The sequence below is a fragment of the Lysinibacillus sp. GW247-5R2A genome (assembly GCF_059424475.1).
Genome location: NZ_JBWKZL010000001.1, coordinates 230,686 through 346,028, shown reverse-complemented (window position 1 = coordinate 346,028; position 115,343 = coordinate 230,686). Strand labels below are relative to the sequence as shown.

The 115,343-nt window shown below is 36.3% G+C and carries 120 protein-coding genes, 2 pseudogenes and 1 riboswitch (2 of these 123 only partly in view); of the genes and pseudogenes, 78 read left to right on the top strand and 44 right to left on the bottom strand.

All coding sequences use genetic code 11. From position 1 onward, the window contains the following. Nucleotides 1-658 carry the 5' portion of a LysR family transcriptional regulator gene (locus tag AC07YC_RS01690; protein WP_336634210.1) on the bottom strand. The gene continues 233 nt to the left of window position 1, outside the view, so 658 of the gene's 891 nt are visible here — the first part of the coding sequence; its start codon is at nt 656-658; its stop codon lies off the left edge, out of view. Nucleotides 659-771: 113 nt separating this feature from the next. Between AC07YC_RS01690 and AC07YC_RS01685 the strand changes: the two genes are divergently transcribed. From AC07YC_RS01685 to AC07YC_RS01675, 3 genes are all read left to right on the top strand, one after another. Further along, a complete protein-coding gene (locus tag AC07YC_RS01685; RefSeq protein WP_336634209.1) occupies nt 772-1,956 on the top strand; it encodes a YbfB/YjiJ family MFS transporter in 1,185 nt (394 codons plus the stop codon). A 185-nt stretch (nt 1,957-2,141) separates the two neighbouring features. Then, a complete protein-coding gene (locus tag AC07YC_RS01680; RefSeq protein WP_494918219.1) occupies nt 2,142-2,882 on the top strand; it encodes a class I SAM-dependent methyltransferase in 741 nt (246 codons plus the stop codon). A gap of 12 nt (nt 2,883-2,894) precedes the next feature. Continuing rightward, nucleotides 2,895-3,407, top strand: a complete 513-nt coding sequence (locus AC07YC_RS01675; RefSeq protein WP_494918218.1) for a DUF6886 family protein — start codon at nt 2,895-2,897, stop codon at nt 3,405-3,407. Between the two features lie 54 nt (nt 3,408-3,461). Here AC07YC_RS01675 and AC07YC_RS01670 read toward each other — a convergent pair whose 3' ends face one another. Beyond that, on the bottom strand, nt 3,462-3,944 hold the full coding sequence (locus tag AC07YC_RS01670) for an NUDIX hydrolase (RefSeq protein ID WP_494918216.1): 483 nt from the start codon (nt 3,942-3,944) through the stop codon (nt 3,462-3,464). A gap of 178 nt (nt 3,945-4,122) precedes the next feature. Here AC07YC_RS01670 and AC07YC_RS01665 point away from each other — a divergent pair, with 178 nt between their 5' ends. After that, a complete protein-coding gene (locus AC07YC_RS01665) occupies nt 4,123-4,566 on the top strand; it encodes a 2-thiouracil desulfurase family protein (protein ID WP_494918215.1) in 444 nt (147 codons plus the stop codon). A 220-nt stretch (nt 4,567-4,786) separates the two neighbouring features. On the opposite strand, the pseudogene AC07YC_RS01660 reads toward AC07YC_RS01665, so the two are convergent. Next, nucleotides 4,787-4,951, bottom strand: a pseudogene (locus AC07YC_RS01660) (ATP-binding cassette domain-containing protein); the annotation flags it as partial. A 141-nt stretch (nt 4,952-5,092) separates the two neighbouring features. Between AC07YC_RS01660 and AC07YC_RS01655 the strand changes: the two are divergent. Continuing rightward, on the top strand, nt 5,093-5,851 hold the full coding sequence (locus tag AC07YC_RS01655; RefSeq protein WP_494918214.1) for a DUF4184 family protein: 759 nt from the start codon (nt 5,093-5,095) through the stop codon (nt 5,849-5,851). 62 nt (nt 5,852-5,913) lie between these two features. On the opposite strand, the gene AC07YC_RS01650 is transcribed toward AC07YC_RS01655, so the two are convergent. From AC07YC_RS01650 to AC07YC_RS01630, 5 genes are all read right to left on the bottom strand, one after another. Continuing rightward, entirely contained in the window at nt 5,914-6,231 is a 318-nt protein-coding gene (locus tag AC07YC_RS01650; protein WP_494918378.1) for a response regulator transcription factor, read from the bottom strand. Between the two features lie 149 nt (nt 6,232-6,380). Continuing rightward, nucleotides 6,381-7,082, bottom strand: coding sequence for an ABC transporter permease (locus AC07YC_RS01645; RefSeq protein WP_494918213.1), 702 nt, complete (start codon nt 7,080-7,082; stop codon nt 6,381-6,383). Between the two features lie 18 nt (nt 7,083-7,100). After that, complete coding sequence (locus AC07YC_RS01640) at nt 7,101-7,973, bottom strand: ABC transporter ATP-binding protein (protein WP_494918212.1); 873 nt, start codon at nt 7,971-7,973, stop codon at nt 7,101-7,103. Between the two features lie 161 nt (nt 7,974-8,134). Beyond that, nucleotides 8,135-9,151: an ABC transporter permease gene (locus AC07YC_RS01635; protein ID WP_494918211.1), complete on the bottom strand. Its 1,017-nt coding sequence runs from the start codon at nt 9,149-9,151 to the stop codon at nt 8,135-8,137. Further along, entirely contained in the window at nt 9,148-9,876 is a 729-nt protein-coding gene (locus tag AC07YC_RS01630; RefSeq protein WP_494918210.1) for an ABC transporter ATP-binding protein, read from the bottom strand. The genes AC07YC_RS01635 and AC07YC_RS01630 overlap by 4 nt, the downstream gene beginning before the upstream one ends. 135 nt (nt 9,877-10,011) lie before the next feature. Here AC07YC_RS01630 and AC07YC_RS01625 point away from each other — a divergent pair, with 135 nt between their 5' ends. Next, the gene (locus AC07YC_RS01625; protein WP_494918208.1) at nt 10,012-10,590 is read left to right on the top strand and encodes a TetR/AcrR family transcriptional regulator; all 579 of its coding nucleotides are present in this window, start codon (nt 10,012-10,014) and stop codon (nt 10,588-10,590) included. Between the two features lie 164 nt (nt 10,591-10,754). Here AC07YC_RS01625 and AC07YC_RS01620 read toward each other — a convergent pair whose 3' ends face one another. The 3 genes from AC07YC_RS01620 to AC07YC_RS01610 form a co-directional block, all read right to left on the bottom strand. Beyond that, a complete protein-coding gene (locus tag AC07YC_RS01620; protein WP_336634196.1) occupies nt 10,755-11,654 on the bottom strand; it encodes a hypothetical protein in 900 nt (299 codons plus the stop codon). A 297-nt stretch (nt 11,655-11,951) separates the two neighbouring features. Then, on the bottom strand, nt 11,952-12,452 hold the full coding sequence (locus AC07YC_RS01615) for an ImmA/IrrE family metallo-endopeptidase (RefSeq protein ID WP_494918207.1): 501 nt from the start codon (nt 12,450-12,452) through the stop codon (nt 11,952-11,954). 95 nt (nt 12,453-12,547) lie between these two features. Then, nucleotides 12,548-12,904 (bottom strand): helix-turn-helix domain-containing protein, encoded by a 357-nt coding sequence (locus AC07YC_RS01610; RefSeq protein ID WP_008174533.1) that lies wholly within the window; start codon nt 12,902-12,904, stop codon nt 12,548-12,550. A gap of 693 nt (nt 12,905-13,597) precedes the next feature. Between AC07YC_RS01610 and AC07YC_RS01605 the strand changes: the two genes are divergently transcribed. The 24 genes from AC07YC_RS01605 (at nt 13,598) to AC07YC_RS01490 (ending at nt 31,035) form a co-directional block, all read left to right on the top strand. Next, nucleotides 13,598-14,017 (top strand): hypothetical protein, encoded by a 420-nt coding sequence (locus AC07YC_RS01605; protein WP_336634194.1) that lies wholly within the window; start codon nt 13,598-13,600, stop codon nt 14,015-14,017. A 782-nt stretch (nt 14,018-14,799) separates the two neighbouring features. Next, the gene (locus AC07YC_RS01600) at nt 14,800-15,258 is read left to right on the top strand and encodes a phage tail terminator family protein (protein ID WP_494918206.1); all 459 of its coding nucleotides are present in this window, start codon (nt 14,800-14,802) and stop codon (nt 15,256-15,258) included. Continuing rightward, the gene (locus tag AC07YC_RS01595) at nt 15,230-15,451 is read left to right on the top strand and encodes a hypothetical protein (RefSeq protein WP_150907965.1); all 222 of its coding nucleotides are present in this window, start codon (nt 15,230-15,232) and stop codon (nt 15,449-15,451) included. Before AC07YC_RS01600 ends, AC07YC_RS01595 begins: the two co-directional genes overlap by 29 nt. A gap of 1 nt (nt 15,452) precedes the next feature. Next, on the top strand, nt 15,453-16,775 hold the full coding sequence (locus AC07YC_RS01590) for a phage tail sheath subtilisin-like domain-containing protein (protein WP_494918205.1): 1,323 nt from the start codon (nt 15,453-15,455) through the stop codon (nt 16,773-16,775). Between the two features lie 15 nt (nt 16,776-16,790). Further along, nucleotides 16,791-17,312: a phage tail tube protein gene (locus AC07YC_RS01585; RefSeq protein WP_426760464.1), complete on the top strand. Its 522-nt coding sequence runs from the start codon at nt 16,791-16,793 to the stop codon at nt 17,310-17,312. 60 nt (nt 17,313-17,372) lie between these two features. Continuing rightward, the gene (locus AC07YC_RS01580) at nt 17,373-17,807 is read left to right on the top strand and encodes a phage tail assembly chaperone (RefSeq protein WP_150907962.1); all 435 of its coding nucleotides are present in this window, start codon (nt 17,373-17,375) and stop codon (nt 17,805-17,807) included. A 29-nt stretch (nt 17,808-17,836) separates the two neighbouring features. Further along, the gene (locus AC07YC_RS01575) at nt 17,837-18,001 is read left to right on the top strand and encodes a hypothetical protein (protein ID WP_008174525.1); all 165 of its coding nucleotides are present in this window, start codon (nt 17,837-17,839) and stop codon (nt 17,999-18,001) included. A 262-nt stretch (nt 18,002-18,263) separates the two neighbouring features. Beyond that, the gene (locus AC07YC_RS01570) at nt 18,264-20,189 is read left to right on the top strand and encodes a tape measure protein (protein ID WP_494918204.1); all 1,926 of its coding nucleotides are present in this window, start codon (nt 18,264-18,266) and stop codon (nt 20,187-20,189) included. Next, the gene (locus AC07YC_RS01565; protein ID WP_494918203.1) at nt 20,182-20,865 is read left to right on the top strand and encodes a LysM peptidoglycan-binding domain-containing protein; all 684 of its coding nucleotides are present in this window, start codon (nt 20,182-20,184) and stop codon (nt 20,863-20,865) included. The genes AC07YC_RS01570 and AC07YC_RS01565 overlap by 8 nt, the downstream gene beginning before the upstream one ends. Next, nucleotides 20,858-21,820 carry an XkdQ/YqbQ family protein gene (locus tag AC07YC_RS01560; protein WP_494918202.1) on the top strand — a complete coding sequence of 321 codons (963 nt, stop codon included), beginning with the start codon at nt 20,858-20,860 and terminating at the stop codon, nt 21,818-21,820. The genes AC07YC_RS01565 and AC07YC_RS01560 overlap by 8 nt, the downstream gene beginning before the upstream one ends. Nucleotide 21,821: 1 nt before the next feature. After that, a complete protein-coding gene (locus tag AC07YC_RS01555; protein WP_107921728.1) occupies nt 21,822-22,136 on the top strand; it encodes a DUF2577 domain-containing protein in 315 nt (104 codons plus the stop codon). Next, nucleotides 22,136-22,540 carry a DUF2634 domain-containing protein gene (locus tag AC07YC_RS01550; protein WP_008174518.1) on the top strand — a complete coding sequence of 135 codons (405 nt, stop codon included), beginning with the start codon at nt 22,136-22,138 and terminating at the stop codon, nt 22,538-22,540. The genes AC07YC_RS01555 and AC07YC_RS01550 overlap by 1 nt, the downstream gene beginning before the upstream one ends. Beyond that, nucleotides 22,540-23,625: a baseplate J/gp47 family protein gene (locus tag AC07YC_RS01545; protein ID WP_494918201.1), complete on the top strand. Its 1,086-nt coding sequence runs from the start codon at nt 22,540-22,542 to the stop codon at nt 23,623-23,625. The genes AC07YC_RS01550 and AC07YC_RS01545 overlap by 1 nt, the downstream gene beginning before the upstream one ends. Then, nucleotides 23,618-24,166, top strand: a complete 549-nt coding sequence (locus AC07YC_RS01540; protein ID WP_336634188.1) for a putative phage tail protein — start codon at nt 23,618-23,620, stop codon at nt 24,164-24,166. The genes AC07YC_RS01545 and AC07YC_RS01540 overlap by 8 nt, the downstream gene beginning before the upstream one ends. Continuing rightward, nucleotides 24,166-25,485 carry a hypothetical protein gene (locus tag AC07YC_RS01535; protein ID WP_494918200.1) on the top strand — a complete coding sequence of 440 codons (1,320 nt, stop codon included), beginning with the start codon at nt 24,166-24,168 and terminating at the stop codon, nt 25,483-25,485. Before AC07YC_RS01540 ends, AC07YC_RS01535 begins: the two co-directional genes overlap by 1 nt. Nucleotides 25,486-25,496: 11 nt before the next feature. Next, nucleotides 25,497-25,871 (top strand): hypothetical protein, encoded by a 375-nt coding sequence (locus AC07YC_RS01530; protein ID WP_494918198.1) that lies wholly within the window; start codon nt 25,497-25,499, stop codon nt 25,869-25,871. A 1-nt stretch (nt 25,872) separates the two neighbouring features. Then, nucleotides 25,873-26,025 carry a hypothetical protein gene (locus AC07YC_RS01525; protein ID WP_494918197.1) on the top strand — a complete coding sequence of 51 codons (153 nt, stop codon included), beginning with the start codon at nt 25,873-25,875 and terminating at the stop codon, nt 26,023-26,025. Between the two features lie 27 nt (nt 26,026-26,052). After that, nucleotides 26,053-26,397, top strand: a complete 345-nt coding sequence (locus tag AC07YC_RS01520) for a hemolysin XhlA family protein (protein ID WP_494918196.1) — start codon at nt 26,053-26,055, stop codon at nt 26,395-26,397. Nucleotides 26,398-26,409: 12 nt separating this feature from the next. Next, entirely contained in the window at nt 26,410-26,676 is a 267-nt protein-coding gene (locus tag AC07YC_RS01515) for a phage holin family protein (RefSeq protein WP_494918195.1), read from the top strand. Beyond that, nucleotides 26,673-27,395 carry a peptidoglycan recognition protein family protein gene (locus AC07YC_RS01510; protein ID WP_494918194.1) on the top strand — a complete coding sequence of 241 codons (723 nt, stop codon included), beginning with the start codon at nt 26,673-26,675 and terminating at the stop codon, nt 27,393-27,395. The genes AC07YC_RS01515 and AC07YC_RS01510 overlap by 4 nt, the downstream gene beginning before the upstream one ends. 234 nt (nt 27,396-27,629) lie before the next feature. Further along, nucleotides 27,630-28,202 (top strand): class I SAM-dependent methyltransferase, encoded by a 573-nt coding sequence (locus tag AC07YC_RS01505; RefSeq protein ID WP_494918193.1) that lies wholly within the window; start codon nt 27,630-27,632, stop codon nt 28,200-28,202. Further along, a complete protein-coding gene (locus AC07YC_RS01500) occupies nt 28,202-28,789 on the top strand; it encodes a DedA family protein (protein ID WP_494918192.1) in 588 nt (195 codons plus the stop codon). Before AC07YC_RS01505 ends, AC07YC_RS01500 begins: the two co-directional genes overlap by 1 nt. 49 nt (nt 28,790-28,838) lie before the next feature. Next, entirely contained in the window at nt 28,839-29,540 is a 702-nt protein-coding gene (locus tag AC07YC_RS01495; RefSeq protein WP_336634182.1) for a response regulator transcription factor, read from the top strand. Beyond that, nucleotides 29,524-31,035 (top strand): sensor histidine kinase, encoded by a 1,512-nt coding sequence (locus AC07YC_RS01490; RefSeq protein WP_494918191.1) that lies wholly within the window; start codon nt 29,524-29,526, stop codon nt 31,033-31,035. The genes AC07YC_RS01495 and AC07YC_RS01490 overlap by 17 nt, the downstream gene beginning before the upstream one ends. A gap of 11 nt (nt 31,036-31,046) precedes the next feature. Here AC07YC_RS01490 and AC07YC_RS01485 read toward each other — a convergent pair whose 3' ends face one another. Next, nucleotides 31,047-31,352, bottom strand: coding sequence for a hypothetical protein (locus AC07YC_RS01485; RefSeq protein ID WP_249660020.1), 306 nt, complete (start codon nt 31,350-31,352; stop codon nt 31,047-31,049). A gap of 280 nt (nt 31,353-31,632) precedes the next feature. On the opposite strand from AC07YC_RS01485, the gene AC07YC_RS01480 reads away from it, so the two are divergent. Further along, nucleotides 31,633-33,234: a Na/Pi cotransporter family protein gene (locus tag AC07YC_RS01480; RefSeq protein ID WP_494918190.1), complete on the top strand. Its 1,602-nt coding sequence runs from the start codon at nt 31,633-31,635 to the stop codon at nt 33,232-33,234. Between the two features lie 275 nt (nt 33,235-33,509). On the opposite strand, the gene AC07YC_RS01475 is transcribed toward AC07YC_RS01480, so the two are convergent. Next, a complete protein-coding gene (locus tag AC07YC_RS01475; RefSeq protein WP_494918189.1) occupies nt 33,510-34,382 on the bottom strand; it encodes a LysR family transcriptional regulator in 873 nt (290 codons plus the stop codon). Between the two features lie 101 nt (nt 34,383-34,483). On the opposite strand from AC07YC_RS01475, the gene AC07YC_RS01470 reads away from it, so the two are divergent. Further along, nucleotides 34,484-35,650 carry a YbfB/YjiJ family MFS transporter gene (locus AC07YC_RS01470; protein WP_494918188.1) on the top strand — a complete coding sequence of 389 codons (1,167 nt, stop codon included), beginning with the start codon at nt 34,484-34,486 and terminating at the stop codon, nt 35,648-35,650. A gap of 29 nt (nt 35,651-35,679) precedes the next feature. Here the strand turns inward: AC07YC_RS01470 and AC07YC_RS01465 are convergent, their stop codons facing one another. Next, entirely contained in the window at nt 35,680-36,540 is an 861-nt protein-coding gene (locus AC07YC_RS01465) for a YitT family protein (protein ID WP_036124367.1), read from the bottom strand. Between the two features lie 33 nt (nt 36,541-36,573). Continuing rightward, nucleotides 36,574-37,113: a transcriptional regulator gene (locus AC07YC_RS01460; RefSeq protein ID WP_090001121.1), complete on the bottom strand. Its 540-nt coding sequence runs from the start codon at nt 37,111-37,113 to the stop codon at nt 36,574-36,576. Nucleotides 37,114-37,297: 184 nt separating this feature from the next. On the opposite strand from AC07YC_RS01460, the gene AC07YC_RS01455 reads away from it, so the two are divergent. The 4 genes from AC07YC_RS01455 to AC07YC_RS01440 all read left to right on the top strand — a co-directional run bounded on the left by AC07YC_RS01455 (nt 37,298) and on the right by AC07YC_RS01440 (nt 39,832). Further along, the gene (locus AC07YC_RS01455; protein WP_336634178.1) at nt 37,298-37,549 is read left to right on the top strand and encodes a PLD nuclease N-terminal domain-containing protein; all 252 of its coding nucleotides are present in this window, start codon (nt 37,298-37,300) and stop codon (nt 37,547-37,549) included. Continuing rightward, nucleotides 37,533-38,435 carry an ABC transporter ATP-binding protein gene (locus AC07YC_RS01450; RefSeq protein ID WP_494918186.1) on the top strand — a complete coding sequence of 301 codons (903 nt, stop codon included), beginning with the start codon at nt 37,533-37,535 and terminating at the stop codon, nt 38,433-38,435. The genes AC07YC_RS01455 and AC07YC_RS01450 overlap by 17 nt, the downstream gene beginning before the upstream one ends. 4 nt (nt 38,436-38,439) lie before the next feature. Then, entirely contained in the window at nt 38,440-39,219 is a 780-nt protein-coding gene (locus AC07YC_RS01445) for an ABC transporter permease (RefSeq protein ID WP_336634443.1), read from the top strand. A gap of 229 nt (nt 39,220-39,448) precedes the next feature. Next, nucleotides 39,449-39,832: a GntR family transcriptional regulator gene (locus AC07YC_RS01440; RefSeq protein WP_494918185.1), complete on the top strand. Its 384-nt coding sequence runs from the start codon at nt 39,449-39,451 to the stop codon at nt 39,830-39,832. A gap of 51 nt (nt 39,833-39,883) precedes the next feature. Here the strand turns inward: AC07YC_RS01440 and AC07YC_RS01435 are convergent, their stop codons facing one another. Next, on the bottom strand, nt 39,884-41,281 hold the full coding sequence (locus AC07YC_RS01435) for a hypothetical protein (protein WP_336634175.1): 1,398 nt from the start codon (nt 41,279-41,281) through the stop codon (nt 39,884-39,886). A 416-nt stretch (nt 41,282-41,697) separates the two neighbouring features. Here AC07YC_RS01435 and AC07YC_RS01430 point away from each other — a divergent pair, with 416 nt between their 5' ends. From AC07YC_RS01430 to AC07YC_RS01415, 4 genes are all read left to right on the top strand, one after another. After that, nucleotides 41,698-42,336, top strand: coding sequence for a GntR family transcriptional regulator (locus AC07YC_RS01430; protein ID WP_336634174.1), 639 nt, complete (start codon nt 41,698-41,700; stop codon nt 42,334-42,336). 19 nt (nt 42,337-42,355) lie between these two features. Further along, complete coding sequence (locus AC07YC_RS01425; RefSeq protein ID WP_494918184.1) at nt 42,356-43,405, top strand: 2,3-butanediol dehydrogenase; 1,050 nt, start codon at nt 42,356-42,358, stop codon at nt 43,403-43,405. A 411-nt stretch (nt 43,406-43,816) separates the two neighbouring features. After that, a complete protein-coding gene (locus tag AC07YC_RS01420) occupies nt 43,817-44,728 on the top strand; it encodes an ABC transporter substrate-binding protein (RefSeq protein ID WP_494918377.1) in 912 nt (303 codons plus the stop codon). Nucleotides 44,729-44,865: 137 nt separating this feature from the next. Continuing rightward, nucleotides 44,866-46,524: an AraC family transcriptional regulator gene (locus tag AC07YC_RS01415; RefSeq protein ID WP_494918183.1), complete on the top strand. Its 1,659-nt coding sequence runs from the start codon at nt 44,866-44,868 to the stop codon at nt 46,522-46,524. 210 nt (nt 46,525-46,734) lie between these two features. On the opposite strand, the gene AC07YC_RS01410 is transcribed toward AC07YC_RS01415, so the two are convergent. Genes AC07YC_RS01410 through AC07YC_RS01400 form a run of 3 tightly spaced genes read right to left on the bottom strand, consistent with a single transcriptional unit; the run spans nt 46,735 to nt 50,352 of the window. Next, nucleotides 46,735-47,859, bottom strand: coding sequence for a Ger(x)C family spore germination protein (locus tag AC07YC_RS01410; RefSeq protein WP_494918182.1), 1,125 nt, complete (start codon nt 47,857-47,859; stop codon nt 46,735-46,737). A 29-nt stretch (nt 47,860-47,888) separates the two neighbouring features. After that, nucleotides 47,889-49,289 (bottom strand): spore germination protein, encoded by a 1,401-nt coding sequence (locus AC07YC_RS01405; protein ID WP_494918181.1) that lies wholly within the window; start codon nt 49,287-49,289, stop codon nt 47,889-47,891. Beyond that, nucleotides 49,282-50,352 (bottom strand): GerAB/ArcD/ProY family transporter, encoded by a 1,071-nt coding sequence (locus AC07YC_RS01400; RefSeq protein ID WP_494918180.1) that lies wholly within the window; start codon nt 50,350-50,352, stop codon nt 49,282-49,284. Before AC07YC_RS01400 ends, AC07YC_RS01405 begins: the two co-directional genes overlap by 8 nt. A 322-nt stretch (nt 50,353-50,674) precedes the next feature. Here AC07YC_RS01400 and AC07YC_RS01395 point away from each other — a divergent pair, with 322 nt between their 5' ends. The 5 genes from AC07YC_RS01395 to AC07YC_RS01375 all read left to right on the top strand — a co-directional run bounded on the left by AC07YC_RS01395 (nt 50,675) and on the right by AC07YC_RS01375 (nt 54,585). Continuing rightward, nucleotides 50,675-51,466 (top strand): nicotianamine synthase family protein, encoded by a 792-nt coding sequence (locus AC07YC_RS01395; RefSeq protein WP_494918179.1) that lies wholly within the window; start codon nt 50,675-50,677, stop codon nt 51,464-51,466. A gap of 405 nt (nt 51,467-51,871) precedes the next feature. Next, nucleotides 51,872-52,696 carry a helix-turn-helix transcriptional regulator gene (locus AC07YC_RS01390; RefSeq protein WP_494918178.1) on the top strand — a complete coding sequence of 275 codons (825 nt, stop codon included), beginning with the start codon at nt 51,872-51,874 and terminating at the stop codon, nt 52,694-52,696. Nucleotides 52,697-52,778: 82 nt separating this feature from the next. Continuing rightward, nucleotides 52,779-53,765 (top strand): ABC transporter substrate-binding protein, encoded by a 987-nt coding sequence (locus AC07YC_RS01385; RefSeq protein ID WP_494918177.1) that lies wholly within the window; start codon nt 52,779-52,781, stop codon nt 53,763-53,765. A gap of 52 nt (nt 53,766-53,817) precedes the next feature. Then, a complete protein-coding gene (locus AC07YC_RS01380; RefSeq protein ID WP_402790261.1) occupies nt 53,818-54,147 on the top strand; it encodes a cupin domain-containing protein in 330 nt (109 codons plus the stop codon). A gap of 231 nt (nt 54,148-54,378) precedes the next feature. Further along, nucleotides 54,379-54,585 (top strand): TM2 domain-containing protein, encoded by a 207-nt coding sequence (locus tag AC07YC_RS01375; RefSeq protein ID WP_107921746.1) that lies wholly within the window; start codon nt 54,379-54,381, stop codon nt 54,583-54,585. A 200-nt stretch (nt 54,586-54,785) separates the two neighbouring features. On the opposite strand, the gene AC07YC_RS01370 is transcribed toward AC07YC_RS01375, so the two are convergent. The 3 genes from AC07YC_RS01370 to AC07YC_RS01360 all read right to left on the bottom strand — a co-directional run bounded on the left by AC07YC_RS01370 (nt 54,786) and on the right by AC07YC_RS01360 (nt 55,944). Further along, nucleotides 54,786-55,109, bottom strand: coding sequence for a zinc ribbon domain-containing protein (locus AC07YC_RS01370; RefSeq protein ID WP_336634163.1), 324 nt, complete (start codon nt 55,107-55,109; stop codon nt 54,786-54,788). A 169-nt stretch (nt 55,110-55,278) separates the two neighbouring features. Beyond that, nucleotides 55,279-55,560, bottom strand: coding sequence for a zinc-ribbon domain-containing protein (locus AC07YC_RS01365; RefSeq protein ID WP_107921748.1), 282 nt, complete (start codon nt 55,558-55,560; stop codon nt 55,279-55,281). Between the two features lie 21 nt (nt 55,561-55,581). After that, nucleotides 55,582-55,944, bottom strand: coding sequence for a DUF2085 domain-containing protein (locus AC07YC_RS01360; protein ID WP_494918176.1), 363 nt, complete (start codon nt 55,942-55,944; stop codon nt 55,582-55,584). Between the two features lie 597 nt (nt 55,945-56,541). On the opposite strand from AC07YC_RS01360, the gene AC07YC_RS01355 reads away from it, so the two are divergent. From AC07YC_RS01355 to AC07YC_RS01315, 9 genes are all read left to right on the top strand, one after another. After that, nucleotides 56,542-58,407 carry an S-layer homology domain-containing protein gene (locus AC07YC_RS01355; RefSeq protein ID WP_494918175.1) on the top strand — a complete coding sequence of 622 codons (1,866 nt, stop codon included), beginning with the start codon at nt 56,542-56,544 and terminating at the stop codon, nt 58,405-58,407. A 72-nt stretch (nt 58,408-58,479) separates the two neighbouring features. Then, complete coding sequence (locus tag AC07YC_RS01350; RefSeq protein ID WP_494918174.1) at nt 58,480-62,292, top strand: chitobiase/beta-hexosaminidase C-terminal domain-containing protein; 3,813 nt, start codon at nt 58,480-58,482, stop codon at nt 62,290-62,292. Between the two features lie 497 nt (nt 62,293-62,789). After that, nucleotides 62,790-63,695 (top strand): NAD(P)/FAD-dependent oxidoreductase, encoded by a 906-nt coding sequence (locus AC07YC_RS01345; RefSeq protein WP_494918376.1) that lies wholly within the window; start codon nt 62,790-62,792, stop codon nt 63,693-63,695. Between the two features lie 591 nt (nt 63,696-64,286). Next, nucleotides 64,287-64,464: riboswitch (cobalamin riboswitch) on the top strand. 117 nt (nt 64,465-64,581) lie between these two features. Then, complete coding sequence (locus tag AC07YC_RS01340) at nt 64,582-64,806, top strand: glutaredoxin family protein (protein WP_336634160.1); 225 nt, start codon at nt 64,582-64,584, stop codon at nt 64,804-64,806. After that, on the top strand, nt 64,803-65,162 hold the full coding sequence (nrdI, locus tag AC07YC_RS01335; RefSeq protein WP_494918173.1) for a class Ib ribonucleoside-diphosphate reductase assembly flavoprotein NrdI: 360 nt from the start codon (nt 64,803-64,805) through the stop codon (nt 65,160-65,162). Before AC07YC_RS01340 ends, nrdI begins: the two co-directional genes overlap by 4 nt. Next, nucleotides 65,159-67,252: a class 1b ribonucleoside-diphosphate reductase subunit alpha gene (gene nrdE, locus AC07YC_RS01330; protein ID WP_494918172.1), complete on the top strand. Its 2,094-nt coding sequence runs from the start codon at nt 65,159-65,161 to the stop codon at nt 67,250-67,252. The genes nrdI and nrdE overlap by 4 nt, the downstream gene beginning before the upstream one ends. Further along, a complete protein-coding gene (gene nrdF / locus AC07YC_RS01325) occupies nt 67,240-68,208 on the top strand; it encodes a class 1b ribonucleoside-diphosphate reductase subunit beta (RefSeq protein WP_025114203.1) in 969 nt (322 codons plus the stop codon). The genes nrdE and nrdF overlap by 13 nt, the downstream gene beginning before the upstream one ends. Nucleotides 68,209-68,219: 11 nt before the next feature. Beyond that, nucleotides 68,220-68,657: a dUTP diphosphatase gene (gene dut / locus AC07YC_RS01320; RefSeq protein WP_336634156.1), complete on the top strand. Its 438-nt coding sequence runs from the start codon at nt 68,220-68,222 to the stop codon at nt 68,655-68,657. Nucleotides 68,658-68,807: 150 nt separating this feature from the next. After that, nucleotides 68,808-70,091, top strand: coding sequence for a glycoside hydrolase family 5 protein (locus AC07YC_RS01315; RefSeq protein ID WP_494918375.1), 1,284 nt, complete (start codon nt 68,808-68,810; stop codon nt 70,089-70,091). 159 nt (nt 70,092-70,250) lie between these two features. Here AC07YC_RS01315 and AC07YC_RS01310 read toward each other — a convergent pair whose 3' ends face one another. The 3 genes and pseudogenes from AC07YC_RS01310 to AC07YC_RS01300 form a co-directional block, all read right to left on the bottom strand. Continuing rightward, nucleotides 70,251-70,487, bottom strand: a complete 237-nt coding sequence (locus AC07YC_RS01310) for a ferredoxin family protein (protein ID WP_089985475.1) — start codon at nt 70,485-70,487, stop codon at nt 70,251-70,253. Beyond that, nucleotides 70,487-71,002: a YwhD family protein gene (locus AC07YC_RS01305; RefSeq protein ID WP_494918170.1), complete on the bottom strand. Its 516-nt coding sequence runs from the start codon at nt 71,000-71,002 to the stop codon at nt 70,487-70,489. Before AC07YC_RS01305 ends, AC07YC_RS01310 begins: the two co-directional genes overlap by 1 nt. Nucleotides 71,003-71,422: 420 nt before the next feature. Beyond that, nucleotides 71,423-71,629 (bottom strand): annotated as a pseudogene (locus AC07YC_RS01300) (helix-turn-helix transcriptional regulator); the annotation flags it as partial. Between the two features lie 271 nt (nt 71,630-71,900). Here AC07YC_RS01300 and AC07YC_RS01295 point away from each other — a divergent pair. Further along, nucleotides 71,901-72,890: an aldo/keto reductase family protein gene (locus AC07YC_RS01295; protein WP_494918169.1), complete on the top strand. Its 990-nt coding sequence runs from the start codon at nt 71,901-71,903 to the stop codon at nt 72,888-72,890. Between the two features lie 58 nt (nt 72,891-72,948). Here the strand turns inward: AC07YC_RS01295 and AC07YC_RS01290 are convergent, their stop codons facing one another. Then, the gene (locus AC07YC_RS01290) at nt 72,949-73,845 is read right to left on the bottom strand and encodes a LysR family transcriptional regulator (RefSeq protein ID WP_336634439.1); all 897 of its coding nucleotides are present in this window, start codon (nt 73,843-73,845) and stop codon (nt 72,949-72,951) included. Nucleotides 73,846-74,378: 533 nt separating this feature from the next. Between AC07YC_RS01290 and AC07YC_RS01285 the strand changes: the two genes are divergently transcribed. Next, nucleotides 74,379-76,856, top strand: coding sequence for an S-layer homology domain-containing protein (locus AC07YC_RS01285; protein WP_336634153.1), 2,478 nt, complete (start codon nt 74,379-74,381; stop codon nt 76,854-76,856). An 88-nt stretch (nt 76,857-76,944) separates the two neighbouring features. Here AC07YC_RS01285 and AC07YC_RS01280 read toward each other — a convergent pair whose 3' ends face one another. Together AC07YC_RS01280 and AC07YC_RS01275 are read right to left on the bottom strand one after the other, a co-directional pair. After that, nucleotides 76,945-78,072, bottom strand: a complete 1,128-nt coding sequence (locus AC07YC_RS01280) for an acyltransferase (RefSeq protein WP_494918168.1) — start codon at nt 78,070-78,072, stop codon at nt 76,945-76,947. Between the two features lie 281 nt (nt 78,073-78,353). Then, nucleotides 78,354-79,346, bottom strand: coding sequence for an NADPH:quinone oxidoreductase family protein (locus AC07YC_RS01275; RefSeq protein WP_494918167.1), 993 nt, complete (start codon nt 79,344-79,346; stop codon nt 78,354-78,356). Nucleotides 79,347-79,472: 126 nt separating this feature from the next. Between AC07YC_RS01275 and AC07YC_RS01270 the strand changes: the two genes are divergently transcribed. The 11 genes from AC07YC_RS01270 to AC07YC_RS01220 all read left to right on the top strand — a co-directional run bounded on the left by AC07YC_RS01270 (nt 79,473) and on the right by AC07YC_RS01220 (nt 91,357). After that, nucleotides 79,473-80,063, top strand: coding sequence for a TetR/AcrR family transcriptional regulator (locus AC07YC_RS01270; RefSeq protein ID WP_494918166.1), 591 nt, complete (start codon nt 79,473-79,475; stop codon nt 80,061-80,063). A 429-nt stretch (nt 80,064-80,492) separates the two neighbouring features. After that, nucleotides 80,493-81,398, top strand: coding sequence for an arginase (rocF, locus tag AC07YC_RS01265; protein ID WP_494918165.1), 906 nt, complete (start codon nt 80,493-80,495; stop codon nt 81,396-81,398). Between the two features lie 278 nt (nt 81,399-81,676). Next, nucleotides 81,677-83,104 carry an amino acid permease gene (locus AC07YC_RS01260; RefSeq protein WP_336634148.1) on the top strand — a complete coding sequence of 476 codons (1,428 nt, stop codon included), beginning with the start codon at nt 81,677-81,679 and terminating at the stop codon, nt 83,102-83,104. Between the two features lie 240 nt (nt 83,105-83,344). Then, nucleotides 83,345-84,118, top strand: coding sequence for a DUF817 domain-containing protein (locus AC07YC_RS01255; RefSeq protein ID WP_494918164.1), 774 nt, complete (start codon nt 83,345-83,347; stop codon nt 84,116-84,118). Nucleotides 84,119-84,248: 130 nt separating this feature from the next. After that, complete coding sequence (locus AC07YC_RS01250) at nt 84,249-84,836, top strand: pyridoxamine 5'-phosphate oxidase family protein (RefSeq protein WP_494918163.1); 588 nt, start codon at nt 84,249-84,251, stop codon at nt 84,834-84,836. A 193-nt stretch (nt 84,837-85,029) separates the two neighbouring features. Beyond that, a complete protein-coding gene (vanR, locus tag AC07YC_RS01245; RefSeq protein ID WP_494918162.1) occupies nt 85,030-85,716 on the top strand; it encodes a VanR-ABDEGLN family response regulator transcription factor in 687 nt (228 codons plus the stop codon). A 22-nt stretch (nt 85,717-85,738) separates the two neighbouring features. Continuing rightward, complete coding sequence (locus AC07YC_RS01240; RefSeq protein ID WP_494918374.1) at nt 85,739-86,833, top strand: sensor histidine kinase; 1,095 nt, start codon at nt 85,739-85,741, stop codon at nt 86,831-86,833. Nucleotides 86,834-86,923: 90 nt separating this feature from the next. Then, nucleotides 86,924-87,838 (top strand): D-alanyl-D-alanine carboxypeptidase family protein, encoded by a 915-nt coding sequence (locus AC07YC_RS01235; protein ID WP_336634144.1) that lies wholly within the window; start codon nt 86,924-86,926, stop codon nt 87,836-87,838. 144 nt (nt 87,839-87,982) lie between these two features. Continuing rightward, nucleotides 87,983-88,378: a VOC family protein gene (locus tag AC07YC_RS01230; protein WP_494918161.1), complete on the top strand. Its 396-nt coding sequence runs from the start codon at nt 87,983-87,985 to the stop codon at nt 88,376-88,378. A 250-nt stretch (nt 88,379-88,628) separates the two neighbouring features. Continuing rightward, complete coding sequence (locus tag AC07YC_RS01225) at nt 88,629-89,759, top strand: CamS family sex pheromone protein (RefSeq protein WP_494918160.1); 1,131 nt, start codon at nt 88,629-88,631, stop codon at nt 89,757-89,759. 314 nt (nt 89,760-90,073) lie between these two features. Next, nucleotides 90,074-91,357 carry an NtaA/DmoA family FMN-dependent monooxygenase gene (locus tag AC07YC_RS01220; RefSeq protein ID WP_494918158.1) on the top strand — a complete coding sequence of 428 codons (1,284 nt, stop codon included), beginning with the start codon at nt 90,074-90,076 and terminating at the stop codon, nt 91,355-91,357. Nucleotides 91,358-91,394: 37 nt separating this feature from the next. Here the strand turns inward: AC07YC_RS01220 and AC07YC_RS01215 are convergent, their stop codons facing one another. From AC07YC_RS01215 to AC07YC_RS01200, 4 genes are all read right to left on the bottom strand, one after another. After that, the gene (locus AC07YC_RS01215; protein ID WP_494918157.1) at nt 91,395-92,321 is read right to left on the bottom strand and encodes a TIGR03943 family putative permease subunit; all 927 of its coding nucleotides are present in this window, start codon (nt 92,319-92,321) and stop codon (nt 91,395-91,397) included. 11 nt (nt 92,322-92,332) lie between these two features. Continuing rightward, nucleotides 92,333-93,331, bottom strand: coding sequence for a permease (locus AC07YC_RS01210; protein WP_494918156.1), 999 nt, complete (start codon nt 93,329-93,331; stop codon nt 92,333-92,335). Between the two features lie 132 nt (nt 93,332-93,463). Continuing rightward, nucleotides 93,464-94,081, bottom strand: coding sequence for an AraC family transcriptional regulator (locus AC07YC_RS01205; RefSeq protein WP_494918155.1), 618 nt, complete (start codon nt 94,079-94,081; stop codon nt 93,464-93,466). 20 nt (nt 94,082-94,101) lie between these two features. Further along, nucleotides 94,102-94,650 (bottom strand): hypothetical protein, encoded by a 549-nt coding sequence (locus AC07YC_RS01200; protein ID WP_494918154.1) that lies wholly within the window; start codon nt 94,648-94,650, stop codon nt 94,102-94,104. Nucleotides 94,651-94,815: 165 nt separating this feature from the next. On the opposite strand from AC07YC_RS01200, the gene AC07YC_RS01195 reads away from it, so the two are divergent. Beyond that, nucleotides 94,816-95,574 carry an SDR family NAD(P)-dependent oxidoreductase gene (locus tag AC07YC_RS01195; protein WP_494918153.1) on the top strand — a complete coding sequence of 253 codons (759 nt, stop codon included), beginning with the start codon at nt 94,816-94,818 and terminating at the stop codon, nt 95,572-95,574. Nucleotides 95,575-95,631: 57 nt separating this feature from the next. On the opposite strand, the gene AC07YC_RS01190 is transcribed toward AC07YC_RS01195, so the two are convergent. The 6 genes from AC07YC_RS01190 to AC07YC_RS01165 form a co-directional block, all read right to left on the bottom strand. Continuing rightward, nucleotides 95,632-97,293 (bottom strand): methyl-accepting chemotaxis protein, encoded by a 1,662-nt coding sequence (locus tag AC07YC_RS01190; protein WP_494918152.1) that lies wholly within the window; start codon nt 97,291-97,293, stop codon nt 95,632-95,634. Then, on the bottom strand, nt 97,293-98,276 hold the full coding sequence (locus AC07YC_RS01185; protein ID WP_494918151.1) for a BMP family lipoprotein: 984 nt from the start codon (nt 98,274-98,276) through the stop codon (nt 97,293-97,295). The genes AC07YC_RS01190 and AC07YC_RS01185 overlap by 1 nt, the downstream gene beginning before the upstream one ends. A 259-nt stretch (nt 98,277-98,535) precedes the next feature. Then, complete coding sequence (ulaA, locus tag AC07YC_RS01180; protein WP_336634135.1) at nt 98,536-99,804, bottom strand: PTS ascorbate transporter subunit IIC; 1,269 nt, start codon at nt 99,802-99,804, stop codon at nt 98,536-98,538. Between the two features lie 33 nt (nt 99,805-99,837). Continuing rightward, a complete protein-coding gene (locus tag AC07YC_RS01175) occupies nt 99,838-100,101 on the bottom strand; it encodes a PTS sugar transporter subunit IIB (RefSeq protein ID WP_494918149.1) in 264 nt (87 codons plus the stop codon). After that, nucleotides 100,098-100,562: a PTS sugar transporter subunit IIA gene (locus tag AC07YC_RS01170; RefSeq protein WP_494918148.1), complete on the bottom strand. Its 465-nt coding sequence runs from the start codon at nt 100,560-100,562 to the stop codon at nt 100,098-100,100. Before AC07YC_RS01170 ends, AC07YC_RS01175 begins: the two co-directional genes overlap by 4 nt. A 55-nt stretch (nt 100,563-100,617) precedes the next feature. Further along, on the bottom strand, nt 100,618-101,529 hold the full coding sequence (locus AC07YC_RS01165; RefSeq protein ID WP_494918147.1) for a LysR family transcriptional regulator: 912 nt from the start codon (nt 101,527-101,529) through the stop codon (nt 100,618-100,620). A gap of 138 nt (nt 101,530-101,667) precedes the next feature. On the opposite strand from AC07YC_RS01165, the gene AC07YC_RS01160 reads away from it, so the two are divergent. From AC07YC_RS01160 to AC07YC_RS01120, 9 genes are all read left to right on the top strand, one after another. After that, nucleotides 101,668-102,633: an ABC transporter ATP-binding protein gene (locus tag AC07YC_RS01160; protein WP_096363910.1), complete on the top strand. Its 966-nt coding sequence runs from the start codon at nt 101,668-101,670 to the stop codon at nt 102,631-102,633. Further along, nucleotides 102,630-103,655 carry an ABC transporter substrate-binding protein gene (locus tag AC07YC_RS01155; protein WP_494918146.1) on the top strand — a complete coding sequence of 342 codons (1,026 nt, stop codon included), beginning with the start codon at nt 102,630-102,632 and terminating at the stop codon, nt 103,653-103,655. Before AC07YC_RS01160 ends, AC07YC_RS01155 begins: the two co-directional genes overlap by 4 nt. A gap of 58 nt (nt 103,656-103,713) precedes the next feature. Beyond that, complete coding sequence (locus tag AC07YC_RS01150; RefSeq protein WP_494918145.1) at nt 103,714-105,375, top strand: ABC transporter permease; 1,662 nt, start codon at nt 103,714-103,716, stop codon at nt 105,373-105,375. Beyond that, the gene (locus AC07YC_RS01145) at nt 105,368-106,438 is read left to right on the top strand and encodes an MBL fold metallo-hydrolase (RefSeq protein WP_494918144.1); all 1,071 of its coding nucleotides are present in this window, start codon (nt 105,368-105,370) and stop codon (nt 106,436-106,438) included. Before AC07YC_RS01150 ends, AC07YC_RS01145 begins: the two co-directional genes overlap by 8 nt. Then, entirely contained in the window at nt 106,431-107,237 is an 807-nt protein-coding gene (locus AC07YC_RS01140; protein ID WP_494918143.1) for a hypothetical protein, read from the top strand. The genes AC07YC_RS01145 and AC07YC_RS01140 overlap by 8 nt, the downstream gene beginning before the upstream one ends. A gap of 191 nt (nt 107,238-107,428) precedes the next feature. Continuing rightward, a complete protein-coding gene (locus AC07YC_RS01135) occupies nt 107,429-108,730 on the top strand; it encodes a M48 family metallopeptidase (protein WP_494918373.1) in 1,302 nt (433 codons plus the stop codon). Between the two features lie 79 nt (nt 108,731-108,809). Beyond that, on the top strand, nt 108,810-109,628 hold the full coding sequence (locus AC07YC_RS01130; RefSeq protein ID WP_008174345.1) for a YitT family protein: 819 nt from the start codon (nt 108,810-108,812) through the stop codon (nt 109,626-109,628). A 103-nt stretch (nt 109,629-109,731) separates the two neighbouring features. After that, the gene (locus AC07YC_RS01125) at nt 109,732-110,088 is read left to right on the top strand and encodes an MmcQ/YjbR family DNA-binding protein (RefSeq protein WP_494918142.1); all 357 of its coding nucleotides are present in this window, start codon (nt 109,732-109,734) and stop codon (nt 110,086-110,088) included. A 224-nt stretch (nt 110,089-110,312) separates the two neighbouring features. After that, nucleotides 110,313-110,858 carry a hypothetical protein gene (locus tag AC07YC_RS01120; protein WP_494918141.1) on the top strand — a complete coding sequence of 182 codons (546 nt, stop codon included), beginning with the start codon at nt 110,313-110,315 and terminating at the stop codon, nt 110,856-110,858. A 65-nt stretch (nt 110,859-110,923) separates the two neighbouring features. On the opposite strand, the gene AC07YC_RS01115 is transcribed toward AC07YC_RS01120, so the two are convergent. The 6 genes from AC07YC_RS01115 to AC07YC_RS01090 all read right to left on the bottom strand — a co-directional run bounded on the left by AC07YC_RS01115 (nt 110,924) and on the right by AC07YC_RS01090 (nt 114,832). Continuing rightward, entirely contained in the window at nt 110,924-111,268 is a 345-nt protein-coding gene (locus AC07YC_RS01115; protein WP_494918140.1) for a GIY-YIG nuclease family protein, read from the bottom strand. A gap of 17 nt (nt 111,269-111,285) precedes the next feature. Then, nucleotides 111,286-112,041 (bottom strand): DUF2087 domain-containing protein, encoded by a 756-nt coding sequence (locus AC07YC_RS01110; protein ID WP_336634123.1) that lies wholly within the window; start codon nt 112,039-112,041, stop codon nt 111,286-111,288. A 134-nt stretch (nt 112,042-112,175) separates the two neighbouring features. Beyond that, a complete protein-coding gene (locus AC07YC_RS01105) occupies nt 112,176-113,051 on the bottom strand; it encodes an ABC transporter permease (protein WP_494918139.1) in 876 nt (291 codons plus the stop codon). Continuing rightward, on the bottom strand, nt 113,051-113,971 hold the full coding sequence (locus AC07YC_RS01100) for an ABC transporter ATP-binding protein (RefSeq protein WP_494918138.1): 921 nt from the start codon (nt 113,969-113,971) through the stop codon (nt 113,051-113,053). Before AC07YC_RS01100 ends, AC07YC_RS01105 begins: the two co-directional genes overlap by 1 nt. A gap of 5 nt (nt 113,972-113,976) precedes the next feature. Then, nucleotides 113,977-114,381: a DUF3021 domain-containing protein gene (locus AC07YC_RS01095; protein WP_025114246.1), complete on the bottom strand. Its 405-nt coding sequence runs from the start codon at nt 114,379-114,381 to the stop codon at nt 113,977-113,979. 1 nt (nt 114,382) lies between these two features. Further along, complete coding sequence (locus AC07YC_RS01090; protein ID WP_336634120.1) at nt 114,383-114,832, bottom strand: LytTR family DNA-binding domain-containing protein; 450 nt, start codon at nt 114,830-114,832, stop codon at nt 114,383-114,385. 244 nt (nt 114,833-115,076) lie between these two features. Here AC07YC_RS01090 and AC07YC_RS01085 point away from each other — a divergent pair, with 244 nt between their 5' ends. Then, nucleotides 115,077-115,343, top strand: partial view of an AbrB family transcriptional regulator gene (locus tag AC07YC_RS01085; protein WP_494918137.1) — the start only. 741 nt of this gene lie beyond the right edge of the window; the window shows 267 of its 1,008 coding nt (coding positions 1-267); it begins with the start codon at nt 115,077-115,079; its stop codon lies off the right edge, out of view.

Genomic DNA, 115,343 nt, shown 5'->3' with positions numbered 1-115,343 from the left:
GTCCCACTTTAGGTGGGGGTATCTTATGTACTTTACATAATGCATTTAAATATTCCTTTGTGGAGCTACCATCTTCTCTTGTGACAAAGGGCTGTTGCATGAGCTCGGAAAGTGAAACCGTTTGACCGGCTAATGAGTGATTGTATGGCACAATAAACCAATAATCTAAATTCATTAGAAATTGGTAATGAATATCAGGGTGATGACCATCTTCTTTAACGATAAAGGCTAAATCTGCTTTATAATGGAGTAACTCCTCTATTACTTGCTGTGAATTAGCTGTTTTTAAATGAATATGCGTAGTTGGGTAGACTTGTTTAAAATGGGCTAATAATTTAGGTAATAGAAAATGAGAGGGCACATGTGTGGAAGCAATTTGTAATTCCTCATGACCTGTATTTTTTAACTGCTCTACTTTATTTTCGATATCTATTTCTAAATCAAATAAGCGCTGTGCTTGTTTATATAAAAAGGCGCCGCTCTGAGTTAGTGTAATACCTCTACCTTTCGATTCTAGCAATGTTAAACCTAGTTCTTTTTCTAAATTTCGAATTTGAATGGTTACAGCGGGCTGACTAATCATAAGGGCTTGGGCAGCTTTGGAAACACTATCGAGCTCGGCTACCTTTGTAAATAACCGCAGTGCATGTAGATTCATGATAGACACACCTTTTATAAATTATTTTTATGCATTTATATAGATTATATATTAGATTTATTAATTTTTGCTCGGTATCCTTTTAATTACAATAGGGGAAAAGGGGGGACACTATGAATCGCCAACATATGGGGGTTGTTTTCGGAGGAATTTTATTACTCGTCATTGCTATGGGCATTAGTCGATTTGCTTTTACGCCGATTCTACCGTTTATGCGACAGGATGTAGGATTTTCTTTAGAAGTTGCTGGGTTTTTAGCGTCAAGTAATTATATTGGCTATTTCATTGGGGCACTATGGGCGGGCTTTATTCATCGTCAGCGTAAACAAATTTTAATGGTAAGTGTTATTTTTAATGTCCTATCAGTTGGATTAATGGGCTTGATGGAGCTGTACAGTATGTGGTTAATTCTTCGATTAGTCGCTGGTATTACAGGTGGACTGATTTTTGTTTTAACGTCTAGTATTGTCATGGATTATTTGGCGAAACATTCACTATCCCGATGGTCGGGCTATGTTTTTAGTGGTATAGGGCTAGGGATTGCTATTTCAGGCATATGCGTTCCTCTTATTGAAGCGAGACTTGCATGGCAAGGAACATGGTTGGGACTAGGCATACTGTCAGTTGTTTTTTTACTGATTACTACTATTTTATGGAGAGGTTTAGAGATTCAAGATACGTTAAAAGGAGCGAATTCATCTAATACGAGAATGACAAAGGGCTTTATGCCATGGCTTATTTTGTCATATGGACTTGAGGGACTAGGGTATATTATTACAGGTACTTTTTTAGTTGATATTATTCATAATATTCCTTCTCTCCAAGCGTACTCCTCGTATAGCTGGGTCATTGTAGGATTAGCCGCAATCCCATCAGCACCTGTTTGGACGATCTTATTAGAGAAGTTTTCAGCTATAAAAATTTTATTTGTGGCATACATACTTCAAGTAATAGGCATCTTGTTACCTGTATTTTCACAAACAGTTTGGAGTGTATTAGTAGCATCATTTTTATTCGGCCTAACCTTTGTAGGTATTGTGACACTGACTACATCCTATGCACGACAACTTTTTCCGACACAAAGTGGATTCGTTGTATCATTACTAACAACGTTTTATGCGTTTGGACAAATAATTGGACCTATTGTCGCGGGTCAGCTGGTCGATATTTATAATAGCTATAAGGCAGCACTAGTCTTTGCGGGTATAATCGTCTTTGTGGCATTACTAGTGATGTTAGTAGGCAGATGGCTGACCATAAAAAAAGAAGCCGTTGCTGAACATACTATTTCCATATAAAGCATAAAAGCCAGAAATCCTATAAGATTTCTGGCTTTAGTCATTTACTTAAAGAAGGCGTGCCTCTATCTACATGATATGAAAAAATTAAATAAAAGTCTATATATTTTTTTCTTTATATGGAAAAATAGACAAGTGCACAAGGGACGTAACGTTACGATTTTACATTGAAATGAGGTATTTTTATGAATACAGAACAAGCCATTAAGCGTTGGAATCAATATGCAGAGAGGTATACCGCTAATTATCATGAGTATGGTGATATTCATCGTGAAGTACTATTAAATCCCACTATTTTTTCTCTACTGGGAGAGGTGGATGGAAAGCTTTTATTAGATGCGGGGTGTGGCGAAGGATACTTAAGTAGATTACTAGTGAAGCAAGGGGCTATCGTAACGGCTGTTGATTTTTCACAAAAAATGCTAGACATTGCTATGGAAAGAACACCGCAACAGTTGCCAGTTCAATTTTTTCATGGTAACTGTGAAAATTTAGCATTTTTAGCAGACAATCAATTTGATCGTATCGTTTCGAATATGGTTCTTCAAGATTTAGAGGATTATCGTGCAACAATACGTGAGATGTATCGTCTTTTAAAGCCGAATAGCACTTTTGTTTTTTCAATATTGCATCCCTGCTTTGTCACGCCAAATAGTGGATGGATGAGACATGAACAGCTGGATCAGCAGTATTGGAAGGTACAGCGTTACTTTTATGAGGGTGCTTATCAACAACTAGCTGCTGACCCACCTATTGTATTGTTTCATCGCACATTAACAAGCTATGTGGAAGCAATTACGGAAGCAGGCTTTCATATAGAAAAAATTGTAGAGCCGAGACCGTCACAAGAAATGCTTGAAAAGTACCCTCAATTTGAGGAAGATTTGCATTGTGCTGATTTTATTGTATTTAAGCTAAAAAAATAAGGAGGAGAGACCGTGAAATTATTTCATGTTAGTGAAGACCCTACGATAACGATTTTTCATCCTCGTATACCCGAACGCCCAGATTTAGATACAAGCAAAGGTCTTGTATGGGCGATCAACGAGAGATGCCTGCCTAATTATTTAACTCCGAGAGATTGTCCGCGTGTTTGTTTTCATGCTGGGAGTCAAACGACAGAGCAGGACAGACAGCAGTATCTCACAACAGCGCCTCATGTAGTGGTTATTGAACGCAAATGGGTGGAGGTATTGAAAAGTACAAGACTATACTTATATGAGTTTGAGGGAAAAGGATTTACGCTACAGGATGAAATTGCGGGCTATTCGGTTAGTGAAACGCCTCAAATTCCTATTGCGTTATTTGAAATCGATGATATATATAGTGCAATGCTAGAACGTAATGTCGAATTGAAAATAGTCGATAGCCTATGGGACATTCATGATGAAATTCAGCATACAACGTTACATTGGTCAATGTGTCGAATGCGTTGCGCTCAGCCAAGATAGTAAGTAAACAAGCCTCGTCATGTACTTTTTACATAGACGAGGCTTAGATATTTATTATACGTTAGATGCTTGTTCAATTGGTGTTGAAGAAATATGGACTAATTTTTTATCTTGATAAGTAAAGATGTATTCGTAGTTCGTTGTTTCCTGAAGCATTGTAGGCAAATAATACTTTAAATCTGCAATGCCTACATTTTCAGGGTGGAAAATCCAAGTAAGCTCCTTCCAATCAAGAATGCCCTCTGCAACCTTTATCGGTGTAACATATGTAAATGAATCAGGAATTTCTGCTATAAACGCATACATACAGCCATAATCAATGACCCCATCTGTCCATCTGATTTTACCTTTATAAGTAATATCCTCAACCGTAATACCAGTCTCTTCTTTAATTTCTCTTAGGGCACCAGCTAAAGGTGTTTCATTTTGTTCAATTTTTCCACCTACACCATTCCATGCGCCCATCCAAGTTGGGTAGTCTCTATTAAGTAATAGGATATGCTCACCCTTTTTTAGAAAACAAATCGTAAATTCCACGACAATCTACTCCTCCGTCTTTTCTATATAAATTCCATTTCCACTTCTAAGAAACTAGAATGGCTTTGATACGTATTGTATCAGAGAAAATGCTAGGGCACTTAGTAATTTTTCAGAGACACATGTTAAAATGATGTTATTCATATAGACGATAATCGTAAAGGGGAGAGGAATAGCAGTGATTTTAATAAGTGCTTGTTTAGCAGGATTAAATGTTCGTTATAACGGTACGAACTGTATAGATGATCGAGTACAAAAGCTCGTGTTAGAGAAAAAGGCTATTACCGTTTGTCCGGAGCTGATGGGAGGTTTTTCAACGCCTCGTGAGCCTGCTGAAATAGTGGGAGGCAATGGAGACGATGTTCTTGATGGCAAAGCTACCGTTATTGAAAGGTCTGGCCGTGATGTCACAGAGCTATATATGAAGGGGGCGTATGCGACCTTACAGAAAGCGTTAGAGGTGGGGGCGACACAGGTCGTCTTAAAGGAAAATAGCCCGTCCTGTGGTAGTGCAGCGATTTATAATGGCGAGTTCAACGGTACTAAAATAGTCGGGGAAGGCGTAACGACTGCCTTACTTCGAAGAAATAATATTGTCGTGCTATCAGAAGAAGATATTTAGTGAATGACGGTTCCTCCCACCAATCGTTTACGACAAAAGGGTTATGAACATCATCACCCATTGAATCAAAATGGGCTTTTTCAAAAATATTGTTCGTATTTATTAGTATGGTTACAGAAGTAGCGAGTAAAAGCGTTGATAGGAAAATAAGGACAACCATCAGACCATTTTGCAATTTTCTTTTTCTTAAATAGGAGGAACAAAGAGTGACAATTGCGTACAGATAAAGAAGCGTTGACTTACCAGAACCGGAATTTCCCATAATAACAGTGAAATCCCCCTTATAAATATCAATATTCATATTTTTAATGGCATGGAATTGTTCGCTACCAATTGAAAAGGTTTTACATACATTTTGGGCACGTATCAGTACTTCTTTTTCCATAGTATTTTCTTTAGTGTAATATGTAATTATTAGTAGGTACTTATGAAATTATTAATAAATTTTTACAGTCGAAGTAACCTTTTGAACAAAAAAACGTTGTAATAATCGATTTGAAAGATGTCATAAAAGGAGATGGAAATTATGCCATTAACATTTGCTCATCCAGCAGCGGTCCTACCTTTTTCTCGAAAAAGTAAATATATTCATTTTTCTGCCTTGGTATTAGGTAGCATGGCTCCAGATTTCGAATACTTTTTAAGGGGACGGCCAATAGGGGAGATTGGCCATACATTTGCAGGGTTCTTTTTATTCAATCTTCCACTCGTTCTAATCATCTACTTGATTTATCATCGGTTTATCCATCAGCCAATCATGAGCCATTTACCAGAATTTTTACAGGATTTTAATAGCTATCAAATTTCAGGGACTAAAACATGGAAAACTATTGTTTTTAGTTATTCAGCATTATTAGGTATGCTAACCCATGTCATATGGGATTCGTTTACACATCAAAATGGGCTTATGGTGACCAATCTTCGTTTTCTTTCTCAAACATTTACTTTATTTGGATTTCATATCCCCATTTATAAGTTTTTACAGCATGGAAGTACCTTGTTAGGCATTACGCTTATTTTGGGTTATATGTATTACAGGGCATCTTTGATTAAACAGAACAAAGTGCCGGCGGTATCTCCTCAGAAAAAATTAGCTTTTTGGAGTACGCTAGCATTCTTAACGTTTGTTTATGTATGTCTTTGGCAGTGGATCAATGGTATTCCGTTAAGCAGCTACGGCGTATGGGTTGTCCGTATCATCGATTCATTTTTTTGTAGTGTACTGACCCTTTCCATCTGTTTTGCCTATCGGAACAAAACGATGAACGATAAAAAGACTACCTAAAATGGGAGTCTTTTTACGAGATAGGGAGTGTAAGTGTAAAGGTAGTGCCTTCCTTGTGCTTGCTATGAAATGTAATTGAACCATAGTGTTTCTCCATATATGCTGACAAATGGATAGGCCAAGCCCGCTCCTTCCTGCCTTCGTAAAGGAGCAATAATTCTTGCCACTAGTTCACTTAGTGAAAATGGTTTAGTCATATAATCATCCGCACCAAAACCTAGTCCTAATACTTTATCAGTATCACTCCCTCTAGCACTTAAAATGAGTATTGCCACATTACTATGTTCACGGAGCTTACGACATATTTCGATCCCATCACTATCGGGTAGAGAAAGATCAAGAATCACGAAATCTGGAGCGGATTCTTGCAAATAAAGGATAGCTTCCTAGCCAGTTCTTACAATATGTGAGTCGAACTGATGAACGCTTAAGTAATCCTTTATAATATTGGCAATATCATTTTCGTCCTCCACAATTAGAACGTTGATGTTCTTCATTAAAATAATCACTCCTTAATAAAATGTCTAAATCATGTTCTTCTCCGATTAACGAGGAAGAAAAATAAAGCAATGGTAAGGAATGCGTAAATGATTATCCAAGCAAATTGCCAGTAAAATACGTTAGGGACTACTTCTATTTGATCGCCAACGCTCATAATTTCTAGTGAAAAATGAACAGGCGGTAGTAGCCACAGGAGACCCGCTTGGATATTATTTTTCAAAGTAGCGATAACGACAGCAATAATTAGAATACTTATGACACCCCACCAAGTATTTTGCCTATTGTTCACAATCTCTCTTGTGAACAAGGCAGTGAGTGCAATAGCAAGAATCGATAAACTAAAATGAGATAAGAAACCCAATCCTATATGTAATGGTTTTGGCTTTTCGAAAAACGCATCAATGAGAATCGGATAGAAGACTGAAACACAACTTAAGCTAAAAGCAATTAAACCACAAATAATGAAAACGCCAATATTGTAGTGTGTTGGACTTTTGGCATGAAGAGTAGTAATCAACTTTTGCCCCTCCTCCTCTGCATGGAATAATGTAACAGTAAACCAGCCCATTAAAAAGAACAGAATAAGCGAAGTAAATGAATAGCTATCTAATATTGGATTAGGCACAAACGCATAGTTAACGACAAGACAGAGGATGAAAATTGTAAAAGGTGGAACGTATTGATAGGTTCTTAAATAATTAATAAATTGATAGCGCAATAAACTGCTCATCTTTTTCGATACCTCCTATTAAAAATGAGAAGAGAATTGTTCTTTTTTGTGATGGACATTAGCTAAATATTTAATAGAGGCATTTTTTTGTAGTAGTTTTAGCAAAATTTGATCTGAATCCTTTGCCTGCACTATCGATACGATTTCAAAATGTCCATTCGCTAAAGGTTGTTTTTGTTGAATTTCCATCAAAGGTACAAATTCATCGAGTAATGCTAGGCTTGCAATATCAAAGATTAGTCGATGGACAGGGCGGTTAATCAAATCCTTTGCTTGAATGAGTTGATTTTCTTGAATCAGTAAAATTGAATCGACAAGACTATCGAGTAATTTCGTTTCATGGCAAGTTAGGATAATGCTTAGTCCTTTATCTCTTACTGTGGCCAATATTTGTTCGAAATCATTTTGTGCTTTAGCATCAAGCCCTGATAATGGTTCGTCCATTATTAGTAAATCTGTTTCCTCTAGCATTGCCTGCATGATCATTACCTTTTGCCTCATTCCTTTAGAGAAGTGGACGATCCTTGTGTTTTGAGACTCTTTTAATTGAAACATCTCAAGCAATTCTTCTATTTTCTGCAAAAGACGCTTTTTAGGCATACCCCGAATCCGCCCCATATGATAAAGATATTCTAGCGGTGTAAATAAAATTTGGGAAGGGGTGACTTCTGGGACATAACCGACTTTTAGCGAAGTTTTATGCGCCACAATTTTACCGCTGTCTGGTTTAATGAACGCGGCAATAATTTTGAGTAAAGTGCTTTTTCCAGATCCATTTTTTCCGACAAGCGCAATAATTTCATTGGCTGCAATCGAAAACGATGCATGCTCTAAAACTGTTTTCCCATTAAATTGTTTACTAACGTTTTGTACTTCCAAAATAGTAGCCATCTTCACTCACCTTTATTCTTTAGATCAATCTCGACTATAAAATGATTATAAAGAAATTAGACCTTTCACTTCAATGAAATTGGATAAATTTCCTGTATTTAGATATTATCATGCCCACAATAAAAAGTTCTGCCGAATGGAGCAGAACTTTTAACGCTTAATTATAACGAGCGATACTTTTTTAAACTAATGATATTTAAAGTGATGAAAACAATGGCGAAACAAGCAAGTATGCTGAGATTCAGGATAATATCCGGGAAGGTATACCCTTTATACATAACGCCATTCAATGCGTCTGCTGCATAGTAAAGGGGCATGATGCGGCCAATATTTTGAAGCCATTCAGCCATATTATCAAGTGGGAAAATGCCCGAAAAGAATACTTGTGGAACAATAATTAAAGGTATAAATTGCATCATTTGAAATTCGGAAGCAGCAAAGCTTGATAATAGCGCACCCAATGATAAGGACACAAGAGCGACTACCATATTAATGAGTAAAACAAGCCAGATAGAGCCTACATGGACAATATCAAGTACATAAATACCAAACAACACGATAATAATCGTTTGTAGAAAGGCAAATAGACCATAGCCGACCATATAACCTGCTACAATTTCTGAACGCTTAATCGGTGTGGCGAGTAAACGTTCCAATGTTCCAGAGGTGCGTTCCTTTAACAGGGCAATGCCAGTAATTAAAAAGACAAAGAAAAAGACAAAGAAGCCAATGAGCATGGGACTAAAAATATCGAAAATGGCAGTATCTTCATCACCATACACATAGTCTGTTTTCAAGCTCCCCATTGCGGCTTGTGATGGCTGCAAAATTTGGGCAAGCTGCATGGTTAAAGCCTTTGACTGGGAAGGATCATCATTTAATAAAGTTAATTTACTACTATTTGGCTCTATTGCTAGCCAGCCGTCATACTCTTTATCCTGCAGTTGTTTTTTCGTAAAATGATTGTCTACAACAATCGAAAAATCCGCATTTTTAAGTTTCTCTATTAAGGGCGTGGGGGCATCGGAGACAACTAGAGTAATCGTCGCTTCGTTACTATTAAAAATAAAGTACATTAACGACAGTACGAGCAGGGGGGCAAAGAACAATAAGGCAAGTGTCCGTTTATCTCGTTTCATCTGTTGGATGATTCTTGTTACAATTGCACCCATTCTCATAATACGTCCCCTCCGGCCATTAAAAATACTTCATCAAAATCCTTTGCTTGGTAATGATCCTTTAATGCTTGGGGTGTACCCTGTGCAATAATTCGGCCATTTCTTAACATAGCTAATTGATCACATCTTTCTGCCTCATCCATTGCATGAGTCGTTACTAAAATCGTTTTCTGTTCTTGATCTTTTAAACGAATAAGCTCTTGCCAAATTTCTTTTTTGAGGACAGGGTCAATACCTACTGTCGGTTCATCTAAAATTAATATCTTAGGATCTTGAATAAGGGCAATCGCTAACGATAATCTTCTTTTCATTCCACCCGAATAATTCCCCACTTTACGTTGTAAATCATCGGTAAGACGGACAAGATTGGCAGCATAGGCAACACGCTCCACTCGTTCGGCTTTCGATAAGGGATAAAGCTTAGCGAAGAAATGTAAATTTTCCTCCCCCGTTAAATCTGTATAAAGAGCATCTGATTGTGCCATATAGCCGATATCTTTCAATAATTGTTGGTGGGGTACAACCAAATCTAATACTTCAACAGTGCCGTTATCAGGTTTCAGCATGCCCATTATCATTTTAATTAACGTTGTTTTACCACAGCCGGATGGACCAAGTAAGCCTATTAATTGCCCCTTTGGAATCGTTAAAGAAAGGGGGGCAATAACCTGCTTATGTTGGAAACTTTTTTCAAGGTTTTTTATTAGGATGGCATGGTTTTCCATACAAATTTCACTCCTTCACTGAACACAATGTTGATTTGATAAAAATTTTAAGGTAGCATGTGAGCAAATACAATAAACAGTTTGCCAGTATGTGTTAAGTATATGGAGGGAAGTGCATTGTCCGTACATGACAAGATGAATTTTGAAACAAAACAAGCGATTAAATCGGCATTGATCCAGCAAGTAGAGGAGGTGGGCTTTGAACGTGTGACAGTAAAAAAATTAGCACTAATAGCACAAATTAATCGAGGAACCTTTTACTTGCATTACTCAGATAAATATAAAGTAATGGAGGATTTGCAGCAGGAACTGTTGATGGAATTAGAACGCTATGTGAAGCATGTACAACCAGTAGATGCTTTTCAAACATTGAAAATGGGACAACTCTATCAGCCGTTCATCAAGGTTATCACCTGCATAAAAGAGCATGCACCCGCCTTTCGTATGTTATTAGGTGAACAGGGAAGTCCTAGCTTTACACAAAAGATGAAAACCATTTTTGGCAATCATATTTTGGACAGTTTATCGATAGTTCGCGAGGAAGTGAAGGACCCGGAATTCCAGCAATACTTACAAGCCTTTATAGCATCTGCCATTTTAGGAGTGATTCAAGAATGGTTGGAAAAGGGCAATGACAATTTAACGGTAGAAGAAATGGTCAAAATGCATTTTCGGTTAATGCGATTTTTAGGGAATGTAGTAGCTAGCAGTTAAACACAAAATTCTACATAGCGTAGAAAGGGCATGTAGATTTTTGCCCTGATAAAAACTGGAATAACGCTAAGTATGCGAAAAAGAGACCAATGGGAAAATGAAAAAGAACATGATTGGCATCATTCACATCGCCTACCTCATGTTCTAATTAAGCGTATTCAAATTTATTTTCCATAATAATCATTCAATGCAACTTCCAAGCGTTCTTCTAAGTGTGTAGAAATATAATTTAAAACGAATTGCTCTTTTTCCATTTCAATTTGAGAGGATCTGAACATCCTTTTGAAAAAACTAACTTGAGTATTCATTGAAAATTGCTGTAATGCTTCTGTACGTAAGGTAGAAACGATTTCATTTTCGATATGACGCTCTCTAATTTTCTGTACTATTTCCTTGACACCATTTTCTTGTAGCTCGGTAATCTGTTGTTGGAGATTTTCATTTTCCTGTTTTAATTCCGAGGTTTCTTTTTGAATTTCCTCAAACTGAAGGGCCGAATCGGAGGATAATCGTTGAATGTTCTCGGCAAGAAATTCCTGATTAATGTTAACTTGTAATGTTCCATGCTTCTCATCCGGCAAAATCTGAAAGAGCCCTGTTTGGATCATTTGCTGTAGGACATTCCCAAGAACATCAATTTTATTGGATAAATCTCCAGAATCCATAGTCGTTGCCGTAATTTGATGCCTCAACAGCTGACCATTATCATCAATACCAAGCAATAATTTTATACCCTTCACACGATATTCATCCTTTAATAATAAAATCATTCTTAGCCTCAATATAGCTGGTAAGTCTAAACGGATATTCCCATGCTCGTTCGGTGTAGCATTGTCGAAAATGTACTGCTCAAACGGCTTTAAATAGTAGCGAAGCATGGCATCTGTAATATCGAACCAGCCAGCGATTTCTGCTATCGTATAGTGATTAGTTTCATCGATGTCCGCTAAATAATCATCATTGTAGAGGCTCTCCTCTAAAGGCGTATGCTGTAGCGCAACAAACAATGGGTCATCTTGCACAATTCCAAGTACCATCTCTTTTGCATCATTTACTTTAAGCATCCTTTCACACCCCACTTTATTTTTCCCATAACAAAATGTTCCCTATATAGGTTTCTATTCGATTGGTAGCAATTGTATGCCTAATTTGTGTAGGAAATAATCATTAGAACAATGTACCTTTTAACCTTTTATGACTCTTTCGAAAAAAAATAATTTGTCCTAAGAGGAGGTGTGTGGAGTTAAAGTGGGAGGGGATTTATTGGATGGTACAGCCGATTTATAGCCTACCTATCCAATAAATCCATATGGCTTCCAGAACTTCGCTAAACATAATGATTAGTGATCATATCTATTAATTCAGTACATTTTTTCTGCTTTTGCATCTAATTCATGCATAAATTTATTGTTTTTATACTGTTCTAATCTTTTATAAGCAAAATCCCATTCAACATTGAATAGTTCTTGAATTAATTGAATGGCTTTATCCTCAGTCCCTGGCAAGGTTATGTTGTTTAGCATAAACGTTGGTACACATGCTTGTACCATAAAATTATTGGCCTTCCACTCTTGATACTCAATCCATGAGTAGGGCATTTTTTCCTGGCTACCACTATGTAATAAAACATGACAGAGCTCATGACAAAAATCCTGCCATAGCTGTTTAGGTGATAGCTCTTGATTTAAAAAAATATAAGCTCTTCCGCTTAAAAACAAAACTTGACTGGGATTATCCCAGAAATAAATTAATATGCCTAACTTGCCAGCGATTTCATTGACATCTAGCTGATGTGGTAATAAAATTCCTATTTTTGTATAAAGGCTTTCAATATAATCTTCAGTGTATGTAGTATTTGACATAAAATCATCCCCAAACTCCATGTAATGAAACGTATGTTCTTATTTAGTTTACAATAAAACCCCACTTCTAGGAAGAAGGGCTAAAAATATACATATTATTTCTTTTCATGTTTGATAATTTCCCAAATGTCACGTAAACGACGTACCGTTTCTTCATCTGATTTAGGAAGCTCTTTATAAAAGACTTGTAATTCTGGATCGTTCGCAAATGCTTGGAAAGCAGCCTCTTCTTTATCTAACGGCTGTTTTTCATCTGTTTCACATAATATATACGCTACACTTACATCGTATTTTTCAGCTAACTTTTGAACACTTCCTATGGAAATTTCATTGCGGCCTTGTTCATAATAGCCGTACGCACTTTCTGAAATATTTAAAAATTTGGCAACATCTGCTTGTGTTAATTTTGCTTCTTTTCTTAAGTCTTTAAGCCTTTGCGATACATTGGACATGATTACACCTCGCTTAAATATGTATGGTTATTATACAACAATTTGTTGGGTTAGTAGTTAATTAAAATCAAAAAACAACAAAATGTCTAGTTTTTATTTGACTAACAACAATTTGTTGGGTATTATAAAGACAACAAAATGTTGGGGGTATAATTTTGAAAACAACAAATCATCGGTTAATACTTAATAATGCTAGAAAACTGAATAACTGCTCACAAAAACAGTAGTAGAAAAACTTGAGGAATCAATTGGTATCATGATTAGTAAGGGCTAGTATGGAATGATTGAATAAGGAGTACGCACATCATCTTTAGCAATTGCTTACTATTTGAAATGAGATTGATCAAAATTTTTTATGTAATAAAACAACAAAATGTTGTGTATATAAGGATCTGAATGGAAAACCATTTATAAATTTATTTCCAACTTTTAACTATCTAACAACATCGCTCCAATTGTTGAAATGACTATTTCTAATTGAGGGTACGAAGACAGACTTACTATTCTAATAAGCAAACTGGAAAACTGATTTAATAACGAGTGGTGGGCACTTAAAGACCAAGGAAGAAAAAGATAAAAATAAGCGGCAACAACTTTTATTTAGCACAATATAATTGCTTGCTTCCGTTGTAATAGTCAGTGGTGGAATGATAGGGCAGAGAGAATTGTAAGGACACTTAGGAGGGCAAAACTTTGATAATAGAGAAAATAAAACTAAATCGTTACCAACTGGACAAGGCCATTAAAAAATACAATGACAATATGAGCAAATACTTGAGAATGAAGAATGAATTAGATTCATTAACAGCTACAGCATCTACAGCAAAGTATGGCTTTGAGGCAGCAATGCCAAAAGCTATTGGAAGAACAAGTGACCCAGTTCATGCACATGTTCAAATGAGAGCTTTACGTGAAGAGCGTATGAACAAGATTAAAGATGAGCTACTATTAGTTCAAAATTTAGCTGGCAAAGTAACTGGCGACCTCGAACAGGAAGTACTTTTCTGGTTACTAGAAGGTATGTCATTCCGCGGGATTGGTGCAAATCTAAATATGAGTCATACTAGTGTACAACGTGTACGTGAAAGAATTTTAGATATGATGCTGAGGTAACCTTTGGGTTACTTCTTTTTTTGTGTGAATCTTTAAATAGTTGGAGAGCTTTTCTGGGGTTAACAGAGTTGAAGAGCTGTTATTTTGTTTCCATCAGGAGGATCATTTAGTATCAGCTGTTTAATACTAGTATTCACTGGAGAGTACAGTGCAATATAAAAACCAATAGAATGACCTAGAAGTTCATAATTAAATAAATGTAGAAGAATTGGTTTATAGGGTATTACATTTTACTTGCCATATGTTCCAAGTGTGACAGATGTTCCAAACGTTCCAAACATATCATTTTAAGTAATTGATAGTGTAAACTTGGAAGTAGGACGACGAGGTAAAAATAATAAATGAACAGGAAACGAGACCGTCGACCGATCAATATGCCTCATCAATCTGTTTGAGGCATAAAAATACCAATCCTTATTTTTCAAGAGATTAGATATCTTATCTCGATGGAAAAAAAAGGGGAAATGGGGTGGTTTCAGTTGAAAGATTTGTAGTAGCTAAATAGGCAAGGGTAGTGGCTACAGAAATCTCTTCAATATAAGAAGCACTTATTCCAAGCAATCAATTACAAAGGAGGCTATGAGAAATGGCTAACATTCAAGTAAAATGACGCTTTCCTATACGGTATAGGGAAGGCGTTTTTTAATTGGAGAAGAATAAGCGATTGACGGTTAAGGTTTGAACGATTTGATGAGTCGACTATCGAAATCTGAAAGTGAGTGATTCGTATGTATATAATGCCATATCCATATGTTTATTAAATTAGTTGAAGGAGGCTTTTCGTGGAAATCTATGATATTCAAAAAGCGTTATCTATTAAGCTCCATGAAGCTTTCGGAGCGGAATATAAAGAATATATTGATGATTTGCCGCAGGAGTTTAATACGCCTGCTTTTTTAATTCAATTTTTAAGCCTAGAGCATATCCGACAAATAGGTGGTCGATGGAAAATAACAGCACGTTTTAATGTGAAGTATTTCCCGAAAAATGGCCTATCTGAGGTGTCCAATATGACTTTGAAGGTTCAACAAGCAATAAAAGAAATAACGCTATTAAATGGTTTACTACTGCTTGGTACCGGAGCAACTAGTGAAGTAATTGAAGGTATTGGCAATAATTTTATTCAATATAATTTCTTTTTACAAGAAATTGAAGAGAAAGCTTTTATGGGGTCAATAGATCATTATATAAACAAAGAAGAGGTGGTTTCGATTGGCGAAAGCAATTCAGAAGAAGGTTGAGTCGACGGAAAGTAAAAATACAGAAAGGGTGATTATTTCAAAAATGCCCAAATTTACAAAAGGTCAACTTGCGAAAAGTCAAAAATATAAATATCGACGTGATGCACTCAATGCATTGTTAGAGTTAGGAAAAACCTATTCGTTCGCTCAAGTGGATGAAATACTGAAAAAATTCGATAAGGGAGGTAATTAATATGACGTTAGGTGGAGGAGTATTTTTATCACAAAACAAAGTATTACCAGGGAAATATCATAATTTTATTAGCGCTACTCGAGCGTTTGTAAATCTAAGCAATCGCGGTTACGTTGGTTTGCCAATTGCACTTGACTGGGGCGTAGATGGTGAGGTATTTGCTGTAACGGAAGAGGATTTACGAAAGGATTCTCGCAAAATCTTTGGTTATGAGTATATGGACTCAAAATTGAAAGGTATCCGTGATGTTTTTAAAAATGCGATTACGGTTTATTTTTACAAACTTGCTTTGGAGGCGGAGGCAGCAACAAATGAATTTGCAACCGCTAAATACAAAGGTGCTCGAGGGAATGATATTACGATTGTTATTCAGGCAAATGTTGATGAGCCATCGAAATTCGATGTTAAAACATTGCTAGCTAATGTGTTAGTAGACGAGCAAATTGCGGTAGCTGCTGCTACAGACCTAATCGCCAATGATTTTGTCGTATTTAAAGCGAATGCGACATTAGCAGTTACAGCTGGTACAGCATTAGCTGGAGGTTCCAATGGCTTAGCCATTACAGGTGGAGCACATCAAGAGGCACTAGATGCTTTAGAAGCATATGGTATTAATACACTAGGATGCTTATCTTCCGAAAGCTCAATTAAATCGTTGTATGTTGAGTATACAAAGCGTATTCGAGACCAAATCGGTGGTAAATTCCAACTTGTAGGTCATAAACTTGGCCTCACTGACCATGAAGGTATTATCGATGTACAAAATGATGCTAAAGGAACGAATGAAGAAGTGTTCGCTGCTGTATATTGGGCAACTGGAGCACAGGCTGGAGTTGCTGTAAATAAGTCGAATACTAATAAAACATACAGTGGTGAATTTACTCTTGATATGTCTGAAACAAAGACACAATCACAGCTCACAACTTTATTGAATGCTGGTAAATATGTTTTCCATCGCGTAGGTGAAGAAATTCGCGTACTTGAAGATGTGAATACATTTACATCATTCACAGCGGATAAAAATGACGATTTCAGTATGAATCAAGTCATTCGTGTACTAGATCAGCTTGCGATTGATACAGCTCAATTATTTAACACTCGTTATTTAGGTCAGGTGCCAAATGATCATGATGGTCGTATTTCTTTATGGAATGACATTGGTAGTCATCGAAAGGAAATGCAGCGTATTAGAGCTATCCAAAATTACAACAAGGATGAACTAACGGTGGTGCAAGGTAATTCAAAGAAAGCTGTTGTAGTAAATGAAGTCGTGATTCCTACGGTTGCAATGTCACAACTTTACATCACAACAACAGTAGCTTAAGGGGAGGACAAACAGATGAAATCAAAATCAAACAAAACATTAATTCCATTGAATCTACAGTATTTTGCAGATGCTACAATGCATGCTCGTAATGCCATTCATGGTGCACAAGGTCGAGCATACGTGACGGTGGAAGGAAGTCGTTATTTATTTGCTCAATTAATTAATTTAGAAGCCCGTATGGATAAAACTAAAACGCAAGTTCCTATTATGGGGCGTGTAGCTAAGGGTAATAAGGCTACTGGAGCAGAATATACAGGCAGCGCTACTTTCCACTTTAATACGTCAATATTCCGTAAGTTATTAAAGCGATACAAAGACACTGGGCAGGATATTTATTTTGATATCCAAGTGACTAATGAAGATGGCTCAGCGTCAGTAGGTCGCCAAACAACTATTTTAGTTGATTGTAATATGGATGGAGGTATCATCGCTGCATTAGATGCAGATGCGGAGTACTTAGAAGATTCCATTGATTTCACTTTCGAGGATTGGGATATGCCAGAAGAATTTACAACTTTACAAGAAATGTTATAGGATGAGAGCTCATTATGTGAGCTCTTTTAAATATAAATAAAAAGGATATGGTGATTAATTATGTCAAACTTAACCGCATTTTTTGCACACAATAAAAAACAAAATGAAAATATTAAGCATGCTATTTCAAAGAAATTTGTGGATGAACAAGGTCATCCAATTGAATGGGAGTTCGCGCCAATTTCGCCAGAACGGGACGAGGAATTAAAATCTGAATCTACTAAGCGCTCTATGATCATGCAAGGAAAGAGAAAGGGGCAGTATAATACTGATTTTGATCATTTTAAATACCAACGTTTATTAACTGTTGAATCTATTGCATATCCTAATTTAAATGATAAGGAACTACAGGATTCTTATAACGTAATGGGGGCAGATGCTTTACTTGGAAAGATGCTGACAATCGGTGAAATTGCAGATGCCTCAGCGGTAGCACAGGAAGTCAATGGCTATCAAGCGGAGTTAGAGGATATGGTTGAAGAAATAAAAAACTAATAGACGACGGTGATGGTGAAGCTAATATAATGCACTGGTGGGTGCATAAAATGCGTCGCCTTCCGTCTGAATATGTGTCTCTATCCTTGGCAGATAAAGCTTGTATTATAGCGTCTCTACGGATCAAAATCGAAGAAGATAAGAAGCAAGAACGCGAGGCAAAACGAGGGTCTAAAAAAGGTCGAAAGCGTTAGAAAGTAGCTAATTAGCCTAAATGGCTATTCTAAATACGTATCTTTAAATAAATGATCTTGTAAAAAGAGACATTTATTTATTTAATTTTTGTCAATTTTGGAGTCTTGCAAATTCGATTATGCTGGATACTATATAGTTGGAAATATTATAAAACGTATAGCTTTACTTGTGAATAGGGAGAGTTAAAGTTCAAACTATTAAACATAGCCAAAAAAGTATCCTTTGAGAAGGATGCTTTTTTTTATAAAGAGGTGAGAGTTCATGGCTACAATCCGTACGGCAATACAAGTTGAAGATCGCTTAAGTAAACCAATTAAAGCCATGCATAATATGGTTTCCAGGATGGTCAATCAGTTGGAAGCTATGCATGCAGCCTCTGGTCAAATGATGGATATCTCTAGTGTTCAACTAGCTCAAAGAGAATTAGCTAAAACTGCTGAGCAATTTAACAAAGTTGAAAATGAAATTCGTAAGGCTGATCATACTCTACAAAATTTTAGCAACAACATTAGGGATGGAACTATTGCAGTTAGTGGGTTATTAAATAAAGTTAAGGAGTTAGTAGGTAAATATTTTGATTTTCAAGTAGTTGGGCGAGTACTCTTGTCCAACGAGACTAATACCACATCTAGGTTAATCAATAATGATTTACAAACAACCGAGCAACCATTTACACAAGCAATGGGAAGTGGAAGCCTTCAAGGCGAAGGTTTAAACGCCGTATTACAGACTACGTCAAGTGGTGCCCAAAATACTACGAATTACCTTAGTGTATTAATTGATAAAATCAGAGAAATAGGAAGTAGTGGTAAGATTTCTGCAGATAGTATAAGGAATGCTGTGCTTGGGATGGCTATTGATGGTATCTTAGTGAAATTAAGTGAAATTGCAAAAAGCGATCCATTTAAGGACCTCATGCAAAATGTGACCATTGCTATGGAGAAATTATCTTCAGTTGTGTCGAGTACATTGAATTTTCTTATACCTGATGGAAGTTTAAAGGATAGTTGGTCATTTATAGTTCCTATAATAAGTACTGTTGCAGCAGCAATGTTAGTATATGAGTCTGCTTTACTACTAGTAAAAGCAGCTGAAATAGCCAGTATAATTTGGACTGGTCTAAGAACGCTTGCGATTGGATTATTAACGGCGACTACATGGACGAGTGTCTCTGCAACATCAGCGGCAACAGCTGCAGCATGGGGCTTAAATGCAGCGATAGCAGCCAATCCAATATTTATTTTAGTAATAGCCATTGTTATTCTTATTGGTCTTTTCTATTTAGCGGTAGCTGCTTTCAATTATTTTGCTGGGACCTCGGTTAGTGCTACAGGAATAATAGCTGGGGCATTCATGGTGTTAGGATCATTGATTTATAATAGAGTAGCCTATATGTGGAATTTGTGGGCCTCTTTTGTGGAATTTTTTGTAAATGTATCGAAAAATATGACGTATTCCGTAAATAAATTATTTTATAATCTAGCAACTAATATGTTAGATTTAATTATTTCAATGGTAAGTGGATGGGATGGATTTGCTACAAGCTTTGTTAATGCTATTGTTGACGCAGTTAACTTGGCGATACAAGCTTGGAATTGGTTTGTGAATCTATTACCAGAGAATATTTCATCTTCTGTAGGTTTAAAAATGGGTACAGAGTATAGTCACCGAGAGTCCATTACAAGTGATCTAAAAGGTCTTAGAGGAGTTTTGGATAACTGGATTGGCGAAGCTCCTGATGATTATTGGGAAGCACCAAAAATGGAATTTAAGGACCTTGGTAAGTCTTGGGATAAAGGCTACGATTGGGGGGCCAACCTATTCAAATCGGGTGAAGAGAAAAGCAATAATATTAAAGATGACAAGATAAAAAATGACATTGATAATGCGTTAGCTTTAGGTGACAAACTCGATAAAGGGAATGAGTTAGGTAAGAAAACAGCGGACAATACTGAGAGGGCAACGGAAGGTATTAAAATAATGAATGAGGATTTAAAGTATCTCCGTGATATAGCTGAACGTGAAGCAATCAATCGTTATACGACGGCAGAAATCAAAGTAGATATGAAAAATGAAAACCGAATTAGCAGTGAATTAGATATTGATGGCATTATTGATAGATTTGGTCAACGTGTTGAAGAAGTTTCAGGAATGCTAGCAGAAGGGGGTTCAATCGAAGATGTATAATTTTTTTCTAGATGACTTACAGTTTCCTATCGCACCTTCCGAACTCACTCTGAAGATTAATGGCAGAAACGAAACTGTAGTGTTAATGAATGAGGGAGAGGTAAATGTAATAAAAAAAACAGGACTAACGAATATAGAGTTTGAGGTATTACTGCCCAACGTTAACTACCCATTTGCTGTTTATCCGAATGGTTTTCAACCAGCTGCCTTTTACCTTAGGAAACTTAAAAAATTAAAAATCTCTGACAAACCTTTTCGATTTCTCGTAAATCGTATGATGCCTGCAGGTAATTTATTATTTGACACAATCATGACTGTATCCATTGAGGATTATGAGATTAAGGAATCAGCCGATAATGGCTTTGATGTAATTGTACGAATCCAGTTAAAGCAATACAGGGAGTATGGCAATAAAAAAATCAACTTGAAACCAGCTACAAAAGCTAATAATGCAGGAAATACAGCAAAGATCGCATCGAAAGCTGTAGTAGAGCAGAAGCGGCCAACTACAGGAAAAGAAACCCCGAAAACGCATACTGTTAAAGCAGGAGAAACATTATGGGCCATTGCTAAGAAGTACTTAGGTGATGGCTCTAAATACACCGAGTTAGCAAAAATTAATAATATTAGTAATCCAAACGTTATTAAGCCTGGGCAGGTGATAAAACTTGGCTAAATCAAAACTATTTATCAAGAGTAAGGGGCAACTATATGAATGTGCCGTAGAGGAAGGTATAGTGTGGGAAACCCATCGAAAAGGCACTCCAGGAAAATTGACATTCAATGTAATAAAGGATGGTATGCTCAGCTTTCATGAGGGTGATGAAGTCATATTTGAATATGATGGACACAAGATTTTCAAAGGTTTTGTTTTTACTAAGAAACGTTCGAATAACAGGATCATTACTGTTACTTGTTACGATCAGCTGCGCTACTTTAAAAATAAAGAAACCTATAGGTATGAGAATAGAACAGCTACTCAAGTACTTCAATTAATTGCAAAGAACTTTAAGTTAAAGACTGGTACTATAGACAATACAAAGTATGTACTACCTTGTATGGTTGAAGATAATCAAGAATTGTTCACGGTGATGGCTAATGCCTTGGCTGAAACGACTCTCAATACTCAAAGGCTATTTGTGCTCTATGATGACTTTGGAGCTTTGAATTTACGTGAAGCTAAGACACTTCAAACAGATTTACTGATAGATGAAGAATCAGGTGAGTCGTTTGAATACACTTCATCCATTGATGAAAATACGTACAACAAAATCAAGTTAGTACGTGAAAATAAAGAAACAGGTGAACGTGCTACTTTCATGGCCGAAAGTGAAAGCAGAATGACTGAATGGGGTGTACTTCAGTTAACAGATAAGTTCGATGAAGGAGTAAACGGCAAAGCTAAAGCAGAAAGCATGCTTAATTTTTATAATCGTAAATCGAGAAAGCTACACATAAATAAAGTATTTGGTAACCCAATTGTACGTGGTGGTAGTCAGGTAGCGGTACTGTTGGATGTTGGTGACTTATCAGTGGCTAATTTCATGATGGTTGAAAGTGTGAGGCATACCTTCAAAGAATCTAATTATAGTATGGATTTATCGCTGATTGGCGGTGATTTCATTGCGTAGTATGGAAGATATATTAAAAGAAATTCAAAAACTTGTGTTGGGAGTTCTGAATGCCCAAAAGCTCGCTACGGTTATTTATGGCAATGTATTAAGTGTAAATCCGCTAGAAGTACAAATTGATCAGAAACTGATTTTAAAAGGAGAACAATTGAAGCTCACCCGTGCTGTAATGGATTATGAAGTAGAGATGGGTGTGGATGGTGGAGCAGAGCAGATATACAAAGTCTATAATGGCTTAATTACGGGTGACAAGGTGACGATGATCCGCGTGCATGGTGGTCAACATTATTTAATCATAGACAAAGAGGTGATTTGATGATTCCACAGGTCATAAATGATGGACTGACATTCGATTTTGAGGAAGAAATTGAACCTTCTAAGACATTTAAAATAAATAAGGAATTAGATCGCTGTTATGGCACCATTGATGAACTAGAGGCCATGAAACAGGCGATTTTTTTTATGCTTAATATCGAGCGATACAATCATTTAATTTATAGTTGGAACACAGGTTTTGAAACCAATGATTTGATCGGCCAGCCAACAGTATATGTCGCCAGCGAAGTAAAACAACGCATCCAAGACGCTTTATTACAGGATGATCGCATTACGGAAGTCGATTCTTTTGAAGTAACAATCACTAAAAATAAAGTGCATGTTCAATACGTAGCCCACACCATTTTTGGTGAAATCACTGCAGAGAAAGAGGTGGATTATTAATGGTAGCACTTTTCGATTTAAAAACCTCCTATGAGGATCTATTAGTTCAAAAACTTTCTAATGTACCCACACAGGATAAACGGGAGACATCTTTGATTTATCAGGCAACAGCTGCTAATACTGCCGAGACAGCTCAAATTCTTTTTACATTGCTGAACTATGAAAATCAAATGTTCGCAGATACGGCATCACGACAAAATTTAATAAGACGAGCAGCTGAACGGGGGCTTAGTCCAACGCCTGCAACGAAAGCTATACGCAAGGGAGTATTCAATATCGATGTTCCCTTAGGTGCACGTTTTTCGCAGGAAGAATGTACTTACGTAGTCCTTGAAAAAATTGAAAAAGGTATTTTTAAGCTGGAGTGTGAAACCGTAGGTGAGATTGGAAATTTCGAGACAGGACAACTAATACCAATTGATTACATGGCAGGTCTTGAGATAGCACAGTTAACGGATTTGTTGATTCCAGGAGAGAACGAAGAAGATACAGAAGCTTTTAGATCGCGTTATTTCAATAGCTTTGAAAGTATTTCGTTTGGAGGGAATCGCGCCGATTACAAAGAGCGAGTTGGACATATACCTGGGGTTGGAGGTGCGCGTATCTACCGAGCAAAATATGGAGGTGGCACTGTTGGCGTTACGATTATTGATTCCACTTTCGCTAAACCATCCAATGAATTAGTTGGGTTAGTACAACAGTTGATGGATCCATTAGATGCGCAAGGTGACGGAGTTGGACTTGCTCCTATTGATCACAACGTTACTATCACCGCTGTCAATGAAACGATAGTGAATATCATTACAACAATTACCCTACAATCTGGTTGGTTTTTTGAAGATATAGAGAATGCCATCCAAGAGGTAATTGATGGATACTTTAAGGAGCTCGCGGAACTTTGGGCATCAGCAGTTACAAAACAAGAAGATGAAACAGGGTTGATTATTCGGATAAGTCAAATTGAAACACGTATTCTTGGTATTAATGGAGTCATCGATATAGCTAACACAATATTAAATGGCAAGGCAAGCAACCTTGAACTTGATAAAGAAGCGATACCAAAGAGGGGGACTATAAGTGGCTAGAAAAGCAGATATTTTAAGCTATCTCCCTCCTATCCTTCACGAAATTAAGGAACTTCAAAAGATCGCATCACTTGAAAATCCATCGATAGAGAGAGTATGGGAACTAACCGAATCGTTGTTTAATAATCAATTTATCCTAACCCTAGATGAACGTGGTGCCGATCGTTACGAGAAAATGCTTGGTTTAATGACTAATGAATCTGAAACACTTGAAACACGTCGTTTCCGCATTTTATCAAGATATCAAGAACAAGCACCCTATAGTTTTCCCGTTCTGAAACAGCTACTTGATAGCCTACTAGGGGAGGGAAAATATGAGCTTACTCGCAGCACATCTGAAAAGTGGGTACGAGTAAAGTTAGAGCTAACCGTGTCTAGAGAATTTGAAATTGTCGAGGTATTACTAGAGCGAGTAACACCACAAAACATGTTGGTATATGTGGAAATCAGATACATCCAACATAGTGCACTGGCCCACTTTACACACGCTCAATTGGCCGCCTATACACATAAACAACTGAGAGAGGAAGTGTTATCGTAATGTCCACTGACACTGCTAATTATGGTTTTAAAAAGGATAATGAAGATGAATTTTATAATGTAAATGTGGTTAACGCCAATCTTGATAAGATTGATACGGAAATGAAACGTATTGAGGATACCATTCCGCCTATTAGCCCGACTGATTCAGTCAAATGGCTGGGAGCTGTCGCAGGTACAGCAAATGCTTTAACTGCTATTCATGCAGCTATTACAAGTTACAGTGACGGCCTAGGAGTATCCTTTGCGGCTAATGCTAACAGTACGGCAGCCACAACATTAAAAATTAATGGATTAGGTGCTATCCCTATAAAAAAAGCGAATGGCACAGCGTTTAGTAATGCAAAGGTTAACGGTGTGTATACTGTTCGCTATCGTGCAGGGGCTTTTATCTTACAGGGTGAAGGGGGTGAGTACGGAAACGCTACGGAGATTGACGTCGCAAAGGGTAAGACTTTCGGTACAGACGAAGGGTTAAAAACAGGTACAGCAACTATCAGTAAGTTACCGTCATTTATGCCTAATAAACAGAAGGTTTATACATCGGGTGAATTAAGATCGTGGAACTGGTTAAGCTCACCCGTTTATGCCCGTGATGGACTCTTTGCTATTTCGGCGACTAACACACCCGATAGCGTATATGCTGTCAAGGTTTATAGGCTAAATACTGGCGGGTACACAGTAGTCCTAGATTCTAACGTATACCCATTCTTAAACGCTACGGTGTTCCGCGATAGCTGGCACTACGATAATGCCGCATGGACGTTGTATAGTGGCACACTGTCAACAGGCATTAGTATGTGGAACATCACATCAACAGCTATGACTCACGCGGGTAATGTAACCGCGGCAAAGGCTTGCGGTAGTTCGGTTTCGGGTATTATGTATGACGGCTTCTTATATACAATAGAGCGCCAAGCTGGAATCACATACCTGCATAAAATGAACGCACCTCTCGCGGGGAACCCAGGCGGTCTTGTGCAATCATACAGCGTGCCCTTAGATGCGTATACTAGCACTATTAACGTATCTTATACATGGCGTGTGCAATTAATAGATGGCTATGTAGTATTCACGCGGACAGACTACGGAGAAGTTCGAATATATGATCTGAAACTCACGCTAGTTAAAACGATTACTGCTAACTACGGCGTAGGTCAAGACGCCCTATTAGTAGATGCTAATATCTATGGGTTAATGTCGTCTTCTATCGTATACGACCGAAACACGGGCGCACTAGGACTCAAAAATACAGGGTTACAGCCTTATTACGCCAATGTCCACACATACCCGTACAACTGGATAAAGGAAAACAACTAGGAGGAAAACACATGGACACTATTTATTTAAAAATCACGGATAACCTAGAGGAAGTCGTAGGAAATGCCACTGCATATATTTATGGCGGTGTCGACATGAATAAATCTGTCGGTAGTTTTATCGACGATAAAAAAAACCCTAAGGTCGGTTATGTGATCTATAGTGGCACACGCGAGTCCCTTATGGGCACAGATACAAGCGAGATAACAAGGGAAGAATATCAAGCAACATATGATGCTTATAGCGTTGTCATTGGTGAGGAACAGAGCAACGGCGGACATCTACAAGAACGTATTATAGAGCTTGAGCGTCAAAATGCAGAATTGAGAGTATCACAAGCAGATCAAGATGAATTAATCATGACAGCGTTACTAGGAGGAAACTGATATGTCGAGTGCTGTATATAATCTTTTCTTACGTAATTGGTGTAATTGCAGAGCAACAGAGGAACAAATTGATTTAGCTGTTACAAAAGAGTTATTAACCGAAGAAGAGGCTATCCAAATTAAAGCCACTGAACAAAATAACGAATACAAGTAAACGCAGCATAAGCTAGCGTTATTTTTTATGTGTTATTTAAGCTATGAAAGCAATCGGGATGAACTACTGAATCTTGATGCTTTTCATAGCTTTTTATTTGAATCTAAAGAGAAAAGGATTGATGTCATGGGAGATGAATTAATCAGAAATATTTATGAACGTCTTGGTGGTATCGAGGCAAAAATTGATGATATTAGAGATATTCGTCAAACGGCGGATAACGCTAAGGATATCGCAGAGGAAGCATTAGCGAGTACTAAAAATGCTCACCACCGATTAAACAAAATTGATAAAATCGTTTGGTGGGTATCTACAACTATTATAGGCGCTGTAATTTTAGGATTGTTAACACTTGTTATTAAAACCTACTAGGGGGATCATACTATGGAATTTTTATATGATTATATTATTGAACAGGCGCTAATTGTGGTGCCTGTTTTATTGGTTATAGGACAGGCTTTAAAGAATACACCTAAAATGCAAGATTGGTTGATTCCCTATATTTTACTGGTATTTGGGGTTGCGTTTACAATCGGCGTTATGGGTATCACTATGCAAAGTATTGTACAAGGGGTTCTTGTAAGTGGAGCTGCTGTTTTTAGCAATCAATTATATAAACAATACTCACATAAAGGGGGTAATGGAAAATGAGTTATGTCATTGAAAAACGCTTCATGACAGGACTACCAAACTATGCTTTAACTGCGGTCAAGTACGTCATTGCCCATGAATCGGGCAATGCAAATAATTGTGGCCCGAATGCTTTAGAAAATGAAATAACCTATATGAATCGTAATAAAGCAAATGCCTTCACTTCCCATTGGGTAGGCAGTGGAGGACGTATTGTACAAATTGCCCCCGTTAATCGCGTGCAATATGGTTGTGGTCCTAAAGGGAATCCATTTAGCTATGCCCAAGTAGAGCTAGCTCGAACCAATAATAAGGAACAGTTTGAAAAAGATTATGCGGCATATGTTTGGCTATTAAGGGAGCTTGCAAAAGATGCTGGAATCCCTATTTTACTTGATGGTAGTGGCAATGGTATTAAGTCACACCGCTGGATCACAGATCATTTAAAAGGTACGACGCATAGAGATCCATTCTCATATTTGATGAGCATGGGGATATCAGAGGGGCAATTTAAAAAGGATATTTTGAATGGTATGGATATACCACAACAAATGGAAAAGGATGATGATTGTATGAAATTTACAAATGAGACAACAAAAGCTGCAGTACGTGATTTAATTAAACAAACAGTAGACAAGAAATTAATAGACAAATCATGGCTAGATAAATTCGATGCGGGTATATTGACAGGCGGAGATTTTGAAGGATTAAAAATCATCATTACACAACGGAGTATGTAACTAGGCTCAGGCTTTCAATTGATTTTGAGCCTGAGCCTTTTTCTTTTTATATAAATATGATTATTTATTTGTACCTCAAGTACCCCCCATGTGCTCCATACCTCGCAGCAGCATCAAATACAACTTAATATGTAAACTCTTAAGGAAATTTTAAGAATTCTCCTCGCAATTCTTTAAGAAATGCTCATTATAGTTAGAACCATCAACGATTAAAGCAAAGCGGGGAGAGTATATATGAATTTCATCACGTTCCTTACTGAATTTATAAAACATCCAAGAACAATTGGTGCCATTTCACCTAGCTCCAAAAAATTAGCTTATAAAATGATACAACCTATATGCTTTGAAAATGCACAATGTATTGTTGAATTGGGACCAGGGACGGGATCTTTTACAAGGGAGCTTGTGAAAAGAAAAAATCCAGAAACATTGCTTGTTCTCATTGAACATAATACAGCTTTTTGTGAAAAACTACGGCAAAAATTTGCAAATGAAACGAATGTTGTGGTCATTCATGGTTCGGCAGAAAATTTGATGAAGTATATGGCCGAGTTCCAAGTTGAAAAAATTGATTATGTCATTTCAGGACTCCCCTTTACTTCCTTGGAGGCTGAGGTATCCTGCAGTATTTTAAAAAATGTGCAGGGTTGTTTGCACAATGGAAAATTTATTACGTTCCAATATTCACTTGTGAAAAAATCATTTTTTCAAAAATATTTCGGTGATATCTCCCATGAAAAGGTTTGGATTAATATGCCACCAGCCTATGTATTTAGCTGTAAATTAGGGAATATGAGGATCGTTTAATGGAGCTACAGGATCTTTTATTAGTTATTGAACGATATGGGTATTTTTCGTTGTTTTTTAGTTTATGGCTAGGCATCATCGGCATGCCTCTACCAGATGAAATGATTGTGATGAGTGGTGGTTTTTTATCAACCTTAGAGACGATGAGTATATGGAAATCTTTTTTGGTTACCTATTTAGGTGTCGTTTCGGGTCTATCTATTGGGTATGTCCTAGGTAGACTATTCGGTTATCAAGTACTCGATAAATTGCTTAAAAGGAAAAAGGCAAAATATTTATTGAAGTCCAAAGAACTGCTTGATAAATATGGCAGTTTTGCATTAGTCTTTAGTTACTTTATCCCGATTATTAGGCATATTCTTCCGTACTTGGTGGGGATGAATAATATGTCGTTTAAAACATATGCTTTGTTTTCTTACACAACAGGATTTGTATGGACATTGATTTATTTCACACTCGGTTTATTGTTTGGAAGTCACATAGAGTATATTTCTATACTGGCTACTAAATATGGAGTCTATTTGGGCATGATTATCTTCATTATCAGCTGTCTTTATTATTTTTATATACGAAAAATAAAAATATAGTTAAAATAAGGAACGTTCGTATTGGCAAATATTTGAATGGTGGGGTTAGATGAGTAACGAAACAATTCTAATTGTGGATGATGAAAAAGAAATTAGAAATCTTATTGCGATTTATTTAAAAAACGAAGGCTATCAAGTGATCGAGGCATGTGATGGTGAGGAAGGTTTGCAGCTATTAAAGAAACAGGAGATACATTTAATCGTTTTGGATTTAATGATGCCGAATGTGGATGGTATGGAAATGTGTATGAAGGTAAGGGAAATAGCAGAAATGCCTATTATCATGTTGACTGCCAAATCTCAGGATATGGATAAAATAATGGGCTTAACAATAGGAGCAGATGATTATGTCACAAAGCCCTTTAACCCATTGGAGCTAGTTGCAAGAATTAAATCACAGCTTCGGCGCTATCTAAAATTAAATGGCTTGAATAAAAGTAACAGTGATGAAATTGAAATTGGAGACTTACGAATCAACACAGCGACACATGAGGTCTTAGTTAACAATGAAAAAGTAAAATTAACGCCAAGAGAGTTTGCAATTTTAGAATTGCTTTCAAGTAATCCAGGGATTGTGATGAATGCAGAGCAAATCTATGAAAGGGTTTGGAAAGAAGAAGCTTTTCAATCAGAAAATACAGTGATGGTACATATTCGAAAAATTCGAGAGCGCATTGAAACGAATCCAAGAAATCCTCAATATATCAAAACCGTATGGGGAGTAGGGTATAAAGTTGAAAAGGATCTTTAGACTATTTTTCAAGCTAGTGGGGTTAATAACACACATTGGAGAAAGAATTAAAAGCAATATTCAGCGTAGTATTCGAATACAACTATTTACGACATTTATTTTATGTGCCCTTGGCAGTTTTTTAGTGTCCCGCGCAGTACTTCCACTATTTGAAAATATCAATGAGAGTGCCACAGTTGATTATAGTTTCAGTATGAGGGCGATGTATTTTCAGGCGCATGATATAGCGGAGTTAGCGATACATGAAAACAGTATTGATTCGTTACGTCAAACCATTGACCAAGAAAATGAAAAAGTGGAGAGCCATCAAAATACGTTAAAGATGATCGTGACGGATGAGGTCGGTGACGTTTTATACAAAACTAAACAAGTAAAAGAAGAACATATCGACCTGCATGAAGTCATTATGGATGCCATGAGCTTTACGGTGAATCAGCCGTTTGAAGAAGAGTTTCCAAACATAGTCATTTCACGTGAGGAATTTACTACTTTAGTACCGCTGACCTTGCAAGATAAAAAATACTATTTCATTGTAAGTGGACTTCCGCAAGGAGAAGTGATAACGAGCACTAGTGAAGGACCTATACCGTTTTTCATTGGGGTTATTTTGTTTATCTTATCGTTTTTCTATATAACGAAACGTAAAATGACGCAAATAGAATCCTTAGCAGAGGGGGTTATGGAAATCGCAAAGGGTGATTTAGCTTATCGTATTGAGAAAAATGGGCAGGATGAAATTGCCTTATTGACGGATAATATCAATCAAATGGCAGAAGAAATTATGTCCAGTATTGAAATGGAAAGAAAAGTTGAGCAGCAAAAGAATGACCTCATTACAAACGTTTCTCATGACCTAAGAACACCGCTTACCTCTATTATGGGCTACTTGCGTTTATTAAGAGAAGAGAAGTATGAGACAAAAGAACAGTATGACGAATATTTGAAGATAGCATTTTCAAAATCTGAGCAATTAAAAAATTTAATTGATGATTTATTTGACTATACAAAGCTAATGAATGATAAAAATACGTTAGTACGACAACAAATTTGTTTGAATGAGCTGCTTGATCAACTGATGGAGGAGTTAGTGCCCCTGGCAGAGCAAAAACAACGTCTTTTTATCAAACATTTTCCAGAGCATCGTATTTTTGCGGCACTGGATTCTGAAAAAATTGTTCGGGTATTTGATAACCTATTAATCAATGCTATAAACTACACCACTGGAGATGGAAAAATTTTGGTTTCACTTGAGGAGCAAGACGACCAGGTTCGAATTTGTGTGGCCAATGAAAGTGATGCGTTTACAGCAGAGGAGCTTAATAGTTTATTTGAAAGGTTTTATAAAAAGGATCAATCAAGAACAAATGTGACAGAGGGCTCAGGGCTTGGACTAGCCATCGCCAAAAGCATCGTGGAGCTTCACGGAGGAACGATTCACGCAAAATATAAGAACGAGACATTGTATTTTATTATCTCATTGCCATTTCCATCGTAACAAAAATCTGTCTAAAGTGGATAAATAGTAATAGCGTGATGTGTTCGTTCATGGCTTGCCAGCATGTCTTGCATGACAGCTAAAAAAGCAGTGTCTTTAATTAATATTTGAATTTCTGTCTGTTTGTATTGCTTTTGAAAATCAAAAATATAATCTCTAATGATCGATAGGTTGTAGTGACTTTTAATTTCTACCTCAACGAAAAATGGCAGTGTTAAATCAGGAAGCTTGGTACTACCCCCACGGCGAATCCAAACAGCTTCTTGCACATAATAACGGATGGGTAGTTGACGGTTACTGGCAATAAAAATATCCATAAAAAGCCCCCTTCTCAGTCTATTTCAAGCCTATAGGAAATTTTCTCAGTCGTCAAAAGAAAACATGTGGGAATCCTAATAGCGATTTCTCACATGTTTTTTCTGTTTGCTTTTTGTTGAATACTATTTGTTTTTGTCCGTTTTTTGGCTTAATTGTAAAGGGAGTGTAAACATTTATTTAATGCATTGTAAATGATATATACAGCAAGCTTAAAACTATCAATAATAAAGTCTGACAACAAGGAAAGGACTGAATAGATTGGATATCAATATACAGGAGATGATTTTCCAATTTCTTGGAGGGTTAGGCTTATTTCTTTTTGCTATTAAATTTATGGGGGATGGTTTACAGAAGGCTGCTGGTGACCGTCTACGCGATATTTTAGATAGATTTACAACAAATCCATTAATGGGTGTACTAGTTGGTATTATTGTAACCGTTCTTATACAGTCCAGTTCAGGAACAACTGTTATTACAGTAGGACTAGTTAGTGCAGGACTGATGAAATTGCGCCAGGCGATCGGCGTAATTATGGGTGCCAATATTGGAACAACTATTACCGCATTTATAATAGGGATTGATGTAGGTGCATATGCATATCCCATTATGGCAGTAGGTGCCATTTGCTTATTTTTCTTTAAGAAAAGTATGATTCAAAATATTGGACAAGTACTGTTCGGGTTTGCCGGTTTATTTATTGGTTTAGAGCTCATGAGTGGAGGGATGAAGCCACTTCGAGATTGGCAACCATTTTTAGATTTGACTGTCCAAATGTCCGATGTACCGATTTTAGGTGTAATAGTAGGGACGATATTTACGTTAATTGTTCAATCTTCTTCTGCTACAGTAGGTATTTTACAAGGACTTTATGCGGAGGATTTAATTTCTTTACACGGGGCATTACCTGTTCTGTTTGGAGATAATATCGGAACAACCATTACTGCCATCTTAGCGGCTTTAGGTGCTTCTATAGCAGCTAAAAGAGCGGCTGCCACTCATTTACTATTTAACGTGGTAGGTACGATTATCTTTATGCTGATACTTGGCTTATTTACGAACTATGTAGAATGGATTGCTGGGTTGCTTAATTTAGAACCAAAAATGCAAATAGCCTTTGCTCATGGAACTTTTAATGTCATGAATACACTTATTCAACTGCCGTTTATTGGCGTTTGGGCATATGTTGTAACAAAATTAATTCCTGGTGAAGATTCAGCCATCGAATATAAACCAAAATTTTTGGATCAAAATTTAATTGTAAAATCACCTTCCATTGCACTAGGACAAGCAAAAATGGAAGTAGTCCGTATGGGAGAATATAGCATTCTTGGTCTAGAAGAAACGCTAACGATCTTAAAAACAGCTGACACAAAATTGGTAGGCAAGGTGGAACAATTGGAAGAAGCTATCAATAATTTAGATCGGAAATCCACAGAGTATTTAATAGAGTTATCCAAGCAATCTCTATCGAACCATGATTCAAAACTACACCACGCTTTGTTTGACAATATTCGTGATATCGAGCGTATTGGTGACCATGTAGAAAATATTATCGAGCTTCTTCAATATAAAGATAGCAATCGCGTCCGCTTAAGTGACCAAGCACTGAAAGAGTTAGAAGATATGTTCATTTTCACATTAGAAACTGTAAAAGTGGCTATTGAATCTCTTGACAAACAGGATTTATCTTTAGCACAGCAAGCGATAGAAAAAGAAAATGAAATAGATAATATGGAGAGACGTTTACGTAAATTGCATATTAAACGATTAAATGAAGGTGTGTGCTCAGGTTCAGCGGGCATTGTATTTGCTGATATCGTCAGTAATTTGGAAAGAATCGGAGATCATGCATCCAACATAGCGGAAACGGTTATTTCTTAAAATGAGCTGTTCAGTAGAGTAAAAACTACTGAACAGCTTTTATTTCACATGTGACGGATAGAACCCCGAAAGTAGTGGATAAAACTATGAGAGTGACGGATAGAACCCTGAAAGTGACGGATAGAATCCTGAAAGTGACATATAGGACCCAGAGAGTGACGGATAGAACCCCGAGAGTGACGATAGTCCCCGAGAGTGACGTATAGCATCCCGAGAGTGACAGATAGCTCCACAAAAGTGCCGGAGAAAAGAAATACGAAAAATCCTAGATTCCCCTAAAAAGGATGATAAGCTTCTATAGCTTCTAAAAAATAGTGGAGGATGGGTGATTGTACCTCATCCTTACGATAAATAAACCAAGTAGAAATTTGGGCTTGCTTGGTTGTTATTTCATGTATTTTTAATGGATAGGCGGCCATATACTTCTCTGCAATGGCGCGAGGAAGTAGGGTAATGCCTAGACCAGCAGCCACACAGCCAATAATTCCATCAAGCGTACCAAATTCCATTCTATTTTTTGGCTGTACGCCGTCCTCATGTAACCAATGCTCGAAAACGGCTCGATAGGAGCAGCCATGTCTGAACGAAATGACTGTACTGTCCTCGATATCAAGCAAATCTCGGATAGGTTTATGATTGCTTGATGTAATGATGACAAGCTCTTCGTTGACAAATTCCTTAATCAATATATTTTCTTTATAAACGGGGCCAGTCACAAAGGCACCATCTATTTCATAGTTTATTAACCGGTCAATATTGTACTGAGATGGACTTGTTAAAATAGTAATATCGATCTTTTCATGAGCTTGATGGAATGTCGTCAATAGGGTAGGTAAATGCAAAGCGGCAGTCGTTTCCATTGAGCCAATCCGTAAAATACCACTTGAATTCTCATCCTCTTGTAAAAGTTCAAAGGATTTCTCATAGAGATGAAGCATTTTTAAGGCGACCTCGTAAAATTGTTCCCCCTTAGCTGTTAGCTGAATACCTCGATGTCCACGATAAAATAATGTTGTATTATACAAAGCCTCAAGACTTTGTATTTTCATAGATATATTGGATTGTGTGTAATTAAGTGTTGCAGCTGCTTTAGAAAAACTTCCTGTTTGTACAACTGTTCGAAAGATAGTCAAATCATTAATATTCATATGCCCTCCAGCTATCAATTTTATTGATATCAATTATAACGAATTAAGCATATTTGTGATACCTAAAATTCGATATAGTGAAGAAGAGAGGGAGTGGTACTATGCAAAAGCAAACGATCCACTATTTAATAGGTGGCATACTCGCTTTAATGATCGCGATGGGAATCGGACGTTTTTCATATACAGTCATTCTACCCTATATGCAAGAAGCATCTGGGTTTAGTCGAGCCACTGCAGGCTATTTAGCAACGAGCAATTATTTAGGCTACCTGATTGGGGCATTAGTGGTGGGACGATTACCAATTGAACAAAAACGTGTTCCCTTTTTGCAAGTAGGTCTTATCATCAGTATGATGACTACGGCCTTTATGGGTTTTACAGAAACGATTATTATATGGTATGTCCTCAGATTTATTTCTGGGATAATGAGTGCTTTTATTTTTGTAGTCATGGCTAGTCTTGTTCTCGATCAATTGGCGGATAATAATAAATCGCATCTATCAGGGCTTTTCTATAGTGGTGTGGGGATTGGAATAGCTATCAGTGCCATCATCGTTTCGCCCATTCATGAAGTCTTTAAGTGGAATGGAACATGGATAGCTTTAGCTTTATTGTGTGTGTTATTATTTGTCTTTATTGTTTTATTCATCAAATCCATCCCACACAGTAAAAAACAGTGGGGGAATCAATCTATACCAGTACCAAAAATGCCACCGAAGTCATGGTTGAAATGGTTAATTGTCGCTTATAGTTTAGAGGGGCTTGGCTATATTGTCACAGGAACTTTTATTGTATCGATTGCACAGGAATCAACAAGCTTTCATGGGAATGCAGCACTGGTATGGTTTGTAGCTGGTTTAGCTGCTATTCCATCGTGTATCATATGTTCCAAGCTAGCACAGCGCTTTGGTTATGTGAAAATATTACTGATTTCTATGGTTGTTCAAGCAGTCGGAATTGCTCTACCGGCAATAGCAACAAATACAATTACGCTTTATATAAGTGCCTTTATATTTGGGGCAACCTTTATGGGGATCACAACAATTGTTACAACTCTAGCAAGACACATTGTCCCAGTAAACAGTCATCAAATTTTAGGCTATTTAACAGCTGGCTATGCTTTAGGTCAGATGGTAGGACCTACTGTAGCAGGGGTACTTGCTAACGCTACTAATAGCTACCAATATTCATTAGTTGGTGCAGCGACAGTTGTAATCATCGGGGCGTTGAGTTTATTAGGTGGGGTAAAATACGAAAAAAGTAAGTAAGACATGTTGGCGTCTTACTTACTCTTATTTTAATGGATATCTCGTTTCTTAAAGTTCCCGCCACGAACTTCTGAAACATCAGAAATCACAACAAAGGCGCCTTCATCGATATCTTTAATAATAGAAACTAACTTGTTTTCTTCCATACGGTTAATGACACAGTTTAAAATTTCAGTTGGTTCATTGGAGAAGCCGCCACGTCCATGTGTATAGGTAACACCACGTCCGAGACGAGCTTGGATTGCGTCTCCAATCTCCTCAGATTTAGCACTAACAACACGGACTTCTTTTGATTTCTCTAAACCAACTTGGATAATATCGATAACATTTTTCGCAATATAATATGTTAACGCTGAGTATAAGGCGCTCTCTAAGCCAAAGATAAAGCTTGCCCCTAAGAAAATAAAGGCGTTGATAAATAAGATAATATCGCCGACAGAAAATGGAATTTTACGTGATAATAATACAGCTAAAACTTCCGAACCATCTAAAGCACCACCGTTACGTAAGACAATCCCGATACCTACCCCAAGCAGCATACCCCCAGATAGGACAATTAGTAAGGGATCATTTGGGCCTAAAATGGTTTTAACATCATGTAAAAGAACCGTAGAAATGGATAATGCTGCGATCCCAGCACTACTCATTAGGGCAAAGGTTTTTCCAACTTGCTTATAACCGATATAGATGAACGGAATATTTAAGACAAAGAGCAGTAAGCCTAATGGGAGTCCAAATAGGTGTGCCCCCATAATACTGAGACCCGTTACACCACCATCAATGACAGCATTTGGAATTAATACAGCTTCAAGTCCGTAAGCAGCAATTACTGCCCCGATAATAATCATAATGAATTTTCGAGTGTTTTCTAGTGACTTTCTTTTTTTCATAAATCTTCTCCATTTCTTTACGTAAAATACTACCTAAGGTTTTGGAATAATATTTATTGCAATTGTTTTAGTCTCCGAACCTTTACTTGAGTCGGCCATATTATAGTATTTAGTGAATAAGTCGTTCAATTCATATTCAAAGCTCTTGAATTGATCAGCTGTTAACGATAAGTCAATGAAAGAAAAAGTAGCTAAATCTGTAATACTTTCTTTTTCATCAAGTGAATGTAAATAATTTTGATATTGAGATAGTAGTGCTAATTGATAGTAGGAAATGTAATTTAATTTTTGCTTAGTTGTGAGCTGTGTCCAATCCTCCTTACTAAGTTTTGCTGCTCCTTCATTTAATGCATAAAACTTCTCTGTAACAGAACGGACTTTTCGCTCCTTCACAATTTTTATGATGTTTTCGTCCACTAAAATTTGGATATGTCTATATAAAGTAGCTTGCGGTACATCCTTAATGACCGAAATCATCTCCAAAGTGCTTAAACCTTCTTCTTTATTGTGCATCAAAGCTTGTAAAATTTTCATTCTCACAGGGTGCATTAATACCTCTGCTTTATTGCGCATAAACCGATCCTCCTAATAAAATAATGAGATGGTATCAAGGAAAGCATTAAATGTTATCAAAATGAGAACATTATCAAAAAATATACTATAGCTATTTTTTGAAGATGTACAGTAAAAAGGTAATGAAATTTTTTAACAACTCTGTTATCATTATTGATAATGATAATGAATGGAGGTTTTAGCAATGAAATTACACTATGGTTTTGATGAAATCAGTCAACTCGATTGGGCGAGTATACTTCCTATTCTTTTGCCATTTCTATTGGTGGGATCTATCCTCATTCTAATTGCATTAATCGATTTATACCGCAACAGAAATAGGAGAGAAAACGTACTAATGTGGACAGTTATTATTGTGTTTTTTAATACAATTGGTCCTGTTTTATATTTCATGATTGGTAGAAAGGATGTCAATACACGTGCGCTTAGAAATTGAAGGCATTACAAAAAGGTTTAAACACAAAACGGCAGTGCATGATTTTTCAATGATTGTTGATGCGAATGAGTGCGTCGGATTAATTGGACCAAACGGAGCAGGAAAATCAACATTGATTCAAATCATTGCGGATATTTTATATGCAGATGAGGGAAAAATTCTTCTTGATGGACAACAAATTACAAGGATGAAAAATCAGATAGGCTATTTACCTCAATATCCTAATTTTTTCTCCTGGATGACAGCATTTGAGACATTATCTTTTATGGGAACACTTTCAGGTTTACCAAAGAATGAATTACAAAACGAAATTCCTTTGCTTTTAGAAAAAGTTGGATTAGGAAAAGAAGCCCATTTTCAGGTTGGAACTTTTTCAGGGGGTATGAAGCAACGACTTGGTATCGCACAAGCTTTATTGCATAAACCAGCTTTGATGATTATGGATGAGCCAGTATCAGCTTTAGATCCGATTGGAAGACGTGAAGTGTTGAATCTTTTAAAAGAGATTAAAAAAGAAACGACCATCTTACTATCAACCCATATATTGAGTGATGCGGAGGAAATTTGTGAACGTTTTGTCGTCATTCAAAATGGTCACAAAATAGAGGACGCTACAAAAGATCAGTTGCAGGAACGTTACCAAGAATCTGCCATCTATTTGATGGTTCGCCAAGAAGACCTTAAGTGGGTAACAAAGGTTGAACAGTTATCCTATGTCAGAAAAATTGAAAATGAAAGAAATGGCTTTAAAATACACGTCCATCAATTGGAGGAAGACGCTCAAAAATTGTTACAGTATGCGATAGATTCAAATGTCATGTTGTTAAAGTTTGAATTGGGCATTCATGAAAGCTTAGAAGAAATATTTTTAGAATTGGTGGTGTGAAATGGTGAATACTTTTTTGGCATTAAGTAAAAAAGAAGTAACTCAAATGACGAAGGAATTTAAAATTGTCTGGCTACCAATTGTCTTTATTTTACTTGGGTTAACTCAGCCGATTATGATGTACTACATGCCGGTTATTTTGCAATCAATGGGTGGTGTGGAGGGTATTATGATTGACCCAACCTTGGCAAAGCCGGAGGGAAGCGAAGTACTGGCCACAACCCTAAGTTCGCAGTTTGATCAGTTAGGAATTATTATTTTGGCAGTTGCAGCAATGAGCATTATACAAGGTGAAAAAGCAAATGGAATGATGGCATTTATTCTTACAAGACCAGTGTCTATCTCATCCTACTTAAATAGTAAAATTATTGTCCATTATCTAGTAGCTGTTTTCTGTATAGCTCTAGGCTATGGTATGTCATATGGCTATACATCTTTTTTATTTACGGCAGTACCAGTGACGCATGCTTTGCTGGCTTTGCTATTTTATTGTGTGTGGCTATTGTTTGTTATTACGTTTGTTGCCATGATGAGCACGTTTTTTAATAGTTCGGCTTTTATAGCATTAGCAAGTATTGTCGTCCTATTTATCTGCCGTTTCATTGCTGGTTTACATCCGCTTTTGGATGCTGTTAATCCTGCTAGTAATAGCTTGCACGCTACTACTATATTGATGTCAGGGGATATGAAAGTTTGGTATGGCTTCCATAGTGCAGTTACCATGCTCCTAGTTATATGGATGATTGCAACCATGCGCCATTTCATTGCAAAGAGGAAGTTTTAAATGGGAGGGTTGGCGAATTTGTTATAGGTACTTTGTCAAAATCAACGGAAGCCATTATATCCATTCAACTGTAATAATACACTTATTATACGAAGCACCTATTTTCATAATCGACCATCTTACGTTTGAAAATACCTATAGATATGAGTTCTTAATATTTTTTCTTTGTACTCTGTATAATTACATCAATTTATAGAGTGAGCTCTTAAATGAAGGGATAGGTTGATCAATGAATCTGAAAGTAAATCGAAGAAGTAAGGTTCCACTATATCAGCAGCTAAACGAACGATTGCTACTAGCCATAATAACTGGGAATTTAAAAAAGGGTGACCATTTACCATCCATTCGAAACTTAGCTGCACAAACAAATCTTAACCTTCATACTGTTCATAAAAGCTATAAGGAACTTCAGAAGAGCGGGATCATCACCATTAAACCTCATTCAAAAGCAATTGTTATGGTTGACTCTGGGGAAGCAATAAGTATGTCCCTTCAACAAATATCTATTCGTATTGAACATATAATAATAGAATCTTCTATTTTAGGGATTAATGAAATTTACCTTAGGCAGATGTTTGAAGGGGTTTTAAAAAAATATTATGCTGAGCGTTAAATTAAAAAGAGATGGCTCCTAATTCTAAGGAGCCATCTCTTTTTGCCTTATTTAAATCAAAAACACCGCTACAATTGTTGTCACAACAAGCCCAATGATTACAGGGAGTAAGTTTCGCCTTGCGAGCTCAAATGGGCTCACATTACAAATGGCAGCTGCTGGAATTAATGCCCAAGGAATCAATGTACCTCCACCAACCCAAATGGCAGTAATTTGCCCTAAGGCCGTTAAAGTAGCAGTTCCTCCGCCTAGTGCATTGCCGAATAAGCTTCCGACAGAGCCCGCTAAGGATATTCCTGAGAAACCTGAACCATCTAATCCAGTAATGGCACCAACTACAGCCAAAGTGATTACTGCAATTTCCTTCGTTAAAGGGACTATTGCTGCAAGCCCAACACCGAGATCATTGACAATACCGTGTGAGGCAGCGGGTAAATGATCTCCGAGAATTTGTGTAAAGCCTGCATCTCCTAAATAGAAGAAAGCAGCAATCGGGATAACAGGTCCGAACACTTTAAAGCCGAATTGAAACCCTTGAATTAAATAGCTTGTTGTCTTTTCGAGCCCCTCTGTTTTATGGGCTACGATACTAAGCAAAAGTAATATGAAAACGGAGGTTCCACCAATTAAAGCAGTGGCATCGCCACCCTGTAATTTGAAAACCGACATGGCGATGACATCTAAGATAAAAGCAATAGGAATAAGCACAGCGAAGAAACGTTTTTGTCCAATTGACAGTAGATTTTCTAGCGTTTCTTGCTCACCGTTTTCTTCTGCGGAATTTGCTGTGTTTAAAAGTAAAGTTCCACGTTTCATATCTCGCCGCAAGAAAATATAAGCAACGATTGTCGTTACAACCCCCATAGTAATGACGAGCGGAATACTAGCAGACACCACATCCCCAACAGGAATGCCAGCAGCATCTGCTGTTAGCTTCGGTGCCCCCTGGATGACGAAATCACTTGATAATGCAATCCCATGACCAAATAAGTTCATCGCCATCGCCACTCCGAGTGCTGGCAAGCCTGCACGAATGGCAACAGGCAAGAGTACTGCCCCTAACAATGCCACAGCAGGTGAAGGCCAGAAAAACCAAGAAATAATCATCATTAATAAACCAATTGTCCAATAGGCAAGAGCGGGTGTTTTAATGATCTTCGTAAATGGCGCAACCATAACCTCGTTAATCCCTGAAGTCATCATGACCCGGCTCATAGCAACAATAATAGAAATGATAAGTATGGTAGATAACAACTCTGTAATGGCATAAATAAAGCTGTTAAATACTCCACTAATGGATGAAGTTAAATCGCCAGTCGCAACAATTGCTAGCATGAATATGCCTACTACACAAATGAGGGTGGTATCGCGACGTTTAACCATAAATCCGATGATAAGCACAATAAAAATAACGTAAATCCAATGGAGAGCGGTAAATTCAACCCCCATACGTTTCCCCCTCAATATTCAATCTGATTCTATAGAATATGAAGGGGAAAAAAGTTGGTGATAAATTTTAAAAAATTTCAGTCTGAGTGAAGGGGAATGTAATTAGCAAATAGGCAAAAAACAAACAATTCATATAGGGGATTACAGGGGGGACTTCTTTCAAAAGGGGCACTAAGTGTTTACAGCTTAGTGTTCTAAGCAATCCTCATAAAAGTAATCAGTGTAATAATCATTCCATTCGTGTTGAATTATTCTTATGCCCAAAACAAGATAATTGAAAGATATGGATTTTTATAATAGAATACCTTTATAGATTATCGATAATCTATAATCCATAATATATAACACCTGTAGCTAATCACTCTATACACTGAACTATGTTAAAATAAAACATATAAATTTATTGGAGTGGTTTAATGGGGTTTGATGAAAATTCAATTTCAAAAAAGACAATTTCTGAGCAAATAGCTGAACAATTATTATTTCGCATATTTTCTGGCTATTATGAACAAGGTCAGCGCTTAATAGAAGCGGAAATTGCAAAAGAGTTACAAGTAAGTCATGCACCTGTCCGTGAGGCGCTTTATCTTTTACAAAAAGATGGTGTAGTTGAAAAAGTACAGCATAAAGGTGTAAGAGTGAAGACCATATCGGATCAGGAATTGAAGGATTATTTGGAAGCGCTTTATAACCTTTTGGATTTTGCACTGACAAAGTGTGAAGCTAAATGGACGGATGATTTGCAAAGTGAACTTTTATTTCGTTTTGAAGCGATGAAGCAAAAAAAGTCTGCTGAAAATATTTATGAATATGTTGTTTCGTTTGCTCACTTATTACAATTGTTTTTTGATGTTTCAGGAAATATTGCGATGCTACGATTCTTTAATGAAACCATCTTTGTTACAAATGTAGCTGCCCAAACAAAATGGAAAATGAATCTAGTTGAATCCTACCATATGTCCATTAATACTTTTATCAGTTGTATAGAAGCGTCGGATTTTGATAATGCGCGAGTAGCTATTAAAGATGTTATTTTATGGTACCAATTTAAATAATTTTTTGGGGGTAACATAAATGAAAGCTGCAGTTTGGCATGGTGTAAAAGATATTCGAGTAGAAGAGGTTGAATTACGCACTTTACGAGAAGATGAAGTGACAGTAAAAGTAGCATGGGCTGGTATTTGTGGAAGTGATTTGCATGAATACGAAGAAGGTCCAGTTTTCGTACCAGTTGATGTAAAAGCAGAATTAACAGGTGAAGTTGCCCCACTGACAATGGGTCATGAATTTGCTGGTATCATTGAAGAAGTTGGCTCTAACGTGACCAATTTAAAGTCAGGAGACCGAGTTGTCATCAATCCTACTTTAACTTATAGAAACAAACATGAAGATGTTGATCGCTATGATGGATTTAACTTTATCGGTTTACATGGAGATGGTGGATTTGCGGAATATGTGAATGTTCCTGCAACAAATATTCACCGTTTAGCCGATAACTTAACATTACAAGATGGTGCATTAGTAGAACCAATGGCTGTTGCTGTACAAGCTGTCAAAGATGCTGGGGTTACATTAGGTGATTCGGTTGCAGTATTTGGGGCTGGACCAATCGGGTTATTAACAGTAATCGCTGCAAAAGCATCTGGCGCAAGCAAAGTTATCGTATTGGATTTATCTGATGACCGTTTAGAAAAGGCAAAAGAATTAGGCGCAACCCATGCGATTAATTCAGGTAAAGAAAATCCTGTACAAGCAGTTCGGGCAATTGTTGCAGATGGGGTGGATGTATCCTTTGAGGTTGCGGGAGTTGCTCCTACCTTTAAGCAAGCAATTGATGTAACAAAACCTCGAGGCAATATGATGATTGTTTCAATTTTTGCTAGACCAATCGAATGGAATCCAATGCAACTTACAAATACAGGTGTTAATATATTATCCTCGATTGTATATACACCGTCTATATTCCAAAGAACAATTGATGCAATGAGCTCGGGTCAACTAAATCCACAAGGTATTATTACAAGCCAAATTGAACTAGATGAAATTGTGGACAGAGGATTTAAAACATTAACAAGCGACAAAACGCAATCTAAAATTTTAGTTGCAATTAGCGGAGAAAACTAATAGATTCATCTATTTCTATTTTTAAAAAGGAGCATGGGTAAATACAGCCATGCTCCTTTCGTCTATTTTTGCATGCAGCCACCAGATCCTCACTAGTCTATTTCCACTTCTCCTCTCACACAAACTACAAGGTAATTGCACCTCCTATAAATGCGCTCCATACAAAGCAATAGGGATAATTTCATTTCATGACCATAGGTTTTTCTTCTTCTTCATTGAAAAGCCGTTGTTTTGGACAAGAATTGACATTTATACAAAGAAATCGTTGCGTTTTTTCCATTGTTTCACCTTTTCGCACAAATTATAATAATGTTGTAAATGATAATCATTTTCAATTAAAGGCCGAAAGGAGCAACAAGTGTGACAAAACAACATGGAAAGAAAATTATACGATGGGTAGGGGGGTTCCTCCTGTTGTTAATCATATCAGCATGCAATACTTCTAATGCTAATAGCGATGTGGCTGATGAACAGAAAGAGGAAGGTGAGAAAACAGTACAATATACAACGATTACTGATGAACAAGTAGAAATACCTGCGGATCCAAAACGAGTGGTTTATATTGGTCAGACAATTGGTGATTTCTTGGCAATGGATATTCCGGTTGTTGGTAATAATCTTCCGAAAGAGCCTGCTAGTTACTATGAAGGTAAACTCGAAGGGATCGTTGATATTGGAAATCCTGCTGATTTAGAGACGATTCTTACTTTAAAACCCGATCTAATTATTAATGGCTATTATAAGGCGGATCCAAACCTGAATGAAGAATTGGCAAAAATAGCTACCACGATTCCCTTCAATCCAGCTCTTCCTTATACAGAGCGTGTAAAGGAAATGGGGAATATCTTGGGCAAGCAGGAAGAGGTAGCTCAAGTAATTGCTAAATTTGAAACACGTTTTAAAGAAATGTTTGAAAAGTTTCAATTAGCAAAAGGGGAGACTGCAACAGTTTTCTATCAGTTAGGTAAAACGCTTTATGTTATGGGCGATCGTAGCCTTGGTGCTATTATTTATGGCGAAAATGGCTTTGCTGTCCCTCCAGCAGTACAGAAGAATATTATCGATGTAGAAGGTGTGTCTTTCGTTACGGTTTCAGAAGAAGTGCTTTCTCAGTTTGCTGGTGATCATTTGTTTGTAATTGTACAAGAGGATGATGAAAGTGAATCAGAAGCTGACCGGCTACTACAAAGTCCAATATGGGGAACATTGCCTGCAGTACAAAAGGGAAATGTCTATGTGATTGCTAATGAATGGAATACAGATGAATTGCTAGCTTTAGAGCAATTATATAAAAAGCTACCAGAATGGATGCACAAACAGTAAAAATTGTATCTATCCAATCCATTATTACAGCTAGTTTTCTAAAAAAAAGCATCCTTGATCAATAGTTGATAGTGAATCATTCTATGTTATAATAATAACGATAATGATAATCATTTTCAATTGTTGGAGAGTTGCTTATGAATTTTGCATGCCTATATACTAGGCTACAACACTATGATAGTTTTCAAGTTAATCAGCAGACGGCAGCGATGAGCTATAAAAAGAGGCATGACAATGAAACGAATTTGTGCACATTATTAATAGCACTTAGTCATGGCATACGCCTCTATGTAGACAAAATTGCAATCGATCTAAGACAAGGGAGCTGCATTCTCGTTTTACCAGGACAACGCTATACTGTGGAATCAAGTACTGGAGAGGCACAGCTTACACGTTTTACCTTTGAAACCTTTGAAGTAAAGGGAAGAGCTTTACATCCTATTGCTCATCCACCCTTGCTTTGTGGTTATCCATATAGGCTATTATATTCTCAAGTTAAGCAAGTACTAGGGAATGCAGTATGGACGAAGAGGCAATTTTGCTCTCCTCTAACCGCATCAGAAATGGCTATGATGCAAGGGAGACTTCAACTGATTCTAGGGATGATGGCCGAGTTAGATCAGCAAGCTGTCGATTTGCAAAACGAAGAAAAGACAAAAATGATTCAACATACTATCCAATATATGGAGCAGCATTATGATGAAGATTTAACGGTAGAACAGCTAGCGAATATGGCTGGCATGGTCAGGTGGCAATATAGTCAACAATTTAAAATTTTGACAGGCAAAAAGCCAACTGATTATTTAGTCCATGTACGAATAGGCCAGGCAAAAAAACTTCTATGTAATTCCACCGAGCCATTGAACAAAATAGCTCGACAAATAGGATTTAAGGATGAATATTATTTCAGTAGGTGTTTTCATAAATTAACTGGCAACACTCCACGTGAATATGCGAATAGCCATCTCCATGCGCAGCAAAGATCAGTTATCGATTCAATGGGTAGAAGGCTTCTTGTTCCTCAAGATGCTACACGTATTGTGACAGATGGCAAACATACACTGGGCGAATTATTAGTGCTAGGTATTTCTCCCATAGGAGCGGCTATCTCTATTATGAAAGAAAACGTAATTTATCATAATAAGCTACGCAATATTCAGAGTATCGGGTATTGGGCCGACCCAGATAAAATAGCACAGCTGCAGCCTGAATTTATTTTACTTAGCTATTATCCAAAAGATTTGCAGGAACTAAATGCGCTTGCTCCAACGGTTGTACTGGACAAAAAGTTTAGACTATTTGAGCGGTTACGGTATATCGCCAAACTTTTTGAACGCAGTAAGGCAGCGGAGAAATGGATTACTACATATGAAGACAAAGTAAGAATGGTGCGAAGACAATTAGCAGATGCCTATGTAACTGGAGAAACAGCTACTGTTTATCTCAAGTTAGGTGAAAAACTTTATATTATGGGCATGAATGGATTGGCGAGCTCTTTATATGAATCACTGGGCTTTCGTCCCTCAGAAAAAGTGATGCACCTTATCGAGCAAGAGGAGGCATGGATAGAAATTCAGCACAGTCAAATAAGCCACTATGCTGGAGATCGTAATTTTGTCTTAGCTTCTCGTAAGGAATTACATACGGTCTCTCACTGTCCATATATTTCGGCTTTAGCCGAGTTAAGTCCCGGTAAGACTCATTTTTTAGATGCTATATGGAATTATGATGATCCCATTACTCGAGGACGGTTACTAGAGGAACTACCATATATTTTTAAAAAGAAGATAGTATGACCTGGGTTAGTCCCCAGTATTCAAAGGCTTGAAATCATACAACTTTAGCTATCGAGGGGGCACCCACGATAGCTCTCTTTATTTTCTCCAACATAACTTTATGATGAAGTTGATTGGAACGAAGAGTCATGATTTTTGTCTTCCTCCTTCACCCACTAACGGGCGTATGTTTTAACGGTAGCCATATGCAAAAAAGGTGAGGGTGCCATATTATTTAATAGCACCTTTATCCTTTATGAAAACATTTATATTCAATTTTTCAATAGAATTTTCAGTAATGGTATTTAATTTATTGACAGTCCATGATTGGGGTCTGAAACGATAAGCCTTTTCTGAAAGATTGAAAATATCGGAGTCTATTTCCAACCCTTTCATAAATGTACTTTGAAACTGTGCTGAAATAATTTTTTTGACATCCTTTTCAATGGTTTTTATTCCGATGTTTTTTGGGTTTTCTCTAATGGAAGCTTTTACATCTAAATTTAAAATGTATTTAGGACTGGTGTCACCGACAATTTCTATATCATAATCTAAATTGTCAATAAACATGGAAACAGATTGATCCTTTATTGATAATTTCATGTTATTAAAATCCTTATTAAACCAATCTAGCCCTGAAAGTTCTTCTTCCTTTATCCAACCATTGAATTTTTGTTGTGAAAGAAAATAAGCACCACTTATTTTTAATATATTTTTAGATTTATTATTCTCCATCCAATAATCTTCACTAATTTTTATTGTAGGAACCATAATTGATCCAACTGGTTCATAATATCTTTTAATCATGTCTTGTACAGTACTGGTTGAGATGAATGAATTAAAGAATAATTGTTCATTTGGATCATAAGGAAATGTTAAGATAGGCGGTTTATAAAAGAGACCATGTACATTCATTATCTCTTTAATATCATCTTCATATCCATAAGCTAACGTATTGTAACGTAGATAATAATCCCTACTAAAAAAATCAAAAAATTCATTCAGATGACCATCCAATATATTTTTGGAAATAAAGAAAGTTTGTATATGTCCATAATATAAAGGGTTAACAGAATTCTTTTCTATATCATCGATTGCTCCCTGAATTGTTTCACCTTCTCCATGTCCAACAACAATTGGAGCTGGCTCAGATGCAATGCTAGGATCTGAGCCAGCAACATTCGTAAATCCGAAAGCTTGAAAATATAAATGATACATATCATTAGAATAATCAATACCAAGAGCGGTAATATAAACTTCACTTTGTATTTCCTTCGTACCTAAACAGCCGCCTAGAATAAATAATAAAGGAAAAATTAATGTTATTTTGAATGTGGACGTATAGTAATGGGACATTTATAATCTCCCTTCTGCTGAAAAAACAGTCAGTCTTTTATTTTATTTCTAAATGGCATTTTTAAAAAACCTTTAATAAGATTGGGTATACTAACTTTATAAAATGTAGAAAGGTAAGGATGCCCGAAACTTTCTAATGACGAGATATATGTTAAGAAAAATAAGACACTTAAAACAAAGCCATACATTCCAAAAAATGCTGAAATTATTAATGTTGCAACTCTTATTAAAAATACATTGCCTAGTATATTTTGATTAATTAATGTATAGCTAGATATAACGGTAAGTGCTCCAATTACTAATGTTGATGGTGATGTAAATCCCGCTCTTATAGCAGCATCCCCAACTATTAAGCCTCCTAAAACTGCAACAGTTTGACCTACAGCTTTTGGTAAGCGTATTCCCGCTTCTCGAAAGAGGTCAAAAAAAATGAGCATAATAAGAATTTCGAACGAAGAGGAAACAGGGAGTCCAATTTTAGATGCAGATATGGATACTAGTAAGGGAAAGGGTAGCTGGTTAAGTTGATGGACAGTTAATGCAATCCAAAACCCAGGTAAGAATATACTTGTTAATAAAGAGGTAATCCTTAAAATTCGTGAAAAACTCACAAATAAAAAATTCGTTTGATCATCTTCAGCTGCTTTCAAAATAAGTAATAAATTTACAGGTCCAATTAAACAGCTTGGACTTCCATCTACCAATATGACAAAACGGCCTTTATTGAGGGAACTTACTACAAAATCGGGCCTTCCTGAATAATCAAGGAGGGGAAAGAGTGTCAACTTATCATAAAGTAATTCTTCAATATGATAACTACTTGCAATATTATTTACTTTTATTTTATTAAGTTTGTTTTGTACATGCTTTAAAGTGTTTTGATCAATATAGTTCTCAATATAGAGCAATAAAACTTTTGTTTTACTGGTGTCGCCAATTGTAAAATCGTCACTTGATAAATTTTTACTTTTTAATCTCATTCTTATTAAAGAAAAATTTGTATCTATATTTTCAACAAACCCGTCTCTAGGTCCTCTTAATGACACTTCCATATTTGATTCTTCAATGGATCGTTCAGGTAGTTTAGCTAAATTGGTTGAATATAAGCTATTCGATGAAACATGATAAAAATATAAAAAACCTGAGAAAATTTTTCTATTTATTTCATCTGTCTTCATTCTGTACTCTTTGATCTCCTGTACTTCTAAATAGCGATTTATAATTTCCACATCAAATAAATTTCCTTGTTCAGCCAGAAATCTAATATTTGGTAATAATGAATTTAAAAAAAGTACACTATCAATTAAACTATGGCAATAGATAAATATAACTTCATGTTTTTCGTTATTAAACATATAGAATTTACTACTTACCGTTATATCTGATTGGTGGTCAAATTCTTTATAAAAAAAATCCTTATTTTCAGTCAAGATGATGAACTCCCTTTTGCTTTTTTTCTAATACGTAGAAAACAGTCATAAAAAAGAATAAAAATAAAAAAATAGAAAGAAGATAAGTGCTTTTTATAAATGACAAAAAATCAGAAACAGACCAAGGAATTAATAATCCTATTGTTAAGCTTAGATAACCAATAATTAATATAAATTTCCGATTTTTAAAGAAGGATGACACTATATACATAAATAAACATATACGAATAAAAGCCATTGATAATATTTGGAGAACAGATAAAGAATCTAATCTTGTAAAGTACTTACCAAATGACAAAACTCTCCATTGCTCGTTTATAGGAAAGAGCATTTTTTTAGTGAGATAAATGCCAAATTCAGATACAGAAGTCACAATAGCGATAAAAACTAATAGGACAAACATAATAGAGAAAACGAGTATTCCTGTCCTTTTCATTTGCTCTTTTACATAACTATTTAAAACGATTAAAATAAAGCCCATTTCTAAAATACCAATACATATGTATAATATTCCCCATAAAATGGACGGAGTATTACTTGTATTTACTGGTAATAATAGTTCGTATTCATTGTTCATTGAGTTCCCTAAATTGAGGAGTACAAATAAAAAAATGTATAGTGAACAAATAATCAATGACAGGATAGCAATAGTTTTGATCCCTTTTAGGGAACCATAAAAGCATAATAATATAAATAAAAGTACTGTAATAAAATATGGATAATCAGAGTTAAAACTTTCTTCTGCCCATATAATTGTAAATTTGAGTGAGACGAACGTTGATGAAATTAAATAAATGATATATGAAGTAATGATAAATAAATAAAGTGTTCTATTATCTTGTGAAAATTGTTGTTCAAAAAACGAGGTATTATTTAATTTATGGGTAATTCTAGAAATAAGGAATGCTAAAATTAATATTGGTATTAAACTTGCCAAAGCACTTACCCATGCTTCACGTTCGACGATTGTGAAAATGGTAGGAATTAAAACGAAATGTGCTAAAAAACTTACTGATAAAAATAACAAACAATATACATGGATTGGCTGTATAACTTTATTCATTTGATCTTAAACCTCCTTCTAACAATATTGCCCATATTGGTAGCCATCTAACCCCTTGGAGCTTCTAATGAAATCTATACTCACCTCTCGCAATTTTTCGGCTCCTATATTACTCTCATTCAAGCTAGTTTCATAGAAACCTAGCAATAATTCTATTAATACACGTAAAAAAATAATCAAAAATAGGTTTCGATTGTTTTACACTGTATCCTCCTAATTTTGAAGAGTGGCCCAATAATTCACATACCTTTTAAAAGGCTGAAATAGTTTTACAAGGCATGGCATATATTGAACTTTAATTCTTAAATTAGGAGTGGGGTAAGTGAAGGATAGGATGTTATTTTTAAAAAAACTACAAAACTTTGATAAGAAATTTCAGTTCATTATCCAGCAAAATAAGGAGCAGCAACAGATTAATTATTTTGAGCTGTGTGAATTAATGGATGAATATTCTTCTTTTATCATAAATCGTGACAATGAAGAACAGTGGGCAAATATGAAGGAATCGATAGAGATCCTATTACTAGCCGATAACTTAAGAATGAACGCGTCTGTTTGTGTGCAAATCTTGGAGAAATATCGAGCGTTATTATTAAGTCATGAACAGGAACCAGTCACGGATTATTTTCGAAACATAGAAAATTGTATTGGCAAGGAATTTGGCGATTTTGAAATAACTAGTCAGTCGAAGGTACTCTTAATTGGATCTGGGTCCTTTCCGATTACCTTATTAATGGTTGCGGAGAGCAGCGGAGCAGACGTTTTTGGAATAGATATTGATGACGAAGCGATTCGATTAGGGAAACAGGTAGTTAATAAATTAGGAGAGCATTTATCCATTCAAATTGATAAAAAGACGGTAGCGGAGCTCGCAGTAATCAAACAAGTTAGTCATATTATATTTAGCTCAACGGTCAGCAATAAATATGACATTTTAGATCAACTATACGATGTAACTAATAAAGATGTACTTGTTGCAATGCGCTACGGAAATGGATTAAAGTCTCTTTTTAATTATCCTATGCAGCAGGTAGACGATACCAAATGGCATATAGTAGATGAGATTATGCACCCTCAGGATGTATTTGATGTTATTTTATATCAAAAGGTTTAACGAAATTGATAACTGTGTAGAAAGCAAACGTATTGAATTTAGCAAGGGTTCATATATGGAAAATGATTAGAGAGGCATTTAGAGATTACAATATGTAGTTTTATAGTTTTATAAAGCCGCATTAGCGGACGTGTGAATTTAAAGAAATGGTTCTATGTTCAAGCTTTTCATACGTAGTGGAAGCCACCAATTAGTAGATGGGTGGTTATATTTCAAATTGACAATGATAATCATTATCGATAAGGTGGGGATAGGCGAAGGTCGTCAACCCACTTTTTTGCATTTCAGGGGTAGAGGAATTGACCTGACACATCGGCTTTTTATGTCTGTATCCCTTAGGTGGAACAGTTTGTAGTCAAACTCCATTACAGGCGGTAAATACAATTTTGAAATGAGGTAATTAATTTGAAAATCGATGTTGAGCAATTAGCAGAGCATTTAGCACATATTCCATTTCAAGTACAGGGGGTATACCGATATGGTAAAAGCACTGGTCTACCCTATGCTGAATATACAGATTCTTTCCCTGGATTCGTCTTTCCTCTTACCGGAAAAATACAATTTCAATTTAATGGAACCCCGTATATCTTTTCACCAGGAAAAGTTGTACATGGTGGTGCAAATATGAAGCTAGATCAAAATTTTGAATATGCAAACTGGGAATATATTCTTGTTCAATACCAAATATGTAACACAGAGCCACAAGAATCCAGCTTTTCACATCAGCATTTTGAATTATTGACTGGACAATCTCCTCGCCTTATCGAATTAATTTTGCGTCTTTGGCAGGTGTACAATCAGCGTGGAGGCATTTCAAGGTTTCAAACCGAGATGCTATTTCGTGATGTACTGAATGAGGCTTTATTATGTGTGGTAAATAGTCAAAATAGCAGTGAATCACATACTTTATTCGAACGGGTATGTAACTATATTCATGAGCACTATTATCAAAGCCTTACGATTTCTTGTCTTGCAGAACAAAATCATGTTAATCGAAATCGACTTTCATATGTATTTAAAAAACATGCAGGGTTAGGACCAGCAGAATATTTATTAAAATATCGAATAAGCATGGCGCAACAAATGCTATATACAAGTGATGCCCCAGTCCAACAAATTGCACAGGCTGTTGGAATTGAAGACCCTTTTTATTTTAGTAGAGTGTTTAAAAAACAATTTGGTATTCCCCCTAAAGAGTATCGAGAGAAGTTCATCAATAATCCATGTTAGTTTCAACAAGCATCCATTCAAAACGATAAATGATTTTACTATACTAATGGCATATCAAGATCATATGTTGGAGGAATTTTGGATGCAAAAGATGAAAGGACTATGTTTCTCAATATTATTATTAGCAGGCATATTAGGAGGTTGTAATGAAACACCTGCTGTAAATAAAGAATTATCTACAAAAGAAGAAGCATCTATGTCAACAGTTCCAGTGGATGCAAAAGAGTGGCCAAGAACAATTAAGGATGCCTTAGGTAAAGAAATTGTGATTGAGAAGAAACCTGAAAAAATAGCTTCCCTTTGGTATTTTTACCCCGAAATATTAGTGGCATTGGGTGAGCCTCCTACAGCTTCTACTGATAAAGAATATTTATCTTCTTTAGCATACTTAAACGGAAAGCTAGATTCAACCGAGGAATTAGGAGATAAATTGTCTCCAAGTATTGAAAAAACTCTATCGATTGAGCCTGATTTTATTTTAGCAACAGAACATCATGAAAAACTGTATGAATCACTAGAAAAAATTGCGCCAGTCATTACATTAAAATCCCAGGATATTTATGAAGATTGGCAATATGGTCTCCGTACTGTAGCTGAGATTATTGGTAAAGAGGACGAAGCTGAAAAAGTAATTGAAAAAATGATGCAAGCAATTACAACTGGTCGACAAGATTTAAAAACGATTGAAGGAGAGTCAGTAGCACTTATCGTGTCATGGGATGGGAAAACTTTTAATGTTTTAGGTGAAGATAATCCTGTTTATACACTAGCGTTTGATAAAGAAAGGGGGTTGGGGCTTACACCTGATACCACATTTAATGGGAAGAGTAATCAATTTTCTGCGTTCGAGGGAATTTCAACTATTAAGGCAGACCACATTTTCCTTATAGGTGACATAACAAAAAAAGAAACATTAATGAGTGAGTTAAATCAAAATAATGTTTGGAATAATATGAACGCAGTAAAGAAAGAGAATATTTATTTGATGGATACGTCTGCTATTACGGGTGGTCCATTAGCAATCGAATACGCTTTGCAAAATATAACGGATGCTCTGCAAAAGCACTAACAAATAAAGTAGAGTTCATCGAAAACAAATAAAACAATAGGGAGAGATGTCTATGAATTATCAAGCTATTAATCTGAATGAGAGTGCAGCTCAAATAAAAGAACTTTGGTCTCCGAAAGTTGTGGGTGAAATACACGATTTCCAATTCAAAGTGGTGAAGATTGATGGAGAATTTATGTGGCATGAGCATCAAGGTGCCGATAAAGTATTTATTGTGCTCGAAGGAGAGCTATTTATCGCTTTTCGCGATGGCCAAGTGAAGGTTTCTCAAGGGGAGATGGTTATTATTCCCGGAGGACCCGAGCACAAGCCTTTCGCCGAAAAAGAATGTCATATCATGTTAGTGGAACCAAAGGAAGTAGTAGACACGGATAGTCATTAACGTAACATGAGTATTGAGCTGCATTGTCAGCTCTTTTTTTATTGAATAAAGGCGGTGATTAATAGTTGTAGATAAATATCGAACTTCTGAAGGATAGTTTTATAGGAGTAAAATACCAATAAAATAGAATTTATTATGAGGAAAAAAATGTTGAAAAATACTTATTTTGTAATATAATTATTTGGTAGGGTATCATACTATAGTATTTATTAATTTATCGGAGGTATTTAAATGTCAGACAAAAGTTTTGTAACAACAGTATTACTTTGTTTCTTTTTAGGAGGTCTAGGTGTTCATCGTTTTTATGCTGGTAAAATCGGTACAGGTATTTTAATGTTTTTCACACTAGGTGGATTCGGTATTTGGACAATCATTGATTTAATTATGATTATTCTTGGTAAATTTACTGATAGTGACGGGAACCTTATTAAATCTTAATTGAACATAAGTAGTAAACTATTAAAATAAAAAAGCGATAGGCTTGTACATATAATTTTTTCAGCTTGTTGATTTTATCTATAGTAATAGGATTAAAGAAGGGAGACTTTTCTATATGTCTACCCTTCTTAATTATTTAGTGGCTGATTGCGAATTTTATTACTTTAATAAAGGTAATAATATACTGCACTCTTTTTTTATTAGTAATAATAGCTATCATCCATCATTTCTACTGCAAACCCTATTACAAATAAAATAACCAAGACAATAATTGAAATAGCTATACCAAACAAAGCATATATTAATGCTGATTTTGCAGCTTTAGGTTGTGAATCTTTCCAGACAACATAGATAATAATTCCAAGTATAGGGGCGCAGCATAAACTGAGTACATTAATCCAAATGTTTGGTGTATCACCTTTTGCCGTAGTTACTTGACCGCTAAATTTTAATACGTTAACTCCACAATGTACACAAATTTCGGCATTCTCGTTAATGCTAGAACCACAATTAGGACAATACATATTTATACCTCCTGCATCTTAAAAAATGCCCTTTTGCAACTATCGCCTGCTGTTTTAGCAATAGGTTTAGTACTGATAACGTATGGATGTACGCCTCTTCTAGTGTAATTTCAACTAAATCCAAACTATGTTCACTACAATACTTATAATACATATGTAATCCCTCGTTTTAGTAACTCAAAAATCCAATAAGGAGCATGGCAATATAGAATAATATGATAATTCCTATATTAATAAAGAAGAACATTAAAGCTGATTTAGCAGCAATTGGTTTTTCGTCTTTCCAAACAAAGAACAGAATTAATCCCACAAGTGGAACGCAACAAAGTGTAATTATGTTAACAGCCCAGTTTGGTTTGTCTTCACCACTTGCATTTTTTACACGTACACCACAGTGGATACAAATTTCTGCATGCTCCGAAATTTGTTCGCCACAATTTTTACAATACATAATAGTACCTCCAATATCCTGCTATAGATTCTTTCCAACATATTGACCAAATAAAAAAAATTGGTAGCCAATAGTGTAGAAGAGATAAATAATACCGATTCCACCAGGTAATCCAGTGAAGAACCGTCTAATATTATTACTTGTCCATTTACCAAATAATTGTCCTATACCATCGATAGCCATTGGTAAAATTAATAAGGCTATAATCCGTAAATCAAATCTTCCAAAACATATGACTAATATTACGGATAAAAAATAGCCTACTGCCATACCAGTACATCTTGCACATAGGGGGAATTTTCTCCCATTATAATGAAATGAACGGTCTGGCATTTGATGGCAAAAGAAAACAACCTTCAATAAAAAATTAATACTATTTACCAAATTTGTAAACTCCTTTATTATTCTAGCGTATAGTATATAACATAAATAGAATTTATGGAATATACTACATAATTTAGTTTTTAATATAAAATATTTCAAATAGGAATTGGGTAGATTTTAGATGTTCTGAATAAATGTTTAAAAGTGTATTTGACATAGAAGAATAAAGTTTATTTAAAGCTAACGGAGAACAATATCATGAATAGCTGAGGAGTAGATGATACTCATCAGTTTTTTTACAGTTTAAGAGATTATCACATTGTAAAAAAATTGAGTTGAAAGTGTGCCTATGTCTTGGTAACAACCATCGAATGTATGTTGAAACTAGGCGGTACATTTACGGTTTTGTTCTTATTTATATAAGCCGAAATAGTTGAAGGAAACGTTACGGGATAAAAGCCCTGTTTTTACTGCTCTTATTCATATTGTAAAAGTTTAGACTGGATTATTTTACATAGTATTTAGAATATTAATAATAAATTAGAATGTTTTTATTATTTATCTGTTAAAATTATTATGTTAACCAATATTTTGGTAGTGTTAATTGGTTTAAAAATTTTCCTTATTAAATAGGGATGGGGAGGTATTACTCTAAGTATGAGTAAACGGAGGAAATCGAAGTATTTACAAGCAGTAACGGCAATGGCGTTAACAGCTTCAGCAGTAGTAGTGGTAGCACCAATTGTATCAGAAGCAAGTAGCTTCAAGGATGTACATCGAACGCATCCATTTTATGACGACATTAAAATTTTAAATGATCGGGGCATTATTAATGGGTTCCAAGATGGCACATTTAAACCTGAACAAAACTTAACACGTGGCCAAGCTGCTAAAATTATTGCAAGTGTATTAGGGCTGGAAACATCGAATGTGAGCAATCCCAACTTTAAAGATATTCCTACTACTCACCAATACTTTGGAGCTATTGCTGCTTTAAAGCAAGAGGGGATTATTGATGGCTATGAAGATGGCACATTCCGTCAGGGGGATTATATAGAGCGTAACCATATAGCAAAGATTTTAGCGAACGCCTTTCATTTAAAAGCTTCGAATGCAAATGCATTACCATTCACAGATGTGCGCGCTGATGACAAAGAAGCGATTGCTGCTTTATATGAAAACAACGTAACGACTGGTAAGACAGCAACTTTATTCGATGGTTCTTCAAATGTAACACGAGGGCAAATGGCTGCATTTATTACTCGTTCAGAAGCTGTTGGTCATCCGATTTCTCAACCTTCTCAAAGTGTAACGTTTAAAGTTGAAGAATATGCGGCGAATGAAATTGCTATTAATGGAAAGATATATTATTTTGATGCTTCGGTAAAATCGATCTTTACTACTGAAAATAAGACTGCACTTACGGGGGCAGAAATTACAGCAACTATTAAAAATGGTGTTATAACAAAAGTAAATAATGTTGTTTTAAATAAGGCAGGTTCTGCAGAGAAGGAAGTTGTATTCAAGACAAATGCAACGCTCGATTCAATAACGATTAACGCAGATGCTGTGATAGTTAAAAATGTATCAATTACAGGAAATGCAATTATTAGCTCAAACGTTAAAACAAAAGTGGCATTTGATGGTGCTACAATTACTGGCGATCTAATAGTAGAAGCCATAGATGGAGCAAAATCTTCATTAGAAAATAAAAATGCAAGTCAAACTACACCTGTATTGACAATCAAAAATTCGCAAACAGGGAAAGTCTATGTCAAACGCAATAATATCTCAATTATGTCGAACACGGTTATTCCAGAAATCATTATTACAGCTACGATTTCTGCTATAAATATTGAGGGAGCAGTAAAGAAGGTAACAATAGAATCTACGGCAAAACTGAAAATGACAGGAAATGTAAATTTTGAACGACTATTTCTTTCAACGGCCGTGGAATTAGCGTTGAATGTTGGTGGTGTAGTTAATTATTTATCGGTTCTAAATGCCGATGCTCGGATTACAATCGGTTCAGGTTTACTGATCAATACGTTGTCGATTCCAGCGGGTTCAACTGTAACAAAAATTATGACGAACTATGCAGCTGTTGCTTCGCAAATTAAGGCCGTTATTGGAGGTTCTTCACCAAGTACTGGGGTTCCAAACACTGGCGGAGGAAATGTAGCACCCGATCCAGTTATTCCACCAGAAAAAGTGAATGAATTTAATGTCAAGAATGCTGATGAATTAAAACAAGCATTAAAACAAGCAAAAGCAGGAGATTTAATTAAGTTAATGGCTCCAGTGACTACAGATATAATGTTAACAGATTTAGTAATGTTTGATTTGAATGGTCATACCTTGACTGGAAATGTATCGATAACAGCCCCAACAGCTAAAGGGAGATATACTTTCATGCCAGCTGGTAGTAAGGGTACGATTTCAGGAGATTTAATCATTGATGCACCCAATGTAAACATCAGTTTAGATGGATTAACTGTTGAAGGACACACAGTAATTGAATAATAACTTTCACGTAAATTCCTTTGCAAAATGGAGAAAAGGATGAACGATAAAAAATCATAAGGAGCTTAACGAATGAAGAAATATGAATTTAATTTCGTTTCTAAAATAGCTTTATCATTTTTACTTATAATATCTATGATTTTGCCATACTTAACAGTGGTAAAGGCGGAAACGACAGACTTTGTTGGAACTGATCCAACGGAACAGACTGAGCCAGCTAATTCTTCAGTCACAGAAGGAACAATTGCCGAAGCTCGTGCAGCTGTTGGAAAAGACCAAACATATCAAATTCAAGGGACGGTTACGACAAAACCTGGAAACTGGGGAGGCAAGGCCTTCTATGTACAAGATGAGTCTGCAGGGGTTTATGTTTTCTCTAATTCTACAGAAGCAGGGAGCTTAGCTGTTGGAGATAGTGTCAAAATCATAGGGAAAACAAGTTCATTTAATGGTGAAGTTCAATTTAATTCACCGACAATTGAACAGATCTCTACAGGGGCAGCACCTGCACCGCAAATAGTGAATCTACCACTTGAAGACAGCTTACAAGGTACATTAATTACACTTAAAAATGTGAAGATTAAAGATTTAGCGTCATCTGGTACATATGGAACATATGAGTTTAAAGCCGTTGATGCAGAAAATAACGAGCTAGTAGTTCGCCATGATAACCGTACAGGCTATCAGTTCTCTCAATTTGAAGCAGATGGGTTCAATAACAATGATGTGATCACAGTGACAGGGATTGCTTCCATTTTTAACGGGACCTATCAATTAAAAACGTTAAGCGCGGAAAGCTTCCAATTAGTAGGAAACTATGAGCCGACACAAGTAGCGAATGTTAAAGCTTTTCCAGCAACGGGTGAAGTTTTTGCAGGGTCAAAAGTAACATTGTCAACAGATACACCAAATGCAACAATCTATTACACGATAGATGGTTCTGAACCGTCAACAGCTAGTGAGGTTTATGATGCAGCAGCGGGCATTGTTGTAAATGAAGCAATGACGATCAAAGCATTTGCTACAGCAACTGGCTTAAACAATAGCGAAATTAAATCCTTTCATTTTACAGTTAAAGATGCACCAGCCACTATTTCAATTACGGAAGCACGTAATAAAGAAATAGGACAAGTAGTAATCGTATCGGGTATTGTAACAGCAAAATTAGAAACTGCTACTGCTCACATTCAAGATGAAGAGGGTGCGGCGATTGCAATTTACCCTGTAGATAGCCTTACTGCAAATGTCGGCGATTTGGTGACGGTGCAAGGTCAAGTTGCTGAATATAGCGGACTAAAGCAATTAACGAATATTTCGCTTGTTGGCACGCCTATTCCTTCTACACTACCAGAGGCAAACATTATTAAAAGTATTGAGGTTGCAGAAGACCATGAATCGAAATTAGTAACGATTAAAAATGTAGCCATTACTGGTTCAGGTCAAAATTTTACCGGAACTGACGATGTAGGCACATTTGCTATTTACGACAAAACACGTGACTCAGGTTTAGTAAGTGGAAAAACATATGGCGAAATTACTGGTATTGTTGGTCAATTTACAAATCATCAACTACTCCCGATTCGCATTATTGAAGATGTAACAAAGGTTCAGGATATTAAAGCTTCTCATGTTGGTGGGGTAACAACTGGTACAAACATTACACTTTCTACCATGACAGAAGGTGCAACGATTTATTATACAGTGGACGGCTCAGCACCAACTACAGCTAGTACAAAGTATACAGGGGAAATTCAGGTTAATAAACCGTTGACGATTAAAGCGATTGCAGTGAAAGAAGGTTTAACGAATAGTGCGATTGCTACATTTGTTTATGAAATTATTAATACTGAAAATGCCACAATTAGCGATATTCAAGGGGCAAGCCATATATCACCGTATGTCGATTTAACAGTAAGTGATGTAGAAGGAATTGTAACATTCGTTATTAATTCAAGTAGCTTCATTATGCAAGAACGCGATTCGACATTCGATGGCGTAAAATCAACAGCGATCAAGGTAAGTAAGTCGGCACATAATGTAGCGGTAGGGGACGTTATTAAAGTATCAGGGAATGTAACTGAAGTAGGTGGAAACTCTCGTTTAAGAGATACGCAAATTTCAGCAACGAATATTACAAAAACAGGTAAAGCAGAAGTTCCAAAAGTACTTGTTATTGGGGAGGACCTATCCCCACCAAATAAAATTATTGATAATGATGGCTTTGCAATTTTTGATCCACAAGAAGATGGTATTGATTTTTGGGAATCTATTGAATATATGCGAGTATCATTCCCGGATGCGAGAGTGATTGGACCGATTTATAATAATGATTCACCAATTGTTGTACCGAGTACAACAAATAATACATTCAATGTGAATGGCGGTTTAAATATTGCAGCCGACGATTATAATCCAGAAAAAATTATGCTTGAAGGGGTAGCAGGGAAAAATTATGATTCGGGTGATCGTTTTAATGATCCACTTATCGGATTTGTAGAAAACTTTACAGACGGCTATCGACTGAACACGAATAAAGTCTTCCCTAATGTGACAAAGGCAAATCTTCAGCAAGAAGTGACGCATCTTGAACCAGTAGCGGACAAGTTAAATGTCGCTTCCTATAATATCGAAAACTTTTCGAATAATCCTGCCAATACATCTAATGAAAAAGTAGACAGAATTGCAGCGACATTTGTGAAAAATATGAAGTCACCAGATATTATTACATTAGTCGAAGTACAAGATAATGATGGACAAGATGATTCAGGAAATGCTGATGCATCTGAAAGCTATATGCGATTAATTAATGCGATTAAGGCTGCAGGTGGACCCGCTTATGATTGGATTGACGTAATGCCTATTAACAATACAGTAGGCGGTGCGCCTGGTGGTAATATTCGTGTAGGCTACTTATATAATCCGACACGTGTTTCATTAGTGACTGGTACAAAGGGAGCTGGTGACCAAGCGAATGGGTGGACAGCAGATGGCAGCCTTGCTTTAAATCCAGGTTTTGTTGATCCAACTAAATTTGCAGATACACGGAAACCAATTGCAGCGGAGTTCGAATTCCAGGAAGAGCATGTGGTCATTATAGGAGCGCACTTAAATTCTAAAGGAGGCGATGGTTCACTTTGGGGGCCAACTCAGCCGCCAGTGTTAGAATCAGTAACAAAACGTCGTCAGCTTGCTCAAGCCATCAATGATTTTATCGATGAAGGTCTTGCCATCAATCCGGATATAAATATCATTGTAGCAGGGGATATGAATGACTTTGAATTCACACCAGCACTTGAAACATTAAAAGGTGATGTTTTAACGAATATGGTGGATAAAGCCCCAGAGACTGATCGTTTTTCGTACTTCTTCCAAGGGAACAATCAAGTGCTGGATCATATTTTAGTTTCGAATAATCTTGCTAATGTTACGGCCATAGACATGATTCATATGAATGCGAACTTTACAGAAGCGCAGGGGCGAGCATCGGATCATGACCCTGTATTAGTTCAAATTGATTTGAAAGCAGAAAAAGAAGAAATACCAACACCAATAGTACCTGAGAATGTATATAGCTTTAATAACTATAAGACCGGTAAATTAATAATGAATCGTCCAAGCATTTCTTTAACGTTAGGAAAAAATACTAATATTAAAAATGGAATTGCAGTATTTAGTCAATATGCCGAATTCCATGGTGAAGGATTTGCAGACAAAACTGTAACAATCAGTCCTAAAAAAGGAAATGCGATTATTGATTTTAAAGGTACGGAGATTGGTGAAATTATTATCGAAGGAAAAAATGTAAAAGAAATTCGTGATTTACCTGCTGGAGCGACTATAACGTATACAAAAGGGGCTTCGGCTGAGGAAATTAAATTTAAATAATAACTACTTGCCGTAAAAATGTTAGGCATATGTCAATCGTTTAGGGGCTTGTTAATTATTTAAACTGTATGGTTCGTATTCATGAAGATCAGTAAGCCATTCCAAAACAGTTGGAGTGGCTTTTACTTTTCTCATCTCATAAATATCTATGTAAAATGGAGAGTGGGTTCATTTTCATAAAATAGATAAAAAGAGTTACTTTTAAAAAGTGAATAGATGTACTTCAACTAACGATGCTTAGTCGGTATATCAACCATGAAAACGAAAAATTTGACGAGAAAAAACTTAATAGATATTATAGATATGTTAAGTCCTTAATAGAGTGATTAGACCCAATCAGCTAAACTGTATCTTTTTTTATTGAGATCAATGCCTCATATATTATTGGCTTAACAAATGAAAAGAAAAAGATATCATACATATAATTTACGATGTCTTTTGCCTTAATTACAGATATTGAAGGTCTGTAATATATTGTGATGTGGAGGGAAATAATGATGAATCAATACGATTGTATAATTATAGGTGGAGGCCCTGCTGGGTTAAGTGCTGCCTTAACATTAGGAAGAGCGCGCAGAAAGGTTGCACTAGTTGATAATGGAACAAATAGAAATCGTGTAACTCAGGAGTCACATGGTTTTTTAACAAGAGATGGGATAAAGCCACAAGAATTTAAGAATCTCGCAAGTAATGATATAGAATCTTATCCTTCTATAACAATGATGGATCAAACCGTCATCGAAATAATTAAAGATGATATAACTGGTTTATTTCTAGTCAATACTTCGGAAAATAAATCTTATGTATCTGAAAAAATACTGTTAGCTACTGGAATACAAGAGGAATTTCCACTCCCACAAATCAAACAATATTATGGTAAAAGTTTGTTTAGCTGTCCATATTGCGATGGTTGGGAGCTGCGAGACAAGCCATTGGCTATCATTGCAGAAAACGAGGAGCATATTAGTCATATGACGAAATTGGTTTTTAATTGGTCACAGGATTTAATTGTTTTTACGAATGGTCATCAACTTTCTGAAAAGGTTCAAAATGATTTTGAACATAAGAAAATTAAGGTGTATACAAATGCTATTAAAGATTTACATGGGGATGATGGTAACTTATCTAGTGTTGAATTAGAAACAAGTGAGAATATTTTTAGAGCTGGTGGATTTGTTGTGCCAAGTTTTTATCGTCCCAATAAATTTGCTAAACTACTAAATTGTCAAGTTGATGAAAATGGAACAGTTATGACTGATGGTGCTGGACGAACAACTGGGGCTGGAATATATATTGCAGGTGAAACGGAAAAGGGTGGTCCCTCTTCTTTAATGATTGCAGCTGCGGAAGGCTTTAAGGCTGCTACAAGCATAAATATGGATATAACAATAGAAAGATTTTAAATGATGGTTAGCTGATGAGTCATATAAAATTCATCAGCTATTTTTAATAGAACTAATCGAGCTGGCGGAGAATGAACTTGAATATGTTATACTATAAATAACTAGAAAAGGTACATATTCATTGTAAATTAGTTGAAAAGGGTAGAACGGTTGAGCACATTTTAGTAGTTGTCGTTATGTTTTGTCGAACGAAAATGTGTCATTCTCGTAAGAGAGGGGTCCTACTTTAGACTAGTACAATAAAAAAATCTACGAAGATAGGATGTATGGAGTAGGATGCGAGATTTACATCATACTCAGAGTTTTACACATAATTGCATCTTTACTGTAAAGGAAAGATGCCTTTTTTATGTATAAAATTACTAGGGTGGCTACGTTTTTAGGTAAATAAGTGACTATTATTTTATTTTCTATTTTTTAATAAAAAAATGCTATCGCATTCATGCTTATATTTTTAGTTGCTTATATTTTAGTTCGTTCTTACAAGGTGATGTCAGAAAATATGAATAGTCTCAAATTGATGAACTTTTATTTCTCGATTTACTTTTTATACAAAGGATGGTACACTTAAAACTATCGAAAAACAATATATTGTGTTCGTTTTGTGTAGGTACTACTATATGTAGTTTAATAGGGAAGTTCGGTACTAGTCCGACGCTGTCCCCGCAACTGTAAAGCTGACGATGATTGTAACCACTGTGCATACGCATGGGAAGGAAATCAGAGATTGAAGCAAAGCCAGGAGACCTGCCTATATAAAACAAATTTATCATTTCTTCGGGGATTAAGAGATGGGAACGTCCGTATTTTTAGTATGTTAACGTTTCCATTTAAGCTATCTCTCTAGAAGAGGTAGCTTTTTTATTTTGTGAAAAGAGGGATTACTATGAAACTTTATACGAAAACAATCTGTCCAAAATGTCTATGGGTAAAATCCGAATTACAACGAGCAGGACTTGAAGCAGAAGTTGTTAATATTGATCATGATGAACAAGCGAAACAAACAATTATAGATGCAGGTTTTTTAAGTGTGCCTGTTTTAGAGGTGGATGAAACATTTATAGGTGATGTTCAGGAAATTGTTTCTCGTATTGAGATGATCACACTATGATCGTTTACGCTAGTCGTACAGGAAATGTCCGTAATGTTGTTTCTAAATTAAGGGCAGAATCTATTGAACTCTCTGAGGAATTAAGCTTGAATAAGCCTTATCTTTTAATTACATATACAGATGGCTTAGGTGATATTCCAGCAAAAGTGCAACGTTTTTTAGAAAAAAATAGAGATTTTTGTAAAGGGGTAGTTGCTAGTGGCAATAGTAACTTCGGACATACTGTATTTGGCGGTGCTGGGGAGAAAATTGCTACTACCTATCATGTACCCTTAGTGAGGAAATTAGATTTGCGTGGCAATCAAACAGATTATGAAGCAATACAAACGTTTTATGAAACGAGGGTAATGGGATGAAAACTTATTTAAAGCTTAATAATGACGTACTGAATCGTTATAGTACAACGGGACTACTAGAGCTAGAAAAGGACCGTGAGGCTACTCGCCGCTATTTTTTAGAATATGTCAACGTACGTTTACGTTATTTTATAGATATAGAGGAAAAAATCCGCTATTTAGTGGATGAGGGTTACTACGAAAAAGATTTTATCGACATGTACGAGATGGATTTTATAAAGAAGCTGTACAAGAAAGCATATGATTATAATTTCCGCTTCCCATCATTTATGAGCGCAAGCAAATTTTATGACAGCTATGCTATGAAAAGTCGTGATGGAGAAGAAATATTAGAAAAATATGAGGACCGTATTGTCATTATTGCCCTGTACTTAGCACATGGGAACACTGTATTAGCCAAACGTTCTGTTGAAGCAATGATGGAAGCCTATCAGCCAGCAACACCTACTGCATTAAATAGTGGAAAAAAAGCCCGTGGTGAATTAGTAAGCTGCTTTAAATTATCAATGGATGACTCTATGAATAGTATTGCTGAAAATATTGGCTATTGTTTAGAGCTTTCACGCCTAGGCGGAGGGGTCGGGGTTAACTTAACCGATTTACGTCCTTTAGGTGATCCAATTAAAGAAATACTAAATCGTGCAAGTGGTGTTATCCCAGTTGCAAAATTATTAGAAAACTCATTTAGTTATTCGAATCAGCTCGGTCAACGAAATGGCTCAGGAGTTGTTTATCTAAATATTTTCCATGCAGATATAGAGAATTTCATTTCATCAAAAAAACCAAATGCTGATGATAAAATTCGCCTCGCAACACTATCAACAGGAATTATTATTCCAAGTATTTTCTTCGATCTGATGAAACGCGATAAAGATATTGTGTTATTTAGTCCATATGATATTTTTAAAGAATATGGTAAACGAATGTCGGAAATTTCAATTTCAGAAATGTACTATGAACTACTTGATAATCCTAAAATCCGTAAAATTAAACGTTTGAATGCGCGTAGACTCTATACTGAGGTGAAAAAAGCTCAATTTGAATCAGGTTATCCTTTTGAAATTTTTGATGATAATGTCAATGAAGGACATCCACTAAAAAATATCGGTCGCGTAAAAATGTCAAACCTATGTACTGAAATCCTGCAAGTTCAAGAAACTAGTGTCATTACAGATCAAGATCAGCCTAACGAATATGGGTTAGATGTGTCATGTAATTTAGGGTCCATTGATATTCATGCAGCGAGTAAAGTAAATGATTTTGAAACATTAATCGATACAGCTATGTACTTATTAACAAATGTGTCACAAATGACATACATCAAAAATGTCCCATCGGTTGCGAAAGCGAATCGATTAATGCACTCAGTAGGGCTAGGTTGTATGAATCTTCATGGACATCTTGTTACGGAGGGCATTATGTATGGCTCGAAAGACTCTATTGATTTCATGGACCGCTTTATGGAAGCAATGAACTATTATTCTCTTAAATCATCGATGGAAATGGCTAAAGAAAAAGCAGAAACGTTCTACCGATTTGAAGATAGCGATTATGCTTCAGGTAGCTATTTTGATCAATATGTAAATAAGAATGATGAAGAGCTATCGCCAGCAGTGTTAAAAGCCCTTGGCAACATTCCAATTATCACTAATAAAATGTGGGGATTATTAAAGGAAGATGTTATGGAATTTGGTCTATTTCATTCCTATCGTTTAGCGATAGCACCAACCGGCAGTATTTCGTATATTCGTAGCTGTACGGCATCCATCTCTCCTTGTACAGAGCGTGTAGAGGTTCGTGATTATGCAGATAGTCGCACGATTTATCCAATGCCACATTTAACAAATGAAAACAGTCATTTATATGTAGAGGCCTATGATGTTGATCCTTATGATTTAATTGATTTATACGCAGCTTCTCAAAAACACGTTGACCAAGGTATTTCAATGACTCTTTATGTCACTGACAATTGGACAACAGAACAACTAGCTAAAGTATACATTTATGCATGGGTAAAAGGGATTAAGTCCGTTTACTATGTTCGTCAACGATTACAAAGCTTAGAGGAGTGTGTAGCATGTCAAATATAGTGTATGAGGCAGTCAACTGGAACAAGGCAACAAGTGAACTTGCCCAAATTTTCTGGGACCAGCAATGGAAGCAAATTTGGTTTCCTGAAGAAATTGCAGTGAGTAAAGATATTAAGCAGTGGAAAAGTTTTGAGCATCAGGACACATATAAAAAAGTGTTTGCGGGACTAACTTTGCTTGATACCGTTCAGACGAATATAGGGATGAATCGTGTTGCTGCTTATACAGACGATTTACAGGAAAAGGCTGTATTAACCGTTTTTGATGCATTTGAGGCAATACATGCTAAATCATATTCTTATATATTTACAACGCTTTGTACAAACGAGGAGATAGACGAGCTCTTTGAATGGGTAAAGAAAAATGAATATTTACAATATAAGGCAAATAAAATTGCGGATATTTATAATAGTATAGAAGAAGGGGACTCTGAGAGCTTATGGAAAGCGATGTTTTCATCCGTTATGCTTGAATCTTTCCTTTTCTATTCTGGATTTTTCTACCCATTATATTTAGGTGGGCAAGGTTTTTTAAGAAACAGTGCTGAAATTATTTCTCTCATTTTGCGTGACGAATCCATTCATGGCGTAGCGGTAGGGTTTTTCGCTCAAAATCTATATAAGCAATTTTCTAAAGAAAAACAAGAAGCCTTACAATTATGGGGTTATGAATTATTGCTGGATTTATATCAAAATGAAATGAAATATACCGAGGATATTTATGCGGAGACAGGATTATCGCCTGAGGTAAAAGCCTATGTGCGATATAATGCTAATAAGGCCTTAATGAATGTCGGATTTGAAGCCATGTTCCCAGAAGAAGAAGTGAATCCGATCGTCATGAACGGGATTCGTAATGAGGGCTCCACATATGATTTCTTTTCACAAAAGGGGGCTACCTATGCCAAAGCAAAAGTAGCGCCAATTACAGATGACACATTTAATTTTAATCGTTAGGATGAAGAACAATGAACGTAGAAGTAAAAATTAAAAGAATGCATGCAGATGCAATGCTACCAATGCAAGCTAATCCCGGTGATGCTGGGATGGATCTCTATTCCATTGAAACTGTAGAAATACCCGCTGGTGGGACTAAATTAATAAAAACAGGCATTCAAATTGAATTACCTAAAGGAACGGAAGCACAAATTCGCCCAAGAAGTGGACTAGCCTTAAAACATAGTATTACAGTGCTCAATAGCCCAGGAACAATCGATGAAGGCTATAGAGGCGAAATCGGTGTTATTTTAATTAATCATGGTCAGGCTACGTTCTTAGTAGAAAAATCTATGCGAATTGCCCAAATGGTGATTCAATTTGTCCCTACTATTCAACTACTGGAAGTCAATGAATTATCTCAAACGGTTCGAGGAACTTCTGGATTTGGAGCGAGTGGTACAAAATAAGAGTAAGTTTTAAATAGGCATATGTTAGGATTGAGTTTGTTACTGAACTCAATCCTTTTTATTTTTTTAAAATTGTCACATTCATGTAACGTAGGTTCAGTACGATTTACATGAGGTGATAATATGAGAGAAATAAATCATAGGAAAAGAATGAAAAATAAGTTCAACATGATAGTTTCCCTTTGGTGTGCTTTAATAGTCGTCTTTGCTACTGGCTGTAGTTCTGTGGAGCAAGAAGAAAAACAAAAGAAACAAGAGAAACAAGCAACGCCACAGATGCAAAATGGTTTTTGGGATGAGCAAAGAAAAGGTACAAATTTTATGAATTCCACTTCTCTGCCAGAAAGTTATGAAGAGGCTAATGAATTCAACATTGAATTTATCCGTTTAGCGCCTGATAAATGGGCAAAGGAAAGAGATTTCTTATTTGATGATAAACCTGATGCTACGCCTAATAAAGATTTTTTAATCGGTAATGCAGATCAGTATGAGGGAATTGTTGAAAATGATTTTAAGATGTTAAAAGAAGATTTAGATGCAGCTTATGCAAGAGGATCAAAAGTTGTACTAACTGTTCTTAGTCTTCCGGGAAACCGTTGGAGACAGTTTAATAACTATGAAAATGATGACCGAATTTGGCAAGACTTTAACTATCATGAGCAAGCAGCGCTTTTTTGGAAAGATCTTGCCATGCGCTTAAAAGATCACCCCGCAGTGGTTGGATATAATGTAATTAATGAACCGCATCCTGAAACAGCCACAGGTTTTAATGATTTTTGGACAGAAGACTATGATAAATGGTACGACAAGATAGAAAACACGCCAGCAGATTTAAATAGACTTTATGGAACGATTGTAGATTCTATACGATCTGTAGATGCGGATACACCTATTATTTTAGATTCGGGTTTATTTGCTACGCCTTGGGCAATAAACTATTTAAAACCAATAGAAGACAAAAATGTGCTGTATGCTTTCCATATGTATGAACCGTATGAAATGACAAGCCAAAATCGAAAAAAAGGATTCACATACACTTATCCTGGTAAGGTCAAAGTCGGGAATGATCAAAATGAAAAAATGTTTGATAAAACTTCATTAAAAGATTTTTTAGAACCCGTTGCTAAATGGGCAGAAAAGCACAATATATCAAACAACCGAATTATTGCAGAAGAGTTTGGCATTAACCGAATGGTTGATGGAGCGGATCAATATATGAAGGATTTAATTGATATTTTTAATGATTACGGCTGGCACTGGGCATTTTATGCATTTCGTGAAGACACGTGGGATGGTATGGATTTTGAATTAGGTAATCAACCTGTCAAAGAGGCCTATTGGGATGCGCGGGCAATTGGAGAACTACCTGATAGAAAAGCAATAGAAGTAGATAATTCTATTTGGGATGTCCTGAAAAAAGATCTGAACAAGTAACATGATTGTTCTCTGCTAAGATCAAATAGAAATTATATGTAGTAGTACAAACGATCGTTTGTACTACTTTTTTGCCTGACATTCGGCGCTTTAAATCAGTCCATCTTTCAATCAATAGCTTGCTGTTGCAGGTAATAAAAGATAGTAATTGCCTGTCATTTAGTTTCGAAAATAGTTACGCGCTAGTAGAGTTGCAGAATTATATTCATCAGGCAATTCATCCTCAAAAAAAATAGCCTCTACGGGGCAAACTAATTCACAAGCGCCACAATCAATACAAATATCAGGGTTAATGACATATTGAGTATCCGTATTCACAATGCAATTTACGGGACAGACATCTAAACAAACGGCTGCTTTTTCATCCCTACATAATTCTGTAATTACAAAAGCCATTATAAATCCTCCCATAATTGATGTTTTAATTCTTCAGGTGAGTGTGTCCAATACAGTTCATTAAATTCAGATAAAAATTGGGAAAGTAGTTTTTTTGAATTTGTATCGACATGATGGAGGAGAAAATTCCCTTTAAGTGCTTTATCTAAATAATTTACTTGCTCTGGCAACGATTTATAGCCAAGTTTAATGCGGCGTTCTTCTTTCGATACCCGTACTTCACTTGCGGTACATCCTGCATAATAAGGTCCATTTTCCCCGACCTGAAGCGCTACCCAAACAATCCAATACCGATTATAATCGTCACTAGCATGCGCTAAATCTGGTGAAAAACGCACTTTTTTTTCAATAATACTTCGCCCATGTAAGGCTTCTAGGTCTATAAATACGTGTTCTTTTTCACAATCTATAATAATAGGCGTTACATTATTTAAATCAAGGGTACCTACTCCATACCCTCCATCTCCATCTGTTGAATCATTACTTAAGATAGTAAAATGTATCTTTTCTTTCATAGAAAACACCCCCACACTCTTTTTACAACATTTACAGGTGTCGCAAATAGAAACAATGTATAGATTAAAATAGCAATCTCATTACGTATAGCTTTTATAAATTAATCTAATTGAACGTTTTAGTAGTAATTTTTATACTATACGTAATGGTTGCCAAGGATTTCTCCTCATACTTTTTTAATTCAAAAGTATAACTGAAATATACAACTTATTATCCTTTGTTGTCTTCGGACTTACGTCTGAATTGTTATGATATGGTAACTTAACTATATACAGTTATTGATGTTCGCTTACATTTTTATGGAACTTTATATAAATAAGAAGATTGACAATGTCTATCCGCTAAATAAATTTCACTGAATGATACAGAAAGAGTAGAATGGGTACTATATAGATTGGAAAAGTTTTACGATTCCAATTTAATGAGAGGAAATGAATAGGGTCCGTTAAGCTTTTATCGAATTTGCATCCTTCTATAATCTCAAAACCGTCGTCTGTCCCTTGGAAAGAAACGACTGGTATCTCGGCGGCACATATTGCTTCAATGTTTCTATTGCTAAGCTAGAAGCTGACACTAGTTCATGCTTGAGAAGCTTGAAGATAATATAGTAATCGTTCTAATTTCATTAATAGCAACCTGATAACCATTAAACTATAAGTCCTTTTTTAAATAAATCATACCATTCCTTTAGTTCTTTATTTTCAATTTGATAAGTCCATTTCTACCCAACCTTCAAGATAATAATTTAAGAATAACCTTCTACATCTAAGGATAGTAGGAGGTTATTTATTTCTTTAGTGTTATATATTTTTTATATTAATCTATAGCTAATAATATATTATCCGTAATAACACGTGGCTTTTATAATGAAGATACCATATAAAAGGAGGGTCTAGCATGGAGTTTAATAAACTTGGCAATAGTGGATTATCCATCAGTAAGATTGCCTATGGAAACTGGATAAACCATGGCGGGAAAGTGAATGAGGAGATGGCACATGCATGTGTAAGAGCAGCATTAGATGTTGGTATTACAACATTTGATACCGCTGATGTTTATTCAGACACGAAAGCGGAGGAAATACTTGGTCGCTCATTACAAGGAGTGAGGAGAGAGAGCATTGAACTATGTACGAAGGTGTGCCATCCGACTGGTAATGGGCCAAACGATAAAGGCTTATCTCGAAAACATATTCTAGAAAATTGTCATGCTTCTTTACGTCGGTTACAAACTGAATATATTGATGTCTATTATGCACACAGGTACGATCCAACTACTCCTCTTGAAGAAACGATGTTAGCATTCTCAGATCTTGTAAGACAAGGTAAAATACTTTATATCGGTGTAAGTGAGTGGACGGCAGAACAAATTACTAGGGCTGCAACTCTTGCACGAGAATTGCATATTCCTCTCATCGCTAGCCAACCACAGTATTCCATGCTATGGAGAGTTATCGAAGCTGATGTAATACCGACTTGCCAACGTGAAGGGATAGGGCAGGTCGTTTGGTCACCTCTAGCACAAGGTGTTCTTACAGGTAAATATTTACCACAAAAACCAGTGCCAGTGCAGTCCCGTGCTAACTCTGATGCGGGCAAACCTTTTTTCAACAAACTTGCACGACGTTGGATGGACGATAATGTACTCACGGCTATACAAGAGCTTAAACCTATTGCACAAGAGATTGATCTTACTCTTGCTCAACTTTCAGTGGCTTGGGTTCTACAAAACGAGCATGTTTCCTCAGCGATAATTGGTGCATCAAGCCCAGAACAGGTAAGAGAGAATGCATTAGCAGCTAGCGTCAAACTAGAACCTGCAATCATGAATCAAATTGATGGAGTTCTAGCAGGTATTATTGAGTACGATCCAAGTAAAACAGGTTAATTTTTTGTACAATACTTTTCATACTTTATGACCCATCCCGTTATAGGATGGGTTTTTATTATTGGTCATTCATTTGGGACATGGAGTAGAGCTCTCTAACAATATTTAAGAAATGAGGAACGACTGTAGATTTTTCATCTTGTCTCCAGCCAACGTATAGGTTTATTTTCGGTGTAGTCTCTTTGATTTTTTTATAGATTACTCCAGGACGGTTATAGCTTTCCAACGATGAGGGAACAACAGAAACACCCATCCCCGTTGCCACTAGATTAACAATCGTTTGCATTTGTATAGCCTCTTGCACGACGTTTAAACTTACCCCGTGATCCCAAAAGTAGCTAATGATTAAATCATAAAAATGGGGACCAAAATGCCGCGGAAACATTATAAACGGTTCATCCACTAGTAACTGTAATGGAATTTCGGGCAAAGAGACTAAAGGGTGATCTTGATGTACAACTAATCTTAAAGATTCCTCAAAACAAATTTCTGAAGCAAGTGCTTCGTTGTTCTGCTCAGAACGTATAAATCCAATATGAATTTGTTTTTCATAGAGTGCTGCTAATTGCTGTTCTGTTGTCATTTCACGTAAGGTAAGATGAACTTGTGGAAAGTGTGCCCTAAATTTAGTAAGGATTTTTATAACGATTTCTGTTGAATCAACAAAACCTATGATTAAGCTCCCATTTTTCCCTTCAGCAGCAAGTTGTGTTTCCTCTATAGTTTTTTCTAATTGAATGAGGATTTGTTTAGATCCTTGTAAAAATATCTTCCCTGCGTCTGTTAGCTCAACCATTCTCTTTGTCCGATGAAAAAGTTGAACGCCCAGCTCTTCTTCTAATTTACGAATTTCTTGGCTAAGTGGAGGCTGTGCCATCCGAAGACGTTCTGCTGCACGACTAAAATTCAATTCTTCTGCCACCATTATAAAATAGCGCATCTTTCTAATATCTATTTTCAATCACCCCTTCTAAAAACGATATAGTAATGATTGGCGAAACAATGAATATAGTTAATTTTAACAATTTATATTTTATTAGCATAGAATTTAACCTGTTAATGCTTTACATTTATATCGTTCTATAATTCATTCAACATACTATTATACCAAGAAAATAAATGGAATCTGAAAAATGGAATTTAAAGTTTCCAGCTAAAAATAAATGTTAGTATGTGCATTTTGTCTTCAGTTCTCTAATTATTGGAAATTAGTTATGTAATAATTACCTATGCAACCAATTGAATAGTAAAATTACCTTATTTTTAGCGTTTATTTATTGGTAATGTAGTTATATTATTGTCTTGTAAAGCAAATTTAAGATTGATTGGTATTTTTCATCATGAAAAATTTTGAAGGCTGCTTTATCCATAACTATTAGTAATTATTATTTGAGAGAACGTATTATACATATCTTTACAAGTTAATAGAGCGGTAATATTGTTCTCACAGAATAATATAATTTTATTTGAATTCTGGAGGAATATAAAATGACGAAACATAACAAAGGTCGTAAATTTTTCGTAACTACTGCTACAGCAGCACTTGTAGCATCAGCAATCGTACCGGTAGCATCAGCTGCTGAATTTAATGATGCAGATAGCATTTCATCTTGGGCAAAAGAAGCGGTGCAGTTTTTAACTGACAAAGGTTTCATCCAAGGTGATGAAAAAGGAAACTTCAACCCAGCTGGTACACTTACTCGCGCTGAAGCTGCTGAAATCTTATCAAAAGCATTAGACTTAAAAGCTACTGGAACAGAAGACTTTACAGATGTAAATGAAAATGACTGGTTCTATAATGCAGTGCTTGCTACTTCACCAGAATTATTTGACGGTATGGGTAATGGTAAATTTGAACCAAAAGCACAATTAACAAGAGAACAAGCTGCTAAAGTTATCGTTCAAGGTTATGAATTAACTGGTAAAGCAGACCTTAGCCAATTCTCAGATGCTTCTAAAGCTTCTAAATGGGCTGTATCTTACTTAGAAACAGCTGTTGAAAATGGTGTAATCAATGGTAAAGGATCATTATTAGCGCCACAAGATAAAATTAGCCGCGAAGAATTCGCTACTATGGTTAAACGTACAATTGATGCAGTTAAAGAAGTAACACCAGCAGTAGAATCTGTAAAAGGACTTAATGCAAAAGAATTTGAAGTGAAGTTCAACACAGCTGTTGATGCAAAAGATGCTGCTGTAACAGCGAAATATGCGATTGACGGTGTAACGATTACGAACGCTAAAGTATCTGAAGATGGAATGACTGTTACTTTAACAACTGATAAAGAAATTAAGTTAACAAATGGTAAAGTGACTGTAAACCCAATCAAAACAAAAGCAGATGCAAAAATTCTAACTGAAGAATTTAATAAATTAATCACATTTGCTGATACAACTCCTGTTAGCGTAAATTCTGTTGAAGCTAAAGGCACAACAGCCGTAATTACTTTCGATGAGCTTGTCCAAAACGAAGGAACAGTAAGCTTAAACGGTACTGAACTTGCTAAAGATCGTTATACTTTATCTGGAAAAACATTAACAATCAAAGGTTTAACTGCTGATCAAACTTATAAAGTAGACATCGTAGGGGCAACTGACTTCGCTAATAATATTGCAAATCCAATTGCAGTGAACTTCACGGTTCTAAAAGCAGACGTTGATAATTCTAAACCAACTGTTTCTACTGCAGTGAATGGAACAGAAATCACATTTGATTTCTCAGAAGAATTAATGAAACAAAATCTTGATGCAGATGCTGGTGCTACTGCTGCAGAATATGCAAAAGTAACGGTTGGTTCTACTGTTTACTACTTAAAAGATGCTGATATGAAAGATACAGAGGATAAAACTGTATTTACTATTGATGCAAAAGCTGCATTAGGTACAGCTACATTCATTAATGCGGACGTGAAAGTAGAAGGACAAAAAGATTTAGCTGGTAATGCTGGAGATGCATTTGAGTTCAAAGCTATTTTATCTAAAGATTTAACGCCTGCTACACTTGTATCTACTTCTACTAAAATGTTAGTAGCTGATGATGTGAATGCTACTACTGATGTAGATGCTCTATACCTTACTTTTAGCGAGCCAGTAAAAGTAGATGGTAAATTAACAGTTAAAACTCAAAATGGTATTGCTTACACTACTGGAAAAGAAACAGCTGTAAAAGCAGATGCTGGTTACGATGTAGATGGTAACGGTAAAATTGAGGGTGCAGAGAAAAACACTGTGAAGGTGGACATTGATTTAGATAGCAATTCAACATATACATTTGAATTATCTGCTAAAGCAGTTGCTGATTTAGCTGGCAACGTAACTGCAGATACAATCACATTCAATGTGACAACTGGCACGTATGAAGCTACACCTGAAACTACTACAGATTCATTAGTATTTGGAGCTACACCAGTTGTAGTAACAGATAACAATGTATTCACTGTTGAATATGCTGCTGATGTGACTGCAACAGCAACAAACGCTTCTAACTACACACTTGGAGGAAAAGAGCTACCTGCTGGCACTCAACTTCAATTTGTTGATGGTACTAAAAAAGTACGCTTCACTTTACCAGAGGGTTCTATCACGGCAAATGGTAATTATGTTCTTGAAGCTAAAAATGTAGTAGATACTAAAGGTAACACTCTTAAAAATGGCAAAGCGACAACTTTAGTTGCTCTTAAAGAAAATATTGTGCCTGTAGCTTCTAAAGTAACTGTAGTAGATAGCAAAACATTTACAGTTGACTTCACTGAAAGCATTGCTGATCAAGCTACACCAACAGGTTTAACAGTTAAAATTGCTGGCTCAACTGTAGAAATTGCTTCAGCTTCTGTAGCTAATGGCAAATTAACTGTAACAACTAAAGCTGACTACGCTTTAACGGATAGCCTTGTAGTTGAATTTAAAGCTACAAACCTTGTTGATGCAAATAACAACAAAGTAAAAGACGGTTCAATTTCAAAATAATTAAGCTGGTTATGTAAGAAAGCCCTGTGGATTTCCACAGGGCTTTTTTGTTAGTCCATATAGTTTCTACTATTATAATAGGCAACATTTATTTATAAGGAAACTCTTTCGGAATCGGTCCGAATGCAATCCAATGATATTTAATATATTTTCCCACCAGAAATACTACAATCCATGTAACAAATAAAGCAACTATAAAGCCTCCCACACTCCAAACATGAAATAAGAGACTATTGCCACTTACAGGTATTTGACGATAAAGGAAGAGGAAAAAAGGATGTAATAAATAAATGCCAAATGATAGTGTCCCGAGGTTAATAAGGGTATTTACAAAGGCTTTATTTCCTCTATCATAGAGCCAGAAGGAAAGCTGTAACACTATAATACAGGCCGATAAAGACTGTAGCTGAAAAACTAGTTCAAATACGCTACTGTTGGCTAAATAGGTTTGGGATGAGTAAACAAAATAATATAGATAAATATTATAAATAGTAGAAACTAACCAAATAGCCCAAATGAAATATAGAGAAACAGGGAAGTTTTCTTTTGTTAGCTGGAACCATTGTTTATACTTTTCAAAATAAATTCCTAAAAACCCACCAGCCAGGAAATAAAGTATATAAGAGAATGAAATACTCCCTCTGTATGGATACTGCCAAAACTCAGCATTTAATTGGATAAAAATCCATTGAAGAGCTAGTCCTATCCATATTAGGTGAGGGGATAGGGTGGGTTTTTTCTTTAAAATATATAAGAATAACGGGAACAATAGATAGAACTGCACCATAATAAATATATAGTATAAATGAGTATATGCTTTTCCAATTAGTAGTTTCTCAAGAAAATCAACACTAAAGAGGGCGTGCCATGTTAATGAAAAATCGTGTGACACATAAAATTGCATGGCCGCATAATAAAAGACGGAAAAAAAGAGATAGGGAATAAGTATTTGGGTAACTCTTTTTTTATAAAAACGAACAATCAGTGTTTTTGTGAAATCCTTTTGTATATAATTGTAAAATAAAACAAACCCACTTAAAAAAATAAAAACAGGGACAGCGAATTTGGGGAAAATATTCAAAAATACGTAAATGGAGTAGAGTCTTGATTCGCTGGATAAAGCTGTAACAGGTGTACTAGTAGAATGGATAAGAAGTACAGCTAGTATAGCTAAGGCTCTAGTAATATTTAATTCATCAATATGTGCTCGTTTCATATGATCATCTCCAAAAATAGTTGATAGTTTTTGAGTTCCCTAAATTTAATGCTCATATACATTAATGGTATGTTTGAGAACACGAATTTAGACAATTTTTTATAATGCTTGAATAGAAGCAACTAGTGATATGTTCATGGCTTACTATAAAGAGCTTTTATGTCAGGCCGATGTCAAACAAAAAAAGCTACCATGCTAAGGCATAGTAGCTTGTAGGAATGAAAGTAGTATGATAAAAGCCTTCCTACATTCATTTGTAGGAAGGCTGTCGTTTAACTTATTTATAATTTCACAAGGAATCTACCTCTTGCTTGACCTTTCAGTAACATAGGTAAAACATCTGGAAGTTGCTGCAATGTGACCTCTTGATGAATGAAGCTTTCAAGGTTTGCTGGTTTAAAATCTGTCGCTAAACGATTCCATATTTTCAATCGTACATCCATTGGACAATAAACAGAATCAATTCCAAGTAAATTCACGCCTCTTAAAATGAAGGGGAAGACACTTGTAGGAAGGTTTGTTCCTGCTGTTAGTCCACTGCTAGCAACCGCACCTCCATACTGAATTTGGCTCAATAAAGAGGCAAGTGGTTCTCCTCCAACAGAATCGACAGCTGCAGCCCATTTTTGTTTGCCTAACGCTCTAATTTTCCCATCAAAAACCTCTCCACGGTCTACAATCGAAGTGGCTCCAAGGTTATTCAAGTATTCATGCTCTGAATCTTTTCCTGTACTTGCTTCTACTTGATAACCTAGTGTTGAAAGAATCGAGACAGCAAAACTGCCTACACCCCCAGTTGCACCCGTAACAAGGACTTTCCCTTTCTCAGGATTAATGCCATTTTCTTCGAGTCTTTGAATAGACAAAGCAGCTGTAAAGCCGGCAGTTCCTATAATCATCGCCTCTTTGAGAGATAGACCGTTTGGAAGTGGAACAATCCATTTAGAAGGAATACGAGCGTACTCACTAAATCCTCCAAAGTGGGCTACGCCAATTTCATAGCTTGTTGCAATTACCTCGTCACCTTCATGGAAACGGGGATCTTCAGAGGATACAACAATCCCAGCTAAATCAATACCAGGGACGAAAGGATAGGAAGTAACGATTTTCCCATCCGGCATAGTGGCCAAACTGTCTTTATAATTAATGCCAGAGTAGCTTACTTTAATTAATACCTCACCATTTGGTAGATCATTTAAAGTAAGATCATTAACTTTCACTGTAAAATTCTCATCTTGATTGACTACCAACGCTTTAAAGTTTTCTAATGTCATCGTAAACATCCTCCTACAATATAATTCCATTAAACAGTATCAAAATTATTCTGACCGGTCAATATAAAATTGGAAATGGCACTCTGTTCATGTATAATGACTTGTATCAAGTCATTGGAGGCTTCTATGAAAAAGAAAGAGGAAGAACGGAAGAAACAAATTATGAAAGCAGCCTTTGATGCTGTTTCAAATTTAGGCTATGATAATGTTACATTACAAGATATTGCCGATCATGCAGATGTTTCGAAAGGTGTCGTTCACTATTACTTTACGAGCAAGCAAAACATCTTATTAGAATTACTGGAATCCACAACAAACAAAATCTATAGTTTTGAAATAAAAGAAATTGCCAAATACGAGAAGGCAATAGAAAAACTTCATGCCTATATAAATGCTGTTTTTGTATCCCCCCAGGACAATAAAAAATTTTACAGAGTGTATTTAGATTTTTTAGCCCAAGCCAACGGAAATGAAGCGTATAAAAAAATAAACTTAAAATTTTATGAGAATTGTTGGGGGATTGGACAAGAAATTATTAAGTTAGGTCAGCATGAAGGTGTGTTTTGTGAAGAGATGGATTCCTTAGCAAGTGCAAAAATGGTGAGGGCGATGATTGATGGTTCTTTGATACAATGGTTAACCGATGATGTAGAAGAACAACATCAATATTATAAAGAAACGTGTTTGAATAGTATTTTAAAATTATTAAAAACTTAGCAGTTTTAAAGCCCTACTAGCTACGTCGTAGGGCTTTTTTTCTGTCCAAATAATCGCCTAAAGCTATTTTATATAAAATTTTTAGTAGAAAAAATGAGTGTCTAACATAAACAAAATAGTATTTATTTTCAATTTTATGACATTAAATAGTGTTGAAACCTTAAATTACCTTGAAAATTTTCAAAAAAAACTATAAAAAAAGAATAGTTTTACTGTTCTGTTTTTGAAATTTCTGACAATAAGTGATGTAAAATTGTAAAATATTGTTTTTGTATTCATTACTTTGCTGTTTATGCATTCATTTATGCATGATGAAATCTATGTTTTTAATAATCCAAACTGTATAAAAATTAAAAATAATGTCGAGTTGAGTCAATTTTTCATTTTCTTTATACTGTGAAAGTAATTATTGGAGAGGAGAAATTTATTATGCGCAAAGAAGTGACAATTATTGGGGTGCCAATGGATTTGGGTCAAACGAGAAGAGGAGTTGACATGGGGCCGAGTGCAATTCGATATGCTGGTCTAACAGATCGACTTGAGGGTCTTGGATATTCCATTCAGGACGAAGGTGATCTGACTATCGAACTCGTTCATAAAGATGTAGAAATAGAGGCAACAACTAACTTAAAAAATTTAAAAACTGTAGCTGATGCTAATGATAAGCTTGGTCAAAAAGTAGATCATGTTATTTCCTCAAAACGTTTCCCTTTAGTTTTAGGTGGAGATCATAGTATTGCCATTGGTACATTAGCAGGTGTTTCTAAACATTACGAGAATCTAGGCGTTATTTGGTATGATGCCCATGGTGATTTAAATACAGGTGAAACATCACCTTCTGGTAATATTCATGGAATGTCTTTAGCAGTAAGCTTAGGAATTGGGCATCCAGCACTTACGAATATTGGTGGCTATGCGCCAAAAGTGAAGCCTGAAAATGTTGTTATTATTGGGGCACGTGATTTAGATCCAGGTGAAAAACAACTAATTAAGGAAATTGGCATTAAGGTGTATACGATGCATGAAATCGATCGTTTAGGCATGACGACCATAATGTCCGAAACGATTGAATATTTAAAGGAACGCACTGACGGTGTCCATTTATCTTTAGATTTAGATGGCCTTGATCCTAATGATGCTCCAGGTGTAGGAACTCCAGTGGCAGGTGGTATTAGCTACCGAGAAAGTCACCTTGCTATGGAAATGCTATCAGAAGCAAATATTATTACTTCTGCAGAGTTTGTAGAGACAAACCCAGTTTTAGATCAATATAATAAAACAGCTATCGCTGCCGTAGCTTTAATCAGCTCACTCTTTGGCGATACATTAATTTAAGCAAACGATTGGGAAGATGAATGAGCCTATAAGGAAGAACTTTTTTAATAAAATTAGGTCCCCACAACCGAATATTAGAAAATTGCTCTCCCTCATTATAGTTTACAATAGAACGAATTATTGCTCTAGACTAAACGGGAACTTTTATTTGTCAGAAAATTGACTGTTCACAAAATAGATTAAATTTTATGAATCAAATCTATTGATATTTCTACTAGTTATCTTTTTGTATTTACAAAAGTAAGTGCTTACAAGGTAATAGCATAAGGGGTTTTTTTATGGCATCAGAACAATATGAATTAAAAAGAAGTATGAAAGCTAGACACTTGTTTATGATTTCACTTGGGGGTTGTATAGGGACGGGGTTTTTCCTTGGATCAGGCTTTACCATTAATCAAGCCGGACCAACTGGGGCCATTCTTTCTTATTTAGTAGGCGGGTTAGTGATGTATCTAACGATGCTTTGTTTAGGTGAATTATCAGTGGCTATGCCCGTATCTGGTTCATTTCAAACATACACGACGAAATTTATAGGTCCTGCTACTGGCTTTGCTGTTGGCTGGCTGTATTGGCTAGGCTGGGCAGTAACGGTTGCCCTTGAATTTTTAGGCGCTGGACAACTTATGCAAAGATGGTTTCCTGAATCGCCAGTATGGATGTGGTGTTTAATATTCGGGGCTCTGCTCTTTTTGTTAAATGGTTTATCAGCAAAGGCATTTGGTGAAGCCGAGTTTGTCTTTTCTAGCATTAAAATTTTGGCCATCATTATGTTCCTAGGAGTTGGGGGAGCAGCTATGTTTGGCTTGATCGATATGAAGGATGGAACGGAGGCCCCATTCCTTACTCATTTTTATGAGGGTGGACTATTTCCAAATGGTGTAACAGCATTGCTTATAACGATGATTACTGTGAATTTTTCATTCCAAGGAACCGAGTTAATTGGTATTGCTGCAGGGGAAAGTGAAAATCCGGAAAAAACGATTCCTAAATCTATTAAACAAACCGTATGGCGTACGCTTTTCTTCTTTGTTCTATCCGTGGTTGTGCTTGCAGCTATGATTCCTATGGATAAAGCGGGAGTTGTTGAAAGCCCATTTGTAGTTGTATTGGATAGTATAGGTATACCTTATGCGGCAGACATTATGAACTTCGTTATTTTAACAGCGTTATTATCGGTTGCTAACTCGGGTCTATATGCAGCAACGCGTATGTTATTCTCTCTTTCCGTTGAAAAAATGGCTAGCCCAGTTTTAGGGAAGGTTAATAAGAGAGGGATTCCTATGAACGCATTATTAATAACACTTGCTGTAGCCGGATTATCACTTCTGTCTAGTGTATTCGCTGCAAAAACAGTTTTTGTTTGGCTTTTATCGCTAGCAGGTTTAGGCGCTCAAATAGGCTGGATTGCAATTACAGCATCACAAATCGCCTTTAGACGATCCTATGTACGACAAGGGGGAAAAGTGGAGGATTTAAAATTCAAAGCTCCACTTTATCCAATCATTCCAATTATCGGTTTAGTCGCAAACTGTATTGTTATGGCGAGCTTGGCATTCGATCCATCGCAACGATTGGCACTTTATTGTGGTGGAGCATTCTTTATCGGCTGTTACATCGTTTATTACTTAAAAGTGAAGAAGACTAAGGTAATAAAAATAAGTCAACAAGAAGTACAGTTAAAATTAGATCAAAAAATGTATCTTTAAGTATGGGGAGTAGCTACTAAGACGGCTACTCTTTTCTATTTTTCCTCCTCAATCCCACAAGTTTAGAAAAATGAAGGACGTATTTCTTAAAAAATTGTTCCAATAAAAAAAGAAAAAATTTATCGTTTTTCGATAAAAAAATATTGAAATTAGATAATATATCGTATATTCTTCAGACAAGAAGAATTTAGTTTTGCACACTAAGTTCCTTATACTTTGTATCATTACTGAGGTGAATGTATGATGAAGAATTTTTTGAAAGACTTAGGTTTCTTTACGTACCATCAATCATTATCTTGTATTTTTCCAGTCGTAATATTTATTACTCTCGCACTCTCAAAAGTAATTCATATACCAGGCGTTGCAAGATACGATTTCATTTTAATAATCTGTCTTGTGACACAATACTTGATGTATAAATTGGGTCTAGAAACGAAAGATGAACTAAAAGTGATCTGTCTATTTCATATTATTGGGCTTGTTCTTGAACTCTATAAAGTGAATGTTAATTCTTGGTCTTATCCAGAAGAGGCTTGGTCAAAAATTGGAGGTGTGCCATTATATAGTGGCTTTATGTATGCAAGTGTAGCCAGCTATATTTGCCAGGCGTGGCGCAGGTTTGATTTAAAGATTGTCAATTGGCCAAAGAGTTATATAGCTATTCCACTAGGTGCCATGATTTATTTGAATTTTTTCACACACCATTTTATTTATGATTTAAGATGGCTGTTAATGGCGTTACTTTTCATAGTATTTTACCGTACAGTTGTCAAATTTACCGTGCGCAATAACATCTATCAAATGCCGATTGTCGTATCATTCTTTTTAATAGGGTTTTTTATTTGGATTGCTGAAAATATTGCTACATATTTTGGTGCATGGTCATACCCTAATCAAGAGGTAGCTTGGACGATCGTTCATTTTGGGAAAATCAGTTCTTGGTTTTTACTTGTCGTTATTAGCATTATGATTGTGGCACAGCTAAAGTTAATTTATCGTGATCCGGGTGAATGAATGAGGAATTAGAGTCTCTTTACATGAAATAGTTTGAAGTTGTACCCACAGGTTTTCATCAAACTGTCCCTTTTGTAGGCGCCCTTCCTGCTGTAGACTCCTCTGTAGAAGAGAAATAGGGGGTTAAAAAATGAAAACGGACATTCGAATGCATCTAAGAGCCTGTACAGATGACAACCAAGTAAAACAATTTTTAGAGGACGCACAAACTGCTTTTCTTGGGTTAGTGGATGAACAAATGCCATATGTTATTCCATTTAATTATGTCTTTCAAGATGGATATTTTTATTTTCATGGAGCAAATGAGGGGAGAAAAATAAATATTATCAAGACCAATCCACATGCATGTATTACAGTATGCGAAACGTTCGGAACAATGGTAGACCCCATTCCTGCTGAAACGGATACAGCATATATGAGTGTGGTTGCGAATGGTCAAGTGGAAATAGTAACAGATTTACATGAAGCAACTGCTGCCATGCAGGCAATGCTTGATAAATATGTACCGAGCTATTACCATACTCGATTATCGAAAACACATATCGAAAAGTATCAATCTTCTTTTGGGAGTAAAACACTTGTCTTGAAAGTGAAACCAATTACGATAACCGCAAAAGAAAATAAATTAAATGAACAAATGCAATTTTATCCAGGGAGAATAGTAAAACAAGATATGTCCCAAAAATCTTCTCCTATTGCCATCCATTCTTCCAATTAATGCGCTATAAAACAATAAGCATTACAGAATGGCTATCGTTATAAAAGGGATTTGGAAATATGTTATTTCCGAATCTTTTTTTAGTTGGTTTCGAAAATAAACTATTCTTATTTATAGATATAGCAATAAGGAAGTGCTATAATGCGTGTGAAAAAACGTGGGAAATTCGAGGATAAAAGGAGGAGCAGTTTGTTTGAACATTTTAGTAGTTGACGATGAAAAAGAAATTGCAGATTTAATAGAGCTTTATTTAAAAAATGAAAATTATCATGTATTTAAATATTATACAGCTCAGGAAGCATTAGCTTGTATAGAGCGTGAAGGTTTAGATTTAGCTATTTTAGATATTATGATGCCACATATTGATGGTTTTACCATTTTACAAAAAATACGTGAATCCAATCATTTCCCTGTCATTATGCTGACGGCTAAGGAAGAGGAAATTGATAAAATAAATGGATTTTCTTTAGGAGCAGATGATTATATTACAAAGCCTTTTCGACCATTAGAATTGGTCGCTCGCGTTAAGGCACAGTTACGAAGATTTACGTTATACAACCAAAGCTCGAAGCCACATGAGGATACGATTGATTTTGCAGGTTTAATGATGAACAAGAATACGAGACAAGTCTTGTTAAATGAAAGACAATTATCCCTTACACCTACAGAGTTTTCTATATTATGGTATTTAGGCTCGAATAGAGGAAAGGTGATTAGCTCAGAAGAGTTGTTTCAGGAAATATGGGGAGAAAAATATTTCAATAGCAATAATACAGTTATGGTTCATATTCGGCATTTGCGCGAGAAAATGAAAGATTCTGTCGAGAACCCTAAATTTATTAAAACGGTTTGGGGAGTGGGGTATACAATTGAAAAATGAGTTTGGAAGACTGAAGAGGAAAATGGTTTTACAAATTATTTTTATTCTTGCCGTGGCCATTATATTCGGTTTGATTATCAACTTCGCCCTCATCGATGGTGTTTTGCAAGCGCCTTTCGCTAATGCTTTTATGTCCTTCTGTGAAAATGTTTTACAATTAGATTATTATGCAGCCCGACAAGCTTATTTTGTATTATTCCAACAAAATAAACCCCTTTTGCTAACAATAGGATTCATTTTATTACTGCTAGTTATTTTTTATATGGCCTTATCTCGTTTTACTCGTTATTTTCATCAAATTAGTTCAAGTATTTCCATGCTTTCTGACGAGTCAGAACAGGAAATCCACCTACCTCCTGAGCTAGATTTTTTAGAGAAAAAATTAAATGATGTAAAAAATAAATTAGAAAAACGGGCAAGAGATGCGCAAGAAGCAGAGCAACGGAAAAATGACCTTGTTGTTTATTTGGCACATGATATTAAAACCCCTTTGACTTCGGTTATTGGCTACTTAAGCCTTTTAGATGAGGCTAAGGACATGCCTGTGGAGCAAAAAGAAAAATATGTAACGATTACGCTAGAAAAATCTTATAGGCTTGAGCACTTAATCAATGAGTTTTTTGAAATCACTCGATTTAATTTACAATCCATTATTTTAGAAAAAGATTCAATTCCTCTAAACTATATGTTGATGCAAGTCGCCGATGAATTTTACCCATTGTTAACACCTAGAGGTCAAAAGGCAATCGTCCATATCGATGGAGATATTACTATTTATGCAGATGGTAATAAATTAGCAAGAGTATTTAATAATATTTTAAAAAATGCCATGGCCTATAGTGATCCTAATAGTACAATTGAAATTAGTGCTAAAAAAGAAGATAATGAGACATTTATTTCGTTTTCAAATACCGGAAAGACGATCCCTCCTGAAAAACTAAAGATGATATTTGAAAAGTTCTATCGTTTAGATAATGCAAGATCCACACAAACTGGTGGTGCGGGACTAGGTTTAGCTATTTCAAATGAAATTGTACAAGCCCATGGCGGAACAATTACAGCTACTTCTAGTAACGAAAAAACGATCTTTACTGTCATGATTCCGGGAAATTCTTAAGAAACCTTAAGAATTCACTAATAGTTAATTAAAATAAAGCTCCTCTTTTTATGTTTGAATAAAGACATAATGAGAAGGAGTTGTTTTTATATGTTCAAGAGAAAAGGTATTTTTACTATACTATTCATTTTCGTCATGCTGTTTGTTTATTTTATATGGGCTAAAGAAACGCCTGTATCCTTACAAGTCAACACGCAATCGTTTGACACGCCAACAAAGAGTGGCGATATGATGAATGTTAATTTATATAGCTCGAATGCTATTTTAGTGAATTTAGATGAAAATAAAGTTCTGATAGATAAAAATAGTGAGGAAGTTATTTACCCTGCGTCATTAACAAAAATGATGACGGTTTTAGTGGCTATCGAGCAGATTCCTAATTTACAGGAAGAAATTGTTTTAGGGAATAATATATTTAATAATTTATACGAAGCGAACGCATCACTTGCTGGCTTTCTCCCAAATGAAGAGCTTACGTTAGAGGATTTATTATATGGTTCTATGCTGCCATCAGGCGCCGAGGCTTCCATCGGTTTAGCTGAATATATTGCTGGCTCGGAAAGAAAATTTGTAAATTTAATGAATGAAAAGGCCCAACAGTTAGGCATGAAAAATACTCATTTTATGAATACTACTGGATTGCATCATACAGAGCATTATACGACTGTCAAAGATATGTCTTTACTTTTGCAATATGCATTAGCAAATGATGAGTTTCGTCAAGTGTATACAGCGGAAAGATATTCTATCAAACCTACAAATCGTCATCCAGAGGGAATAACCTTTACAAATAAAATGTTTCAAAATATGACAACAAGAGCATTACCAGGTGGAGAAATTTTAGGTGGGAAAACAGGCTATACAGATGATGCGGGTTTATGTTTAGCAAGTTTAGCTACAATAAATGGACAAGAATACATCTTAGTAACAGTAGGGGCTGAAGGGAATTCTCGAACAGAACAATATAATATAACAGATGCATTTTCCGTGTATAGTCAATTATAAATTAGTTTCATGTAGCTTTAGAGATTCATCTGAAATCATGCAATGTTGAATTGATAGAAAATTAATAATTATTTTATTTTTCATCTTATCAAAAATGCTTTATAGTAAATGTATTCAAACATATTTGCTTCGAAGGAGGATACAATGGGGAGATTGGTTCATTTTGAAATTCATGTAAGTGACATGGAGAGAGCAAAGAATTTCTATGGGAACGTATTTGGTTGGTCATTTCAAGATTGGAGTGACTACGCAGGAATGCCGTATTTTGGAGCGGTAACAGGTGTTGAGGATGAGCATGGCATTGATGGCGCTTTAATGCAACGTCAAGGTCCTCCTCCAGAGCCTAACCAAGCTATGAATGGATTTGCTTGTACGATGGGCGTAGAAAGTTATGATATAACGGAAGCCAAAATTCTAGAAAACGGTGGCCAAGTAGCTATGCCAAAGTATGCATTACCAGGTATGGCATGGCAAGGATACTATATCGATACGGAAGGCAATGTATTTGGTATTCATCAGCCAGATAAGAATGCAAAGTAAGAATGATGTAGCATTTGCTATGTAAATAGGGAAGAGTGCATTAAAGCTAATTGCATCTCTGAGGCAACCCAACCAAACTAGTAGACTTATGTTCTTTTATGAACATAGGTCTTTTTTTGATGGGCGACATCGCATTAACAAAAGGAGGGGAATGGTGAAATTTTCAAGTTAATGATGTATTATTTCGGTAAATTTGTTATGGTAAATAAAGGTATTTGAAATGTACCATAATGATCGAGGAGTAATCGTGATGAAAAGAAGACAACGAATGTTATTTTTGGTGGCACCCCTATTATTTTTAAGTGCTTGTAATAGTGAGATGGAGGGGAGCACGAACAATGAGAAAAAGTATATATCGTCTATTCAAAAAAAGGAAACTTATGAAATTCAACATCCTACTAAATTTAATATTGCTAGAGGCTCCATAATCATGAATATGAATAATGCATTAAATATGAATGAATTAGAAAGAGGTTTAATGGAATTATCCATCCATCAATTTCCAACTGACAAGTTTTATTTGCAGGAAGGTCAATATTTAAGTGATGAAACAATTAGTCAATGGCTAAGTAGAAAAACAAATGATGATGTAGGTTTAAACCCTGCAATCGAACATAAAACCGATAATGTTTTAGAGGATGAAAAAAGGTATCCCTTAATCCTTTCCCATGTATTGGAACAAAATTTTATTAATAAAGAAACTAGTACAATAGAAGGTATGTCAATTGCTATATCGTTAAATGAATATTATGACATACGAGTAACTGATGGTGAAGGTTTAATTTACACTGGGCAAGTAAAAGTAGACCAAAACGATGATGATGTCGATGATGTCAAAAACTTTGGGAAAAAAGTAGCTGAAAAGATAATTAAAGATATTAGGGGAAATGTAAAAATACCGAATGTTCCTATTACCCTTACGTTATTTCAAGAATCGAATGTAAATGATATTATTCCAGGGGTATTTTTAGCAGAAACGTTTATTCCTCAGGGGGAAGCTAGCATTACAAAATGGGCTGAAATAGATAAGAAATTTTATATATTCCCCTCGGAAGCGTTATATAGTTTAGATCAAAATATGTATACTAAATTATTGCTTTTCAAAGAGGACATTCAGGAGGGATTTAAACATGTAAACCTAAAAATATTTGGCAAGCTACGATATGAAGAAGGTAAATTAACAGATATTCAAATAGAGATGAACGCTCCACTTATAAATGAACCAGAGCTGATTGGTCTATTACAGCTCATAAGTACCAATTTAAATAGGATATTAATCGATTACATTCCCATTACAGTTCGGATCATTGATCAGCAACAAGATGTAGGAATTGTCCTTTGGGACCCTATTGAAAAACAAATTTTTGCAAAGCCTATTTAACTTCTCGACATCGTAATTGTTTAGTGATAACTAGCATTTGCATTAATTGAAATAGGGAACTACCCACACTATTAAAGTCTAGGCTAGCTGTTAATAAAGAGGTCAAACTTTTCATGGATACCACTGCGCCTTTGGTGATATCTTTTATTATGATAACAGCTATTTTCCTTTATAGTAAGTGTTTTAAATAATAACGTCTAGGTGCCCATTCAACGGAGGCACCTCTTTTTTATGGCAAATGGCATTGCAATCTTATACATGAATGAGTATGATGAAAATGATAATCATTTTCATTTAAAAGGAGTGGAGTATTCATGAAAAGACATCTCATTATTGGTATGCATCTAGCTGTGCAAAACAAACATGGTGAGAAAGATGTGTTGATGGATGAGCATATTGCATTCGCGAAGCGTGCTGAGGCGGCGAAATTAGATTTTTTATTTAAAGCAGATTACTTAATGGCTCATCCAGAATTAATGGCTAAAACAAAAGGTACAGTTGGGTTAGACCCTAGCTTTTTATTGACAGCAGTGGCAAGAGAAACGAAGCAAATAGGTTTAGTAACTACCATTTCTACATCCTTTATACCACCCTATTTGATTGCCCGACAATTACAATCCTTGAATTGGATTAGTGGGGGACGTGTAGGATGGAATATCGTGACCTCCATTGATGGTGCCTATAATTTTAGTAACGAGCCTATGCCTTCCTCAGAGGAGCGTTATGCTAAAGCGGCTGAATGTACTAAGGTTGTGAAGCAGCTATGGCATAGTAATCCGTATGAAATGTTAGAAACAGATGGCAATATAGAGAAAATAAAAGAACTTATGAAACCAATCAATCATGAGGGAGAGTTTTTCCATATAAAGGGGCCGTTAAATATACCGATGCATCCGGCGGGTGAAATTCCATTATTTCAAGCAGGTGCATCGGACGTAGGGCGACAATTTGCAGCAACCGTATCCAATGCCATTTTTGCGGCGACTCCAGCTATGGAGGTTGGTATTGAAATGCGCAATGATTTACGGAAACGAGCTGTTAACGTGGGACGTACAGCAGATGATATACGTTTATTACCAGGACTCTACTTCTTTATTGGCGATACATATGAAGAAGCTTTAGACATGTACCATCATGCACACGCACATTTAACCTTGGAGCGTCGTTACGATGCTTTAGAGTCTGTCATTGGTTTGAATGTTCGACATATGGCGCTACATGATCCTGTAACAGTGGATTTGTTACCACCCGAGAATCAAAAAGTGCGCAGTCGAACACATGCTGATCTAGTTCGTCGTTACATCACGGAGAATGAACCATCTGTTGAAGTACTGCTTGCTCGTCCAGAAGTAATTGGTTCAGCACATCTTGTAGCAATCGGCACACCACAGCATATTGTCGATCAAATTGTTACTTTTTATGAGGAGGGGGCATTGGATGGCTTTATTGCTGTTCCAGGTGGTCCGGCGAAATCTTTGGATTTATTCTTTAGCGATGTTATCCCTCTGTTAATAGAGCGTGGATTATTCAGAGCTGAATATGAAGGTAGTACATTAAGTTCCCATTTAGGCTTAAACGTGCAATTATCTACTAAATAAACGAAAAAGGGCAAACAAATAGTTTTGCCCTTTTTTGCTAGAAGCTCATCCGAACATTAATAGGATAAAGATAGGGTGATTCGGGTTGTTCAATTGTTACCCAATTATCAATATGGATGACTGGTAAGCTTGCCCCCTCATATGTTGTTTGACCAATGGTACCGACTACTTCGAGCCAAGTATCTTCTGTGAGGGTAGGTGCCTCAGGAAATTCTGTAAGAAAGCCTACGATACTTGCATCAGCGACACAATGGGTAATAAGAAATCTTGAAATAACTAGTTGCTGCTCTGTAAAGCTTTCCTCTTTTAAAACAAAGCCCTTTATTTGAATTTTCTTCCCTAAATAATTAGACAAATTTTGATTGATTTCTTCATAGTAAATGGTATAGTCTTCATCGGTCATTTTCAGCATAGGCTGTTGTGAGAGCCGTTGCTTTAATTGTTCATATTGTTTTTTCGTCATCTCCTGTTTTTCCTCCAGAAGTCGGGGATCAGCATCATGCTCATCGTAAATATTTTCATCGATCATTTCATTTGAAGTCAGGTAATCCTCTATTTTAGATGATTGATTTTGCTGAGTGATCATAAAAGCACCACCCTTTTTATCAGCGATGGCAGCATCCAATATTTTGGCTGGTACGAAGAAGCCTGTCATGATGGGGGTTATGATAATAAGGTAGGCTAGCCATTTTTTTCGTGTAGAGGAAGCGTGAACATGGTCGTGATTAGAGCAGCAAGCTTGTCCGATTGGATGACATGGATGGGAAGTCTTTGGGAAAGTTAGAACGGTTGTTAATTGCACAAGAAAAAGTATAAAAAATAAAGCGGCAGCTGTTTGACTAAGGCCCTCATATTTAGGGTTGATGAGTTTTGTTAGTTCTCCGGTCCAATGCAGATTGGCTATCATAGCCGAAAAAGCGAGGAGCATTAAGGCTCTTAGTGCTTGTTGCACGTGAAATTTCATAGTTTACCCCCTTAGAGATACGCTGAAAGAATCCATATACTAATGTAGACAACTGTAGCCACTAAGGCGATTAACGAAAAGACAAATTTTAAGCGGAATACGCTCATCAACATGATAGTATTTTTCAGGTCAATCATTGGGCCGAAAATAAGAAATGCAAGAATGGATGGTGTGGAGAAAACGGCGCTAAAGGATGCGCCAATAAAGGCGTCGGCCTCCGAACAAAGGGATAAAATGAAGGCTAAGCCCATCATGACCAAAATAGAGGAGGATACACCATCTCCAATTTCAACGAGTGCTTTGGTAGATACATAGGTTTGCACAAAGGCAGCTAAAAATGCCCCAATAATGAAGTATTTGCCCACATCAAAAAATTCATCAATGGCATGTTTAAACATCGTCATTAGTTTTGTGACGAAAGATGTTTGTTGAGTAGTAGGTGTCAATGAATAGGGCTGTAAGGAACGTTTAAATTGTGAGCCTTTAAAAAACAAGCTGATGAGTAATGCGACTACAATGGCAATGACAAAGCCAATTAGCATCCGAAGGCTAGCTATTCTTAAATCATTGCCAAATGCCATATAGGTAGAAAGAATAACGACTGGATTAATGAGCGGGCCAGTTAACATAAATCCCATAGCTGCATGAATAGGTACCCCTTTGGCAATCAATCTTTTAACAATCGGAACAATTCCACATTCACAGGCTGGAAATAAGGCTCCTATAAGACAGCTCATAACAACGGCCAACAAAGGGTTTCGAGGGATCCACCTTTGGATATGTTCCTCTGTAATAAAAATTTGAATAAAGCCAGCAATGAGTATCCCAATTAAGACAAATGGTAATGCCTCAATTAAAATACTTAAAAATATGGTGTTCAAACTGAGTAAAGAGGAGCTTAGATTGTTCAGAGCAGAGATGTTGAACAAGATTAGCGATAGAATGCTAATAAATAGAATGAAGAGGAACCAAAAATTCAATGCATATTTAGAGAGAGCAAGACGTTCCACAAGTACCTCCTTAAAGTGTAATGATTACGTTTTAATACAAGGTATGTAATAAAAGTTTCTGTTAGTACTTTCAAAAAAAGAGAAAATAAAAGCTAGTTCCCACCAACTTATTACTTTCTCTCCTCTATCAATTTATTGATGAGCATATTTAGTTCTATATTGCTTAGGGGTGATACCAGTAAATTTCTTGAAAACTTTAATAAAATAGCTTTGGTCAGTGAAATTAAGTAAAGAGCCGATATCTAAGATTGGATAGTTTGTAAATGTTAAGAGCTTCTTCGCCTCATCAATCCTTTGCTGCTGAATATATTCAGTAAAGGAAATCCCTACTTCCTTTTTAAATAAGGAGGAGAGATAATTGGGGCTTAAATGGCAAATAGCTGAAAGTTGATCGAGTGTTATATCTCCGTATAATTGATTTTCAATATAATGAATACAAGTAGTAATGGGAGCCGAATATTTCCTTGTTTTGGCTTGTGCTACACGACTTGTATAGTCGTAGATAGCTTCCTCCATTAACGAAAGAATGTCGATTAAACTATTTTGATCCTCTAGTTTTTGAATGTAAAAATCACTTAGTGTAAAGGCTGTTTCTTCGTTTAACCCACCTGCAATCGCTGCACGACAAATTAGGGCAATCCCTGTAATCATCAAATATTGTACACTTTTTAAATTATTACGCTTTGAAAGTACGCCTAGTTCGGCTTGTTCAACAATGGAATAGTTCAAGACTTCTGTTAATTTCTCCATACGCCCATTTTTCACATTGTCTAATAATATTTTTTCATAGTAAAGATTTGTATGAACAATATCATTTCTTCTGGCATACGAAAGCTCAAGCGCTGTATGTCCTCATGACGAATAAGTGGCTTTAGCTCTTGGTTGTAATGAATTACCGCTGTTTTATTTAATTTCCGCTGATAGATGGAATAATAAACAAATAAACTAATAGCTAAGCTCTGCTGATAATGAAGAGTAGGAATTGGCTCGTGCTCATGATATGTGGTTTCCTCCAATTGTGGTGAAAGAGAGGGACCGACAATTATGGCTCCTAAATGCTGTTTGTTTATGATGAGGTTGATAAAGAAAAAATTAACATTAGCGATAGTGAAAAAAATCGGATAGTCCGATGAAGACGTATGGTAAGGATATGTTTTCAATTGTTCCTTTATAGAATGATAGGTTGGATGACTTTGACATTCCGCTGATGCATATTCAAAAATTATTTCTCCCGAAGCATGAATATAAGAGACAGGAAGATGATGTGTTTCATAAACGAGTTGACTTATGTATTGAAGGTCGATAGTGGATATTTTCACGTGTTACACACCTCAGTTCTTCATGGTGCTTTCAAAATGAAAGCAGTTACAATTTTTATGGACAGACAATGGGAAAGTACTATTTTGTGTAAAATAATACAATAAAAAAGGGGAAAGTAGCAATAAAATAGACCATGTAGTCAACATACTAGGGAGGAATGGAAGATGGATCTTTTAAATAAAATTGCTGTAGTAACGGGTGCTGGAAGCGGTATTGGAAGAGCAAGCAGTTTAAAGCTTGCTAGCAACGGTGCAAAAGTCGTGATCGTTGATTTCAACAAGGAAACGGGAGAAGAAACATTAAAATTGGTGAAAGAACAAGGCGGAGAGGGAATCTTCGTTCAAGCTGATGTTTCGAAAGGTGAAGATGTAGAGAAATATGTGAATGCTGCCGTTGAAACATATGGTCGGATTGATGTATTTTTCAATAATGCAGGAGTGATTCAAAAAATCTCCCCATTAACAGAGATTACTGATCATGAATATGATCGCATTATGTCAATTAACGTAAAAGGAGTTTTTCTTGGCTTAAAACATGTCATTAAAGTAATGGAAGGACAAGGTAGCGGCTCTATTATAAATACAGCTTCAACGGCTGGTGTTCGTAGCGAGCATAGTATGGCTGTTTATTCTGCAAGTAAGCATGCAGTTATTGGTTTAACTAAATCTGCTTCATTAGAGTATGTGAAAAAGGGTATTCGTATTAATGCGATTTGTCCTGGTGGAGTGGAAACAGCGCTAACAAACAGTGTAACTGCTATGTTTGAAACAGGGGGCTATATTCCAGAGGAAATTCCAAATATGAGAATGGGACGTTATGCTAAACCAGAAGAATTAGCAGAAATGGTTGCTTTCCTAGCATCAGACAAAGCAAGCTATATGACAGGCTCTATCGTAGTAGTTGATGGTGGCTTAACATTATAAAATGAAGAAATCCAGTGACTAGTTGTTCACTGGATTTCTTTATGTTTATTTGACAGGCTATAATGTGAATTTTTTAAGCTCACTCATTAATGTATCCGTCATTTTTTGAAGATCGACGATTTTTGTATTTATTTTTTGGAAGGATACTAGTTGTTCCTGTGTTGAGGCTGAAATTTCCTCTGTACCTGCGGCTGTTTCTTCTGTAATCGCAGAAATATTTTCAATCGTACCATTCACTTGCTGGCTCATTTCATTTGTTTGCATCATTTCCTTAGTGAGATGCTGTAAATCATGATGGATATCAGTAATATGATTAGTAATGGCTGCAAATGAATGTTCCGTTTCTAGCATGGATTGTGCTTGCTCATTTGAAAGCTCATGCCCTCTTTCAGCCGTTGTTAGGATGTGATCTATACCATCTTGAATATGAGTAACCATTGAAGAAATTAAATTTGTCGCATGTTCCGTTTCAGAAGAAAGCTTTTTAACTTCATCGGCTACGACAGCAAATCCTTTTCCTGCTTCGCCAGCACGGGCTGCTTCAATAGCTGCATTTAAAGCTAACAAATTTGTTTGGCTGGCAATTGTATGAACAGCATTAGCGGCTCCTTCGATTTCTGTTGTAAATTGTGAAAATTGAGTAACAGCATTTTTAATTGCTAGTGAGGCACCTTGAATATCCTTCGCAATAGTAGATTGTTTTTCCAATGTATATTGCCCATTTTGAACGGCATCCAATGCCTGTTTACCATGTATAGCTGATTGCTCTGTTGTGTGAGCAACTGATTTAAATTGATCCGACATATTATTCATGAGAATCGCGACCGATTGAATCTCTTCTGACATTGTGTAACTACCCTTTGCTAATTCGTCCGTAGATACTGCTACTTGATTGCTACCTTCGTTAATAGTTTGCATATGGCTTGTTACATCCTGTGTAAATAAACTAACATCCTTGCCTATTTGATCGATGGACAAAACGGTACTCTTTAAATTCGTCATCATTTGTGAAAAACTTTCAGTCAATCGATCAATTTCATAACGGCTATTTGATTGATAGGAAAGGGTGGAGGTATCTATCGTGAGATCCCCAGTAGCCGCGCTCTGGGCACATTCTACAATTTGGTTGATAGGCTTCGTAATTCTTTTAGCAGCTACATAGGAATATACAATGGTTGCTAAGATTAACAGGACACTGCCTATGATAGCTGTAGTAATAATAAAACCAATTTTTTGCTTTGTTACTTGTATCATCTCTTGATACCAATCATTCGTTTCTTTTTTCAGCAAATACATATCATTTAAAATGCCTTTAATTCGAAGAGATTGCTTTTTAACTTCTGGACGATTGCCCTCTTGCAGGCCTGCTTTTGTAGCTTTTTCGAGCGCTACAAACTTATCTGTAATTTTACTAATTAATTTCTGATGTTTAGGAATTTTCGATAGGGATGCTAATGCATCTAAATTGACTTTTGTTTCTTGTAATATAGCAAGTGCTTCGTTTTTATTGGCCTCACTATCTAAATAGGTGTAGTTATTTAATGATTGGCTAGCAACTACGAAGCTTTGTTCAAGCTCTTTCACTGAGAGTAATAGTGCGGTATCATCTTGAGCCGTTGTTTGAATGGAAAATGTTTGAACAATAATAAAACCAATCATCCCCATTGCCAGCAAGATGGGGATCAATGTGTTCATAAATAATTTCTTTCGTAGTGTCACTAACTATCCCTCTTTTCTGCAGAAACTTTTATCGAGCCTGAAACAATTGCTTCACGGGCTTTTTCAATGGCGGCTTGTTGCTCAGACGTTAATGTAATCACACGGATATCAGCTAGTCCTACACCTTGCTCGGCTAGCCCTAGAGACAAGGATTTTTCAGTTAATTTACCTTCATCCACCAATGTTTTTGCGAGTTGAAAAACGGCATGGTCAACATTCTTTAACATAGAAGTGACGACTGTTTTTTCAGCGATATAAAATTGATCGATATCAACCCCAGCTGCATAAATTCCCATCTCTTCAGCTTTTTTTATCGCCCCAAAGCCTGTAAAACCAGCAGCGTGGTAAATAAAATCAACTTGATTTTGGACATATTTATCAGCGATTGCCGCACCAGCTTGTGTATCATCAAAGGTACCTGCATAGTCACTCATAATTTCAATATTTGGGTTTACATAGCGAGCTCCTTCTATAAAACCATTTTCAAAGTGATGGATAACAGGAGCATCTGCCCCACCAATAAAGCCGATTTTTCCTGTTTTGCTTGTCATAGCAGCCACCATACCAACTAAGAAACTACCTTCTTGCTCCTTAAAGGTAATGGAGATAATGTTGTTCACATCTGACTGTCCATCAATCAATACAAATTGTTGCTCAGGGAATTGCTTCGCAGTCTTTTCTAGTGCCTCTTGTACAGAAAAGCCGAGACCTATGATAATATCATATTTTTCTTCTACAAGCTCCTGTAGCTTTTCCTCATAATTTCCATCTGGTGCCTCTTTATAATCAAATAAAATACCAAGTTCATCCCGCGCCTTTTCAAGTCCTTTAAAAGCAGAATCGTTGAATGATTCATCTCCAAGTCCGGCATCCGATAGTAAAACTCCTATCTTATAACCTTCCGTTGATGTATCTGTCTCAGCCGATGAACAGCCTGCTATTAATAGAGCAATCAAAAGACAAGCCACCATTAATTTTTTCAAAATATGTACCTCCTGTTGTTTCTAGTTATAAAGTATATATCGGCAAAAATTTAATATTTTTAGTCGGATGTCAGACGTCGAATAAAATAAATTTCTGTAGGAGCTATAAGAATATATATCCAAATCTATATACATAATAAGTTAATAATATAAAGCTAGATGACTAATCAAGTAATATATTTATTAAAGTTTCCCACTTTTCCACGGATGTACAACAACAAAAAGCCCAACGCAATTTGCGTAGGGCTTTTATCTAGATTTAAACAGCTCCAAATAATTTTAATAAATTAATAATAATAATGCCGATAATCCCAAAGTCTGAATCACCAAAGGTCGTACCTTCGTAACCGATATCTCCCATAAAGATTAGAAGTATCGCGGGAATAAAGCTAATTAATAAACCGTTAGCAAAGGCACCTGACATGGCACCGATTCTGCCTCCTGTAGCATTGCCAAACACACCTGCTGCAGCACCAGTAAAGAAGTGGGGAACTAGCCCTGGCACAATTACTTTCAGTCCGATGAAAGGCAGTATAAACATTGAAACAAGTCCAGCTAAAAAGCTAAATAGGAAACCAATGATCACAGCATTCGGGGCAAATGGGAAAATAGTTGGGCAATCGAGTGCAGGCTTAGTATGGGGCACAAGTTTATCAGCAATGCCTTTAAAGGCTGGAATAATTTCAGCAATTAACATCCGTACACCAGCTAAAATGATATATACCCCAGCAGCAAATGTAATCGCTTGCATAATGGCGAAAATAATGAAGTTAGATCCACCAGATAGTTGAGCCTCTATATAGGAAGGTCCCGCGAATAGCGCTACAATGACAAAGAATACACTCATGGTTAAAGAGATAGCGACAGATGTATCACGTAAAAAGCCAAGGGACTTAGGTACCTGTATATCTTCTGTTGATTTTGCTTTATTACCAACGAGCTTGCCTATTTTGGCAGATACATAGTAACCAACACTACCAAAATGACCGACAGCAAAATCATCACTGCCTGTTATTTGGCGGACAGTTGGTTGCAAAATAGCAGGAAACACTACCATACAAAGTCCGAGTATAATAGAACCGACAATGATAAGAGGTGTCCCACTCATTCCACCAACAGATAAAGAGGCAGCGATTAAACAAGCCATGAATAATGTATGATGCCCAGTTAAAAAGATATATTTTAATGGCGTAAATCGCGCAAGTAATAAATTCATAATCATCCCAAATACCATAATGAGTGCAGTGGCTGTTCCAAAATTAGTTTGAGCAGCTGCTACGATAGCCTCGTTGTTAGGAATAACTCCCTGTACTTGAAAAGCATGATCAAACATTTTACTAAAATGATCTAAAGAGCCAATTAGGACAGTTGCTCCTGCCCCTAGGATCACAAAGCCCATTATCGTTTTTAACGTACCAGAAAGAATAGTGGAGCTTGATTTCTTTTGAATGAATAAACCAATAAATGCGAATAGGCCGACTAATATAGCTGGTGTTCCTAAAATGTCATGCATGATAACATCTAACATACCAACACCTCATCCTATCCAAATTTTTTTTGCTTAAAGCCAGGGTTCCAGCTTTTCCTTAATTTCCGATATATTCATCATATTGACGATACTCACAATGATTGTGTTGTCTTTCTCTAATTCATTCACAATATCAGCCGCACCTAAATAAATATCAGCTTTCTCCGCCTTTGCGGATGCTAAATCCGTATGTGTCACCTCCGCCTCTTTGCCCATAGCCTCTAATGCCTTCTTTACATTTAATTCTAAAATAAAGCTACTTCCTAATCCGCTACCGCACACGACTAATATTTTCATCCTGCTGCCTCCTTTGTCGTATATTGTTTGATCTTCTCTCGTATGTCTTCTTCATGCTGACAAGCAATAAGGCTATCAATCTGATCCGGATGTTGTAGCACTAAGGTTAGATCAGCCAATGCTTGTAGATGTGATGTATGGTCGATTGCAGCTAAAACAATAATTAAAAAGACAGGCTGATTAGGGCTGAAAAAAACAGGCTGCTGTAAACGTAGCAAACTTAGTGCTAAGGCATGAACACCGTCTGTTGGCCGTGCATGTGGAATAGCAACTTTCGGCGTAATGACGACATAGGGACCATATTGCTCAATGGATTGAATCATTGCCTCGATATAGCGTTGTTCAATTTTATGTTGCCGTATTAATGGGTTGGCGGCTAAACGAATGGCTTCTTGCCAGGACTGAACAAAGTTTGTAACTTGGATACAATCCTTTGTCAGCAATTTGGTTAGCACATACATTCCTCCTTTCTAATAAATATATCCCCATTGCATTTTATTACGGCGATCTGTGGAATTATGTCAGAACTGAAGACATTTTTAATCGCTGTGCTACTTCGTAAATCGACATTTTGACAAACTCATCAATGGCATTATCTAACCGCGTTTTAGGATAGATAAATTGAATCTTTCTGCGAAGCGTCACATCTTGTAAATCCTTTTTCATTAGTAGACCCGATTTCAATTCTTCTTCAATTAAGGCAGCGGAAACGAAAGCCAAGTTCTTTCCGAAGGTCAGCATTTTTTTTATTGTACTTACCGAATCCAATTCGATGGTATAAGTAGAAGGCTGAAAGGGGTCCATCCACTTTTCAATGAAGTGATTCGTGGAGCTAGATGAAGTATGCAATAACAGTTTATTTTTAAGAACATCCTCTCTCGTGATGTGCTTTTTAGATGCGAGTGCATGTGTTGGGCTTAATGCTAAAACAAGGGCATCTTCTCCGATTGTCTCGTAATGAAGGGCGGTATTTTCCTGTTTAGTCTCCATAATGAGCCCAAAATCTAATTCTTGAAGGGCCACTTTATGTTCAATTTCAGGAGCTGTTTTCACCTCTAACGAAATACGAATCTCTGGATAAGCCATTGAAACCTGATGGATTAAATCGGGCATGAAAATATGTGCGGGTAATCCACTTGCCCCAAGTCGGAGGGAGCCGATATGCCCAGCTAAGAGGTTTTCAATAAAGCGATTCATATCCTTTTGGAGCTGTACAATTTGACGAGCATAATGATAAACACCCTCGCCCGCTTCCGTTAAGCGGTACCCACCTGCATTTGTGCGAAATAAACGAATGCCATATTCCTCCTCAATTGAACGAATATGAAAGGACACGGTTGGGGCTGTAATACCCAGTTCTTTGGCGACTGGAGCTAATTTTTTAAATTCAACGAGTAAGCAAAGTGCCTGTAATTTTAAATTATTCATTTTATCCTCCTAAAGGAAATTAGAAAAAATCTTGCATTTACTTCAGTTTATTAGATTTTTTTTAACGAGTTATTAATAGTAGATTAATATTTTCTAAATATGTGGAATTTATAGTAGGTAGTAACGAGGAGGATACTTATGAAAATCTCATTAGCTAATATCGAGAAAAAATATGGGCAATCTCAAGCATTATGGCCTATTAATGTGGAGTTAGATCAGCAATTCATTACGATTCTCGGACAATCAGGCTGTGGTAAAACCACTTTATTAAAATTGCTGGCGGGCCTTGAACAGCCAACGAAAGGGGAAATTCGATTTGATGACACTGTCATTTTTTCTTCAGAATCCCGTAAAAATGTCAAACCGAATAAACGCAATATCGCCATGGTTTTTCAAGATTTTGCCCTATGGCCCCATATGACCATCTTTCAAAATATCGCCTTTGGTTTAAAGGGGATTATTCCAAAGTCAGACATTCCAGCACGTGTAGAGCATGTGATGCAATTAGTAAAAATGCAAGGGTTTGAGAAACGGAAGCCAGGGGAGTTATCAGGCGGTCAGCAGCAACGCGTGGCATTGGCAAGGGCTTTAGCTACAAACCCACAATTGATTTTATTTGATGAGCCATTATCTGCCCTAGATGCGGTACTTCGAGAGCAAATGCAGGATGAAATTATGCAACTTATCCATGAGCTTGATTGCCAAGCCATTTTTGTTACTCACGATCAAACAGAAGCGATGACCATGTCAGATCAAATTATCATTATGGAAGCGGGAAGAATTGCACAAATCGGCTCCCCAGAAGAAATTTATCGTGCACCAGCAACACCTTATGTAGCCGATTTTATTGGAAAAGTAAATTGGTTACAAAATGGACAATCTATTGTGCGCCCTGAAGGTGTTTCTAGAATACAACGTCCAGGCACGATTGCTAAGCAAGCGAAGATTGTGAAAAGTACGTTTGTTGGAGACCGTTACTTAGTACAGGCTCAAGTGGAAGGAAAAGCATGGAGCTTTTACGAGAATCAGCCACTCGAACATGGAAAACGACTGCAAGTATTTATTGATGAAAATCAAATCTATCAAATGGAGGGTATACATTGAAAAAGCGACGTTTAAAATTATGGGCAACTGCGGGGATTCTACTAACATTGGCATTAGCTGGCTGTGGGAACAAACAGGCGGAGGAGGGTCAACAGGTAAGTGCAAAGACGCAAGAGGAGCAAGTATTAACAGTGTATTCTGCGGGCCCTGATGGCTTAGCCGCAAATATTCAGCAAGCTTTTGAAGAAAAAACAGGTATTAAGGTTGAGATGTTTCAAGGTACTACAGGCAAAATTCTTTCTCGTTTAGAAGCGGAAAAAAATAATCCTGTAGCCGATATTATCGTACTAGCCTCGGTAGCTTCTATGGATGGTCTTAAGGCAACTGACCAGCTACAAAGTTATAAAGATGCAGAAAATAAAGAAAGCATCAATCCTACTTGGTCAGACGGAGAAGGGTATTATTTCGGCTACAGTGCCTCGGCCTTAGGTATTGCCTATAATACGAAAAATACAAAGCAGGCACCAACAGATTGGGCAGATTTAGCAAAAGCTGAGTGGCAAAACAAAATTAATATACCGGATCCAAGTTTATCAGGTTCAGCTGTCGATTTCTTATTTGGCTATACGGAGGCAGAGAAAACGGCATGGGCAACAGTCGATACGTGGAAGAACAATGGATTACAAGTCAATGGCGCAAATAAGGAAGCGTTGGATGCAGTCATTACAGGTGAGAAAAATGCGACAATCGCAGGCGTTGATTATATGGCTTACAAAGCAAAAGCAGATGGAGAACCAGTGGAAATCGTCTATCCGAAAAGTGGCACGGTCGTTAGTCCTCGTGCTGTTGGTATTTTGAAGGATGCGAAACATGTTGAAGCTGCAAAGGCATATGTTGACTTTTTATTGTCAGATGAAGGACAAAAGCTTGTAGCAGATGCTTACTTATTACCAGGCAATAAGGAGATTGCGGTAAAAAATCGTGCGGCATTAGATGAAATTCCTCAGCTACAAGTTGAATGGGCAGGTGCTGAAGCCAAGCAACTTGATGTATTAACAAAGTTTATCGATTTATTTCGTTAAGCGATAGGGAGGTATATAGTTCTCCGTTGAGTTTTCATATAGAAGGGTTGAAGTAGTCATGATCATGGAAGGAAGACGAACTTTTGGATTATTAATGACAATTGTCGTCGTATTTGCTATCGCTCCTTTAATGGCGATTTTGTTCTATACGTTTACAAAAGAGGGGCATTTTGATTTTTCACAGTTTAGCCGAATGTTTGCACATGAACGATTATGGCAGACACTTGGGAATTCAATAGGCTTAGGGATTTTCGTTATGTTAGGTACAACGTTAATTGCCTTTCCTATGGCATTTATACGAACGAAAACAAGCTTATATAAACATGAATGGCTCGATATTGTTTTGACCATTCCATTTATGACACCCCCTTATATTGGTTCTATGGGTTGGATATTGTTTATGCAGCATAATGGTTTCCTTCAACAATTAGTGCCGAGCGCTGCTTGGTTAACGGATTCATTCTTTTCCTTATTTGGAATGGTAATGATTATGAGCTTACATCTATTTCCGTTTTTGTATTTAATGTTAAGAAATACATTACTACGAATGAACGGTTCCTTTTTAGATGCAGCATTGATTTTCGGACGGAATCCTTGGAGAAATTGGGTGAAAGTTGTTTTACCACTTATTCTATCAAGCTATGTTTTAGGAAGTTTACTGATTTTCATCAAAACGCTTGCGGAATTTGGAACACCAGCTACATTTGGTAGTCGTATTGGTTTTCAAGTATTTACTACAGAAATTCATTCATATTTATCCAGATGGCCGGTCGATATTAGGATGGCGACCTCTTTGTCTTTATTTTTACTTTCGGTTTGTTTAGTCATTTGGTATTTCCAAAATTTAATGGGACGCAAATATACTTATGGCGTGCTTTCAGGGAAAAGTCCTGGAAAACGTGAGGTCACAGATAAATGGTATATAAAAGTCATATCATGGACCTTTGTCGGGTTGATCCTTTTATTATCTATTGGCATCCCTTATTTTTCGATTATCATCACCTCTTTGCAAAAGGTGAGAGGAGATGGTTTACAAGCAGGGAATTTTAGCTTTGCCTCCTATCAGGAGCTATTCACGGTTGGCAGTGCAGGATTAACAGCATTTTTAAATAGTATTGTTTTCTCTATCCTGACGGCGGTGATCACAGCGATTATTGGCTTGCTCATGGCACTCTATATAAAAAAAGGGGCGACAAAGAAGCAGCAAGTATTAGACTTCTTTAGCTTAATGCCTAATATTATTCCTGGTATTGTCTTTGTCGTAGGATTGATTATGTTTTGGAATGCTCCATGGCTTCCCGCAACCATCTATAACACAAAATCCATGGTTGTGGTGACATACTGTGTTCTTTTCTTACCCTATTCTGTACAGTATATTAAATCTTCGTTTTCTCAGTTAGATGCTTCCATATTTCAATCGGCAGCAATTTTTGGTCGTAGTAACTGGGATATATATCGCAAAATCATCCTTCCGTTATTAATGCAGGGCATACTTACCGGTATGATGATGACCTTTATTATTTCGATGCGAGAGTTAGTGGCCGGTCTCTTAATTTTGCCACCTTCTGTCGAGACAGGCGCAACGTTTATTTATAGTCAATTTGAGCAAGGAAATGTAGGTGTTGGGATGGCTGTTGCTGTCATTACTGTCTTCATTACGGTGATTTTTATGTTTTTACTCAATTGGCTGCAAAAACGTGGAGGACAAACCCATGTTTAAGATTGAAATTTTAGGCGGGGTGGGGGAGTATGGGCGCAATTGCTTTTATATCGAAAATCAAGGGAAGGCGATTTTACTGGATTGCGGGGTGATGAAAAATTCACAAAAAACCCCTCCCACTATAGCACTTAATCATATAGAAAAGCTAACGGCAGTTTTTATTTCTCATTCCCATATTGACCATGTGGGCGCACTACCGCTACTTGAAGAAATGGGCTACAAAGGGCCAGTTCTAATGAGTCATAAAACTTCTCAGCAGCTTCAACAACCTATTTCGCATATCCGCACTTTCCATTCAGATTCGAGAGGGACATGGATAAGGGTGAATGATTATTTGGCCTTTCAATGGGGATATAGTGGCCATTTAATTGGAAGTGTCTGGTATAAAATTCGCTTTTTTGAAAAGGTAATTTTTTTCTCAGGTGATTATGTTCGTGATTCCTATTTACTCAAGGCTTCCTTACCAGTAGAAGATGGGACGATTTATGATATAGCATTCATCGATAGTGGCCATATTGAAAAAAATATTGATAATCATGAGGTATTACGTAAGCTGGAAACTTATGTAAATAAACATCCGAACAACACTTTTATTTTTCCATCATCCTTTTCAGGGAAAACCGTCGATATTGTCACCTATCTTGCTCAGCGAACTTCGCGTGCCATTTGTATAGATACAAAATTACAGTCCCTGTTTAAACAGTATGAGGAAGAACCTGAAAATATTTGGCCGCACAGAATGACGTTACAAGTCGGTCACAAGCAATACTCTGGCAATGGCCATACACTCTATTTTGTTAGGGAACAGGATGAAGCTCGACTTGAAGAACTAGTAAAGGAGCATCCGACGGCCATATTCATTCAAACAGGGTATTCGCGTCCGTCATTCAGTCAGCATGTTTTAACGCAACCTTCTAAGGAATTTTTTTATAAAACCCATCCCGACTATCAGGATACAATTTCGCTATCGCAAAGTATTCATGCACGACAAACTATTTATTTTCACAGTCCACATACACATTTAGAAACAACCATACAAAAGGAGGAAGTAAATAATGGCTAAATTGAAGAAATGGGCATTTTATATGTGCTTCATGGGTTTGACAATTATTAGTATGATGTATATCCATCCAACAGAGGCAAAAGCAGCAATAGAACCAGGGCATGAAATTAAATTTAATATCAAATCAGACATTTTTACAGAATCAAATATAGCAAATGTTTTTCAAGCAACAAAAAAAGACGATGTAAAAATTTATTTCTATGATACTTCTAATAAAATGTTTCTCCAAAATGATTATATTCATCGCTTACGTGTATACAAGGGCAGTAATAAGATGGATATTACCTATAAAAAACGTTTTCTTCATACACCGTTGAACGAAGCGATTGCTGAGGCAACAGATCATGGCTTTACGGGGTCAGAATCCAATTATAAATTTGAATTAGATATAAAGGGCGACCAGCGTACATTTACGATTAGCCGTAAAGAATCCTTGAAAACGACTTCCAATGTATCTTACGATTCTGTAGATACAAGTGCTGCTAAAAAACTCATCCTTGATTATTCGCCTAAGAAAATTTTAAATTGGGATGCTGAAGCCTGGTATAAACATGTATTATCTCAAGCTGTTGTCTACGGTCCTGCCAAAGCTACTACCTATAAGGGAAGCTTTTTAGGACATGACGCCGATATTGAGGTTTGGGCGTATAAAGGAGATATAATGGTCGAGCTTTCTACAAAAGTGGATGATAGCGCTCTAGCTGCTGTTATCGAACAGCAATGGTATGACCAATTATTATCCGCAGGCTATTTAAGTGAGGATCAACGTGGGAAAACAACATTTGTAATGGAAAAATAACAAGCATATTCATAAATTCGCTACATGTTGAAACAATGAGAAGGATAGACTGTTCTCATTGCTAGAAATGGAGCGAATTTTTTCTTGTAAAAAACAGATGATAAAAAGTCGGTCCATATTTGTTCTAACTTTGATAATTTCGCTTACACTTACTATAGGACGAACTTTGGGTAATATGAGGGGGAATTGACATAGCTAAAAAAATGGGCATTGTTGCGCTATTACTTTTCGGTGTTTACGTGCTTTGTATGTACTGGTATATATTCCATAGCGGAGGGGGCAAAATACCAAGTGCCTTACAGGGAACTGTTGCTGATCCAGTAATGTTTATGTCTGGTAAGGAACTTTTTTTAAGTGGTGAATATTCTAAAATACGGAACTTTTTATTCTTTGTAGCTACTCCTTTAGAATGGCTTGTTTACTTCTTGATATTACTGCTGGGTGTCTCACGTTATTTAGAGAAAGTGAGCACATCCCAAACAAAGTGGAAGCTTTTGCAAAATGCAGGCTACTTATTTTTATTGTCATTATTAGTATATGTCGTATTATTCCCGATGGACTATTATCGCTATTATCTCAGTAAAAGCTATGGCATTAGCACACAAGCATTTGGATCGTGGATGAAGGATGGTGTCATTGATTTTTGGGTGAACTTTGGAATGACCTTGATCATAGTGACAGTGCTCTATTGGCTCATTAAAAAGAGTGAGAAAAGATGGTGGCTCTATGCATGGCTATTAACGATCCCATTCACAATGTTTGTGATGTTTATCCAGCCAGTTGTGATCGACCCTTTGTACAATGACTTTTATCCGTTAAAAAATAAAGAGCTGGAAACTAAAATATTATCACTTGCTACACAGGCACATATCCCGGCAGAGCATGTTTACGAGGTGAATATGGCTGAGAAGACGAATGCCCTAAATGCTTACGTGACAGGGATTGGTAGCAATTCAAGAATTGTTCTTTGGGATACTACATTAAACAGACTGACGGATAATGAAATTTTGTTTATTATGGCGCATGAAATGGGACATTATGTTGAAAAGCATATTTATTTTGGCATTGCTGGCTATCTTTTACTCTCTTTAGTTGGTTTATGGCTAACAGCTAAAATTATGCGACGCTTCGTTACACGATATGGACAGGTATTCAAAATTAATAAAATTAGTAATATTAGCTCCTATCCATTATTTTTACTAATTACCTCCATATTATTATTTGCTTCCAATCCCATTTCTAATTACGTATCCAGATACCAGGAATCAAGGGCAGATCAATATGCGATTGACTTGATGAATGATCGCGCGGCGGCTGTAACGGCATTTCAAAAGCTAACGATTTCGGGCTTAAGCGAGGTCAACCCACCGCTTTTGGTGAAATGGTTCCGTTATACACATCCTCCAATGCTAGAGCGTATTAATAACGTTGCTGATAAGGGCGAATATAAACAAGAGGGTCCCTTAAAGGAAGAACAGAAGAAAAATAAGTAAATAGGTTTTCCCGGTAAGTAAGTTGGGTAGTCTATGGAAAAGATGTATCAAAATTTGGTCGTTTATAGGGGACATCAATATGCGTAATGTGATTATTATTACACTTTCTTCCATTTTAGTGGCCTTTGCTTATAATTTTTTGTTAATTCCCCATGAAATTTTAAGTGGGGGATTAAGCGGTATTGCCATAATGCTTGGGATTATTACTCCGCTGAATACCGGGGTGTTAAACCTACTACTGAACTTGCCTTTACTTATTTTAGGTGTGATGAAGCTTGGGAAACGATTTATTAGCTATACGATTTTATCGGTGGCTGTTTTATCAGTGAGTTTATATATTATTCCGATTTACAAGGCGACACAAGAGCCAATCCTCGCTTCCTTATTTGGCGGAGTCATCGTAGGTGTTGCGATGGGGTTAATTTTCCGAGCAGCAGGTTCTTCAGGGGGCTTTGATATTATTGCCATGCTATTAAGTCGTAAACGTGATTTTCCGCTTGGTACTTTAATTGCTGCTATGAATGGTATCGTAGTGGCAGCTTCGGGCTTTGTCTTTAGTTGGGATGCAGCGCTATTAACGCTTGTTTCCATTTATGCAACAGGAAAAGTAGTGGACACGATTCATACAAGTCATATTAAATTAACCCTTATGATTATTACGAATAAAGGCGAAGAGGTCAAACAGCAGTTATTAGAAAAGCTTCATCGTGGGGTAACAATTATCGATGCGAAAGGAGCCTATTCTGGCGAAGGCCGTCAAGTATTAATTACGGTTATTACACGCTATCAACTGGCTGATGTGAAAAGTACGATTAAAGAAACCGATCCTAAGTCATTTGTGAATATTTTGCAAACAACTGAGGTGATGGGAATGTTTGATCGTGGTACAAGTAAATAACGCTATTCTCAACACATGTTTTCGATTATACTTACTATAATCGAACGTGTGTTTTTTATTTTAGGGGTAACTAGTTGATGTTGGAAGGGGAATGAGAATGAGAATGGAAAAGGAAACGATACATGCAAATTGTCTTCAGCTACAAGGAACAACGTATGACTATAAGGAAGAATGGCAAGCAGAGCGCTATCATATAGGTGGAAAGCTGTATGCCATGATTGGAGGAAATGCTACAGGTCGGCCAGTGCTAACGTTAAAATGTGAGCCTGCGCGAGCAGAGGAATTACGAGAAGCCTATGCCAGCGTTATACCTAGCTACTATATGAATAAAACGCATTGGAACTCCATTTATATGGATGCTGAAGATGTCCCGATGGATTTGGTAGAGAATCTTATTAAGCATTCGTATGAACTTGTTTTCAGTAAATTAACGAAAAAAGCACAGCAGGAAATTGTATAGTGATGTATTAAAAGAAAACAAAATATACAACCCGAGAGGTTATGTGAAAATTTATTGGCTCTCAAATTAATATTCAAAAGTTGTTATATGATAAAGGTAAAGGATGTTTTCATATTCTTTACCTTTTCTATTGGAATACATAGATATTAAAGGGGATATAGCTATGAAACATATTCAATTGGATTAAAAACAGTTATTTAGCTTGTTATAGGGTGGGTGAAAATATGAACAAAACCTTGTTACTAATGATAGTTATTGTAAGTGTTTTATTATTTCTATCAGGTTATCGACCTACGGCATTAAGCGCAGCAAAAGCAAATTTTTTTATGACACCTGAGTATAAGAATGTTGAAAAGATTCAAGAAGGACACGATATTTTTTATTTGTTTAAGAGTGATAAAAAAGAAATCTATCAAACTGTTTTGGTACAAAAAAAAGTATTTCTATATAAAAGGGTTTATGCTACAGGTATCTCCTCCACGAATGATTCTTTAGAGACAATAGGAGGCATGAGCTATCGTTTGAATCATGAAGGAACTTTGTTTGTTGTATTATCTCAAGATGAACATGTTTCATATATAACAATTAACTCAAAGCAAGGAATAATCAAAAAATCCATTGAACATAGTAAACTAGTTTCGTTTTATATACCTTATGCGCAGCAAATTGATTTATTAGAAGCTGTTGCTTATGATAAGAACGATCGCCCCAACTATTATTATGGCTATGATGATGATGATAATTTAAGATGGAATCGTGTAGATGAATAAAAAATAGCTGAGGAGACAGTTAAATTTTCATTTGCCTGTTTACTCAGCTATCTATTGGATAAATACTAAGAATTATAACCTCGCTCACCATAAGGATTTAGCGTGTCGAGCCATTTTTGCTCTAGCTTTTCAAGCTCTTTTTTGGCATCAAAATAACCCTCTTCCTTCTTCTTTAAATACTCAACGATTTTCACCTCGAAAGCATCTTGACCAAATGAATTGTAGTCCGCTTGAAGCTCCTTATTCATATGTGTATTCGTTTTGAGCATAAATATAAAACCATTTAAACGCTTCAAATTATTAAAGCTACCTACAAATACTTTATCTGTTTGTGTATTCGTCATAGTAAAAACGCCCGCTTCAATTTTCATGTCCTTATACATTTCTTTTAGTTCTTTTTTATGATCCATTTTAATGACCTGCTTTCTTATTTTTTAACCCAATAAGCACTACCGTCAGCTTGGCGGTCCAGAAAACCGTATTCAATTAAGTAGCGGCGTATATGGACATAGTCTTCATACATAGGCTTGATAATTTCATTCAATTCTTTTTCTGTATATTGTTTTTCTTTGTCAAAAAGCATTGTGATGGCACGAAGTACTATAATTTTTTGTTTTTCACGCTTAGGAAAACGAACTAGCTCCTTGCCAACACCGTGTGGAAATAATTTCGCTAATACTTGTTGTTCTTCTGAGAGGGTGACATTATAGCGATCGTCAACCATTGTAGCTGTTTTATGAATAGCCACAAACGTATCCTCCTTTCGATCTTGTTCCTTCAGTAATTCCATCATGACTAACAACGTTTTAGCTTGGCGCTCTTTTTCCTTTAAAGCAAAACGGTGATGACGAATAGTCGTGGCACTGCCAATTTCTAATTCCTCTTTTATTTCCTGATCTGATTTACCTTCATAAAATAAGCGTAAAATATGACTTTGATGTTCAGTTAACCCAGTCATTTTCTTATTGAGACTATTTAAGTAATGAAAAACAGACTGGTGTTCAATCGTAATATGGTGCTGCATCATTTTTTCGGCTTCATACAGTAAGCCATCATGAGGGTAAATAATTCCTTTTTCTATTTTTTTCCCACATAGCAGACAAGTGAAATGTATCTCATCGTCGATATAACCCTTTTTTAGATTATCGATAGGCGCTTGCCAAAATAGTTCATTTACATCCATTAGGAATCCTCCGTTAAAAACAAACTATTTTTATATTTGTTTGCTTATTAATTATTAAAATAACAAATTGTTTGTTATAAAGCAATAAAAAACACATCGTTTTCTAAACGATGTGTAAAAACGTTGGCAACTATTTATTTATATTTTCTTTTAAACATAAGGAGGGAGGTAATCGCTAGGACGAGTATTGTACCAACGATAATGAGGATGCTCGTTGAGGCACTAAGGGTATTACCATGAAGCTCGTAGACAATCCCGTAATTAATTTTATAATCATGCACATAGGAGACCGGTGTACCCTCAAAGACATTGGCAATGGAGCTTTCCATAAATGTGTTTCGTAAGAGTAATGTAGTATGACTAACTGGAAAATACATAATTACATTTTGTGCAAAGCTTGGTAGAGCACCAAGTGGGACATACACACCGCATAAAAATCCGAGCAGTGTACCGACAATAGTACCTAATGTTGAGAAGGCATTTTGTGTCGACACAAACAAGGAAAGAAATAGATTCAAGACACTTGCGAGCAAGACAGATAATAGGATAATGCCAAGTACTTGAATAAAATGTGCAAGGCTTAAAAGCTTACCGCCTGTTGCTACGATAAAAATTTCACAGCCAATTAATGCGATAAAGGAAAAAATACTGCCAATTATTAATGCATTGAGTACATAGCTCATTTGTATTGTGGCGCGGGAAAGAGGGGCAGTTAAAAAATCGGCCATTGCCTTTGATTCCTGATCCTTTATGGCAATACCATATGCACCAAGTGTTGTTGAAACGGCAATCATCGATAGTAACCCTGCTACAACCCATTCGTTCACCATGGTAATCACTTCAGGTGTGGCTTCCGTGATTCGTTCAATTGCATCTACCTGCATTTTTTGGAGGAATACGGCGTAAAGCACGATGACGATAATTACCGATAGTAGAGAGAAGAACACTTGTGTTTTATCTCGCCTAAATACTTTACTATTTCGTTGTACTAAGCTTATTAGGGCTTCCATTATGCTACATCCTCCTCTGCCATAATATGAAGGAAGACATCGTCCATCGTTCCTTTAATTACTTCAAAGGAGGCGATGAGTGGCTCCGCTTTCTTTAAAAGGGAGAGAGCTTGTAGAGTGGACTCCAAACGGATTGTATAGATTTCCTGTTTCTCGGTATAGGAAATGGCGTGTTCTTCCAGCCATTTAACACCGTCTATTGGGTTATTGAAAACAACGGCCATAGAGTCGTAGGCATACTTTGTTTTTAACGCATCAGGCGTACCTTGTGCGACAATTTTTCCTGCCTTTAAAACAAGGACCTGATGGGCGACTGCCGCTTCCTCCATGTAATGGGTTGTTAAAAACACCGTCATATTCGTTTCGAGTTGAAGCTGCTTGATGGCTTGCCAAACTAATTGTCGTGTTTGGGGATCTAAGCCTGTTGTTGGTTCATCTAGAAATAAAATAGTGGGACGATGAATAAGTGCACGTGCAATGTCTGCTCGTCTTTTTTGACCGCCTGATAATGTTCCATATTTTTGCTTTTCAATATCCTCTAAATGCAAATAGGAGGAAACAAATTGATAGTTTTCAGTAAGCTGTGTTTTAGATAATCCATATGTTCTGCCTCGGTGTAGAACGTTTTCCTGCACAGTTAAACGATCGTCTAATAAGCTTTGTTGGAACACAACACCAATGGATTTACGGATATCTGCGTTATGATTGCTGACATCTAGTGTAAAGTTATTGATAGTGACATTACCGCTGGTTTTTTTTAATAAAGTACAAAGGATTTCAATTGTTGTCGATTTGCCAGCACCGTTTGCTCCTAAAAAAGCAAAGAGAGTACCTCGTTCAACCGTAAATGAAATATCATTCACCGCATGATGATCACCATATTGTTTACGTAAACTCTCAACTTTTATTGCGAAGGTCATCTAGATTATTCCTTTCTCTTTCGGATTTCTCGATTTATTTTTTCAATATCATTTAATTGAAGGATATAAAGAATACACCAAACGATGATGTAAATAACGGCTTCAGAAAGCAGCACATATTTCACACCAGAATGCATAAACCAGCCACCAAAATAGCCAGCAATTAAAACACAGATTGTCACAGCGATTAAATGCAAGAGTAGCTGCGCCATAAAAGGAATTGATTCAATCTCAAAAATACCAGATATAAGTCCAATGGCAATGCCAAGTATGGCTGCAATTACAATTTGCTCTAGTAATTCTGTGCCTGACACCATCGCATTATTTGATAGGACGCTAAATGTCACTAAGACATAAGAAGAGCTAAGGGATATGAGTAGTCCGATAATCATCATGCTTACATATTTCATGCTATAGTTCCCTCCCAATACCTAAGTGTCGCTTCAATTCTTTTATATACTTACGACTAACATGAATGGTTACATCATTTTCAAGCAGTAATTGTGTTGAACCGATTTTGCCCATTTGAATAGAGGAGATTTTATGGATATTGACAAGTGTAGATTTACTTACTCGTACAAAGTCCTTTGAAAGCTGTGCCTCTAGTTCATATAATTTTCGTTTAGACTCAAACTCTTGCTCATTCGTTTGTAAAAATACTTTGGCATCCTCTGCATAGATGGAATAAATATCAGAAATTTTTAGTAGATGAATTTCTTGTTGAAAATACCCATCTAGCATAGTCGTTTGGGACGCTTGTAATTGCTGCATGAGTCTTTCAATTTGTTCGTTGTATTCTTTCGCATGTATATGAACCTCTGTTTCTTCAAGTTCATGGTGAATAGTTAAATGAATTTTCATAGGAGGCCTCCTTTATTTTCCCCATCAAAGGGAAAACACTGAATCAGGTAATAATAATGTAGCATAGAAAATTTTAGCAAAGGTAAATTATTGGATAAGAGGTTCAATTTTAACGATAACAGGTTATTTTTGAACGATAGCAAACCATACAAAAGTCGCTTCAATAGAAAAAAAGGTTAAGAAACGTCATAATATAGTTATCTAGTTGTAAGGGGTTGCTAGTATGTTTGTTTTTGGTAGGCATATGTTGATTACATTATGCATTGGCCTCATAGGTGCTGTCGTTTTTCAACTACTTCATATTCCAATGCCTTGGTTGCTAGGCGCTATTACAGCGGTACTTATCGTTCAATTGTCGACCAATGTTCAATTGAGATGGCACTCTTCCTTCCGTAATTTTGGCTTAATCGTAGCAGGGTATTCTATCGGCTTTGCCTTTACTCCAGAAGCGGTGCAGGATATTAAGCTTTTTTTAGGGAGTATTGTCGTTATAAATGTAATTTTTATATTA

Bases quoted from the DNA above. Each gene is read 5' to 3' on its own strand.
- AC07YC_RS01545 (WP_494918201.1), top strand. From the start codon at position 22,540: ATGGTAGCACTTTTCGATTTAAAAACCTCCTATGAGGATCTATTAGTT.
- AC07YC_RS01385 (WP_494918177.1), top strand. From the start codon at position 52,779: ATGCAAAAGATGAAAGGACTATGTTTCTCAATATTATTATTAGCAGGC.
- AC07YC_RS01125 (WP_494918142.1), top strand. From the start codon at position 109,732: ATGGAAAAGGAAACGATACATGCAAATTGTCTTCAGCTACAAGGAACA.
- AC07YC_RS01260 (WP_336634148.1), top strand. From the start codon at position 81,677: ATGGCATCAGAACAATATGAATTAAAAAGAAGTATGAAAGCTAGACAC.
- AC07YC_RS01500 (WP_494918192.1), top strand. From the start codon at position 28,202: ATGGAGCTACAGGATCTTTTATTAGTTATTGAACGATATGGGTATTTT.
- rocF (WP_494918165.1), top strand. From the start codon at position 80,493: ATGCGCAAAGAAGTGACAATTATTGGGGTGCCAATGGATTTGGGTCAA.
- AC07YC_RS01580 (WP_150907962.1), top strand. From the start codon at position 17,373: ATGTCAAACTTAACCGCATTTTTTGCACACAATAAAAAACAAAATGAA.
- AC07YC_RS01495 (WP_336634182.1), top strand. From the start codon at position 28,839: ATGAGTAACGAAACAATTCTAATTGTGGATGATGAAAAAGAAATTAGA.
- AC07YC_RS01310 (WP_089985475.1), bottom strand. From the start codon at position 70,487: ATGGCTTTTGTAATTACAGAATTATGTAGGGATGAAAAAGCAGCCGTT.
- AC07YC_RS01095 (WP_025114246.1), bottom strand. From the start codon at position 114,381: ATGAAATATGTAAGCATGATGATTATCGGACTACTCATATCCCTTAGC.
- AC07YC_RS01115 (WP_494918140.1), bottom strand. From the start codon at position 111,268: ATGGATCATAAAAAAGAACTAAAAGAAATGTATAAGGACATGAAAATT.
- AC07YC_RS01585 (WP_426760464.1), top strand. From the start codon at position 16,791: ATGAAATCAAAATCAAACAAAACATTAATTCCATTGAATCTACAGTAT.
- AC07YC_RS01140 (WP_494918143.1), top strand. From the start codon at position 106,431: ATGGCTAAATTGAAGAAATGGGCATTTTATATGTGCTTCATGGGTTTG.
- AC07YC_RS01380 (WP_402790261.1), top strand. From the start codon at position 53,818: ATGAATTATCAAGCTATTAATCTGAATGAGAGTGCAGCTCAAATAAAA.
- AC07YC_RS01570 (WP_494918204.1), top strand. From the start codon at position 18,264: ATGGCTACAATCCGTACGGCAATACAAGTTGAAGATCGCTTAAGTAAA.
- AC07YC_RS01510 (WP_494918194.1), top strand. From the start codon at position 26,673: ATGAGTTATGTCATTGAAAAACGCTTCATGACAGGACTACCAAACTAT.
- AC07YC_RS01120 (WP_494918141.1), top strand. From the start codon at position 110,313: ATGAACAAAACCTTGTTACTAATGATAGTTATTGTAAGTGTTTTATTA.
- AC07YC_RS01225 (WP_494918160.1), top strand. From the start codon at position 88,629: ATGAAAAGAAGACAACGAATGTTATTTTTGGTGGCACCCCTATTATTT.
- AC07YC_RS01505 (WP_494918193.1), top strand. From the start codon at position 27,630: ATGAATTTCATCACGTTCCTTACTGAATTTATAAAACATCCAAGAACA.
- AC07YC_RS01400 (WP_494918180.1), bottom strand. From the start codon at position 50,352: ATGAATAAAGTTATACAGCCAATCCATGTATATTGTTTGTTATTTTTA.
- AC07YC_RS01220 (WP_494918158.1), top strand. From the start codon at position 90,074: ATGAAAAGACATCTCATTATTGGTATGCATCTAGCTGTGCAAAACAAA.
- AC07YC_RS01110 (WP_336634123.1), bottom strand. From the start codon at position 112,041: ATGGATGTAAATGAACTATTTTGGCAAGCGCCTATCGATAATCTAAAA.
- AC07YC_RS01230 (WP_494918161.1), top strand. From the start codon at position 87,983: ATGGGGAGATTGGTTCATTTTGAAATTCATGTAAGTGACATGGAGAGA.
- AC07YC_RS01165 (WP_494918147.1), bottom strand. From the start codon at position 101,529: ATGAATAATTTAAAATTACAGGCACTTTGCTTACTCGTTGAATTTAAA.
- AC07YC_RS01235 (WP_336634144.1), top strand. From the start codon at position 86,924: ATGTTCAAGAGAAAAGGTATTTTTACTATACTATTCATTTTCGTCATG.
- AC07YC_RS01100 (WP_494918138.1), bottom strand. From the start codon at position 113,971: ATGACCTTCGCAATAAAAGTTGAGAGTTTACGTAAACAATATGGTGAT.
- AC07YC_RS01655 (WP_494918214.1), top strand. From the start codon at position 5,093: ATGCCATTAACATTTGCTCATCCAGCAGCGGTCCTACCTTTTTCTCGA.
- AC07YC_RS01555 (WP_107921728.1), top strand. From the start codon at position 21,822: ATGGAAGATATATTAAAAGAAATTCAAAAACTTGTGTTGGGAGTTCTG.
- AC07YC_RS01635 (WP_494918211.1), bottom strand. From the start codon at position 9,151: ATGAGAATGGGTGCAATTGTAACAAGAATCATCCAACAGATGAAACGA.
- AC07YC_RS01640 (WP_494918212.1), bottom strand. From the start codon at position 7,973: ATGGCTACTATTTTGGAAGTACAAAACGTTAGTAAACAATTTAATGGG.
- AC07YC_RS01645 (WP_494918213.1), bottom strand. From the start codon at position 7,082: ATGAGCAGTTTATTGCGCTATCAATTTATTAATTATTTAAGAACCTAT.
- AC07YC_RS01150 (WP_494918145.1), top strand. From the start codon at position 103,714: ATGATCATGGAAGGAAGACGAACTTTTGGATTATTAATGACAATTGTC.
- AC07YC_RS01130 (WP_008174345.1), top strand. From the start codon at position 108,810: ATGCGTAATGTGATTATTATTACACTTTCTTCCATTTTAGTGGCCTTT.
- AC07YC_RS01465 (WP_036124367.1), bottom strand. From the start codon at position 36,540: ATGAAAAAAAGAAAGTCACTAGAAAACACTCGAAAATTCATTATGATT.
- dut (WP_336634156.1), top strand. From the start codon at position 68,220: ATGAACGTAGAAGTAAAAATTAAAAGAATGCATGCAGATGCAATGCTA.
- AC07YC_RS01090 (WP_336634120.1), bottom strand. From the start codon at position 114,832: ATGAAAATTCATTTAACTATTCACCATGAACTTGAAGAAACAGAGGTT.
- AC07YC_RS01280 (WP_494918168.1), bottom strand. From the start codon at position 78,072: ATGAAACGAGCACATATTGATGAATTAAATATTACTAGAGCCTTAGCT.
- ulaA (WP_336634135.1), bottom strand. From the start codon at position 99,804: ATGTTAGATGTTATCATGCATGACATTTTAGGAACACCAGCTATATTA.
- AC07YC_RS01355 (WP_494918175.1), top strand. From the start codon at position 56,542: ATGAGTAAACGGAGGAAATCGAAGTATTTACAAGCAGTAACGGCAATG.
- AC07YC_RS01425 (WP_494918184.1), top strand. From the start codon at position 42,356: ATGAAAGCTGCAGTTTGGCATGGTGTAAAAGATATTCGAGTAGAAGAG.
- AC07YC_RS01480 (WP_494918190.1), top strand. From the start codon at position 31,633: ATGATTTTCCAATTTCTTGGAGGGTTAGGCTTATTTCTTTTTGCTATT.
- AC07YC_RS01370 (WP_336634163.1), bottom strand. From the start codon at position 55,109: ATGTATTGTCCTAATTGTGGTTCTAGCATTAACGAGAATGCCGAAATT.
- AC07YC_RS01285 (WP_336634153.1), top strand. From the start codon at position 74,379: ATGACGAAACATAACAAAGGTCGTAAATTTTTCGTAACTACTGCTACA.
- AC07YC_RS01255 (WP_494918164.1), top strand. From the start codon at position 83,345: ATGATGAAGAATTTTTTGAAAGACTTAGGTTTCTTTACGTACCATCAA.
- AC07YC_RS01375 (WP_107921746.1), top strand. From the start codon at position 54,379: ATGTCAGACAAAAGTTTTGTAACAACAGTATTACTTTGTTTCTTTTTA.
- AC07YC_RS01270 (WP_494918166.1), top strand. From the start codon at position 79,473: ATGAAAAAGAAAGAGGAAGAACGGAAGAAACAAATTATGAAAGCAGCC.
- AC07YC_RS01275 (WP_494918167.1), bottom strand. From the start codon at position 79,346: ATGACATTAGAAAACTTTAAAGCGTTGGTAGTCAATCAAGATGAGAAT.
- AC07YC_RS01415 (WP_494918183.1), top strand. From the start codon at position 44,866: ATGAATTTTGCATGCCTATATACTAGGCTACAACACTATGATAGTTTT.
- AC07YC_RS01685 (WP_336634209.1), top strand. From the start codon at position 772: ATGAATCGCCAACATATGGGGGTTGTTTTCGGAGGAATTTTATTACTC.
- AC07YC_RS01485 (WP_249660020.1), bottom strand. From the start codon at position 31,352: ATGGATATTTTTATTGCCAGTAACCGTCAACTACCCATCCGTTATTAT.
- AC07YC_RS01175 (WP_494918149.1), bottom strand. From the start codon at position 100,101: ATGAAAATATTAGTCGTGTGCGGTAGCGGATTAGGAAGTAGCTTTATT.
- AC07YC_RS01295 (WP_494918169.1), top strand. From the start codon at position 71,901: ATGGAGTTTAATAAACTTGGCAATAGTGGATTATCCATCAGTAAGATT.
- nrdI (WP_494918173.1), top strand. From the start codon at position 64,803: ATGATCGTTTACGCTAGTCGTACAGGAAATGTCCGTAATGTTGTTTCT.
- AC07YC_RS01470 (WP_494918188.1), top strand. From the start codon at position 34,484: ATGCAAAAGCAAACGATCCACTATTTAATAGGTGGCATACTCGCTTTA.
- AC07YC_RS01680 (WP_494918219.1), top strand. From the start codon at position 2,142: ATGAATACAGAACAAGCCATTAAGCGTTGGAATCAATATGCAGAGAGG.
- AC07YC_RS01575 (WP_008174525.1), top strand. From the start codon at position 17,837: ATGCACTGGTGGGTGCATAAAATGCGTCGCCTTCCGTCTGAATATGTG.
- AC07YC_RS01145 (WP_494918144.1), top strand. From the start codon at position 105,368: ATGTTTAAGATTGAAATTTTAGGCGGGGTGGGGGAGTATGGGCGCAAT.
- AC07YC_RS01305 (WP_494918170.1), bottom strand. From the start codon at position 71,002: ATGAAAGAAAAGATACATTTTACTATCTTAAGTAATGATTCAACAGAT.
- AC07YC_RS01240 (WP_494918374.1), top strand. From the start codon at position 85,739: ATGGTTTTACAAATTATTTTTATTCTTGCCGTGGCCATTATATTCGGT.
- AC07YC_RS01350 (WP_494918174.1), top strand. From the start codon at position 58,480: ATGAAGAAATATGAATTTAATTTCGTTTCTAAAATAGCTTTATCATTT.
- AC07YC_RS01565 (WP_494918203.1), top strand. From the start codon at position 20,182: ATGTATAATTTTTTTCTAGATGACTTACAGTTTCCTATCGCACCTTCC.
- AC07YC_RS01535 (WP_494918200.1), top strand. From the start codon at position 24,166: ATGTCCACTGACACTGCTAATTATGGTTTTAAAAAGGATAATGAAGAT.
- AC07YC_RS01315 (WP_494918375.1), top strand. From the start codon at position 68,808: ATGAAAAATAAGTTCAACATGATAGTTTCCCTTTGGTGTGCTTTAATA.
- AC07YC_RS01410 (WP_494918182.1), bottom strand. From the start codon at position 47,859: ATGTCCCATTACTATACGTCCACATTCAAAATAACATTAATTTTTCCT.
- AC07YC_RS01615 (WP_494918207.1), bottom strand. From the start codon at position 12,452: ATGTCAAATACTACATACACTGAAGATTATATTGAAAGCCTTTATACA.
- AC07YC_RS01160 (WP_096363910.1), top strand. From the start codon at position 101,668: ATGAAAATCTCATTAGCTAATATCGAGAAAAAATATGGGCAATCTCAA.
- AC07YC_RS01440 (WP_494918185.1), top strand. From the start codon at position 39,449: ATGAATCTGAAAGTAAATCGAAGAAGTAAGGTTCCACTATATCAGCAG.
- nrdF (WP_025114203.1), top strand. From the start codon at position 67,240: ATGTCAAATATAGTGTATGAGGCAGTCAACTGGAACAAGGCAACAAGT.
- AC07YC_RS01460 (WP_090001121.1), bottom strand. From the start codon at position 37,113: ATGCGCAATAAAGCAGAGGTATTAATGCACCCTGTGAGAATGAAAATT.
- nrdE (WP_494918172.1), top strand. From the start codon at position 65,159: ATGAAAACTTATTTAAAGCTTAATAATGACGTACTGAATCGTTATAGT.
- AC07YC_RS01455 (WP_336634178.1), top strand. From the start codon at position 37,298: ATGAAATTACACTATGGTTTTGATGAAATCAGTCAACTCGATTGGGCG.
- AC07YC_RS01610 (WP_008174533.1), bottom strand. From the start codon at position 12,904: ATGTCCAATGTATCGCAAAGGCTTAAAGACTTAAGAAAAGAAGCAAAA.
- AC07YC_RS01630 (WP_494918210.1), bottom strand. From the start codon at position 9,876: ATGGAAAACCATGCCATCCTAATAAAAAACCTTGAAAAAAGTTTCCAA.
- AC07YC_RS01475 (WP_494918189.1), bottom strand. From the start codon at position 34,382: ATGAATATTAATGATTTGACTATCTTTCGAACAGTTGTACAAACAGGA.
- AC07YC_RS01345 (WP_494918376.1), top strand. From the start codon at position 62,790: ATGAATCAATACGATTGTATAATTATAGGTGGAGGCCCTGCTGGGTTA.
- AC07YC_RS01590 (WP_494918205.1), top strand. From the start codon at position 15,453: ATGACGTTAGGTGGAGGAGTATTTTTATCACAAAACAAAGTATTACCA.
- AC07YC_RS01205 (WP_494918155.1), bottom strand. From the start codon at position 94,081: ATGGAGAAATTAACAGAAGTCTTGAACTATTCCATTGTTGAACAAGCC.
- AC07YC_RS01250 (WP_494918163.1), top strand. From the start codon at position 84,249: ATGAAAACGGACATTCGAATGCATCTAAGAGCCTGTACAGATGACAAC.
- AC07YC_RS01550 (WP_008174518.1), top strand. From the start codon at position 22,136: ATGATTCCACAGGTCATAAATGATGGACTGACATTCGATTTTGAGGAA.
- AC07YC_RS01430 (WP_336634174.1), top strand. From the start codon at position 41,698: ATGGGGTTTGATGAAAATTCAATTTCAAAAAAGACAATTTCTGAGCAA.
- AC07YC_RS01170 (WP_494918148.1), bottom strand. From the start codon at position 100,562: ATGTATGTGCTAACCAAATTGCTGACAAAGGATTGTATCCAAGTTACA.
- AC07YC_RS01365 (WP_107921748.1), bottom strand. From the start codon at position 55,560: ATGTATTGTAAAAATTGTGGCGAACAAATTTCGGAGCATGCAGAAATT.
- AC07YC_RS01520 (WP_494918196.1), top strand. From the start codon at position 26,053: ATGTGTTATTTAAGCTATGAAAGCAATCGGGATGAACTACTGAATCTT.
- AC07YC_RS01435 (WP_336634175.1), bottom strand. From the start codon at position 41,281: ATGGGGGTTGAATTTACCGCTCTCCATTGGATTTACGTTATTTTTATT.
- AC07YC_RS01515 (WP_494918195.1), top strand. From the start codon at position 26,410: ATGGAATTTTTATATGATTATATTATTGAACAGGCGCTAATTGTGGTG.
- AC07YC_RS01340 (WP_336634160.1), top strand. From the start codon at position 64,582: ATGAAACTTTATACGAAAACAATCTGTCCAAAATGTCTATGGGTAAAA.
- AC07YC_RS01195 (WP_494918153.1), top strand. From the start codon at position 94,816: ATGGATCTTTTAAATAAAATTGCTGTAGTAACGGGTGCTGGAAGCGGT.
- AC07YC_RS01525 (WP_494918197.1), top strand. From the start codon at position 25,873: ATGTCGAGTGCTGTATATAATCTTTTCTTACGTAATTGGTGTAATTGC.
- AC07YC_RS01215 (WP_494918157.1), bottom strand. From the start codon at position 92,321: ATGAAATTTCACGTGCAACAAGCACTAAGAGCCTTAATGCTCCTCGCT.
- AC07YC_RS01530 (WP_494918198.1), top strand. From the start codon at position 25,497: ATGGACACTATTTATTTAAAAATCACGGATAACCTAGAGGAAGTCGTA.
- AC07YC_RS01625 (WP_494918208.1), top strand. From the start codon at position 10,012: ATGAATTTTGAAACAAAACAAGCGATTAAATCGGCATTGATCCAGCAA.
- AC07YC_RS01105 (WP_494918139.1), bottom strand. From the start codon at position 113,051: ATGGAAGCCCTAATAAGCTTAGTACAACGAAATAGTAAAGTATTTAGG.
- AC07YC_RS01620 (WP_336634196.1), bottom strand. From the start codon at position 11,654: ATGCTTAAAGTAAATGATGCAAAAGAGATGGTACTTGGAATTGTGCAA.